Annotated in this window: 93 protein-coding genes and 1 pseudogene (1 of these 94 cut by a window edge); 38 read left to right on the top strand and 56 right to left on the bottom strand. The window is 69.8% G+C overall.

Annotated features, from left to right (window positions below):
• Nucleotides 1-328: the start of a TGL-type protein-glutamine gamma-glutamyltransferase gene (locus AruCF_RS15130; protein ID WP_049077861.1), read on the bottom strand. The gene continues 830 nt to the left of window position 1, outside the view; the window shows 328 of its 1158 coding nt (coding positions 1-328); the start codon lies at nucleotides 326-328; the stop codon falls past the left edge of the window.
• Between the two features lie 296 nt (nucleotides 329-624).
• On the opposite strand from AruCF_RS15130, the gene AruCF_RS15125 reads away from it, so the two are divergent.
• On the top strand, nucleotides 625-1233 hold the full coding sequence (locus AruCF_RS15125; RefSeq protein ID WP_049073982.1) for a class I SAM-dependent DNA methyltransferase: 609 nt from the start codon (nucleotides 625-627) through the stop codon (nucleotides 1231-1233).
• A gap of 25 nt (nucleotides 1234-1258) precedes the next feature.
• On the opposite strand, the gene AruCF_RS15120 is transcribed toward AruCF_RS15125, so the two are convergent.
• Together AruCF_RS15120 and AruCF_RS15115 are read right to left on the bottom strand one after the other, a co-directional pair.
• Complete coding sequence (locus AruCF_RS15120) at nucleotides 1259-1882, bottom strand: hypothetical protein (RefSeq protein WP_235432660.1); 624 nt, start codon at nucleotides 1880-1882, stop codon at nucleotides 1259-1261.
• 15 nt (nucleotides 1883-1897) lie between these two features.
• Nucleotides 1898-2857 (bottom strand): LysR family transcriptional regulator, encoded by a 960-nt coding sequence (locus AruCF_RS15115; RefSeq protein WP_049073980.1) that lies wholly within the window; start codon nucleotides 2855-2857, stop codon nucleotides 1898-1900.
• Between the two features lie 139 nt (nucleotides 2858-2996).
• Here AruCF_RS15115 and AruCF_RS15110 point away from each other — a divergent pair, with 139 nt between their 5' ends.
• On the top strand, nucleotides 2997-3395 hold the full coding sequence (locus AruCF_RS15110) for a RidA family protein (protein WP_049073979.1): 399 nt from the start codon (nucleotides 2997-2999) through the stop codon (nucleotides 3393-3395).
• Between the two features lie 84 nt (nucleotides 3396-3479).
• On the opposite strand, the gene AruCF_RS15105 is transcribed toward AruCF_RS15110, so the two are convergent.
• Nucleotides 3480-5021 carry a hypothetical protein gene (locus AruCF_RS15105; RefSeq protein WP_049073978.1) on the bottom strand — a complete coding sequence of 514 codons (1542 nt, stop codon included), beginning with the start codon at nucleotides 5019-5021 and terminating at the stop codon, nucleotides 3480-3482.
• A gap of 248 nt (nucleotides 5022-5269) precedes the next feature.
• Nucleotides 5270-5836, bottom strand: a complete 567-nt coding sequence (locus tag AruCF_RS15100; RefSeq protein WP_049073977.1) for a hypothetical protein — start codon at nucleotides 5834-5836, stop codon at nucleotides 5270-5272.
• A 304-nt stretch (nucleotides 5837-6140) separates the two neighbouring features.
• Here AruCF_RS15100 and AruCF_RS15095 point away from each other — a divergent pair, with 304 nt between their 5' ends.
• On the top strand, nucleotides 6141-6974 hold the full coding sequence (locus AruCF_RS15095) for a DUF4189 domain-containing protein (protein ID WP_049073975.1): 834 nt from the start codon (nucleotides 6141-6143) through the stop codon (nucleotides 6972-6974).
• A gap of 82 nt (nucleotides 6975-7056) precedes the next feature.
• On the opposite strand, the gene AruCF_RS15090 is transcribed toward AruCF_RS15095, so the two are convergent.
• Entirely contained in the window at nucleotides 7057-7983 is a 927-nt protein-coding gene (locus AruCF_RS15090; protein ID WP_049073974.1) for a LysR family transcriptional regulator, read from the bottom strand.
• A 93-nt stretch (nucleotides 7984-8076) separates the two neighbouring features.
• Here AruCF_RS15090 and pcp point away from each other — a divergent pair, with 93 nt between their 5' ends.
• The 7 genes from pcp to AruCF_RS15055 all read left to right on the top strand — a co-directional run bounded on the left by pcp (nucleotide 8077) and on the right by AruCF_RS15055 (nucleotide 14390).
• Entirely contained in the window at nucleotides 8077-8724 is a 648-nt protein-coding gene (pcp, locus tag AruCF_RS15085) for a pyroglutamyl-peptidase I (protein WP_049073972.1), read from the top strand.
• 13 nt (nucleotides 8725-8737) lie between these two features.
• The gene (locus AruCF_RS15080; RefSeq protein WP_049073970.1) at nucleotides 8738-9625 is read left to right on the top strand and encodes an alpha/beta fold hydrolase; all 888 of its coding nucleotides are present in this window, start codon (nucleotides 8738-8740) and stop codon (nucleotides 9623-9625) included.
• A gap of 165 nt (nucleotides 9626-9790) precedes the next feature.
• Nucleotides 9791-10816, top strand: a complete 1026-nt coding sequence (locus AruCF_RS15075) for a Bug family tripartite tricarboxylate transporter substrate binding protein (RefSeq protein WP_080977436.1) — start codon at nucleotides 9791-9793, stop codon at nucleotides 10814-10816.
• Nucleotides 10817-10921: 105 nt separating this feature from the next.
• A complete protein-coding gene (locus tag AruCF_RS15070) occupies nucleotides 10922-11569 on the top strand; it encodes a transporter substrate-binding domain-containing protein (RefSeq protein WP_167385883.1) in 648 nt (215 codons plus the stop codon).
• Between the two features lie 33 nt (nucleotides 11570-11602).
• A complete protein-coding gene (locus AruCF_RS15065; RefSeq protein WP_049073922.1) occupies nucleotides 11603-12916 on the top strand; it encodes an MFS transporter in 1314 nt (437 codons plus the stop codon).
• Nucleotides 12913-14055: a thiolase family protein gene (locus tag AruCF_RS15060; RefSeq protein ID WP_049073919.1), complete on the top strand. Its 1143-nt coding sequence runs from the start codon at nucleotides 12913-12915 to the stop codon at nucleotides 14053-14055. Before AruCF_RS15065 ends, AruCF_RS15060 begins: the two co-directional genes overlap by 4 nt.
• Complete coding sequence (locus AruCF_RS15055; protein WP_049073918.1) at nucleotides 14052-14390, top strand: zinc ribbon domain-containing protein; 339 nt, start codon at nucleotides 14052-14054, stop codon at nucleotides 14388-14390. The genes AruCF_RS15060 and AruCF_RS15055 overlap by 4 nt, the downstream gene beginning before the upstream one ends.
• Nucleotides 14391-14424: 34 nt before the next feature.
• Here the strand turns inward: AruCF_RS15055 and AruCF_RS15050 are convergent, their stop codons facing one another.
• Entirely contained in the window at nucleotides 14425-15249 is an 825-nt protein-coding gene (locus tag AruCF_RS15050; protein WP_049073915.1) for a TlpA family protein disulfide reductase, read from the bottom strand.
• Nucleotides 15250-15391: 142 nt separating this feature from the next.
• On the opposite strand from AruCF_RS15050, the gene AruCF_RS15045 reads away from it, so the two are divergent.
• The 4 genes from AruCF_RS15045 to AruCF_RS15030 all read left to right on the top strand — a co-directional run bounded on the left by AruCF_RS15045 (nucleotide 15392) and on the right by AruCF_RS15030 (nucleotide 19037).
• Nucleotides 15392-16465 (top strand): NAD(P)H-dependent flavin oxidoreductase, encoded by a 1074-nt coding sequence (locus tag AruCF_RS15045; RefSeq protein ID WP_049073912.1) that lies wholly within the window; start codon nucleotides 15392-15394, stop codon nucleotides 16463-16465.
• Between the two features lie 232 nt (nucleotides 16466-16697).
• Nucleotides 16698-17489 (top strand): amino acid ABC transporter substrate-binding protein, encoded by a 792-nt coding sequence (locus tag AruCF_RS15040; protein ID WP_049073911.1) that lies wholly within the window; start codon nucleotides 16698-16700, stop codon nucleotides 17487-17489.
• Between the two features lie 116 nt (nucleotides 17490-17605).
• Nucleotides 17606-18259 (top strand): amino acid ABC transporter permease, encoded by a 654-nt coding sequence (locus AruCF_RS15035; protein WP_006384524.1) that lies wholly within the window; start codon nucleotides 17606-17608, stop codon nucleotides 18257-18259.
• Nucleotides 18260-18284: 25 nt separating this feature from the next.
• Nucleotides 18285-19037, top strand: coding sequence for an amino acid ABC transporter ATP-binding protein (locus tag AruCF_RS15030; protein ID WP_026383076.1), 753 nt, complete (start codon nucleotides 18285-18287; stop codon nucleotides 19035-19037).
• A gap of 57 nt (nucleotides 19038-19094) precedes the next feature.
• Here AruCF_RS15030 and AruCF_RS15025 read toward each other — a convergent pair whose 3' ends face one another.
• The 13 genes from AruCF_RS15025 to AruCF_RS14970 form a co-directional block, all read right to left on the bottom strand.
• Nucleotides 19095-19919: an ABC transporter ATP-binding protein gene (locus AruCF_RS15025; protein WP_049073908.1), complete on the bottom strand. Its 825-nt coding sequence runs from the start codon at nucleotides 19917-19919 to the stop codon at nucleotides 19095-19097.
• Entirely contained in the window at nucleotides 19898-20956 is a 1059-nt protein-coding gene (locus tag AruCF_RS15020) for a FecCD family ABC transporter permease (RefSeq protein ID WP_080977432.1), read from the bottom strand. Before AruCF_RS15020 ends, AruCF_RS15025 begins: the two co-directional genes overlap by 22 nt.
• A complete protein-coding gene (locus AruCF_RS15015; RefSeq protein WP_053086048.1) occupies nucleotides 20953-21900 on the bottom strand; it encodes a FecCD family ABC transporter permease in 948 nt (315 codons plus the stop codon). The genes AruCF_RS15020 and AruCF_RS15015 overlap by 4 nt, the downstream gene beginning before the upstream one ends.
• A 55-nt stretch (nucleotides 21901-21955) precedes the next feature.
• Nucleotides 21956-22906: an ABC transporter substrate-binding protein gene (locus AruCF_RS15010; RefSeq protein ID WP_167385882.1), complete on the bottom strand. Its 951-nt coding sequence runs from the start codon at nucleotides 22904-22906 to the stop codon at nucleotides 21956-21958.
• On the bottom strand, nucleotides 22903-23103 hold the full coding sequence (locus AruCF_RS29530) for a hypothetical protein (RefSeq protein ID WP_167385881.1): 201 nt from the start codon (nucleotides 23101-23103) through the stop codon (nucleotides 22903-22905). The genes AruCF_RS15010 and AruCF_RS29530 overlap by 4 nt, the downstream gene beginning before the upstream one ends.
• Nucleotides 23104-23142: 39 nt before the next feature.
• On the bottom strand, nucleotides 23143-25359 hold the full coding sequence (gene fauA, locus AruCF_RS15005) for a TonB-dependent alcaligin siderophore receptor FauA (protein WP_157130046.1): 2217 nt from the start codon (nucleotides 25357-25359) through the stop codon (nucleotides 23143-23145).
• 155 nt (nucleotides 25360-25514) lie between these two features.
• Nucleotides 25515-26744, bottom strand: a complete 1230-nt coding sequence (locus AruCF_RS15000) for a multidrug effflux MFS transporter (RefSeq protein WP_049077847.1) — start codon at nucleotides 26742-26744, stop codon at nucleotides 25515-25517.
• A 131-nt stretch (nucleotides 26745-26875) separates the two neighbouring features.
• A complete protein-coding gene (locus tag AruCF_RS14995; protein ID WP_254431206.1) occupies nucleotides 26876-27790 on the bottom strand; it encodes a helix-turn-helix transcriptional regulator in 915 nt (304 codons plus the stop codon).
• Nucleotides 27791-27996: 206 nt separating this feature from the next.
• On the bottom strand, nucleotides 27997-29163 hold the full coding sequence (locus AruCF_RS14990; protein ID WP_049073899.1) for an aromatic ring-hydroxylating oxygenase subunit alpha: 1167 nt from the start codon (nucleotides 29161-29163) through the stop codon (nucleotides 27997-27999).
• A 39-nt stretch (nucleotides 29164-29202) separates the two neighbouring features.
• A complete protein-coding gene (locus tag AruCF_RS14985; RefSeq protein WP_049073897.1) occupies nucleotides 29203-29994 on the bottom strand; it encodes a siderophore ferric iron reductase in 792 nt (263 codons plus the stop codon).
• Nucleotides 29949-31802: an IucA/IucC family protein gene (locus AruCF_RS14980; RefSeq protein WP_049073895.1), complete on the bottom strand. Its 1854-nt coding sequence runs from the start codon at nucleotides 31800-31802 to the stop codon at nucleotides 29949-29951. The genes AruCF_RS14985 and AruCF_RS14980 overlap by 46 nt, the downstream gene beginning before the upstream one ends.
• Nucleotides 31799-32404, bottom strand: coding sequence for a GNAT family N-acetyltransferase (locus AruCF_RS14975; protein WP_049073894.1), 606 nt, complete (start codon nucleotides 32402-32404; stop codon nucleotides 31799-31801). Before AruCF_RS14975 ends, AruCF_RS14980 begins: the two co-directional genes overlap by 4 nt.
• Nucleotides 32405-32421: 17 nt before the next feature.
• Nucleotides 32422-33819, bottom strand: coding sequence for a lysine N(6)-hydroxylase/L-ornithine N(5)-oxygenase family protein (locus AruCF_RS14970; protein WP_049073892.1), 1398 nt, complete (start codon nucleotides 33817-33819; stop codon nucleotides 32422-32424).
• 375 nt (nucleotides 33820-34194) lie between these two features.
• Here AruCF_RS14970 and AruCF_RS14965 point away from each other — a divergent pair, with 375 nt between their 5' ends.
• From AruCF_RS14965 to AruCF_RS14955, 3 genes are all read left to right on the top strand, one after another.
• Nucleotides 34195-34809, top strand: a complete 615-nt coding sequence (locus AruCF_RS14965) for an ABC transporter ATP-binding protein (protein WP_231132945.1) — start codon at nucleotides 34195-34197, stop codon at nucleotides 34807-34809.
• On the top strand, nucleotides 34800-35600 hold the full coding sequence (locus tag AruCF_RS14960; protein ID WP_049073889.1) for an ABC transporter permease: 801 nt from the start codon (nucleotides 34800-34802) through the stop codon (nucleotides 35598-35600). Before AruCF_RS14965 ends, AruCF_RS14960 begins: the two co-directional genes overlap by 10 nt.
• 145 nt (nucleotides 35601-35745) lie before the next feature.
• The gene (locus AruCF_RS14955) at nucleotides 35746-36387 is read left to right on the top strand and encodes a VTT domain-containing protein (RefSeq protein ID WP_049073887.1); all 642 of its coding nucleotides are present in this window, start codon (nucleotides 35746-35748) and stop codon (nucleotides 36385-36387) included.
• 134 nt (nucleotides 36388-36521) lie between these two features.
• On the opposite strand, the gene AruCF_RS14950 is transcribed toward AruCF_RS14955, so the two are convergent.
• Nucleotides 36522-38750 carry an NADP-dependent isocitrate dehydrogenase gene (locus AruCF_RS14950; RefSeq protein ID WP_049073885.1) on the bottom strand — a complete coding sequence of 743 codons (2229 nt, stop codon included), beginning with the start codon at nucleotides 38748-38750 and terminating at the stop codon, nucleotides 36522-36524.
• 442 nt (nucleotides 38751-39192) lie between these two features.
• On the opposite strand from AruCF_RS14950, the gene AruCF_RS14945 reads away from it, so the two are divergent.
• Together AruCF_RS14945 and ilvA are read left to right on the top strand one after the other, a co-directional pair.
• A complete protein-coding gene (locus AruCF_RS14945; RefSeq protein ID WP_049073883.1) occupies nucleotides 39193-40719 on the top strand; it encodes a winged helix-turn-helix domain-containing protein in 1527 nt (508 codons plus the stop codon).
• 351 nt (nucleotides 40720-41070) lie between these two features.
• Nucleotides 41071-42585 carry a threonine ammonia-lyase, biosynthetic gene (ilvA, locus tag AruCF_RS14940; RefSeq protein ID WP_049077846.1) on the top strand — a complete coding sequence of 505 codons (1515 nt, stop codon included), beginning with the start codon at nucleotides 41071-41073 and terminating at the stop codon, nucleotides 42583-42585.
• Here the strand turns inward: ilvA and AruCF_RS14935 are convergent.
• The 4 genes from AruCF_RS14935 to AruCF_RS14920 are packed head-to-tail and all read right to left on the bottom strand — an operon-like array spanning nucleotide 42582 to nucleotide 46131.
• Nucleotides 42582-43421, bottom strand: a complete 840-nt coding sequence (locus AruCF_RS14935; RefSeq protein WP_049073881.1) for an ABC transporter ATP-binding protein — start codon at nucleotides 43419-43421, stop codon at nucleotides 42582-42584. The genes ilvA and AruCF_RS14935 overlap by 4 nt on opposite strands.
• A gap of 4 nt (nucleotides 43422-43425) precedes the next feature.
• Entirely contained in the window at nucleotides 43426-43881 is a 456-nt protein-coding gene (gene azu / locus AruCF_RS14930; protein WP_049073880.1) for an azurin, read from the bottom strand.
• A 31-nt stretch (nucleotides 43882-43912) separates the two neighbouring features.
• Nucleotides 43913-44989 carry a FecCD family ABC transporter permease gene (locus tag AruCF_RS14925; protein ID WP_049073877.1) on the bottom strand — a complete coding sequence of 359 codons (1077 nt, stop codon included), beginning with the start codon at nucleotides 44987-44989 and terminating at the stop codon, nucleotides 43913-43915.
• Between the two features lie 20 nt (nucleotides 44990-45009).
• Nucleotides 45010-46131 carry an ABC transporter substrate-binding protein gene (locus AruCF_RS14920; protein WP_049073875.1) on the bottom strand — a complete coding sequence of 374 codons (1122 nt, stop codon included), beginning with the start codon at nucleotides 46129-46131 and terminating at the stop codon, nucleotides 45010-45012.
• A gap of 214 nt (nucleotides 46132-46345) precedes the next feature.
• Here AruCF_RS14920 and AruCF_RS14915 point away from each other — a divergent pair, with 214 nt between their 5' ends.
• Both AruCF_RS14915 and AruCF_RS14910 read left to right on the top strand, forming a co-directional pair.
• Nucleotides 46346-47029, top strand: a complete 684-nt coding sequence (locus tag AruCF_RS14915) for a response regulator transcription factor (RefSeq protein WP_049073873.1) — start codon at nucleotides 46346-46348, stop codon at nucleotides 47027-47029.
• Nucleotides 47022-48332, top strand: coding sequence for a sensor histidine kinase (locus AruCF_RS14910; protein WP_049073872.1), 1311 nt, complete (start codon nucleotides 47022-47024; stop codon nucleotides 48330-48332). Before AruCF_RS14915 ends, AruCF_RS14910 begins: the two co-directional genes overlap by 8 nt.
• Here the strand turns inward: AruCF_RS14910 and AruCF_RS14905 are convergent.
• From AruCF_RS14905 to kdgD (AruCF_RS14860), 10 genes are all read right to left on the bottom strand, one after another.
• Nucleotides 48310-50643, bottom strand: a complete 2334-nt coding sequence (locus tag AruCF_RS14905; protein ID WP_049073870.1) for a TonB-dependent receptor — start codon at nucleotides 50641-50643, stop codon at nucleotides 48310-48312. The genes AruCF_RS14910 and AruCF_RS14905 overlap by 23 nt on opposite strands.
• A gap of 222 nt (nucleotides 50644-50865) precedes the next feature.
• On the bottom strand, nucleotides 50866-51606 hold the full coding sequence (locus AruCF_RS14900; protein WP_006386910.1) for an amino acid ABC transporter ATP-binding protein: 741 nt from the start codon (nucleotides 51604-51606) through the stop codon (nucleotides 50866-50868).
• A gap of 60 nt (nucleotides 51607-51666) precedes the next feature.
• Nucleotides 51667-52770: an amino acid ABC transporter permease gene (locus AruCF_RS14895; protein ID WP_049073868.1), complete on the bottom strand. Its 1104-nt coding sequence runs from the start codon at nucleotides 52768-52770 to the stop codon at nucleotides 51667-51669.
• A 1-nt stretch (nucleotide 52771) separates the two neighbouring features.
• A complete protein-coding gene (locus AruCF_RS14890) occupies nucleotides 52772-53959 on the bottom strand; it encodes an amino acid ABC transporter permease (RefSeq protein WP_049073866.1) in 1188 nt (395 codons plus the stop codon).
• Nucleotides 53960-53962: 3 nt separating this feature from the next.
• Entirely contained in the window at nucleotides 53963-55171 is a 1209-nt protein-coding gene (locus AruCF_RS14885) for an aminotransferase class I/II-fold pyridoxal phosphate-dependent enzyme (protein WP_049077845.1), read from the bottom strand.
• A 106-nt stretch (nucleotides 55172-55277) separates the two neighbouring features.
• Nucleotides 55278-56294: an amino acid ABC transporter substrate-binding protein gene (locus AruCF_RS14880; protein WP_049073864.1), complete on the bottom strand. Its 1017-nt coding sequence runs from the start codon at nucleotides 56292-56294 to the stop codon at nucleotides 55278-55280.
• Between the two features lie 459 nt (nucleotides 56295-56753).
• Nucleotides 56754-57476 carry a FadR/GntR family transcriptional regulator gene (locus tag AruCF_RS14875; protein WP_049073862.1) on the bottom strand — a complete coding sequence of 241 codons (723 nt, stop codon included), beginning with the start codon at nucleotides 57474-57476 and terminating at the stop codon, nucleotides 56754-56756.
• A 230-nt stretch (nucleotides 57477-57706) separates the two neighbouring features.
• Entirely contained in the window at nucleotides 57707-58621 is a 915-nt protein-coding gene (kdgD, locus tag AruCF_RS14870) for a 5-dehydro-4-deoxyglucarate dehydratase (RefSeq protein WP_049073860.1), read from the bottom strand.
• Nucleotides 58622-58801: 180 nt separating this feature from the next.
• Nucleotides 58802-60382: an aldehyde dehydrogenase (NADP(+)) gene (locus AruCF_RS14865; RefSeq protein ID WP_049073859.1), complete on the bottom strand. Its 1581-nt coding sequence runs from the start codon at nucleotides 60380-60382 to the stop codon at nucleotides 58802-58804.
• A 61-nt stretch (nucleotides 60383-60443) separates the two neighbouring features.
• On the bottom strand, nucleotides 60444-61358 hold the full coding sequence (gene kdgD, locus AruCF_RS14860) for a 5-dehydro-4-deoxyglucarate dehydratase (RefSeq protein WP_049073857.1): 915 nt from the start codon (nucleotides 61356-61358) through the stop codon (nucleotides 60444-60446).
• A 242-nt stretch (nucleotides 61359-61600) separates the two neighbouring features.
• Between kdgD (AruCF_RS14860) and garD the strand changes: the two genes are divergently transcribed.
• Together garD and AruCF_RS14850 are read left to right on the top strand one after the other, a co-directional pair.
• Complete coding sequence (gene garD / locus AruCF_RS14855) at nucleotides 61601-63175, top strand: galactarate dehydratase (RefSeq protein WP_049073855.1); 1575 nt, start codon at nucleotides 61601-61603, stop codon at nucleotides 63173-63175.
• Between the two features lie 130 nt (nucleotides 63176-63305).
• Nucleotides 63306-64283, top strand: coding sequence for a Bug family tripartite tricarboxylate transporter substrate binding protein (locus AruCF_RS14850; RefSeq protein WP_049073853.1), 978 nt, complete (start codon nucleotides 63306-63308; stop codon nucleotides 64281-64283).
• Between the two features lie 90 nt (nucleotides 64284-64373).
• Here AruCF_RS14850 and AruCF_RS14845 read toward each other — a convergent pair whose 3' ends face one another.
• The gene (locus tag AruCF_RS14845) at nucleotides 64374-65036 is read right to left on the bottom strand and encodes a ProQ/FinO family protein (protein ID WP_080977428.1); all 663 of its coding nucleotides are present in this window, start codon (nucleotides 65034-65036) and stop codon (nucleotides 64374-64376) included.
• Between the two features lie 169 nt (nucleotides 65037-65205).
• Here AruCF_RS14845 and AruCF_RS14840 point away from each other — a divergent pair, with 169 nt between their 5' ends.
• The 4 genes from AruCF_RS14840 (at nucleotide 65206) to AruCF_RS29520 (ending at nucleotide 67039) form a co-directional block, all read left to right on the top strand.
• Nucleotides 65206-65634: a hypothetical protein gene (locus AruCF_RS14840; RefSeq protein ID WP_053086009.1), complete on the top strand. Its 429-nt coding sequence runs from the start codon at nucleotides 65206-65208 to the stop codon at nucleotides 65632-65634.
• A gap of 160 nt (nucleotides 65635-65794) precedes the next feature.
• Complete coding sequence (copC, locus tag AruCF_RS14835; protein ID WP_049073851.1) at nucleotides 65795-66151, top strand: copper homeostasis periplasmic binding protein CopC; 357 nt, start codon at nucleotides 65795-65797, stop codon at nucleotides 66149-66151.
• A gap of 1 nt (nucleotide 66152) precedes the next feature.
• Nucleotides 66153-66878 carry a CopD family protein gene (locus tag AruCF_RS29525; protein ID WP_167385880.1) on the top strand — a complete coding sequence of 242 codons (726 nt, stop codon included), beginning with the start codon at nucleotides 66153-66155 and terminating at the stop codon, nucleotides 66876-66878.
• Entirely contained in the window at nucleotides 66842-67039 is a 198-nt protein-coding gene (locus AruCF_RS29520) for a CopD family protein (protein ID WP_167385879.1), read from the top strand. Before AruCF_RS29525 ends, AruCF_RS29520 begins: the two co-directional genes overlap by 37 nt.
• Nucleotides 67040-67082: 43 nt before the next feature.
• On the opposite strand, the gene AruCF_RS14825 is transcribed toward AruCF_RS29520, so the two are convergent.
• The 9 genes from AruCF_RS14825 to AruCF_RS14785 all read right to left on the bottom strand — a co-directional run bounded on the left by AruCF_RS14825 (nucleotide 67083) and on the right by AruCF_RS14785 (nucleotide 78530).
• The gene (locus AruCF_RS14825) at nucleotides 67083-68570 is read right to left on the bottom strand and encodes a hypothetical protein (protein ID WP_049073849.1); all 1488 of its coding nucleotides are present in this window, start codon (nucleotides 68568-68570) and stop codon (nucleotides 67083-67085) included.
• Between the two features lie 68 nt (nucleotides 68571-68638).
• Nucleotides 68639-69322, bottom strand: coding sequence for a glutamine amidotransferase (locus AruCF_RS14820; RefSeq protein ID WP_235432658.1), 684 nt, complete (start codon nucleotides 69320-69322; stop codon nucleotides 68639-68641).
• 194 nt (nucleotides 69323-69516) lie between these two features.
• Complete coding sequence (locus AruCF_RS14815) at nucleotides 69517-70893, bottom strand: LLM class flavin-dependent oxidoreductase (RefSeq protein ID WP_049073847.1); 1377 nt, start codon at nucleotides 70891-70893, stop codon at nucleotides 69517-69519.
• Between the two features lie 104 nt (nucleotides 70894-70997).
• On the bottom strand, nucleotides 70998-71864 hold the full coding sequence (locus AruCF_RS14810; protein WP_049073845.1) for an ABC transporter ATP-binding protein: 867 nt from the start codon (nucleotides 71862-71864) through the stop codon (nucleotides 70998-71000).
• An 18-nt stretch (nucleotides 71865-71882) separates the two neighbouring features.
• Nucleotides 71883-72707 (bottom strand): ABC transporter permease, encoded by an 825-nt coding sequence (locus tag AruCF_RS14805; protein WP_172803060.1) that lies wholly within the window; start codon nucleotides 72705-72707, stop codon nucleotides 71883-71885.
• On the bottom strand, nucleotides 72704-73537 hold the full coding sequence (locus AruCF_RS14800; RefSeq protein ID WP_104010889.1) for an ABC transporter permease: 834 nt from the start codon (nucleotides 73535-73537) through the stop codon (nucleotides 72704-72706). Before AruCF_RS14800 ends, AruCF_RS14805 begins: the two co-directional genes overlap by 4 nt.
• A 12-nt stretch (nucleotides 73538-73549) precedes the next feature.
• A complete protein-coding gene (locus tag AruCF_RS14795) occupies nucleotides 73550-74641 on the bottom strand; it encodes an ABC transporter substrate-binding protein (RefSeq protein ID WP_049073843.1) in 1092 nt (363 codons plus the stop codon).
• Nucleotides 74642-74722: 81 nt separating this feature from the next.
• Nucleotides 74723-76249 (bottom strand): amidohydrolase family protein, encoded by a 1527-nt coding sequence (locus AruCF_RS14790; RefSeq protein ID WP_049073841.1) that lies wholly within the window; start codon nucleotides 76247-76249, stop codon nucleotides 74723-74725.
• Nucleotides 76250-76391: 142 nt separating this feature from the next.
• Nucleotides 76392-78530, bottom strand: a complete 2139-nt coding sequence (locus tag AruCF_RS14785; RefSeq protein ID WP_049073839.1) for a laminin G domain-containing metallophosphoesterase family protein — start codon at nucleotides 78528-78530, stop codon at nucleotides 76392-76394.
• Nucleotides 78531-78828: 298 nt separating this feature from the next.
• On the opposite strand from AruCF_RS14785, the gene AruCF_RS14780 reads away from it, so the two are divergent.
• Entirely contained in the window at nucleotides 78829-79227 is a 399-nt protein-coding gene (locus AruCF_RS14780) for a DUF2946 family protein (RefSeq protein ID WP_049073837.1), read from the top strand.
• An 88-nt stretch (nucleotides 79228-79315) separates the two neighbouring features.
• Nucleotides 79316-81388 carry a TonB-dependent copper receptor gene (locus AruCF_RS14775; protein WP_049073835.1) on the top strand — a complete coding sequence of 691 codons (2073 nt, stop codon included), beginning with the start codon at nucleotides 79316-79318 and terminating at the stop codon, nucleotides 81386-81388.
• Here AruCF_RS14775 and AruCF_RS14770 read toward each other — a convergent pair.
• Nucleotides 81378-82292: a LysR substrate-binding domain-containing protein gene (locus AruCF_RS14770; RefSeq protein WP_049073833.1), complete on the bottom strand. Its 915-nt coding sequence runs from the start codon at nucleotides 82290-82292 to the stop codon at nucleotides 81378-81380. The two genes, AruCF_RS14775 and AruCF_RS14770, sit on opposite strands and share 11 nt — an antisense overlap.
• 108 nt (nucleotides 82293-82400) lie before the next feature.
• Between AruCF_RS14770 and metC the strand changes: the two genes are divergently transcribed.
• The 9 genes from metC to AruCF_RS14725 all read left to right on the top strand — a co-directional run bounded on the left by metC (nucleotide 82401) and on the right by AruCF_RS14725 (nucleotide 93728).
• Entirely contained in the window at nucleotides 82401-83549 is a 1149-nt protein-coding gene (gene metC / locus AruCF_RS14765; protein ID WP_049073831.1) for a cystathionine beta-lyase, read from the top strand.
• Between the two features lie 153 nt (nucleotides 83550-83702).
• Nucleotides 83703-84842 (top strand): amino acid ABC transporter substrate-binding protein, encoded by a 1140-nt coding sequence (locus AruCF_RS14760; RefSeq protein ID WP_080977427.1) that lies wholly within the window; start codon nucleotides 83703-83705, stop codon nucleotides 84840-84842.
• A gap of 19 nt (nucleotides 84843-84861) precedes the next feature.
• On the top strand, nucleotides 84862-86010 hold the full coding sequence (locus tag AruCF_RS14755; RefSeq protein ID WP_049073830.1) for an amino acid ABC transporter permease: 1149 nt from the start codon (nucleotides 84862-84864) through the stop codon (nucleotides 86008-86010).
• Nucleotides 86007-87101: an amino acid ABC transporter permease gene (locus tag AruCF_RS14750; RefSeq protein ID WP_049073828.1), complete on the top strand. Its 1095-nt coding sequence runs from the start codon at nucleotides 86007-86009 to the stop codon at nucleotides 87099-87101. Before AruCF_RS14755 ends, AruCF_RS14750 begins: the two co-directional genes overlap by 4 nt.
• Nucleotides 87098-87853, top strand: a complete 756-nt coding sequence (locus tag AruCF_RS14745) for an amino acid ABC transporter ATP-binding protein (protein WP_049073827.1) — start codon at nucleotides 87098-87100, stop codon at nucleotides 87851-87853. The genes AruCF_RS14750 and AruCF_RS14745 overlap by 4 nt, the downstream gene beginning before the upstream one ends.
• A gap of 90 nt (nucleotides 87854-87943) precedes the next feature.
• Entirely contained in the window at nucleotides 87944-88447 is a 504-nt protein-coding gene (locus tag AruCF_RS14740; protein WP_049073825.1) for a sigma-70 family RNA polymerase sigma factor, read from the top strand.
• The gene (locus AruCF_RS14735) at nucleotides 88434-89420 is read left to right on the top strand and encodes a FecR family protein (protein WP_049073824.1); all 987 of its coding nucleotides are present in this window, start codon (nucleotides 88434-88436) and stop codon (nucleotides 89418-89420) included. Before AruCF_RS14740 ends, AruCF_RS14735 begins: the two co-directional genes overlap by 14 nt.
• 162 nt (nucleotides 89421-89582) lie before the next feature.
• On the top strand, nucleotides 89583-91964 hold the full coding sequence (locus tag AruCF_RS14730) for a TonB-dependent receptor (protein ID WP_235432819.1): 2382 nt from the start codon (nucleotides 89583-89585) through the stop codon (nucleotides 91962-91964).
• Between the two features lie 90 nt (nucleotides 91965-92054).
• Nucleotides 92055-93728: an NAD(P)/FAD-dependent oxidoreductase gene (locus tag AruCF_RS14725; protein WP_049073820.1), complete on the top strand. Its 1674-nt coding sequence runs from the start codon at nucleotides 92055-92057 to the stop codon at nucleotides 93726-93728.
• A gap of 61 nt (nucleotides 93729-93789) precedes the next feature.
• Here the strand turns inward: AruCF_RS14725 and treY are convergent, their stop codons facing one another.
• The 10 genes and pseudogenes from treY to clsB all read right to left on the bottom strand — a co-directional run.
• Nucleotides 93790-96498, bottom strand: a complete 2709-nt coding sequence (treY, locus tag AruCF_RS14720; RefSeq protein WP_049073818.1) for a malto-oligosyltrehalose synthase — start codon at nucleotides 96496-96498, stop codon at nucleotides 93790-93792.
• A complete protein-coding gene (malQ, locus tag AruCF_RS14715; RefSeq protein WP_049073816.1) occupies nucleotides 96495-98612 on the bottom strand; it encodes a 4-alpha-glucanotransferase in 2118 nt (705 codons plus the stop codon). Before malQ ends, treY begins: the two co-directional genes overlap by 4 nt.
• On the bottom strand, nucleotides 98609-100396 hold the full coding sequence (gene treZ, locus AruCF_RS14710; RefSeq protein WP_049073814.1) for a malto-oligosyltrehalose trehalohydrolase: 1788 nt from the start codon (nucleotides 100394-100396) through the stop codon (nucleotides 98609-98611). The genes malQ and treZ overlap by 4 nt, the downstream gene beginning before the upstream one ends.
• Entirely contained in the window at nucleotides 100393-102504 is a 2112-nt protein-coding gene (gene glgX, locus AruCF_RS14705; protein ID WP_049073812.1) for a glycogen debranching protein GlgX, read from the bottom strand. The genes treZ and glgX overlap by 4 nt, the downstream gene beginning before the upstream one ends.
• 2 nt (nucleotides 102505-102506) lie before the next feature.
• Entirely contained in the window at nucleotides 102507-104684 is a 2178-nt protein-coding gene (gene glgB / locus AruCF_RS14700; RefSeq protein WP_049073810.1) for a 1,4-alpha-glucan branching protein GlgB, read from the bottom strand.
• On the bottom strand, nucleotides 104681-108022 hold the full coding sequence (gene treS, locus AruCF_RS14695; RefSeq protein WP_049073808.1) for a maltose alpha-D-glucosyltransferase: 3342 nt from the start codon (nucleotides 108020-108022) through the stop codon (nucleotides 104681-104683). The genes glgB and treS overlap by 4 nt, the downstream gene beginning before the upstream one ends.
• Nucleotides 108023-108044: 22 nt before the next feature.
• Nucleotides 108045-111218 (bottom strand): alpha-1,4-glucan--maltose-1-phosphate maltosyltransferase, encoded by a 3174-nt coding sequence (locus AruCF_RS14690; RefSeq protein ID WP_049073806.1) that lies wholly within the window; start codon nucleotides 111216-111218, stop codon nucleotides 108045-108047.
• 9 nt (nucleotides 111219-111227) lie between these two features.
• Nucleotides 111228-112790, bottom strand: coding sequence for a glycogen synthase GlgA (gene glgA / locus AruCF_RS14685; protein WP_049073804.1), 1563 nt, complete (start codon nucleotides 112788-112790; stop codon nucleotides 111228-111230).
• 155 nt (nucleotides 112791-112945) lie between these two features.
• Nucleotides 112946-113926, bottom strand: a complete 981-nt coding sequence (locus AruCF_RS14680) for a lysylphosphatidylglycerol synthase transmembrane domain-containing protein (RefSeq protein ID WP_049073802.1) — start codon at nucleotides 113924-113926, stop codon at nucleotides 112946-112948.
• A pseudogene (clsB, locus tag AruCF_RS29935) lies at nucleotides 113923-114635 on the bottom strand (cardiolipin synthase ClsB); the annotation flags it as partial. The gene AruCF_RS14680 and the pseudogene clsB, both read right to left, overlap by 4 nt.

Below are 114635 nucleotides of genomic sequence, written 5' to 3'. Positions count from 1 at the left end.
CCAGTTCCGCCACGCTGGGGAAGTCGAAGGCGACCGGGCTGGCCAGCATCGCCAGCACGATCTCGCGGTCCAGGTCGGCTTCGTTGGCGTCGGTGCGCAGGCTCAGCGCCCGCGCCACGCCGGTGGTGTCGTGATCGGGCAGGTAGCTGGCGGCGAAACCGCGATTGAGCGCGGCGTGCACGCCGGTGGCGCCGGCTCGCGCCTGGCAATTGGCGGCGGCGCGCAGCCCAAGGTCGGACAGGAAGTGTTGCGTCATTTCCAACGCGTCGGCGGCGTGGATGACAATTCCGCCCGGATCGGGACAGGGCTGCTGCGGGGATGACGGCATGGAATACGAACCGGAAGGCAACGGACAGGATATGGATAAGCGCACACGGGGCCGAGTTCCCGTCAAGCTGCAAAGGCGCGTGAATATCTGTTTCAGGCCGTGCGCGCCCGTGGAAGCCGTCCCGTGGGGTCTGATTGATTGTAGGGGTGATGCCTTAATATCAGCTGTATGAATATGGCTCGCCAGTCGAATGATTGTCATGGCGCTGTCATGCGCGCAGGGCATCCGGCGCCTGGCATGACGGGCCGGCACGGTGCCGGTCCGAGACTGGATTGACGTCGGGAGGCGACGCGTAGATGACCCATCCCTTGTCCGCCGGCGTGATGGCCTTGTATCAGACGCATGCGGCGGCGTTCGAGCGCGACCGCGGCGCCGCGTTGATCGAGCGCGCCTGGCTGGCCGACTTCCTGGCGGCGTTGCCGACGGCCACGCCGCGGGTGCTGGACATCGGCTGCGGCACCGGCGTGCCGATCGCCGGCCACCTGATCGAGCACGGCTGCCGGATTACCGGTGTCGATAGTTCGACCGCATTGCTGGCGCGCGCCGCCGCGCGCTTTCCCGAACAGGCGTGGATCGCCGCCGACATGCGCCAACTGCCTTGCGCCGGGCCGTTCGACGGCCTGATCGCGTGGCACAGCTTCTTCCATCTGTCGCCCGAGGACCAGCGGCCCATGTTCGCGCAGTTCCGGCGCCTGGCCGCGCCTGGCGCGGCACTGATGTTCACCAGCGGCACGACGCTGGGCGAGGCCATCGGACAGCTCGACGGCCAGCCGCTTTATCACGGCAGCCTGGACAGCGCCGAATACCGCGAGCTGCTCGCCGCCAACGGCTTCGAGGTATTGCGCCACGTCGAATGGGACGCTGCCTGCGGCAACGCGACGGTGTGGCTGGCCAGGCGGTGTTAGCCAGGCGGGGCGACGGGCTGTCAGGTCAAAGATACGGATCGCGCAGGATCGCCCGGATCCTGAGGAAGGCGTAGGCGGCGCAGCCCAGCGCGATCAGCACGGCAAGCCAGGCATAGGCCTTCTTGCGCTGCTTGTACGACCAGTAGTTATCGTAGTTGGCCGCCGGATCCACCAGCGCCTCGCCGTCCTCCCGGCGCACCCCATGAATCCTGATAGGCACGTGCACGCTGAACATCCGGCCCTCGTAGGTATTCTTCAGGTCGTTCGGCTCGCGGTCGATCAGCAGTTCCAGGGGCTGCGGCAGGGCGAGATCGAGGCCGGCCACGGCGCCAGCCTTCTCGAACGCCACGTCGGGATAGTCGTTGGAGAAAAAGCAACCGGGTCTGTAGGTACTGTTCTGCCGTGAGGCGGTCGTCCGCGTGTAGGGACATTCGCCCGCCTTGTCCACGCGCACGACGATGGCGTGCAGGGTGGCGGGATCCGGCGGCAGGAACGCCTTGTTCGCGGCGTCGAAGAGGCCGCGGGAAAAAAGCAGCAGCATCAGGCACATGAACAGCGCGCTTAGCGGGCGCTTGAAGCGCGCCTTGATCTCGCTCCATTCGCTCATCGGTGTGGCCTCGTAGCGCGGGGGGTTGCGGTAGTCATGCACATCCTTGGTCCAGGCTCAAGGCCTCTTCGATTGCCGTATTGTGGTGGGCGGGGGGAGGCGCGCGAATTCGAGCGGCGCATGCTCCGCCATCAGTTCCGCCACCCAGTCGATGAACACCCGCAGCTTGGCGCTGACGTGGCGGTTGGGCGGGAAGGCGATGTAGAGCGGCATCGGGTCCAGTTGCCAGTCCTCGAACAACGGCATGAGCTCGCCGCGCGCGGCATGTTCGCGCGCCATGTAGTCGGGCAGCCACAGCACGCCCATGCCCGCCAGGCCCGCCGCCAGATAGGCGTTGCCGTCGTCCACCGCGACCACGTAGCGGCCGTGCGCATGGACGCGCTCGTCGCCGCGCCGCATGGCGTAGGGCAGGGGCTTGCCGCTGCGCGACCAGAGGAAGCCGACGATGCGGTGGTGGCTGTCCTCGAGATCGCGCGGATGGCCGGGCGCGCCGGCCCGTTGCAGGTAGGCGGGCGCGGCATAGACGCGCAATTGCAGGTCGCCGACGCGCCGCGCCATCAGTGACTGGTCGGTCAGTTCGCCGCCGCGCACCACGCAGTCGACGTTCTCGCCGATCACGTCGACGATGCGGTCGCTCACGCCCATGTCGAGCTGGATATCCGGGTAGCGCGCGTGGAAGGCGGGCAGGGCGGGCACCAGGATCATGCGCGCCAGCGGACTGGGCACGTCGACCCGCAGGCGCCCGCGCGGCACGGACGCGGCCACGGACAGGCTGGTTTCGGCGTCGTCCATGTCGGCCAGCAGCCGCAGCACGCGCTCGTAGTAGACCGCGCCGTCGGCGGTGACGTTGACCTTGCGGGTGGTGCGGTTGAGCAGGCGCACGCGCAATCGCGCCTCGAGCTGCTGCACCAGTTGCGTGACGCTGGTCTTGCTCATGTGCAGCGTCTCGGCCGCTTTGGTGAAGCTGCCGGTTTCCACCACGCGGGCGAAGGCCTGCATTGCGTCGAAACGGTCCATCGCCACTCCAGGGGATCAGGGGATTGTTTGCATTTTACAAACAGTGATGGACAAGCTTGCCCGTTTATCGGCGGCGGCGCCGTCCGTACAGTGCCTGCATCATCAATACGGGCTCAAGGCCCGGGACAGGAGAACGAGTATGGCAACGCGTGATGTGGTTTTTCCGGCCGGGCGCCAGGCGCTGTATGAACGCAACCGCTATTCGCCGGCGGTGCGGTCGAATGGCTTTCTGTTCGTGTCGGGCCAGGTGGGCAGCCGCGAGGACGGCTCGCCCGAACCCGACCTGCAGGCGCAGGTGCGGCAGGCGTTCGACAACCTGAACGCGATCCTGAAGGCGGCGGGCGCCAGCTTCGAGGACGTGATCGACGTGACGGTGTTCATGGTGGATCCGGCGTCGCGCTTCGAGGCCATCTGGCAGGTGGTGCCGGAATACTGGGGCCCGGCGCCGCATCCGACGCTGACGGCGGTTGGCGTGACCTGGCTGTACGGCTTCGATTTCGAGATCAAGGTGATCGCGAAACTGCCGCGGGACGCCTAGCCGGCCCTGGCGGCGGGGCAAGAAAAGCGACGGGGCAGGCCGGCGGGATCGCCGGGCCTGCCCCGTTTTGCGTGCCTCGTCGTATCAGCCGCGCAGGCGGGCCACGGCTTGCGCCAGGTCTTCCTGCTTGCGGATCAGGGCGGCCTCGACCTGATCGCGTGGGGTGCGGGTGTCGTCGCGGTGGCCGGTCAGATCGGCCGCGCGCAGCAGGCCCATCAGGTCCTCGGTGCGGGTCTGGGTCGTGGGCGTGATACGGCTCTGGTCGACCAGCTTGCCCTTGATGAACTTGCTCACCAGGGTGGACATCGTGCTGGATTCGGTGAACGAGGCCTTGGCCAGTTCGCCGTCTTCGTAGGCGATGTCGGTGCGGTTGCTGTAATCGTCGCGGATCTGGTGGAACGCGTAGTTCTGCGACTCGGGATCCGTGGTCAGGTTCAGCTTCTGATCGGGCGTGAGCGCGCGGTGGAAGCTGGCGTTCAGCGACGATTGCTGCTGTTGCGTGATCGCCAGGTCCAGTTGCGGGCGGCCGCTGGAAGTGGTGTTTTGCGAGGTCTCGTACGAGAAGGTGTCGAATTCGCGCGGTTGCAGCGGATTGGAGGCGACCGGCGCCTGGCTGATCGAGGCGGAGAAGTCGGCCAGGCCGGACAGCATGGTGCGATGCACTTCGGCGGGCATGCCCAGGCGCGTCGTGGTGGTGCCTTGCGGCGCCCAGTCGCCGTAGCTCTTGTGCAGGTCCGAGAAGCCGGACTTGAACAGGGCCATCAGCGCGGCATCGCCTTCGCCGCGCTTCTGGGCGCTGTCGAACTTGCTCAGGTAGCTGTTGATCGCGGCCGTCTGCTGCTGGGCGCTGCCGAACTGGCTGGGCTTGCTGGCGTCGACGTTGATCTGGGCCGAGCCGGTCACGGTCTTGACCGTCAGCGAGCGTTGACCCGCATCGGCCTGGAAATTGAAGCTGACGCGGTCGGGGCCCTCGGCGCCGACCGTGGCTTCCAGCGACACCGACGACAGCACGCTGGTATTGAACTTGGCCAATGCGCCCAGCGCCAGCTTGGGCGGCACCGAGGCCAGGCCGTCGACGGCGTCCTGGAACGATTTGGACAGGCCGGCGATGGCGCTGCGTTCTTCCTCGGTGAGCTTGGCATCGCCCACGTCGATCTGCACGCCCAGGCCCTTTTCATTGCTTTCCAGGGTCACCGTGACCTTGGCGCCGCTGGCGGTGGTGATGCGCAGCGCGACCGAGTTGTCGGCCACGGCCGCGCCCTGGGGCGCGGCGATGCCGTCCACCGGGGCGGCGGCGCGGGACGACGGGATCGACAGCGAGAAATTACCGCCATCGTTCTGCATGCGGCCCAGCAGGGCCGCGGCCAGGCCCTTGAACTGGCCGGTCAGCGACGAGGCGCGGACGTTGTCGGACATCAACGAGGACAGGGCATCCGGGGCCTGGACCTGGCCGGCGGCGACGGATTCGGGCGAATAGGTCAGCACGTTGGCCGGCTGGCCCAGCGTCACCGAGGTGGACGCGGGGATGTCGGGGCTGCGGTTGACGGTGGTGACGCGGGACACCCCGATCGCCGGCGCCTGCGGGGCGATGACGAGCGGCGGGGTGTAGCTGGAGATCGTGGTCATGTCAGTGGTATTCCTGGCGGGCAACAACTGCCCAATGAGGCTTGCCGGGGAGTATCACCATGACTAACGGCGGGCGCGACGGAAAATTAATCGGCTGGCGTTATTTATTTTTGCTTTTTTGGAGTTATTTATATTCAGTTAAATGACAGTTTCCGGAATGATTTCCAAAATAATGTCGACAAAATAAATGCCGTGCGCCGCGATTATCGGCCCGTGCGGGCGGCGCATGTCTCGCGCCGCCTCGCGCCTTATTTCACGACATAGTTCTTCGCTTCATTTTCACCGGCCCATTTACGCAGCGCGGCGATGAATTCCGGGCAGACATTGCCGTCGACGGTGGAATCGATGATGACGCTGTCCTTCATGCGCATCAGCACCTTGCATTCATAAATGCGGGTGCGGCCCTGGTAGTAACCGCTGCTGCTTTGCTGGAATACCGGCGTCGCGGCGCTCGTGTTGGTGGCCGGGATCATGCCGACGACCTGCTGGCTGGTGCCGGTCGTGACCCATTCCTGGTAGGGCGCGGCCTGGTAGTCGGACCACTCCAGCTCCATGGTGTTGCCCACCGCCCGTTTCCTGGACGGCTCGCCCAGCGCCGCGATGGCGTCGTTGATCGAGCGGCCCTGCATGTTGCGGGCGACGTTGACGCTGGGAGAGAACGACAGGCCCTCGGAAAAGACCCGGCTGAGCGAGGGCAACGACGAACTGCCGCCGCTGGGCATCGGCGCGCATCCGGCCAGGCTGGCGGCGGCGATCAGGCTGGCGGCCAGGCGCAGCGTCGGACGGCGGGCGGAAAGGGGCAGGGGGAAGATCATGGCTTGCGGTTGGCGCTCCGTGTCGGTCGGGCGCGGCGGCTGCGATTGCGAGCCGGGCGCCAGGCGTTTTGTTTCTCTTCGTGACAGGCCGGGGTGGCCAGCCCTGCGACGGGAGAACGATTGCAGACTGACAGCCTGCTTACGAAATGTCCGCCATTTTTACCGATAAACGGGGCCAGCTTCCTTGCGCCAATGGTGAAATTTGTTACTCAATATGCCCGCGTCGTATTGGCAAAGGGGACGGACCGGCCGAGCCGCTTTGCTAAGATCGTGGCCGCTGAATCCACCCGATCCGGACACCACCATGCTATTTGCCCGCTTTTCCCCGACTATCCGCGCGGCGCTCGGCGCGCTGGCGCTGATGGCCGGCCTGTTCGCGCCGCAGGCGCATGCCGACAAACTGTATGGCGGCATTGCGACGGATGGCAAACACGCCAAGATCTATTGGGCGCTGCCCGAGGATTCGGAAAAGGCGGCCGAAGCAGCGGCGTTGGCGGCCTGCCGCAAGGGCGGCGGCAAGGACTGCAAATCGCTGAGCTGGTTTTCGGACAGTTGCATGACCTATGCCCGCAATACCTCGAACGACCTGTTCCCTGGCAACAGCGTGTCGCCGGAAATGGCGGCCAAGAAGGCGATCCGACGCTGCACCGCCGGCAGCCCCAACGGCAAATGCTGGCTGACCACGATGCCGCTGTGCGTCGGGCCGGGCTACAGCGCGCAGGACATGGAAGCGGCCAGAAGGGCCACGCCCGCCGAGCTGGAAGCCCTGTCCGCCAAGCTCAACGACCGCGAATACTGGGGCGCCGTCGCCGAGAAGGACTCGGGCGACCTGACCTACTCGGACGGCTACCCCAATGAGAAGGACGCCCTCAACCAACTGCTGGAATGGGATGAATGCACCGGCTGCACCAAGGTGCTGACCTACCGCGACACCTGCGTCGGCATGGCCTGGGCCAAGGGCGTGAAGGGGCGCGGCAGCAGCTACACCGCGCTCGATCCGGATCCGAAGACGGCGCGCGATGCGGCGCGCAACACCTGCAGCGCCAAGAGCGGCCTGCCCAATTGCGTGGCGATGGTGCGCTGCTCGGGCCGTCCCTACATCAGCGGCTATGCCGGCGAGGACGAAAAAGCCAATTGAGATCGCCATGAGGCGGCAGCGCGCCGCCCGGCACGGCAAGCCGGCTCCCGTACAGGGGCCGGCTTTTTTCATGGGCGCCCGGTCAATCCGCCAGCCGCGCGGCGGCGTCGCGCACCACCTGTTGCAGCCACGCCAGCGCCGCGTCGCCGGGCGCGCGCCGGCTGCACACCATGTCGATATCGAAAGGACCCGGGTCGACCTCGGGCGGCAGCGGCCGCAGGGTCAGGCCGGGGCTGGCCAGCCGCAAGGCGGCGCGCCGCGCCAGCGTGGCCACCAGGTCGGTGCCTTGCACCGCGTGCGGCAGCGCGACGATGTGGGCGAAGGTGCAGGCCACCCGGCGCCGCTGGCCCAGCCGCGCCAGGCTGGCGTCCACCACCCCGCGCGCCGAGCCGTCGTCGCTGGGCGTGAACAGCGCGTGCGGCAGCGCCACGTAGCGCGCCAGGTCCAGCTTGCGGCCGCGCAGCGCCGGATGCTGCCTGTCGGCGATGCAGACGAAGTGTTCCTGGTATAGCCGTTCGCGCAGCATGCGCTTGGGCGGCGCCAGGTGGCCGCCGATGGCCAAGTCGACGCTGCCGTTGTCCAGTTGCTCGTAGAGGGCGGCGCGGTCGAGCCGCGCGATGCGCAGGTCGATGCCGGGCGCGTCGCGCCGCAGCGCCGCGACGATGTGCGGCACGATCACCACGTCGGCGTAGTCGCTGGCCGCCACGGTGAAGCGGCGGCCGGCGGCGGCCTGGGGATCGAAGCCGGCGCCTTGCGCCAGCGCCTGGCGGATCTGGTCCATCGCCGCGCTCACGGCCGGCATCAGCGCGGCGGCCTTGGGCGTGGGCTGCATGCCGTCCGCGGTGCGCAGGAACAGCTCGTCCTGGAACAGCAGGCGCAGGCGGCCCAGCGCGCTGCTGACCGAGGGCTGGGCGCGGTTGATGCGCTGGCCGGCCAGGGTCACGTTGCGGGTGTCGTAGAGCGCCTCGAAGGCGACCAGTAGGTTCAGGTCGACGGCGGAAAGATTCATGCCATCAATAATACGAATAGCGATTATGGATTTCAACAATTCCATGGCGCGGTCCTACCATGGCTGGCAGCAATGGAATCGAAGGACTGCGCAATGACGACCGTACTGATTACCGGCATCGAACCGTTCGATGGCGAAACCCTGAATCCCTCCTGGGAAGCCGCGCGGCGCCTGGATGGCGCGCAAGTGGCCGGCGCCACCCTGGTGGCGCGCCAACTGCCGTGCGTGATCGGCAAGGTGGTGGGCGTGCTGCGCCAGGCCATCGAGGACGCGCAACCGGACCTGGTGATCTGCCTGGGCCAGGCGGGCGGCCGCGGCGACGTGTCGATCGAACGCGTCGCGATCAACGTGGTGGACGCGCGCATCCCCGACAACGAAGGCCGCCAGCCGATCGACGAACCGGTGGTGGCGGGCGGCCCGGCGGCCTATTTCTCGACCCTGCCGATCAAGGCCATCGTGCGCGACCTGCGGCGCGCGGGCGTGCCGGCATCGGTGTCGTCGACGGCGGGCACCTACAACTGCAACACCATCTTCTACGGCCTGTCGCACTATATCGCCACCGAGCGTCCGGCGTTGCGCGGCGGCTTTGTGCACGTGCCGTACCTGCCGGAGATGGCGGCCCATCATCCCGGCCAGCCCAGCCTGGCGCTGGAGACGCTGATCGAAGGCGTGAAGGTGATGGTGGCGACTTCGCTGGCCGTCACGGCGGACGTCAAGGAAGGCGGCGGCGCGCTGCATTGAACGGAGACGGACGATGGATACTTTCAACGACGCCGACGCCTTCGCGCTGGATGGCGTGCCGTTCCGCCACCGGCAGGTGCGGGTGGACGGCCTGGGCTATCACGTGGTGGAAGGCGGCGCCGGGCCGGCGCTGATCCTGCTGGCAGGGTTTCCGCAGAGCTGGTACGCGTGGCGCCGGGTCATGCCCCTGCTGGCGCCGCATTTCCGCCTCTATGCGGTGGACCTGCCCGGGCAGGGCGACTCGGACAAGCCGCTGGACGGCTACGACACCCGCGCGGCGGGCGAGCGCCTGCGGGCGCTGTTCCACACGCTGGGGCTGACGCGCTACGCGCTGGCCGGGCACGACATCGGCGCCTGGATCGCCTATCCCTACGCGGCGCGCCACGCCGACGAGGTCGAACGCCTGGTACTGCTGGACGCCAACATCCCCGGCGTGACGCTGCCCGCCAGCTTCGAGCTGGGACCGGACAACTGGAAGCGCTGGCATTTCCTCTTCAACACCGTGCCGGACCTGCCCGAAGCGCTGCTGCAGGGACGCGAGCGGGTGCTGATCGAGTGGTTCTTCAGCCGCAAGACCGCCAACAAGCCGGGCGTGTTCAGCCGCGCCGACCTGGATGAGTACGAGCGCGTGTACCAGACGCTGGGCGGCTTGCGCGGCATGCTGGGCTATTACCGCGCGGCGCACCAGTCGGCCGAGCAGAACCGGGCGCTGCGCGAGACGCCGTTGACGCTGCCGGTGCTGGCGCTGGGCGGCGAACATGGCAGCGCGCCCGATCTGTACGAGGCGCTGGGGCCGCTGGCGCGCGACCTGCGCGGCGGGGTGCTGGCCGATTGCGGCCACTATCTGCCGGAAGAGCAGCCGCGCGAACTGGCGCGGCGCATGCTGGCGTTCCTGGCGTAGCCGCGCGCGACCGCCGCGGCAGGCTGCCGCCCCGGAAAACGGCGGCGCGGCAAACGACGGACACGGCAAAGGACCGCCCCGGCATTTCCACATTGCGCATCGGTATTTGTCCGGCGCGCGGCGCGCTCCTATCCTGGCCTGCTTGGAATTTCCGCAGGGAGCAGGATGATGGGCAATCGACGCAGATCCGTACTGAAGGCCGCGCTCGGCCTGGCCGGCGGCGTGGTGGTGGGCGCGGGCTTGTTGAGCAACATGACCGGCGCCGCGCCGGCCGCCACCGACGACGCCACGCGCTATCCGAGCCGGCCGGTCAAGCTGATCGTGCCGATCGCGGCCGGCGGCAGCGCCGACAAGCTGGCGCGCACCGTGGCGCAGAAGCTGAGCGAGAAGTGGGGGCAGAGCGTGGTGGTGGAGAACCAGCCCGGCGCCAGCAGCGCTATCGGCAATGCCGCGGTGGCGCATGCGCGCGGCGACGGCTACACGCTGCTGTTGGGCGGCGACGCCTTGTCGCTGAACGCGCTGCAACCCGGCAAGCCGCTGTACGACCCGTTGCGCGATCTGCGCGGCGTGACCAAGGCGGTGGTCAATCCGCAGTTGCTGGTCGTGCGCCCGGGCCTGGGCGTGAAGACCTTCCAGGAATTCGTGGCGCTGGTGCGCAGCCGGCCCGGCGAGATCTCGCTGGCGCTGCCTGGCGGCAATGGCAGCCTGCAGCACCTGGCGGTGGAACTGCTCAACGAGCGCATCGGCGCCAAGACCAACCAGATTCCCTATCCGGGCGGCGGGCCGGCCACGCTGGATGTGCTGGGCGGCCACGCGGACGCCATGCTGATCACGCTGGCCGCCGCCACCGAGAACGTGCGCTCGGGCAAGCTGGTGGCGCTGGCGGTGACCACGCCGTACCGCTCCAAGGCGCTGCCCGAGGTGCCGACCATGCAGGAGGCGGGGCTGGCCGACTACGCGGTCGAGAGCTGGCAGGGCTTCGTGGTGCCGGCTTCGACGCCGAGCGCGCTGGTCGAGCGCATCCATCGCGACGTGGTGGCCGTGCTGCGCGAGCCGGAGACCGCCACGCTGCTGGAGAACCTGGGTTTCGCCATCGCCGCCTCGACGCCCGAAGCGGTCGACCAGACCGTGCGCGACGACATCGCCACCTATCGCCGCGTGATCGCCACGGCCGACGTCAAGCTCCAGTAGACGCGCCGCAACAGCGGTTTCATATTCATATCTGAAAGTCTTCTTTGTGTTGTGCGGCGCCGGACCGCAGCATAGAACTTCGTTCAATGCCTACGACACAACAACATGAAGACTCGCAATATCTCCGGCCGTATCCTGCAGGCGGCCGTCGCGCTGGCCCTGGCGGCCGGCGCCACCGGCGCCCATGCCGACGCCACGCTGGACAAGATCAAGGAACGCGGCACCGTCACCATCGGCGTATTGGCCAACGGGGGCGTGTTCGGCTCGATCGACCCGGCCACGCAGCAGCTCGTCGGCTGGAACCCCGACCTGGCGCGTGAACTGGCCAAGGGCCTGGGCGTGAAGGCCGAGCTGGTGCAGGTGCAGACCGCCACCCGCACCCAGTTCCTGATCTCGGGCAAGGTCGATCTGCTGATCGCATCGATGGAGCTGAACCCCGAACGCGCCGAGATCCTGGGCTACGCGCCGACGCCGTTCTTCCGCGTGGGCGGCGCGGCCGCCACGCGCAAGGACAGCGGCATCGCCAAGTGGGAAGACCTGCGCGGCAAGCCGGGCTGCGCGCTCACGCCCGAGGCGCTGCTGGATTTCTGCCAGCCGCGCATGCCGTATTTCGCCGTGCCGCGCTATCTGCGCGTGCTGGATGACCTGCCGCGCACCGAGAACGGCAAGGTCCGCAAGTTCCGGTTGCGCGATGAGGGCGTGACGGGTGACACCTGGGATCGCGACGCCGCCGGCTACCGCGTGGCGCGCTGAATCCCGTCCATAGATAAAACAAGGGGCAAGAGCATGACGATGGCATACCAGGGCGCGGCGCAGAGCGCCGACGAGCAGGCCCGCAGGAAGCGCACGCGGCGGGTGGTGATGGCGTCCGTCGCCGGCAACGCGATGGAGTGGTACGACTTTTTCATCTACGGCACGGCGGCGGCGCTGGTGTTCGGCGAACTGTTCTTTCCCAAGGGCACCGATCCGCTGCTGGGCACCATGGGCGCCTTCGCCGGCTTTGCGGTGGGCTTTCTGGCGCGGCCGCTGGGCGGCGTGGTGTTCGGCCACATCGGCGACCGCTACGGCCGCAAGCTGGCGCTGGAATGGACGCTGGGCATCATGGGCGCGGCCACCTTCCTGATCGGGCTGTTGCCCACCTATGAGCAGATCGGCATCTGGGCGCCGGTGGCGATGGTGGTGCTGCGCGTGCTGCAAGGCGCGGCCGCCGGCGGCGAATGGGGCGGCGGCGTGCTGCTCATCAGCGAGGCGGTGGGCGGCAAGCGCCGCGGCTACTTTTCGTCGTTCAGCCAGTTGGGCGTGGCGGGCGGCTTTGTGTTGTCTTCCGGCGTTTTCATGCTGGCGCAGCAACTGCCGCAGGAGGCCTTCATGAGCTGGGGCTGGCGCCTGCCGTTCCTTCTGAGCGTGCTGATCTTCGGCATCGGCCTGTACATCCGCAAGCACATCCCGGAAAGCGACGAATTCGTGCAGGCCAAGAAGACCGCCAAGCGCGGCATGCCGGCGGTGGAAGTGTTCCGCCGCTATCCGCGCCAGGTGTTCACGGCCATGGGGCTGCGCGTGGCGGAGAACGGCGGCTCGTACATCTTCCTGGCGTTCGCGCTGGCCTACGGCAAGTTCCTGGGCATTCCCAATGACGTGATGCTGGGCGGGGTGCTGGCGTCCATGTTCATCGAGCTGGGCACGCTGGTGTGGTTCGGCCACCTGTCGGACCGCATCGGCCGGCGCGCCGTCTACCTGATCGGCTCGGCCGGGTTGATGCTGGCGGCGTTTCCGTTCTTCTGGCTGGTGCAGACCAAGGAGCCGGTGTGGATCTTCCTGGCGTTCTTTCTGGGCAATACGGTCTGTCACGCGGCCATGATCGGCACCCAGCCGGCGTACTTCGCCGAGCTGTTCCCGGCCGAGGTGCGCTACACCGGCCTGGCGCTGGGCCACGAGCTGGCCTCGGTGTTCGCCGGCGGCCTGTCGCCGCTGATCGCCATGGCGCTGCTGCGCAAGTATGAATCGGCCACGCCGGTGGCGTGGTTCCTGGTGGGGATGGCCGCCATTACGGTCATCACCTTGCTGCTGACGCGCGAACCGCCGCGCCAGGAATCGGCATGAGCGCCGGTCCCGGCATCGTCGGCGTGGGCGAGACGCCCGCGCTGCGCCATCCCGAGCCTGGCTGCGACACGGCCACGCTGATCGCGCGGGCGGTGCGGCTGGCGCTGGACGACGCCGGGTTGCGGCCGGCGGACGTCGACGGACTGGGGCTGGCCTCGTTCACGCTGCGCCCCGACCGCGCCATCGACATGGCGTGGCGGCTCGGGCTGACGCTGGACTGGTGCATGCAGGACGAGATGGGCGGCGCCAGCGCCATCAACATGCTGCGCCACGCCTGGCTGGCGCTGCGGGCCGGGCAGGCGCGCACCATCGTGCTGGTGGCGGGCGACCATTTCAGCGGCGCCGACTTTGCCGCGCTGGTGGGGCGCTACAACCGCAGCGCGCAGGATTACCTGAGCCCCCTGGGCTGCGCCGGGCCGAACCCGCTGTTCGCCATGCTGACGCAGCGCCAGATGGCGCAAACCGGCCTGCGGCGCGAGGATTATGGCGCACTGTGCGTGGCGCAGCGCGCCTGGGCGGCGGGCAATCCCAACGCTGCCTATCGCCAGCCGCTGACGCTGGCGCAGTACCTGGAGGCGCCGATGGTGGCCGAGCCGCTGGGCCGGCTCGATTGCGTGCCGGTGGTCAGCGGCGCCTGCGCGCTGGTGCTGCAGGCGCGGCCGCAAGGCGTGCACGTCGCGCTGCGGGCCAGCGGCGCGCGCTACAACGCCGACCAGCAGGAAGGCGACGGGCTGGTGACCGGTATCGCCGGGTTCGCGCCCGTGCTGTGGGCCGAGGCTGGCCTCGGGCCGCAAGACATGGACGTGGTCGGCGTGTACGACGATTACCCGGCCATGGCCGTGGCGCAGTTGTGCGACCTGGGCCTGGCGCCGGCGGACGACCTGCCGGGGTTCATTGCGCGCCGCATCGCCACGCGCGAGTTGCCGGTCAATACGGCGGGCGGCCAGTTGTCGGCGGGACAGGCCGGCACGGCCGGCGGCATGCATGGCCTGGCGGAAGTGGCGCGCCAATTGCTGGGCCGCGCCGGCGCGCGGCAGGTGGCGGGCGCGCGCCACGGCGTGGCGACCGGCTACGGCATGGTGCAACTGCGCTACGGCATGTGCGCCAACGCGGCGGTGTTGGCCCGGGAGGATGCATGAGTTTCAGCGTGATGGAATGCGCACAGTGCGGGCACCGGGTCTACCCGGCGCGGCTGTGGTGCCCGGCGTGCGGACACGAGCGGGCGCGCGAGGTGGCGGTGGAGCAAGCTGAACTGCTGGCGTGGACCCGGGTGCCGGGCAAGGGCGGCGACGCCGACGGCGTCTTCGCCACCGTCAATGCGCTGCCGCGCGGGCCGCTGCTGGTGGTGCGCCTGGCGGATATGCCGCAAGGGGTGGGGCAGGGGCTGCGCTTGTCGACAAGGACGGCGCACGGAGCGGCGCTGCCCTGGGCGCAAGCGTTGTCCCAAGGCGACGCGGTGCCGGGCGAGGGCTGACAGCCCGGAAGCGGCCTTGGCGTGAGCGCGCCGATCAGCGCTGCCCGTCGACCGCGCGGATCGATTGCAGCCGTTGCGCCAGCGCGGCGGTCGACAGTTCGCCGACGCGCACGTCCATCAGCCGGCCCTGGGCATCGAGGAAAAGGGTCGCGGGCAGGCCGCGGTTGCTCATCTGGCGCGAGGCGTCGCCGGCCGGATCGAGCAAGGCGTTGGCAAGCGATGGCGCGTGCTCATCCAGGTATTGGCGGACGGTGGCCGCCGCTTCACCCTGGTTCAGAAAGACGAAATGAATGTCGGGGTTGGCCGCCTGCGCCTGCTCGAAGGCCGGCATTTCGCGGCGGCATGGCGGGCACCAGCTGGCCCACAGGTTCACGACCATCGGCTTGCCGTGAAAGGCGGCCAGGGAGACGGGCGCGCCATCCAGCTGGTGCAGCGACAGGGCCGCCAGCTGTGGCTGGGGCTGCGCCGATGGCGTCAGCAGGCGGCCGCCGCCGAGCCAGACCGCCGTGCCCAGCGCCATCGCGACCAACACGGCGCGGCGTGGAGCGAGTTGGCGCAGCACGGCGTAGGCGCCGTAGGCCAGCGCCGCGGCCAGTCCGGCGGAACCGGCCCAGCCGCCGTCGCGCAGGTCGAGAATCCTGAGCGGGGCCTGCAGGAAGTGATCGTGGTATTGCCAGACGAAGGCCAGCCGGGCCACCAGCAGGCCCAGCAGCAGACCACGCCACAAGACGCGGCTGGCGTCCTCGGCGCGCGCGCCGGCCAGCAGGCGGCTGGCGAGCAGGCCGACGGCGACGGCGGCCGCCAGCAGCACGAGCTCGATCGGAAACACCAGGGGGCCGAGACGGAGGGCGGGGCTCATGCGGCGCGCTCCCGACGCGCGGCCGTGCCGGGGCGGCCGTTGCTGCGAAATTCCATGGCGTGATGCGAGTAGGGACAAGGTCCAAGCCTAGCACGCCGTTGCGATATGCTTGGGCATCCTTCCTCGCCGTCGTGTGCCCTCGATGAAATCGCTGCCTTCGCTGTTGCCCCTGATCCAAGCGCCGATGGTCGGCTCTTTCAGCCCGCTGACCATCGCCGCATGTCGCGCCGGGGCCCTCGGCTCGCTGGCCTGCGCGGCGCTCGGCGCGGACGCATTACGCGAGCAGATCGCCGCGATCCGCGCGCAGACCGATGCGCCGTTCAACCTGAATTTCTTCAGCCACACTCCGCCCGCGCCCGACGAGGCGGCCCAGGCCCGCTGGCGCGAGACGCTGGCGCCGTACTACCGCGAGGCCGGGCTGGACCTGTCGGCCGCCGGCAGCGGCCCGGGCCGCGCGCCGTTCGACGACGCCATGTGCCAGGTGGTCGAGGAATCGCGCCCCGCGGTGGTGAGCTTTCATTTCGGCCTGCCGGACGACGCGCTGCTGGAGCGGGTGCGGCGCGCCGGCGCCATGGTGCTGTCCTCCGCCACCACCGTCGAGGAGGCGCGCTGGCTCGACGCCCGGGGCGTGGACGCCATCATCGCCCAGGGCGTGGAGGCGGGCGGCCATCGCGGCATGTTCCTGACCGATGACATCGGCGCGCAGCCGGGCCTGTACGCCTTGCTGCCGCAGGTGGTGGACGCGGTGGGCGCGCCGGTGATCGCGGCCGGCGGCATCGCCGACGGGCGTGGCATCGCCGCGGCCTTCGCGCTGGGCGCGGCGGCCGCGCAACTGGGCACCGCCTATCTGCTGACGCCGCAGGCCGGCCGTTCGGCCATCCATCGCCAGGCGGTGCTGGCCGCGCGCGACGATGCCACGCGCCTGACCAATCTGTACACCGGCCGCCCGGCGCGCGGGCTGCTGACGCGCTTCATGCGCGAACAGGGGCCGATGAGCGCGGCGGCGCCGGCGTTTCCGCTGGCGACCGGGGCGGTCGATCCGCTGCGGGCGGCGGTGGAAAAGACCGGCAGCGGGGATTTTTCGCTGCTGTGGTCGGGCGAGGCGGCCGCGCTGGCGCGCGAGACCGACGCGGAGGCGCTGACCCGCCAGTTGTGGGACGATGCGCTCGACTGCGCGGCCGGCCTGCGCGGGGGCATGGCGGCGCGGGCCGGCTAGGGCCTCGCGGCCTGTCCGGGTTGGCGAATGTGCCGGCAGGCGGCGCCTGGGCGTTGACGCCGTTGGGGGCAGGCAACCCGTCCCCTGGCAGGATCTTGTCCGGCACTATCGCTTGGCCCTATATATGGCCACGATGAAACACATATTTCCAGGGACGCTAAAATAACCGGCTCGCGGCTTTCGTCGAGCCCTCCGGCCTTCTTCATTCCTGCGCCTCGCGCCCTCGATAAATATGAAAAAACTGACTGCTGTTCTTCTCGTGTCCGCCACCACGATGCTGACCGCCTGCGGCCCGTCCGACAACGCGCCGGCCGCCAGCGCGCAGGCCCCGGCCGCCGCCCGCAAGGTCGTCGTCGGTTTGGACGACAACTTCCCGCCCATGGGTTTCCGCGACGCCAACAACCAGATCGTCGGTTTCGACGTCGACATGGCCAAGGAAGCCAGCAAGCGCCTGGGCCTGGAAGTCGAATTCAAGCCGATCGACTGGAGCGCCAAGGAAGCCGAGCTGAACGGCAAGCGCGTCGACGTGCTCTGGAACGGCCTGACCATCACCGAAGAGCGCAAGAAGAACATCAGCTTCACCGCCCCCTACATGGCCAACCACCAGATCATCATCGTCGGCAATGCCTCGCCGGTGAAGGCCAAGGCCGATCTGGCCGGCAAGGTGGTCGGCGCCCAGGACGGCAGCAGCGCCACCGACGCCATCGCCAAGGACCCGGTCGCCGGCAGCATCAAGGAAGTCAAGAAGTTCGGCGATAACGTCACCGCGCTGATGGACCTGGCCGCCGGCCGCCTGGACGCCATCGTGGTCGACGAAGTGGTGGGCCGCTACCTGATCAGCAAGCGCGCCGGTGAATACCGCGTGCTGGACGACAACTTCGGCACCGAAGACTACGGCGTCGGCGTGCGCAAGGACGACACCGAGCTGCTGGCCAAGCTCGACAAGACCCTGGACTCGATGAAGCAGGACGGCACCGCCGGCCGCATCGCCACCCAGTGGTTCGGCGCCAACATCGTCAAGTAATCTCCCGGGAAACGCCCGGACCGCGGCGCGGTCCGGGCGTTTTTCAGTCCGGCGATTGCCCGCGCCGCCCATCCCGCTCCTGATTTCTCCCGCCGGCAAGGCGCCCACCCATCCGCATGGACTACGTACTCTCCCTCCTGGGACCCCTGGCGCAAGGCGCGAAAGTGACCTTGACGCTGTTCTTCATCACGCTGGCGCTGGCCGTGCCGCTGGGCCTGGTGCTGGCGCTGCTGCGGATCTCCAAGTGGGGCTTCGTCAGCCAGCTGGTCAACGGCTACATCTGGCTGATGCGCGGCACGCCGCTAATGCTGCAGATGCTGTTCATCTACTTCGCGCTGCCGTTCGTGCCGGTGGTGGGGGTGCGCCTGCCCGACTTCCCGGCGGCGGTGGTGGCGTTCGCGCTGAACTACGCGGCCTATTTCGCCGAGATCTTCCGCGCCGGCATCCAGTCGGTGGACCGCGGCCAGTACGAGGGCAGCAAGGTGCTGGGCATGACCTACCTGCAGACGCTGCGCCGTATCGTGCTGCCGCAGATGGTGCAGCGGGTGCTGCCGCCCATGAGCAACGAGACCATCACGCTGGTCAAGGACACCTCCCTGATCTACGTGCTGGCGCTCAACGATATCCTGCGCACCGCGCGCGGCATCGTGCAGCGCGACTTCACGACCACGCCGTTCCTGGTCGCGGCCGCCTTCTATCTCATCATGACGCTGGTGTTGACGTGGTTCTTCCAGCGTATGGAAAAGCGCTATGCCAAATACGACCAGTAATCCGTCCGCCGGCGGTCGCGGCGCCATGATCTCGGCGCGCGGCATCGTCAAGTCGTTCGGCGCCAACCGGGTGCTGGACCAGGTTTCGCTGGAACTGGGCAAGGGCGAGGTGGTGGCGGTGATCGGGCCGTCGGGCTCGGGCAAGAGCACCTTCCTGCGCTGCCTGAACCACCTGGAAACCATCGACGACGGCACCATCGAGATCGAGGGCGAAGCCCTGGCCACGGCGGTGCCGGGCGGCCAGAGCCGCTACGCCAGCGATGGCGACGTGCGCCGCATCTGCCGCAAGATGGGCATGGTGTTCCAGTCGTTCAACCTGTTCCCGCACATGACCGTGCTGCAGAACATCATCGAAGCGCCCATGATCGTCAAGGGCATGCCGCGCGCCGCCATCGTGCCCAAGGCCGAGGAACTGCTGCGCAAGGTCGGCCTGCTGAACAAGCGCGACAACTATCCCACGCGCCTGTCCGGCGGCCAGAAGCAGCGCGTGGCCATCGCCCGCGCGCTGGCGATGGAACCCGACATCATGCTGTTCGACGAGCCGACCTCGGCGCTCGACCCCGAGCTGACCGGCGAAGTGCTGCGCACCATGCGCCAGCTGGCCGACGAGCACATGACCATGCTGGTCGTGACTCACGAAATGGGTTTCGCCCGCGAAGTGGCGCACCGCGTCATCTTCATGGACGAGGGCCGCATCGTCGAAGAGGCGCCGTCGGCCGACTTCTTCCGCGCGCCGCAGCATCCGCGCAGCCGCGAGTTCCTGGCGCACATGCTGTAAGGGCGGTATCGGCGCCGGGCGGCTTGCCGCCGTCCTGGCGCCGCCGGCGCGCCGGTCTCAGCCCTGGCCGGCGCGCCGGGGCACGACCATGGGGCTGCCAGTCTCCGGATCCGGCAGCACCCGGCATTCCAGATCGAACACCTGCCGCATGGCGTCCTCTGTCACCACCTGGCGCACCTCGCCCTGCGCCGCGATGGCGCCGGCCCGCATCATGACGACGCGATCGGCATAGCGGAACGCCAGGTTCAGGTCATGCAGCACCACCACCAGCGTGCGGCCGGTCCGTTGCAGGCGCGCGCACAGCTCCAGCAGGTCGATCTGGTGGCGGATGTCCAGAAACGTGGTGGGCTCGTCCAGCAACATGATGCCGGCGTCCTGCGCCAGCACCAGCGCCAGCCAGGCGCGTTGGCGCTGGCCGCCGGACAGCGTGTGCACGGGATGATCCGCCAGGTCCGCCAGGTCGGTATCGGCCAGCGCCGCGTCGACCGCCCGGGCGTCGGCGGGCGACCACTGCCGCAACAGGGTCTGGTGCGGATAGCGGCCGCGCGCCACCAGGTCGCGCACCGTGATCATTTCCGGGGCCAGCGGGTTCTGCGGCAGATAGGCCAGGCGTCGCGCCACCGCCTTGCGCCGCAGGCTGGCCAGGTCGGCGCCGTCCAGCAGCGCCTGGCCCTGGCTGGGCGCCAGCGCGCCGCCGAGCACGCGCAGCAGCGTGGACTTGCCGCAGCCATTGGGGCCGACCACCGCCGTGAACGCGCCCGGCGCGACCGCCAGCGACAGGTCGCGCAGCACGGCCGTGTCGCCGTAGGACAGGCTGACCTGCCGCAGTTGCAGCGCCGACGGCGCGTCGGCCGGATCGTTCAGGTGGAGGTCTTGCGCCATTCGAGCACCAGCAGAAATGCGAGATAGACACCGCCGATGCCGGCGGTCAGGACACCCACGGGCAGGCCGTTGGGGCCGGCCAGGCGGGTCAACAGGTCGGCGCCGGCCAGCAGCACCGCGCCGGTCAGGGCCGTCAGCAGGGGTTGCGGCCCGCTGGTCGGCACGCAGCGCCGCGCGATCTGCGGCGCCGCCAGCGCGACGAAGGCCACCGGGCCGGCCACCGTGACCGCCGCCGCGGCCGCCAGCACCGCCACCAGCGTGGCGGCCAGCCGGCTGCGCGATGGCGTGGCGCCGAGGGCCTGGGCCAGATCGTCGCCCATCTCCAGCAGCCGCAGGCGGGCGCACAGCGCCAGCCCGATCGGCAGCAACAGGGCGCCGGCCGCCCCGATCAGAGCGACGTCGGTCCAGGTCTTGCCGGCCAGGCTGCCATTGAGCCAGGCCGCGGCCAGGTAGGCCTGTTCGCGCCGCAGGTTGGACAGGCCGTATTGCACGAAGGCGAAGGCGATCGCGCCCACGGCGATGCCGGCGATGACCATGCGCTGGGGCGCGGCGAAGCCGGCGCCGGAGCCGAACCAGACGCCGGCCGTGGCCAGCAGCGCGCCCGCCGCCGCGCCCCAGGCCACCGGCATCAGCCCGGGCCAGACCATGGCCACGGCCACCGCGCCCGCGGACGCGCCGGCCGTCAGGCCGATGACGTCGGGACTGCCCAGGGGGTTGCGGGTGAGGCTCTGGAACAGCGCGCCGGACAGGCCCAGCGCGGCGCCGGCGCCCAACGCCGAGAGGGCGCGCGGCAGGCGTACGGTATGCACCAGCCATTGCTCCATGGCGCCGCCGGCGCCTTGCAGCGCTTGCCACAACGCGCTCCAGGACAGCCCGGGATCGCCGGCCCGCAGCGTCGTGGCGAGCACGGCGCCGGCCAGCGCCAGCAGCAGCGCCGCATAGGCCGGCGCGCGCGGCGCGACGGGCCAGGCGAGCCAGTTGCCGGCGCGCAGCAGGCGCGCTGGTTGCGCGATCAGGCGCGGCGTTGCGCGGGTCATGCCAGGCTCCGCGGCCGGCTGCGCAGGGCCGCCAACAGGAAGGGCGCGCCGATGAATGCCACGACCACGCCCGTCAGCAGTTCGGCGGGCGCGCGCAGCAGCCGCGCCAGGATGTCCGCGATCAGCATCAGCAGCGGACCCAGCACCGCGCAGTAGGCCAGCAGCCAGCGCAGGTCCGGTCCGGCCACGCGACGGGCCATGTGCGGCACCGCCAGGCCGACGAAGGCGATGGGGCCGGCGGCGGCGGTGGCGGCCGCGGCCAGTATCGCCACGCACAGCAGGCCCAGCAGGCGGCACAGGCCGGCCCGCAGCCCGAGCGCCTGCGCCAGCGCGTGGCCCAGCGCCAGCAGGTTGAGCGGCCGCGCCAGCGCGGCGGCCAGCAGCAGGCCAAAACCGATGTAGGGCGCGGCGCGCCATGCCGCGTCGAGCGATTGGCCCGCCAGCGATCCCACGGCCCAGAAGCGGTAGGCATCGAAGATGTCGTCGCGCAGCAGCGCCACCGCCTGCACATAGGCGAACAGCACCGCGTTGACGGCGGCGCCGGCCAGGATCAGCCGCACCGGTTGCAGTCCGCGGCCGCCGGCCCCGATCAGGTACACGGCCGCCGCGGCGCCCAGCGCGCCGGGCAGCGCGGCCCAGAACGGATGCGCCGGCAGGCCGCCCAGGACCAGCGCGGCGGTCACGATGGACGCGGCCGCGCCGGCATTCACCCCGAGCAGGCCCGGCTCGGCCAGCGGATTGCGGGTCAGCGCCTGGATCAGCGCGCCGGCAACCGCGAGGGCCGCGCCGGTCAGCACGGCCAGCAGGGTGCGCGGAATGCGCGAGGCCACCACCAGCGCCGCGTGGCTGTCGTCGGGCTGCAGCAGCGCGCGCCAGACCGTGGCCGCCGACAGGCCGCGCGAGCCGAGCCACAGGCTTGCCAGCGCGGCGGCGGCCAACAGCATACAGGCGCCCAGCAGCAGTGGCGCGCGCAGGCGTGGGCTGCGGGAGGGCGGGCTATCAACGCGCGCCGCGCGGGGCTGGCGCGGCGGCATCAGGGCGCGGCTCCGCCGGCCTGCGCATGGCGCGCGGCCGCGCCAGTTGCGGCGCCAGCCGGTCCAGCATCCAGGCCACCGCCAGCGGCGTGCCGGAGGACGAGGCCATGACCAGCGCCGGGTCGCTCAGCGCCACGTAGGCGCCGCGCCGTACCGCGGCAATCGAGGCATACAGGGGCAAGGCCGCGGCGCGGTCGCGCTCTTCCGGGGTGTAGAACCAGGACACCAGGATGTCGGCGTCGCCGAGCGCATCGGCGTGTTCGAAGCCCAGGTAGTGGGCGAAGTGCCCGGCGCTGGCATGCAGGCCGCGCACCGACGGCGCCAGGGTCAGGCCCATGGCCGTGAGCGTATCGACGCGCGGATCGCCGGCGACGTAGGCGGCGAAGTTGCCAGAGCTTAGATCGGCGCGCACATAGGCGAAGGTCTTGTCGGCCAGTTCGGGGTAGCGGCGCGCGGCCTGCGCCAGCGCGTCGTGGATGCGCGCCTTGAGCGGCCCGGCGGCCTCGCGCCTGCCGAGCGCCGTGGCGATCAGGTCGATCTGCGTGTCCACCGGGGTCAGGAACGGCTGGCCGGGATAGGCCACCACCGGCACCAGCCGCGACAGCTGCGCGTAGGCCTCGGGCGTGACGCCGGAGAACGGCGCCAGCACCACGTCCGGGCGCAAGGCGATGATCTTTTCGATATCCAGTTCGGGGTACACCGTGATGCGCTCGGGCAGAGGGTGGCCGGTGGCCTCGATGGCGGCGCGCACCCAGGGCCAGTAATGGTCGGCGTCGCCGCCCCAGTCGGCGCGGCCCACGCCCACCGGCACCACGCCCAGCGCCAGCGCCAGGTCGTCGGCGCCCAGGCCCAGGGTGACGACGCGCCGGGGCGGGGCCGTGATGACCGCCTTGCCAAGCGCGCTGTCGAGCGTCACCGGAAAACCGCCAGCCGGCGCATCGGCGCCGTCGCGCGGCGCTGGGCCGGCCGCGTTCGCGGCGGGGTGGGCGTCGCGGTGGCGGCGGGCGGCGCGGGCCGGTCGCAGGCCGACAGGGTGCAGGCCATGGCCAACGCCGCCGCGCACAGGGCGGCGCGGCGGCGCCAGGGCACCGCGATGAGTCGATGCAAACGCATTGTGCCGGGAAGCTCCTTGGTGGGTTGTCGGCCGCCGCTTCAGTACTGCGCGCGCAGCGTCAGCATGACGTTGCGCGGCGCGCCATACCAGCCCTGGCTGTAGAAGCCGATCTGGTCGTAGTACTTGCGGTCGAACACGTTGTTCAGGTTGAGGGTGGCCGAGACCTGCTTGCTGAAGTCGAAGCGGGCCATCAGGTTGACCAGCGCGTAGCTGCCTTGTTCCACATCCACATTGCCGCGCGGGCTGGCGGCCGAGCGGTAGATGCGGCTTTGCCAGTCGACGCCGCCGCCCACGGTCAGGCGGTGCAGATCGCCCGGCAGGCGGTAGGTGGTGTAGACCTTGAACAGGCTGCGCGGATGGCTGGTGTTGATCGGCTTGCCGTCGGCGTCCTTGGCGGTGAAGTGGGTGTAGCTGGCGCCGAGGTTCCAGCCGGGCATGAGCTGGCCGCTGGTCTCCAGTTCGAAGCCTTCGACCTTGGCGCCGGAGACGGCGCGGTACGCCTGGGTGCCGGGCATGCCGATGACCGACTCGCCCGGGATGGCCTGTGCCAGATTGTTCTGGCGCGTCTGGTACAGCGACGCGGAGGCGTTCAGCAAGCCGTCCAGGTAGGCCGCCTTCAGGCCGACCTCGTAGCTCTTGCCGTCGATCGGCGGCAGGATCGAGCCGCTGGGCGAACGGGCGTTCTGCGGCTGGAAGATCTCCGTGTAGCTGGCGTAGGCCGTGTAGGTGCTGTTGATGTCGTACAGCAGGCCGGCGTAGGGCGTGAACTGGTCGTTGATCTTGTACTGGCGCTTGCTGCCGAAGTAGGTCTGGTTGGTTTCCCAGTTGCTCCAGCGTCCGCCCAGGATCAGGTGCAGCGGATCGGCCAGCGAGAAGCGGCCCACCGCGTAGGCGCCGGTCTGCTTGACGCGAAGGTCGTCCGCGGGCGTCTTGTTGGTGGCCCAGGTGGGTTCGGCGACGTGATCCTGGCGCCAGTCGAAGAAGCTGCCCAGCGCGGGCTTGGCGCCGGTCTGCAGGTACTGGCCGATATTGCTGTGGTCGTTGACGCTCATCCAGCCCAGCGCCAGTTCGTGCTTGCGCCCGAACAACTGGAACGGGCCCGACACCGTCAGGTGGATGTCATCGCGCGAGCGGTCGCCATCATAGTTGTTGTACGCGCTGGTCATGCCGGCGCCCGTGACGCGGTCGGGGTAGCCGCCGCGGAACAGGTGCTTCATGCGGTAGTCGCCGTCGTTGTGGCTGTAGGCCGCGCGCACCTTCCAGTCATTGGCGAAGCGATGCGTCAGGTCGACGAAGGTGGTGGTGGACTCGGTGTCGATGCGGGCCCAGCGGGTGTTGTTGGCCACCGAGCGGTTGAAGTCGGTGCGCGAGCCGTCGCTATAGAACAGCGGAAAGCCGCTGCCGAACCCGTTGCTCTGGTTGCGGGAATACTCGATGCCGGCGGTCAGCACCGTGTCCGGCGTGAGGTCGGCGCTGATGACCCCATAGAAGGTGCGCTTGCGCGAATCCAGGAAGGTCACGTAGCTGTCGCCCTGGTCGTAGGCGGCGACGAAGCGCGAGCGGATGCGGCCGCCTTCGGTGACCGGCACCGACAGGTCCAGGTTGCCGCCGACCTGGTTCCAGCTGCCGGCGCTGGCGCTGCCGGACAAGGCGAACTCGCGCAGCGGCTTCTTGCGGATGAAGTTGACGGCGGCCGACGGATTGCCCGAACCGGTCATCAGGCCGGTGGCGCCGCGCACGATCTCGACGCGGTCGTAGATGGCCGAGTCGATGTCGGTGGCGCCGTAGTTCCACAGGCTGAGGATGGGCGAGTTCAGGCCGTCGAACTGGAAGTTGTCGATATCGAAACCGCGCGACGAGAACGCAAAGCGGTTGCTGTCGTTGCGCGAGACCGAGATGCCCGGCGCGCTGGCCAGGATCGCGCCGGTGTCGCGCAGGCCCTGGTCCTCGATCTGCTGGCGCGTCACCACGCTGACGGACTGCGGCGTCTCGCGCGGCGACAGCGTCAGGCCGGTGGCCGTGCTCATGGCATCGGTGGTGTAGGAATGGCTGCCTTCGGTGGTGCCCGGGATGCCGGCGCCGCTGACGGTGACGGCGGGCAGTTGCGCCACGTCGCCGCTATCGGCGCTGGCGGCGCTCTGGGCGGTGGCTTGCTGGTGGGTAAGGGCGGAGCAGAACAGGGCCGTCTGAATCGCGTAGACAAGGGGGCGCACCCGGCGCGGACGCGCGGCGGGCAGGGGCGGTACGAACGGCATGAGGACGAGCTCCAGCGGAAAAATTTGGTGATGAGAATTATTGATTTTTACCGTTGTGCTGATGTATGCCGGACGACGTGATGCATATGGAGAATGCCATGGGCCCGGTGCGCCGCCGCGCGAATAGGCCCGCTCGCAACCCGCGGGCCGGCAGGCTAGCCCAGGCCGGCCTCGGTCTTGGCCACGGGGGCGGCGCGGCGGTGCAGCCAGGCCCAGCCGATGGCGCTGGCCGCCACGCAGGCCAGCATGGCCGCCGCCAGCCGCAGCGGCTGGCCATAGACCAGCGGCACGCCCCAGCCGCTGGCCACGGAGAACGTCAGCATCTGCATGAAACCCAGCACGGACGCGGCGGTGCCCGACAGGTCCGGCACATGCCCCAGGATGCGCAATGTCATGGCCGGCACGCCCATGGCCAGGCCGCAGGTGTACAGGCCGGGCAGCAGCACCGCCCAGGGCAGGCGCGGCGGCTCGGCCGCGGCCATGTACAGCACATAGGCCAGGCAACTGCCCCCCATCAGCAGATAGGCCAGCAGCGTGATGCGTCCATCCGACCAGTGACCCGCCTTGCGCGCGGCCAGCAGCGCGCCGGCCATGGCGCCGGCCACCAGCGGCACGAACAGATAGGCGAAATCGGTTTCCGGCAAACCCAGGACGTTGACGATGAAATCGGGCGCCGCCCCGATCAGGAACCCCTGGGCCGCGAATAGCAGGCTGAACGCCGCGCCCAGCGCGGCATAGCGCCGGTTGCCCAGCACGCGCGCATAGTTGCCGCCCAGCGTGCGCCAGGCCAGCGGCTGGCGCCGCTCGGGCGGCAGCGTTTCGGGCAGGCGCCGCGCGCACAGCAGCCAGGCCGCGGCGGCCAGCGCGGTCAGCAGCAGGAATATGGACCGCCAGCCCTGGTGCGCGGCCAGGTAGCCGCCCAGGATCGGGGCCAGCGCCGGCGACAGGTTGAACACCAGGATCAGGTAGGACATGGCGCGGCGCGCCACCGCGCCGTCGTAGCAGTCGCGGATGATGGCCTGTCCCACCACGATGCCGGCGCCGGCCGACAGGCCCTGCACCGCGCGCCCGGCCAGCAGCCAGCCGAAGCTCGGCGCCAGCGCCGCCATCAGCGCGCCGGCGACGTACACCCCCAGCGCCGTGAGCACGACGCGGCGCCGCCCCAGCGAGTCGGACAGCGTGCCATGCAGCAGCAGCATGGAGGCATAGCACGCCATGTACACGCCCAGCGTCAGTTGTACGGTTTCCTGCGGAACCGCGAATTCCCGGCCCAGCGCCCCGAATGCGGGCAGGTAGGCGTCGATGGTGGCGGGGGCGACACAGGACAGCAGGCCCAGCATCAGCACCATGACGGGAAAGGAAGGCAGGGGTTCGCGGCGTGACACGACGGCATCCATGGCAGGGGCTTCCCGGGCTGGGAAGCGCTGTCGCATGGTCGCCTGTCATGGCGGGTTGCAGGAATGGAGAACGCCGCGAGAGCAATGGGCGCCGCCGTAAGCCGTGCACGAACCGGCGCTCAGTTCAGTTCGCTGGGCGCGATGCCGTAGCGTTCGCGGAACGCCGTGGCGAAGTTGGTGGCGTGGCGGTAGCCGACGAAGTGCGCGGCCTGCTGCACGCTGCATCCCTGGGCCAGCTGTTCGCGCGCCACCTCCAGGCGGCGCTCGCGCAGCCAGCTGAAGACCGAGCGCTGGTAGGCGGCCTGGAACTTGGCGCGCAGCGTGCTGGGACTCATGCAGGCCAGCCGCGCCAGGTCGTCCAGCGTGTGTTCCACGCCGGGCGCGTTGTACAGGCGTTCGCGCACCCGTTCCAGCAACTGGCGATCGCGCTCGGAAACGGTGCTGTCGGCCGGCGCGCGCTGTTCCAGCGTGGCCAGGGCATGCGCCAGCAGCTGCGTGGCCACGCCTTCGCGCAGCATGGCCTGCAGCGGGCCGTCCCAACCGCAATCGAGCAGGTGTTCGATGGCCTGCAGCAGATGGCCTTGCACCTGCCAGCGGCGCAGCCGCAGCGACGGCGAACGCAGCGCCTTCCAGATCAGCTCGCTGGTCGGGTCGTCGCCCGCGCCATCCGGGTCGGACAGCGACAGGTTGACGCTGCGCAGGCGCTGGCCGGGCGCGTGGATGCCGGTCATGGCGACGGTGTCGCCGTACAGCGCGCTGACGCCGCTGTGCGCGGCCAGCCTGACGTCGTCATGGCGATCGATGCGGGTCTGGGCGTTGCCCTGCAGCATGACGATGGCCGAAAAACGCGGCGACATCATCGAGGTGGCTTCGTAGTGCTGGTGCACGCGCACATCGGACAGCACCAGCGTCAGGCCGGGGCGGATCGCGTGGGTCTCGACCCGGCCTTCGGCGATGCAGAGGGTTTCCGGATCGCCCCGCAGCGCGCCATTCAACTGCGGCAGGCGGTAGCGGAAACCGCTCTGGCTGCCCATGCGGTTGAAGTCGGCGACGGTGAATTGGGCGGGGGAGGGTGATGGGTTCAAGATCGTCACTCGCGTTACGGGATGAGCCCCTAAGATGGCCGTTCACAAGCCATTGGATGTGAGAATGAGAATAACATATGTTCGCATTGTTGCAGCTATTCTCACCGATCTGGCACCATTTTGTGGCGCCATGCCCATTTCCCCCGACACCCGCCTCAAGGCGCCGCGCAATCGCCCAGCTCGTCTCCCATGATGTCGCGATACCACTCGTGGAAATGCTGCATGCCGTCCTCCATCGGCGACTGGTAGGGGCCGCTTTCGGAAGTGCCGCGGCGCAGCAGCGCCAGCCGGCCGGCGTCCATGCGTTCGCCGATCTCGTCATCCTCGACCGCCGTCTCCATGTAGGCCGCGCGCTGCGCCTCGACGAATTCGCGTTCGAATAGCGCGATCTCCTCCGGGTAGTAGAACTCGGCGATGTTGATGGTTTCCTGCGGACTCTTGGGGTACAGCGTGGAAAGCACCAGCACGTGCGGGTACAGCTCGATCATGTGGGTGGGGAAGTAGGTCACCCAGATCGCGCCGAACTCGGGCGCCGAGCCATCGCGATAGCGCATCAGCGTGTCGTGCCAGTCACGGTAGACGTCGGAGCCGGGCTTTTCCAGCGAATCGTGCACGCCCACGCGCTGCAGGCTGTGCCGGCGGCCGAATTCCCAGCTCAGGTCGTCGCAGGTGACGAAGCGCCCCAGCCCGGGATGGAACGGCCCGACGTGATAGTCCTCCAGGTAGACCTCGATGAAGGTCTTCCAGTTGTAGTTGCACTGGTGCACCTCGACGTGATCCAGTACGTAGTCGGAGAAATCGAATTCCGGCCGCTCGAACAGGTGGCCCAGGTCGACGCGCGGGTCGCGCGGGCCCTCGAACAGCAGACCATGGCAGTTCTTCAAGGGGAAGCGCGGCAGGTTCAGGCACGGCGTGCTGGGGAACTGCGGCGCGCCCAGGATCTGGCCGCGGTTGTCGTAGGTCCAGCGATGCAGCGGGCAGACGATGTTGCCGCCGCTGGCCGACAGGTTGCCGGCGGGGTTGCCGGGGCCGGTGACCGCGCCGGTCTCGCCGCCCAGGATCAGCGCCTGCCGGTGGCGGCAGACGTTCGAGACCAGCTCGACGCCCTGGGCATTGCGCACCAGCACGCGGCCGCCGTCCTCGTGCGGCAGGCGGCGCCAGTCGCCCGGCTCGGGCACGCCTTTCTCGTGGCCCACGTACAGTGCCGATTGCTTGAATATCCGTTCCTGTTCGCGGGCGAACAGGGCTTCGTCGAAATAGGCCCGAACGTGCAGCGGGCTCAACGCCTCGCGCACATGCTCAAGGCGGCCAATGTCCGTCATTTCCGACTCCTTGTGCCATCCCGCAAGGCCCGGCCGCCCTCAGGCGGGCACGGCGCTCTCGGCGTCGATCCGGGTCATGCGTTCGGCAAGATCCAATTTGGGGCAGGTGCTGCAGTAGTCGCTGTCGCGCCTGCGGAAGTAGTGGCAGCAGACCTGCCTGTCCACGGCGATGACCGGCAGGTCCGCGCGCCGCCAGGTCAGGTAGCCGCTGCGTCCCGGGACGCCGAGCAGGTCCATCCACGCGCCGGCCTGCCGCTGGGCCCAGGCATTGGCGGCGTCGCCGTCGTCATGGCGCGCCGCCAGCAGCGCGTAGAGCACGCAATCGGCCTGCATGCACTCGGCGGCGCGCGGGCTGACCCGCAGCACCTGGGTCAATTCGCGGTAGAAGGTGGCGCAGATATTGCGCAGTTGCGCGGCGGCGGCCTGCATGCGTTCGCGCAGGCCGCCGCGCAGGGGGGCATGGCGCTCCAGGGTGTAGCCGATGATGAAGCCGTCGTCCGGCACCGGCTGGGTCATGCGCGACAGGTCCGGGACGATCTCGCTGCGGTGCGCGGCGATCACGCTCAGGTAGACGGGCTGCCAGATCAGCAGCCCCCAGCAGCGCAAAGCCAGGTAGTGCGGCCCGGCCTCCGGATAGCGCTGCCCCCAGACATCGCGCAGCCGCGCGATGGCCTGGGCGTTGTCGGCGCCCGGGCGGATGCCCGGCCAGGGCGCCGCCGCGACCTGGCCCGACAGCCCGGGCACCAGGCGGCCGGTCAGCGCCAGCAGGTCGTCCAGGTCGTGGTTCACGCAAGCGCTCGCACGGTGTCGGCCTGGCCCTGGCCCAGCCATTGCGGCCGATAGCGGGCGATCGGGTTGGCCAGGTTGGGCGCCATCTGGAAGCTGCCGATGGGGTCCGCCAGGTTGACCATCTGCAGGTTGTTGGCCAGTTGCAGGCGGTTCAGGCACGAATGGATCATCTCGGGGGCGAACAGATCGTACTGGCGATACTTTTCCAGCCGCTCGGGATGGGCCTCCTGGTAGGCGGTGATGCGGCCGGCCACTAGTTTCCAGAAGGCGTCCTCGTCCATCACGCCGTGGTCGGCCAGCACTTGCGCCAGGTGGCGGAAGTAGCCCTCGAACACATCGACGAAGATGGTCAGCAGCTTGTATTCCTCGGGCACGTCGGCGGCCAGGCGGCGGGCGTTCTCGGGCAGGGCGGCGTTCGGGTTGAGGATCGACGATTCCTCGGCGATGTCCTTCATGAAGGCGCGCACCGGCACGTGGTCCTCGACCACCAGGATGACGTTCTCGCCGTGCGGCATGAACACCAGGTCATGGGCGTAGAAGCAATGCACCAGCGGCGTGAGGTAGGCATCGACATAGCGCTCCAGCCACGCGGCCGCGTCCAGGCCCGAGGCGCGGATCAGCTCGGGCAGCAAGGCGCCGCCCCGCGGATCGACGTGCAGCAGCGCCGCCATGGTCATCAGGCGCTGGTTGGCGCCGATCAGCGCGGTCGGGTTCTCGCGCCACAGCGCCGAGAACATCTTCTTGTAGGGCGTGTCGACCGAGATGGCCGCTTCGTAGTAGTAGTTGCGGAATCCCAGCGAGGCCGCTTCGCGTAGGATGGTGAAGCCGTTGCGGCGCAGCCACGGGTCCGACGAGATCAGCCCGTGCAGGTACTCGTTGATGGCTGGCGTGCCGGACATGTAGTACGGCGACAGGCCGCGCATGAAGCCCATGTTCAGGATCGACAGCGAGGTCTTGACGTAGTGCTTGCCGGGCTGGCTGATGTTGTAGAAGGTGCGGATCGACTGCTGCGCCAGGTAATCGTCGTCGCCATAGCCCAGGCACACGATCTTGCGCGTGGCCACGTAGGGGGCGAACGCCAGCGACAGCTTGTTGAACCACTGCCACGGATGCGAGGGCATGAAGTAGTAGTCGGCCGGGTCCAGCCCCTGATCGCGCAGGGTCTGGGTGTGGCGGGCGACGGTGTCCGCGCCCAGTTCGTCGCGCAGCAGGCTGTCGTAGTCCATGGTCGACAGGCAGGCGAAGTGGGCATTGTCCTTGTGCACCGCCAGCCACATCACGCGGATCGGGCTGGCGCATTCCGGGGCGTAGACGTGGTAGTCCTCGGCGTCGAAACCCAGGCGGCCATTGTTGGCGACGAAGCTGGGATGGCCTTCGATCATCGAGGTCTCGATGGTCTGGTAATCGGCCACCGCCAATTCGGCGGCCGAGGGCGCGGCGCGGGTGTGCTTGTAGGCGCTGCCGTGCAGTGTGCTGGTGATCTCGTCCAGGTAGATCGGCAGGCGGTCCTCGGGCATGCCGAGCTTGTCGCGGATCTCGATGACGAACTGCAGCGCGTCCAGCGGCGCGGGCGTGCCGGCCATGGTCTTGCTGATGGATTCGGGCGGGATGCGCCAGTGGCGCATGGCCATCAACTGCGCATCGAACTGGTATTCGGCATGGCCGTCGGCCAGCACCAGGCGGTAGCGGTCAAAGCCGGGCGCCTCGGCGGGGCCGAGCCGTTCGGGTTCCAGCAGCCATTCGTGGGCATATTCCGAGATGGCCTTCTTCACCAACAGGCGGTTCACTTTGTCCCAGACCTCGGGCGCGAGGTGGCTGGCGATCTGGGCGGGATGGGGCTGGGTGCTCATAGGGAAGACTCCTGGAGTTGGGCCTGTTCAAACTGCTGCCGGGTGCAGAAGGCGATGCTGGCGGTCTTCTCGCGAAAACGCGCCTGGCCGGCATAGACAAAACCCATGGCCAGGTTGAGCGCATGGATCTTGCTGTTGTTGCTGTCGGGTTCCACCACCACGCGCCGGGCCTGGAGGCGGTCGAACATGAAGCGCATCACGAAGGCCAGCACGTTGCGGCTGAAGTTCGGGATGCGGACCCGTGGCGGGCCGATGAAGATGTGCATGCCGAGGTCCCCGGGGCGCACCGGGTAGTGCTCGCCGACCTGGTCGTGGGCGGGGTCGTAGCATTCCACCAGGAAGGCCGGGCGGCCGTCGTGGCTGCCGAGCCAGGCGCCGGCATGGCCGCTGTCGACCAGCGCCTCGTAGAAGTCGCGCACCTGCGCTTCGGTGAACGTCTGCATCGACCAGAAACGCGCGTAGTCCATCGCGAACCACTGGCGCAGCAGGGCGGCGTCGCCGGCGGGATCGAGCGGGCGCAATGCCAGGCCCGCGCCCTCGTCGTAGTGGCTGCGCGCCTGGCGGTCGATCTCGCCCAGGAAGGCGGCGGTCATGGTGATCATGGCGGGCTCCCGGGGCATCAGACGGTGGCGGCGCGATGGCCGTCCAGCATGGGCATCAGTTCCGGCGCCACGGCGCCGCGGCACGCCGGCACCGGCTGGGCCGCGCGATGCGCCAGCACGCCGCTGGCCGGCGGACGGAAGTCCTGCAGCGCGGTGCGCGGCTCGATGGCGTAGTGCTCGTGGCCGGTCAGTTCGCGCAGGATCTGCGAATTGCGGTAGCAGCAGAAGCCCAGGTCGGGATTGGTGACGCCATGGCTGAGCAGGCCGCTGTTCTGCACGAAGATCTCGTTGCCGCCGTGGTCGATGGTGTAGTTGCGGGCGATCTGGTAGTTGCCGTCCTCGGCCCAGGCGATGCGGTCGTGGATCGGATTGACGCACGCGGGGATGCTGCGGGCGTAGCCGGTGGCCAGCACCAGGCCGTCGGCCGCGTGCGAGAACACCTGCCCCGTGTCGACGTGGCGGAACTCCAGGTGGTAGCGGGCGGCGTGGCGGTCGTAACGGCTGGCGCACAACTCGGCATTGGTCAGCAGCGTATAGCGGCGGTCGCCGTTGTGGATCTTCTCGTCCAGCAGGTCGTAGATCTGGTTGATGAGCGAGGCGTTGATGCCCTTGTACAGGCTGCTCTGCTCGGCCAGGATCTGGCGGCGGCGGTCTTCGGGCAGGTCGTAGAAGTAGTTGGTGTAGTCCGGCGAAATCAGCTCCAGCGTGAGCTTGGTGTTCTCCATCTGGAAAAAGCGCGGCGAACGGGTGATCCAGGCCAGGCTGTAGTCGTGTTCGTCGCTGTCGCGCAGCAGGTCGTGGAACACCTCGGCCGCGCTCTGGCCGCTGCCGACGATGGTGATCGAGGCGCGCCGCTGCAGTTGCTCCTTGTGCCGCAGGTACTCGGCGCTGTGGATGTAGGGCGCCTCGCGCCGGTCGCAGCAGGGCGGCAGCACCGGCTGCGACCCCAGGCCCAGCACCAGCTTGCGGCAGCGGACCATGAAGCGTTCGCCATTGACGCTGTGCTGGCCGGTGACCAGGTAGGTGTCGGTCTCGGGGTCGTGCAGCACGCTCTGCACGTCACTGTTGAAGCGCAGGTTGGGCAGGCGCGCGGCCACCCACTTGCAGTAGCGGTTGTACTCGGCGCGCGTGAGATAGTGGTTCTCGCGCATGTAGTACGAATAGATGCGGCCGGTCTGCTTGCTGTAGTTCAGGTAGCTGTATTCGCTGCGCGGATCGGCCAGGCTGACCAGGTCCGCCAGGAACGGATTCTGCAGGGTGGAGGCCTCGATCAGCATGCCGGGGTGCCAGTCGAAGCCCGGCTTCTTGTCCAGGAAGAGGGCGCGCACGCCGGGCAGCGGGGCCGACAGGCAGGCCAGGCTGAGATTGAAAGGGCCTAGGCCGATCGCGACGAAGTCATAGATTTCACGGTTCATGATGGTTACGCCTTTTGCGGAGTCTCTCGTTGCACGGACGATGCCCGGGGCGGGCATACTCGGAACAGGGCCGGCTAGTCAGGCGGAACGGGACGCGAGCGGCTCGCCGGGCCGTCGGTCCACTGCGACAACAAAGAATTTCCATCGCCGGTATTGCATGAATTCAACATCTGTTTGGGTATGATTTTCATTTGCAATATTGGCACTCTAGCAAATGCGCGCCGAGCGCGACGCATCGCCCGCGCCATGCAGGCGGCGCTCATATGCAGGGTGGCAAAGCGCATAGGGACGCGATCGGCGGGCATATCCTCATGCGGCGCCAGCGCCGGCAATGCGCCGGTGCGGCGCGGACGCGCGCGGGTTATGCTTGCCGCCATGTCAGATAAACGTCCCGTGCTCAGGCTGCGCGGCGTCTACAGCGAGCGCTTGTCGCCCGTCAGCCTGGATCTCGCGGCGGGGGAGTGCGCCGCCATCACCGGCCCTTCGGGGTCGGGCAAATCGCTGCTGTTGCGCCAGGTCGCCGACCTGGACCCCGGCCACGGCGAAATCGAACTCGACGGCGCGCCGCGTTCGGGCATGCGCGGTCACCAATGGCGCCGCCAGGTGATCTACTGCCAGGCCGAGGCCGGCTGGTGGGACGACCATGTCGCTCCGCACTTCGCCGATCGCGCGCGGGCCGCCGAGCTGATGCAGCGCATGGGCCTGCCGGCCGGGAAAATGGACGCGCTGGTGCAGGAGCTGTCCACCGGCGAACGCCAGCGGGCCGCCCTGGCGCGCGCACTGGCGCTGGCGCCGCGCGCGCTGTTGCTGGATGAACCCACCGCCGCGCTCGATCCCGCCGCCACCGAATTGGTGGAAGCCGAGCTGCGCCGCTACCTGGACGGCGGCGCGGCCATCCTGATGGTGACCCACAACCCCGACCAGGCCCGGCGCATGGCCCGCCGCGGCTGGCGCATGGCGCAGGGCAAGCTGGAGCCGCAATGGACGTGATCAAACTGCAGGCCACCGACCTGATCATCGCTTCGCTGCTGGTTGTGCTGTCGGCCGGCATTTCCTTCGCGCTGCGGCTCAACCTGCAAAAGCAGGTGCTGTGGGCGGCGCTGCGCACCGTGGTGCAGCTGCTGCTGGTCGGCCACATCCTGCGCATCGTGTTCGCGCACGCGGCGCCCTGGCTGACCGCGCTGGTGGTGGCCGTGATGATGGCGCTGGCGGCGCGCGAGGTCGCCGCCCGGCCCAAGGCGCGCCTGGCCGGCCACGGCAACGGTTATGTGGGCGCCATGGCCGTCGTCGCCACGACGGTCATCACCGCGCTGTTCATCCTGTCGACCGCGCTGCGGCCAGAGCCCTGGTACGACCCGCGCTATACGATCGCGCTGGTCGGCATCGTGCTGGGCAGCGTGCTCAACGCGGCCAGCCTGGCGCTGGACAGCGTGTTGTCCGGCGTGCGCCGCGAAAAGCTGGCCATCGAGGCGCGCCTGTCCCTGGGGGCCACGGCGCACCAGGCCTTCGCGGCGCTGCTGCGGGAATCCGTGCGCCGCGGCATCGTGCCCAGCATCAACCAGATGTCGGCGGCGGGCATCATCACGCTGCCCGGCATCATGACCGGCCAGATCATCGCCGGCATGGATCCCATCGATGCCGCCAAGTACCAGATCCTGTTGATGTTCCTGCTCTGCGGCGCCAGCGGCATGGCGGCCATGGGCGCGGCCTACGGCGCCATGCGGCGGCTGACGGACGAGCGTGGCCGGCTGCGGCTCGATCGGCTGATGGCGGAGCGCTAGCGCGAGCGGCGCCCAGGGCCGCCTCGCGTCCATCAGGGCGGGCGCCTCGACGAAATTTGATGAAATATCGACGGGATCTGCCGCATACTCCGTCCCTCCATAGAATGGCCGGCGTCACCGGCCGCAAAAGAAGGGCGGGATCCGTATGAGCATTACCGAGATGTTTGCGTGGTTGACCAGCGAGCAGGGCCTGATGGCGCTGCTGGCGCAGAATTGGGTGCTGGGCACCTGCATCATCGCCGCCATCGTGTTTATCGAGACCGGCCTGGTGGTGATGCCGTTCCTGCCGGGCGATTCGCTGCTGTTCGCGGCCGGCGCTTTCCTGGGCCTGGCGGGCATCGATCCGCTGGTGTCGCTGGCGGCCATCACGGCCGCCGCCATTGCCGGCGACGCGCTCAACTATGCCATCGCCTCGTCCCGCTTGGGGCAGAAGCTCGCCCACAGCCGCTGGGTCAAGCGCGAACACCTTGAGCGGGCGCGCGCCTATTTCGCGCGCTATGGCGCCATGACCATCACGGTGGCGCGCTTCGTGCCCATCGTGCGCACGCTGGCGCCGTTCGTGGCGGGACTGTCGCAGATGCCGCGCCGCACGTTCTTCATCTACAACGTGGTCGGCGCCATTGCCTGGTGCGGCTCGATGCTGCTGGCCGGCTACTGGCTCGGCTCGATCGCCTGGGTGCGCGCCAACCTGCACTGGGTGTCGGTCATCATCATCGGGCTGTCGCTGGTTCCGGTGGCGCTGCAATGGCTGCAGATCCGCCGGGCGCGGCGAGTCTCGCAAGCCTAGCGGCCGCGAGGCACGGCCGGTCGCCGGCGACAAGGGCCGGCCACGACGATAACGCAAGAAAAAAGCCGGCGGCTCCATGAGGAACCGCCGGCCTTGGCGCGACCGGGCCGGCTGGCCCGGGGGCGTGACGGGGCTTAGCCGATGCTGGCCAGCACCTGGTTCAGCGTGGCGCTGGGGCGCATGGCGCGGCTGGCCTTGTCTTCGTCGGGCTGGTAGTAGCCGCCGATGTCGACCGGCTTGCCCTGGGCGGCCTTGAGCTCTTCCAGGATCTTGGCTTCGCCTTGCGCGAACGCGGCCGCGGCCGGGGCGAACAGCGCGGCCAGCGCGCGGTCGTCGGTCTGCTCGGCCAGGGCCTGGGCCCAGTACATCGCCAGATAGAAGTGGCTGCCGCGGTTGTCCAGGCCGCCGACCTTGCGGTCGGGCGACTTGTTCTCGTCCAGGAACTTGGCGGTGGCCAGGTCCAGCGTCTTGCCCAGCACCAGGGCGCGGGCGTTGTCGTAGGCGCGGCCGAGGTGATCCAGCGACGCGGCCAGGGCCATGAACTCGCCCAGCGAGTCCCAGCGCAGGAAGCCTTCTTCCAGGAACTGCTGCACGTGCTTGGGCGCCGAACCGCCGGCGCCGGTTTCGAACAGGCCGCCGCCGGCGACCAGCGGCACGATCGACAGCATCTTGGCGCTGGTGCCCAGTTCCATGATGGGGAACAGGTCGGTCAGGTAGTCGCGCAGCACGTTGCCGGTGACGGAGATGGTGTCCAGGCCTTCGCGGATGCGCTTGAGCGAGAACTTGGTGGCCTCGACCGGGGGCAGGATGCGCAGATCCAGGCCGCTGGTGTCGTGGTCGTTCAGGTACTGCTTGACCTTGGCGATGACCTGGGCGTCGTGGGCGCGCTTTTCGTCCAGCCAGAACACGGCCGGCGTCTGGCTGACGCGGGCGCGGGTGACGGCCAGCTTGACCCAGTCCTGGATCGCGGCGTCCTTGGTCTGGCACATGCGCCAGAGGTCGCCGGCCTCGACGGCCTGCTCCAGCAGCACCTTGCCCGAGGCGTCGGTGACGCGCACGGTGCCGGTGGCCGGGACCACGAAGGTCTTGTTGTGCGAGCCGTATTCCTCGGCGGCCTGTGCCATCAGGCCGACGTTGGGCACGCTGCCCATCGTGACCGGATTGAAGGCGCCGTGCTGCTTGCAGTCGTCGATGACGGCCTGGTAGACGCCGGCGTAGCAGCGGTCGGGGATGACGGCCTTGGCGTCCTGCAGCTTGCCTTCGGCGTTCCACATCTTGCCCGAGTCGCGGATCATGGCGGGCATGGAGGCGTCGACGATGACATCGCTGGGCACGTGCAGATTGGTGATGCCCTTGTCGGAGTTCACCATGGCCAGCTGCGGCAGCGTCTTGTAGGCGGCGTCGATGTCGGCGGTGATCGCGGCCTGCTGGTCGGCGGGCAGCGATTGGATCTTGGCGTACAGGTCGCCGATGCCGTTGTTGGGATCGAAGCCGGCCTGCTTGAGGACGGCGGCGTGCTTGGCCAGCACGTCCTTGTAGAACACCGACACCACGTGGCCGAAGATGACGGGGTCGGAGACCTTCATCATGGTGGCCTTCAGGTGCACCGAGAACAGCACGCCCTGGGCGCGCGCGTCGTCGATTTGGGCCTGCAGGAAGGTCTTGAGCTTGGCGGTCGACAGCACGGCGGCGTCGATGATCTCGCCGGCCTTGACCGGGGTCTTTTCCTTCAGCACGGTCTTGGTGCCGTCGGCGGCGGTCAGTTCGATCTTGACGTCGCCGGCTTCGGCGATCAGGGCCGACTTTTCGGTGCCGTAGAAGTCGCCGCTGTCCATGTGCGCCACGTGGGCCTTGGAGTCAGCCGTCCAGGCGCCCATCTTGTGCGGGTGCTTGCGGGCGTAGTTCTTCACCGACAGCGGGGCGCGGCGGTCGGAGTTGCCTTCGCGCAGCACGGGGTTGACGGCGCTGCCCTTGACCTTGTCGTAGCGCGCCTTGACGTCGCGCTCGGTGTCGTTGGCCGGGGCGTCCGGGTAGTCGGGCAGCTTGTAGCCCTGGTCCTGCAGTTCCTTGATGGCGGCCTTGAGCTGCGGCATCGAGGCGCTGATGTTCGGCAGCTTGATGATGTTGGCTTCGGGCTGGACCGCCAGGGCGCCCAGCTCGGACAGGGCGTCGCCCAGCTTCTGGCTGTCGTCGAGGTAGTCGGGGAACAGGGCGATGATGCGGCCCGCCAGGGAGATGTCGCGGGTCTCGACCGTGATGCCAGCGGACTTCGCGAAGGTCTGGACGATCGGCAGCAGGGAACGGGTTGCAAGCGCCGGAGCTTCGTCGGTGAGGGTGTAGATAATCTTCGGAGTAAGAGACATGATCCTTGAATCTGTTCGGCGGTGGCGCTAGGCGCAAACCCGAACATGCTATGCGGCGTCAGCCGGTAGATGTTGTCGAGAGTGGGTTCGTATGGGCAGACCCGGGCAGGCCCCGATCGGCTCAACATGGCGCCGCCCGTCCTTTATGTGCTGGTCCAATTGCCCGACCGCCTGGAAGGTACGACTGCCACGAATCGAACATTGTAATACCGCGCCCCGTCTGGCGCGCGCGGAAATGGGCGCCAATCGTCCGCGGGCCGTGCGGTCGGGGCGGAAAAGTGCCTTTTTGTTTCCAGGAATGGCGCCAAATGACCATAACTTGCTGGTATCGGCATGGAAGTTATGGCTAATATTCCGCATCCGTTCGCGCCAGTCCGCGGGCGGGAAAGAGCGGGGCGCCGGATGACGATGGGCGTTGTGCAGCCCGGCGCGGGGAGATGCAATGCGGTTTGGCAGTCTGTCGTTCGATCCGAAGTTCCACTACGCCAGCCGTCCCGATGGCCAGACGATCCACTTCACGCCGGTCGAGAGCGCGGCGCTGGCGCTGCTGGTCGGGCACATGGGCCAGATCCTGCCGCGCCAGCGCCTGCTGGACGCGACCCAGCGCGGCGAGGCCGACGCGCTCGAACGCAGCGTTGACCTGATGATCAACCGCCTGCGCGGCAAGCTGGGCGATTCGGCCCGCGCGCCGCGCTTCATCGCCACCAGCTATGGCGAAGGCTATAGCTGGATCGCCGCGCCCGAGCCGGAGCCGGGCGGCGATGTCTTCGTCGCCATCGGCCCGGCCGCCGGCCCCGAGGCCCTGCGGACCGAACCGAGGGTCAAGGCCTTCCTGGTGGATCTGGCCGGCGCCCTGCGGGCCCGCCTGCCGAGCGAGCGCGGCGTCACCCTGTTGTCGCTGGCGGCCGCCAACGAGGCCCAGGCGCCGTTTCGTGTCGAGGTCGGGCTGCGCCAGGACCAAGCCGGCGTGCACTGCGCCGTGGTGCTGCGCGAGGCCGCCAGCGGCGCCGCGCTGCGCGCCGAACGCTGGACCATCGCCCCGGCCGACGAGGCCGCGGTCGGCCGCAGCGCCGCGTCCACCTTCGCCGCCTCCATCAAGAGCGAGATCTGGCGCAGTCTGGCGCGGGCCCGTGGCGAACTGGCCGGCCCCACCGACGAGCCCATCGAGTTGCGCCTGCATCGCGCCGCGCAACTGCTGTCGCGCACGCCGCAAAGCTGGCTGGAGTCGGCGTCGGAACTGGAAAAGCTGCGCGCCGAAAGTCCGGACGATCCCCACACCGCGCTGATGTGGGCGTCGCACCTGTATGCGCGGCTGGTGCTGGACCTGTCCAGCGATCCGGCCGAACTGGAGCCGCGGATCGAGGCCCTGGTGTTCCAGGCGCTGCCGCGCGTGCGCGCCAATCCGCTGCTGGCGCTGGCGGCGGCCAAGCTGTTGTGCTTTGTCAGCCACGACCACCTGGAGCTGGCCGAGGCCTTGGCCGAGGACGCCTTCAGCCACGGCACCGCCTTCGCCTCGGCGTTTTCGGTGATGGGCCAGTTGCGCCTGAACCGTGGCCGTCTGCGCGAAGCCATCGACCACTTCGACCAGGGCATCGAGCTGGCCGAGCCGGGGTCGGAATTCCAGGTGTTCCTGATGGTGCTCAAGTGCACCACGCTGCTGGCGCTGGACGACCGCCAGGCCTGCCAGGCGGCCTGCGAGACGCTGTACCGGACCAAGCCGCTGACGCGGACGCAGATGGGGCTGTTCCTGTCTTCGCCGGACGAGGTCCTGCCCGACGATCTGCGGCAGATCCTGCTGGCCCTGGACGCAGACCTGCTGCGGCGCCTGCTGGCGCACTTTGAATACCTGTTCGTGCGGCGGGTGCCGGACGCGGCCGGCAGGAAGAACATGTTCCGGGGCGTGCTGGCGCAGCTGGCCAGGCACCGGCCGATCGATGACCTGCCGTCGCGGGTGGGCGTCTATCTTTAGGCGCCCTGTTGTATTCGCCAGGTACTCGCCATGTGCCCCGCCGCGTCGGCGAGGCGGGCGGCGCGGTTCGAGTTGATGCGCGATTTGACAAATGGCCCCGCTTGCGGGAAGCTACGGCCCATGACTTCCCGCGCCGTCCGCATTTCGCTGATTATTACCATCATTCCTGGAATGGTGGGTTAACGCGCGACCGCAGTCAGTCAAACAAACCCGCCCCACGAGGCGGGTTTTTTGTTGCCGCCTCTGCCGGGCCCAGCCCCCACGCCGCAGAGAGTCTTCATGCAACAACCGCAAGCCGCCACCGCCAAGACGTCCGAGACCGACCCCTTCACCCCGGGCCATGCCGCGCCCATGGAATACCTGCGCCAGATCCTGACGGCGCGGGTCTACGATATCGCCCGCGAAACCGAACTGGACCTGGCCCAGGGCCTGTCGCGCCGGCTGGGCAACCGCGTGCATCTCAAGCGCGAGGACAACCAGCCGGTGTTCTCGTTCAAGGTGCGCGGTGCCTACAACAAGATGCGCAACACGCCGCAGGCGGCGCTGGAACGCGGCGTCATCACCGCCTCGGCCGGTAACCACGCCCAGGGCGTGGCGATCTCCGCCGCCCGGCTCGGCGTGCGCGCCACCATCGTGGTGCCGCAGACCGCGCCGCAGGTGAAGGTGGATGCGGTGCGCGCCTTCGGCGGCCCGACGGTGCAGGTGGTGCTGGCGGGCGATTCCTACAGCGATGCCTACGCCTACGCGCAGACGCTGGCGCGCGACCAGGACCTGACCTTCATCCCGGCGTTCGACGATCCCTACGTCATCGCCGGCCAGGGCACGGTGGGCATGGAGATCCTGCGCCAGCACCCGGGGCGCCTGGACGCGGTGTTCGTGCCGATCGGCGGCGGCAGCCTGGCGGCGGGGGTGTCGGTGTACATGAAGGCGGTGGACCCTTCGGTCAAGGTGATCGGGGTGCAGACGGTCGATTCCAGCGCCATGGCGCAGTCGATCCAGGTGGGCGAGCGGGTCAGCCTGGCCGAAGTGGGGCTGTTCTCCGATGGCACGGCGGTCAAGCTGGTGGGTGAAGAGACCTTCCGGCTGTGCCGCCAGTATCTGGACGAAGTCATCCTGGTGGATACCGACGCGGTCTGCGCGGCGATCAAGGACGTGTTCCTGGACACCCGCAGCGTGCTGGAACCGGCGGGCGCGCTGGCGCTGGCCGGGCTCAAGCAGTACGTCGAGCGCGAAGGCGCGCAGGGCCAGTCGCTGGTGGCGATCACCTCGGGCGCCAACATGAATTTCGACCGCATGCGCTTCGTGGCGGACCGGGCCGAGGTGGGCGAGGCGCGCGAAGCCGTGTTCGCCGTGACGCTGCCCGAGGAGCGCGGCAGCTTCCGCCGCTTCTGCGCGGTGATGGGGCAGCGCAGCGTGACCGAATTTAACTACCGCATCGCCGATGCCAACACCGCCCGCATCTTCGTCAGCGTGCAGATCGCGCGCCGCGGCGAGGCCGCGGACATCATGCGCGGCCTGGAGCAGGAAGGCTTCGCGGTCAGCGACCTGAGCCACAACGAAGTCTCCAAGCAGCACATCCGCTACATGGTGGGCGGACGCTCGCCGCTGGCGGGCGGCGAACGGCTGTTCCGCTTCGAGTTCCCGGAGCGTCCGGGCGCGCTGATGAAGTTCCTGTCGGCAATGGCGCCGAACTGGAACATCAGCCTGTTCCACTACCGCAACCAGGGCGCGGACTTCAGCTCGGTGCTGGTGGGCATCCAGGCGCCGCTGGCGGACGACGCGGCGCTGGACCGCTTCCTGGCGCAGCTGGGCTACGCGCATTGGGAAGAGACAGCGAACGAGGCGTACCGGCAGTTCCTGATCTAGGCGGACAGCCCATGGTGGGCCAACCCGTGATGGGCCAGCCCCTGATGGGCCAGCCCATGATGGGCCAGCCCGTCCACATGCACCTGGGGCTGGCCTTGCGGGCAGCGCTCCACGCGCGCCAGCACGCCATAGGCGCGGCGCAGCGTATCGGGCGTGACCACGTGCCGCGGCGGGCCTTCGGCCAGCAGGACGCCACCGTGCAGCAACAGCGCATGGTCGGCGTGGCGCAGCGCGATGTTCAGGTCGTGCAGCACCACCAGCGTGATGAGCCGGTGGCGGACGGTCTGGCGCCGCAGCACATCCATGACATGGAACTGGTAGTTCAGGTCCAGCGCCGACAGCGGTTCGTCCAGCAGCAGCAGGCGCGGCCGCCGCACCAGCGCCTGGGCCAGCGAGGCCAGCTGCTTCTGGCCGCCGGACAGTTCGTCGAGGTAGCGGCTGGCGAGATGGCCGATGCCCAGTTCGGTCAGCACCTGCATCGCCTCGCGCATCAAGGCGTCGCCGCCCTGGCGCGCGCGGCCCGAGCGGGCCGCCACCAGCACCGACTCCAGCACGGTCATGTGCACGCCCTTGGGCAGGGCCTGGGGCATGTACATGGCGTGCTCGGCGCGGCGGGCCGGAGAGAGGCCGGCGAAATCCGCGCCGTCCAGCCGCAGGTCGCCGCCCAGCATGGGATTGAGCCCCGCCAGCGTCTTGAGCAGGGTCGATTTGCCGCTGCCGTTCGGCCCCAGCAGGGCGGTCAGCGTGCCCTCGGGCAGCGGCGCCGCGCGCAGGGCGCGCAGCACCGGGCGGTGGCCGTAGCCGGCGGTCAGCGCGCGGATCTCCAGCGAGGCCATGGCGTCAGGGCTGCAGCGCCAGCGTGCCGCGCATGTGCTGGGCGTGGGCCGGGAACGAGCAATAGAAGGTGTACGACTGGCCTGCGGCCAGGCGGCTGACCGGGAACGTGACGGTGGCGGTTTCGCCGCCGCCGAGCATCGGCGTCTTGGCCAGGATGCGGCCGTCGCCCGGCGCCAGGAAGTCGTGCGCCGCGCCGGCCTTGATGCCGTCGACCATGACCGCGTCGATGTCCTCGGTCTTGGTCAACACCCAGTTGTGGCCGGCCTTTTCCTTGCTGTTCTTGCCGGTGTGGATGAGACGCACCGTGAAGTCCTGGCAGGTCGCGGGCACCACGATGTGGTTGGGCGCGAACTTCTTGCCGGGCTGGCCTTCGATGTCGATGCCGCAGGCGGGCTCGGCGGCGTGGGCGGCGCCGGCGGCCAGCAGGGCGACGAGGGCGAGCGGGTAACGGGTTTGCATGGGGAGGCGTCTCCGGGGTCGGGGGAAGGCGTCAGCCGCGCTTGAGGGCGCGGATGACGATGGTGAGAAAGAAGGGAATGCCGACCAGCGAGGTCACGATGCCGACCGGGATCAGGGCGCCGGGCAGCACTGTCTTGGAGGCGACCGAGGCCAGCGACAGGATCAGGGCGCCGGCCAGCGCGCTGCCGGGCAGGTAGTAACGGTGGTCTTCGCCCAGCAGCAGGCGGGCGATGTGCGGCGCCACCAGGCCGACGAAGCCGATGGTGCCGACGAACGACACCGCCAGCGCCGCCAGCGCGCTGACCCGCAGCAGGCTCACCAGGCGCAGGCGCTTGACGTCGATGCCGAAGCTGGCGGCGCGTTCCTCGCCCAGGCGCACGGCGGTGAGTTTCCAGGCGTCGCGCAGCGAGAACGGCAGCGCCAGCGCCAGCGCGGCCGCCATCACGCCCACGGTGGTCCAGGTGGCGCGCGCCAGGCTGCCCATGGTCCAGAACACGATGCCTTGCAGCGCTTCCTCGCTGGCGATGAACTGCAGCAGCATGACCAGCGCCTGGAACGAATACACCAGCGCGATGCCGAACAGCACCACGCCCAGCGTCGAACCGCCGCGCCAGCGCGCCACGCGCTCCAGGATCAGCACCGACACCAGGGTGCTGGCGAAGGCCGACAGCGACACCACCATGCCGGGCGGCAGCGCCGGCACGTGCCAGTCCAGGGTGATGGCCAGCGAGGCGCCGAACGCGGCCGCGGCCGACACACCCAGCGTATAGGGGCTGGCCAGCGGGTTGTCCAGCATGGTCTGCATCTCGGCGCCGCCCAGGCCCAGGGCCAGGCCCACCAGCAGCGCCATCAGGGCGTAGGGCAGGCGGAACTGCCAGACGATGACGCGTGTGCCGGCGTCGGCGGCGTCGGGGTGCAGCAGGGTGCGCAGCAGGTCGAGCGGCGCCAGGCCGGCCGGGCCGGTGGCGACGTCGGCCAGCAGGCTGATGGCGATGGCCACGGCCAGCGCCAGGGCCAGCGCCAGCCGCCGCCGGCGGGTGCGATGGTAGCGGGCGACGGGATCGTCCAGGACGCCGTCGGCGGCGAGGACGGTAGCGGAAGTCTGCATGGTGGCGTGCCTGCCTGCCGTCAACGGGCGACGGGTGCGGTCCAGTAGGTGCCGGCGCCGTCCACGTCGAGGAAGTCGCGGTACAGCGTGGCCAGCGTGGCGTCCGGGTCCAGCGCGGCGGCGCGTTCGGGGTACAGCCACTTGGCCATCGCTTCGATTGCCGCGATGTTGTAGGGCGAGTTGTAGAACGCGTGCCAGATGCCGAAGGCGCGGCCGCGCTTGACCGCGTCCAGGTCGCGGATGCCGTCGCGTCGCAGCAGGATGGACAGGCTGGCGGCGGAGACATCGGCCGCGGCGCCGGGACCGACCAGCAGGCCGGGACGGCCGGGGTCGGAGCGGCTGCCGGTGGCAATGTAGACCTGCGGCTGGGCCTTCAGCAGGAATTCCATGCTGACGTCGCCGATCGCGCCCGGCAGCACCGGGGCGGCGACGTTGACGCCGCCGGCGGCTTCCAGCAGGTCGCCGAAACTGCCATTGCCGGTGGTGTGGCAGCAGGCGGGCCAGACGCCGGCCAGCATCTCGACGAATGCGCGCGGACGCTCGGCCTGCGGCACCGGCTGCACCAGTGCGCGGACCTTGGCCAGGTGCGATTCATAGAAGGCGATGTAGCGCTCGGCCTGTTCCCGGCGGTCGAGCGCCTGGCCCAGGATACGCAGGCTGGGCACGGTGTTCTTGACCGGATGCTGGCGGAAGTCGATGAACACGACCGGGATGCCGGCCTCTTGCAGCGACGCGATCATCGGGTTGTTGCGGCCCGGGCCGTGGCCGCTCAGGCTGAAGATGGCCACGTCCGGCTTGAGCGAGACGATCTTCTCCGGGCTGACGCTGGCTTCCGAGGTGGTGCCGATCAGCGGCACCTCGGCCGCCTTGGGGAACCGCTTGATCAGCTGCAGCCAGGAATAGGGATCCTGCTGCTTGAGTTCGCCCTGCCAGCCGACCACGCGCGCCACCGGGTCGGCGCGGTCCAGCAGCGCCATGGCGAAGACGAAGCGGCCTTCGCCCAGCAGCACCCGCCGCGGATGATCGGGCACGGTGACGACGCGGCCGGCCAGGTCGGTCACCTGGCGCGCCTGGACGCCGGGCAGGGCGCAGAGCAGGGCGGCGGCGGCCAGCGCCGCGCGGAACATGATTTTCAAACGCATGGGAGATCCCGATCCAGTGGCCACGACACGCCCCGCGGGCTTGCGGGTAACGCGAACCATTCCTATCGGCAGGCAGTCTCCGCCATCGGGGTTCAAGAATTCGTTAAGACGCGCGCCGGGTTGTTGCGGCCCCGCCGCGAAACGGCTGGCGTCGGTGGCCGGATCGCGGCCGCGCTTACAATCTGAGATTGATTTCCATTCCCCGCTCCGCCCCATGCGCGTTCTTGTCATCGAAGACGACCCCGATATCCTGGCGAACATCACGCACCACCTGACGCGCCGCGGCTACATCGTCGACTGCGCCGAGGACGGGCTGCGCGGCTACGCCATGGCGGCCGAGGGCGGTTTCGACCTGATCGTGCTCGACCTGATGCTGCCGCGGCTGGACGGCTATGACCTGTGCCGGCGGCTGCGCACCGAGGCCGGCTGCGATACGCCGGTGATCATGGTGACCGCGCGCGATACCCTGGACAACCGGTTGACGGGGTTCGACGCCGGCGCCGACGACTACCTGGTCAAGCCGTTCGCCCTGGCTGAACTGGCCGCGCGCGCCAAGGCGCTGCTGCACCGCGCCAGCGGCGCCGGCGCGGCGCGGGTGCTGCGGGTCGGCGACCTGACGCTGGATACCGGCACGCTGGCGCTGGCGCGCGGCGGGCAGGCGCTGCGGCTGCCGCCGTCGCCGCTGCAACTGCTGATGCTGCTGATGCGCGCCAGTCCGGCGGTGGTGCACCGCGGCCGGCTCGAAGAGGCGCTGTGGCGCGATTCGCCGCCGGACAGCGACAGCCTGCGCACCCATATCCACCAGATCCGCCAGGTGGTGGACAAGCCGTTCGCCACGCCGCTGCTGCACACCGTGCACGGCATCGGCTACCAAATGCGGGCCGGCGACGATGCGTAGCGCGCGGCGCGGGCTGGCGCGCTACCTGGTGCGCACCTACCTGCTGCTGGCGCTGCTGGTCGGCGGCGCGCTGACCTGGGTCTCGATCTGGAGCGTGAACACACTTGAAGTCCACCTGCAGCGCATCGACATGGGCATGGCGGTCGAGCGGGTCCGCGGCGACTTCCTGGCCGGCATCGACCCGGGCCGGCCGCACCGGTTCTTCCACGGCGAACCGGGCGGCGCGGCGTTTCCGCAATGGCTGCGCGGCCTGGCGCCGGGCTTTCACAAGATCGAGCGCGACGGCCGCGTCTGGCACGTCATGGTGGACGACAAGGACGGCCAGCGCTACATGCTGCTGCGCGACTACACCGAGTACGAACGCAACCAGTCCGCTTCGCACTGGACCGTGGTCAGCGGCCTGGCCGGCGGCCTGGTGCTGGCGTTCGTGCTGGGCACGCTGGCGACGCGGCGCATGTTGCGGCCGCTGGCGCGGCTGTCGGCGCAGGTCACGGCGCGCGGCGCGCAGCCGCCCCAGACCCGCCTGGCGGCGGACTATCCGCCGGACGAGATCGGCCGGCTGGCGGACGCCTTCGACGCCACCTACAACCAGCTCGAACAGGCGCTGCGGCGCGAACAGTTGTTCACGGCGGACGTCGGCCATGAATTGCGCACGCCGCTGATGGTGATTTCCAGCTCCTGCGAGCTGCTGCTGGACGAGCCTGGGCTGGACGCCGCCGGCAGCGCTCGCGTGCGGCGCATCGCCGCGGCCGCGGCCGACATGGGGGAACGGCTGGACACGTATCTGATGCTGGCGCGCGGCCGCGAGGCCGGCGACCGGTTCCCGCGCGAAAGCGCCAGCAGCGCGGCGCGTGAGCAACTGGCGGCCTGGAGCGCGATGGCGCAGCGGCGCGGCATGTCGCTGGTGCTGGAAACGCCGGCGCTGCCGGAACGGAACGCCGCGCCGACTGGCCCGGCCGACGCCGACGCGCCGCGTTATCCCGCGCCCTTGCTGCGCGCGCTGCTGTCCAACCTGATCCGCAACTCGCTGCAATACGCCGGGCCGGGCGCTCGGGTCACGATCAGCGCCGGCCCTGACTACCTGCAGGTGGCCGACGACGGCCCGGGCATCCCGCTGGAACGGCAGGAAGCCGTCTTCAGCCCATTCGTGCGCGGCGCGCAGCCCGATGCCGGCAACCTGGGGCTGGGCCTGTCCCTGGTGCGGCGCATCTGCGAGCACCAGGGCTGGCGCGTCGCGCTGCGGTCAGCGCCAGGGCAGGGCAGCGTGTTCCGGGTGGACCTCAGAACGACAGGTCGGCCGTGAAGGTCACGGTGCGGCCCGCGCCCGGCACGCCATAGAGCTGGAAGCCGTCGAGCGAGGCGCCGACGCGGCTGTAGTAGAACTTGTTGAACAGGTTCTCCACGTTCACGCCCAGGGTCAGCGACTTGTCGACGCGATAGCGCGCGGCGACCGAGTGCAGCCAGTAGGACGGTGCCTTCTCGTCGTCGCGCACCCAGATGGGATGGGTGCCGGACGGGCCCGACACGGTGGAACTGTTGTTGTTCTTGCCGCCCACGTACTTGTTATCGGTGTAGCGCCGCTTGCCCACGTATTGCGCGCCGTAGCTCAGCGACAGCTTGTCGGTGGCGGCATAGGTGGTCCACAGGTTGAACGTCAGGTCGGGCACGTTCTTGGCTTCCTCGCCGCTGTTGGCGCCCTTGGTGATGCGGCTCTTCATGGCGCTGACGCCGGCGAAGGCCGACCAGCGCGGGGTGATGTTGCCCGCCAGCCCCAGTTCGATGCCGTCGACCCGCTTGGCGGGCAGCGCGCGCACCACGTCGGTGGCGTCGTCGCCATACTCCCAGGAGTCGGACAGCTCGGTGCGGAACACCGCGCCGGTCAGCGACAGGTCGCCCTGGGCCAGGTCCCACTTGCCGCCCAGCTCGTAGGTCTTGGACACCGCCGGCTTGTAGCTGTCGCCGCCGGTGGCGCCGTAGATGTTGTTGTTGGTCGAGGCGCCCAGCGCGGACGGCTGCGCGGCCTGGCTGTAGGCGGCGTAGAGGCTGGCTTCGGGCGCCGGCTTGTAGGTCACGCCCAGGCGGCCGCTCCAGGCGCCGTCCTCGACCCGGTTGGTGCCGTGCTTGCCGGCGGAGCCGGTGACCTGCGTGACGCGGAACCGGTCATAGCGCAGCGCGCCCTGCAGCAGCCATTGCGGCGTCAGCGTCAGCGTGTCGCCCACGTACAGGCCGGTGTTGAAGACCTCGGCGCGGTTGCCGTCGGCGCCCTTGACCTTATCGACGCCGCCCATGTCGAGGCCGCCGTTGTTGCGCAGGTCGAAGGTCGGGTTGGTCGACGGCGCCTTGATGGTGCGTTCGTGGTCGCCGTAGGTTTCCTTGTAGAACTCCACGCCGGTCACCAGCTGGTGCTTGATGGCGCCGGTCTGGAAATCCAGGCTCAGGTTGGTCTGGTTGGCCAGGATGGTGTAGCGCTTGGAGGTGCCGAAGTCGTTGCCGCGCAGTTGGCCATAGGGGCTGGGGTTGTCCAGCGCCACATAGCCGCTGTACGACGGGATGCCGTCGGCGCTGTTGACCAGCGGCCCGGCGCCGGCGTAGCCGTAGGAGGTGCGCGAGGCGCTGTTCAGGCGCGCCGGCGACAGCACGCCGATGCGGTCGGTCTGCTCCCAGCGGCTGACGTTGGACAGGCGCACGCGGTCGTTGAAATCGTGTTCCGCCTTCAGGGTGGCCTGGTCGGTGCGGGTCTGTTCGGTGTACAGCGACGGATCACCGTACCAGGCGTTGCGCGACACGTTCGGCATGCGCTGGCCGCCGGTGCCGCGCTGGATCGGCACGCCGCCGTCGGGAATGTTGTTGTCTTCCTGGTGCAGGTAGTTCAGGGTGACGCGGGTGGGCGTGCCCAGCCCCATCGCCAGCGAGGCCGCCATGCCGGAGCGGTCGAACTCGGTCACGTCGCGCTCGGCCACGCCGTTGTGGTGGCGCATCAGATTGATGCGCAGCGCCGAGCTGTCGGTCAGTTCCTGGTTCAGATCGGCCGTGATGCGGCGGTAGTGGTCGGTGCCCAGGCCGCCGGACGCCTTGTAGAACGAGCCTAGCCGGGCTTCCTTGCTGACCAGGTTGACGCTGCCGCCGACCGCCGAGACGCCGGATTCGATCGAGCCGGTGCCCTTGAACACTTCGGCCCGCTCCAGGTTGAAGATGTCGGTGCGGCTGGACATGCCGGCGTCGCGGATGCCGTCGATGGTGATGCTCTGTTCAGCCGAGAAGCCGCGGATGGTGAACATGTCGCCCCAGCCCAGGTTGCCCTCGCCGGAGCTGAAGGTGATGCCGGGAACGTTGCGCAGCACGTCCTGCAGGCCCTGGGCCTGTTGCTCCTCCAGCACCTCGCGGGGCACCACGGTGATGCTCTGCGGCGTGTTCAGGAGCGGTTCGGTGAACTTGCCGGATTGCACCCGGTCGGCCTTGTAGGGCGCGGGGCTGTCGGCCTGCACCGTCACCGGCGCCAGCACCGTGGCGTTGTCGCTGGCCGGCTGCGCCTGCGCGCTGGCGGCGGCGCCAAGCGCCACGCCCAGGGTCTTGAGCGCCATCGCGCCGGGATGAGAGGGTTTGTACTGCGCCATCGTCGGGTTCCAGGAAAGTGCCAATGAGAATCGTTAGCGATTCTAGGAAGGCCCATCTCAAGATCTCGTTAAGGCGTGCGGCGCCATCGTCATGACGACGGCGGTTCCGCTCGCGGCGATGGGGGCTGACGGCGGGGCGGCCATTCCTGCGGTCCGAAAAAACGCCTTCCGGGGAAGGCGTTTTCACGGTGGGCGCAGTAGCGGGCCAGGGCCCGCCCGGCCTCAATGCAGGATCTGGCTCAGGAACAGCTTGGTGCGCTCGTTCTGCGGGTTGTCGAAGAACTCGTCCGGGCTGTTCTGCTCGATGATCTCGCCGCGGTCCATGAAGATGACGCGGTTGGCGACCTTGCGCGCGAAGCCCATTTCGTGGGTCACGCACAGCATCGTCATACCGCTTTCCTGGGCCAGGTTGACCATCACGTCCAGCACTTCCTTGACCATTTCCGGATCCAGCGCCGAGGTCGGCTCATCGAACAGCATGATCTTGGGGCTCATGCACAGCGAACGGGCGATGGCCACGCGCTGCTGCTGGCCGCCCGAGAGCTGGCCGGGGAATTTCTTGGCCTGGTCCGGGATGCGCACGCGCTCCAGGTATTTCATGGCCGTGGCCTCGGCTTCGGCGCGCGGCTTCTTCAAGACCCACATCGGGCCCAGCGTCAGGTTCTCCAGCACCGTCAGGTGCGGGAACAGGTTGAAGTGCTGGAACACCATGCCGACGTCCTTGCGGATGGTCTCGATGTGCTTGAGGTCATTGGTGAGCTCAGTACCGTCCACGATGATGTGGCCTTTCTGGTGCTCCTCGAGCCGGTTGATGCAGCGGATCATGGTGGACTTGCCCGAGCCGGACGGCCCGCACACCACGATGCGCTCGCCCGGCGCCACGTCCAGGTTGATGTTGCGCAGCACGTGGAACTGGCCGTACCACTTGTTCACGTCCTGCAGTCGAATGATGGCATCAGACATGCCTGTACTCCCGTAAATATCGCGTTGCGGGCCCGCCCGTGGCGGGCCCGCGGCAAGGTTCTATCGTGCGTGACCGGTGGCCAGGCGTTTTTCCAGCGCCTGGCTGTATTTGGACATGGAGAAGCAGAAGACGAAGTAGATCAGCGAGATGAACAGATACGCCTCCACCCCGAATCCGCGCCATGCCGCGTCGGACAGGGCCGCCTTGGCCGCCAGCGTCAGGTCGAAGATGCCGATGATCACCACCAGCGACGTGTCCTTGAACAGCGCGATGAAAATGCTGACCAGCGGCGGGATCACGATCTTGAGCGCCTGCGGCAGGATGATCTTGCGCATCTGCTGCCAGTAGTTCAGGCCGAGCGAATCGGCGCCCTCGTACTGGCCCTTGGGGATCGCCTGCAGGCCGCCGCGCACCGTTTCGGCGATGTACGCGGCCGCGAACATGATGATCGCGATCTGCGCGCGCAGCAGCTTGTCGATGGAGAAGCCTTCGGGCAGGAACAGCGGCAGCATCACCGACGACATGAACAGCAGGCTGATCAGCGGCACGCCGCGGATCAGCTCGATGTACACGACGCACAGCGCCTTGATGGCCGGCATCTTCGAGCGCCGGCCCAGGGCCAGCAGCACGCCGATCGGGAAGGCGAAGGCGATGCCGAACGTCGACAGGATCAGCGTCAGCGGCAGGCCGCCCCAGCGCGCGTTCTCGACGTAGGTCAGGCCCAGCACGCCGCCCCACATCAGGATCGCCACGGCGGTCAGGCCGACGGTCCAGATGATGGCGAGCTTCCAGTTCCAGAAACGACGGATGCCGCTGCACACGATCACCGCGACCAGGATGATGGTCGCGATCAGCGGCCGCCATTGCTCGTCGTACGGATAGGTGCCGAACAGGATCAGCCGGTGCTTCTCGATGATGAAGGCCCAGCAGGCCCCGCCCACCGAGGCGCGGCATTCCTGCGCATTGGCGGCGGTAAAGTTGGCGCGGATAACCGCCCACTCGACCAGCGCCGGCACCGACATCAACAGGAACCACGCCAGCAGCACCGTGATCAGGATGTTCAGCGGCGAGGAAAACAGGCGCGAGCGCAGCCACGCCCACGCGCCGACATGGGTCTTGGGCGGCGGCAGCCCTTCACTGGGGATATGCGTAGTGCTGCTCATATCAACGCTCCACCAGCGCGATGCGCTTGTTGTACCAGTTCATGAAGATCGAGATCGACAGGCTGACCGTGAGGTACGCGCCCATGATGATGAGAATGCCCTCGATGGCCTGCCCGGTCTGGTTCAGCGTGGTGTTGACCACCGACACGATGTCCGGATAGCCGATCGCCACGGCCAGCGAGCTGTTTTTCAACAGATTGAGATACTGGCTGGTCATGGGCGGAATGATGACCCGCAAGGCTTGCGGCAGCACCACCAGGCGCAGCGCCAGCGGCCGCCGCAATCCGAGGGCGCCGGCCGCTTCCCACTGGCCGTTGCCGACCGCCTGGATGCCCGAACGCACCACCTCGGCGATGAACGCCGCGGTGTAGATCACCAGGCCCAGCAGCAGCGCCGCGAACTCCGGCGTCAGCGTCAGGCCGCCCGTGAAGTTGAAGCCCTTCAGTTCCGGCATGTCCAGCGTCAGCGAAGCGCCGCTGACCAGCCAGCCGATCACCGGCAGGCCGATCAACAGGCCGATGGCGGCGCGGCCCAGTGGGAACACGTGGCCGGTGGCTTCCTGGCGCTTCTTGCCCCAGTGGCCCAGGAACAGGATGGCCACGACCGCCAGGCCCAGCCCGGCCAGCACCCAGTCGAGCGAGGCGCCTTCCAGCCCGGGCACCTTGAGGCCGCGGTTGGAGATGAAGACGCCCGGCAGCGGGTTGTGCGCCTGGCGCGGACCCGGCATGTTCTCGGTGATGAGCGCATACCAGAAGAACAGCTGCAGCAGCAGCGGCACGTTGCGCATGACCTCGACGTAGATCGAGGCCAGCCGCGCGACCAGCCAGTTCCTGGACAGCCGGCCCACGCCGATCAGCACGCCCAGCACGGTGGCGGCCACCAGCGCCAGCAGGCCGACCCGCAGCGTGTTCAGGATGCCCACGACGATGGCGCGGCCGTAGGTGTCGGCCGGCCCGTAGGCGATGGGCGATTCGCCAATGGCGAAACCGGCTTCGCGCGTGAGAAAGCCGAAGCCGGTGGCGATGTTGCGCAGCGCCAGGTTCTGCAGGGTGTTGTGGACCAGGAACCAGATCGCCGATCCCGCCAGCGCCAGCGCCAGGGCCTGGTAGGCCAGGGCGCGGGTGGCCGGATCGTTCCAGGACCAGCGGCGCGGCGCTCGCCGCGCGTTGGCATTGTTCTGCTTGCCCACGGTTCAACCCGCCATCAGCGCGTCGACCGCGGCGGCCAGCCGGTCCATGCCCTGTTCGATCACTTCGGTGGCGGTGGCGAAGGAGAACCGCACATACGGCGACAGACCGTACGAACCGCCGTCGATCACCGCCACGCCGGCCTGGCGCAGGAAGAACAGGCTGACGTCCAGGTCGGTCTTGAGTTCGCCGTCCGGCCCCTTGCGGCCGATCAGGCCGGCGACGTTGGCATAGACGTAGAAGGCGCCGTCGGGCGTGGCGCAGGAAATGCCGGGAATCGCATTCAGGCGCCGCACGATCAGGTCGCGGCGCGCCTTGAAGACGGCGACCATCTCGGTCACGCTGGACTGGTCGCCCTCGAGCGCGGCCTGGGCCGCGGCCTGCGAGATGGCGCTGGGGCAGCTGGTGCTTTGCGACATGACCGTGCTCATGGCCTTGATGAGGTCGGCCGGCCCGGCGCCGTAGCCGATGCGCCAGCCGGTCATGGCGTAGGCCTTGGACATGCCGTTGACGATCAGCGTGCGCTCGGCCAGGCGCGGCTCGACCTGCACCGGCGAGACGTGCGCTTCGGCGCCGTAGCAGAACGGCGCGTAGATTTCGTCGCTCAGGATCCAAACGCGCGGATGGCGCACCAGCACTTCGGTCAGGGCGCGCATCTCGGCGCGGCTGTAGACCGCGCCGCTGGGGTTGCTGGGCGAATTCAGGATCAGCCAGCGGGTGCGCGGGGTGATGGCCGCCTCCAGGCTGGCGGCGTCGAGCTTGAAGCCCTGCGATTCGGGTCCGGTCACGACCACCGGCTTGCCCTCGTTGAGCAGGACCATGTCGGGATACGACACCCAGTACGGCGCGCACACGATCACTTCGTCGCCCGGTTCCAGGCTGGCGGTCAGGGCCGCGCCGATGATCTGCTTGGCGCCGGCGCCCACGGTGATCTGGTCCAGGCCGTACTTGGCGCCCAGGGTCTGCTCCAGGCTGCCGGCGATGGCGCGGCGCAGGCCCGGCGTGCCGTTGGGGCTGGTGTAGCGGATGTCGCCGCCGGCGATGGCGTCCTGGCCGGCGCGCGCGATGTGGGCGGGCGTGGCCATGTCGGGCTCGCCCAGGGTGAAGTCGGCGATCTCGCGCCCGGCGCGGCGCAATTCGTCGACCACGATCTTGGCGGCCATGCTGGGGGAGGGTTTGATCTGCTTGAGGCGGGCGTTGACGATGCTGTTCATGGTGACTGCTTCAAAGAATGCGGAGGCCGGCGCGAGGCGGCCGGTCCGCGGAAATCGGGAAAACGCGGCGCGGCCCGGCGCCATCGCCGGGCCGCGCGAGAGGCGCTCAGCGCACGGGCCAGCCGTACATCAGGCCGCCCTGGGTCCACAGCTTGTTCAGGCCGCGGTCCAGCTTCAGGGGGCTGTCCTTGCCCATGGCGCGGTCATAGCTTTCGCCGTAGTTGCCGACCTGCTTGATGATGTTGTAGGCCCACTTGTCGTCCAGGCCCAGGTTCTTGCCCATGCCGGGCGTCACGCCCAGGATGCGCTGCACGTTGGGGTTGGTGCTCTTGAGCATCTCGTCGACGTTCTTGGATGTGATGCCGTATTCCTCGGCTTCGAGCATGGCGTTGAGCGACCAGCGCACCACGTTGAACCACTGTTCGTCGCCCTGGCGCACCATGGGGCCGAGCGGTTCCTTGGACAGGTTCTCCGGCAGGATCTCCCAGTCGTCCGGCTTGGCCAGGCGGGTGCGCATGTTGGCGGCGGTGTTGGACTTGTCGTTGGTGTAGGCGTCGCAGCGGCCCGACTCCAGCAGGCGGAAGTTCTCGTCGTAGTTCTCGACCAGCACCGGCTTGAAGGTGATGCCGCGGGCGCGGAAGTAGTCGGCCAGGTTCAGTTCGGTGGTGGTGCCGGGCTGCACGCAGACCGTGGCGCCGTCCAGTTCCTTGACCGTCTTGACGTTCATCGACTTCTTCACGATCAGGCCCTGGGCGTCGTAGAAGTTCACGCCCACGCCGATCAGGCCCAGGGTGGTGTCGCGCGTCAGGGTCTGGGTGGTGTTGCGCGACAGCATGTCGATCTCGCCCGATTGCAGGGCCGTGAACTTGGCCTGCGCGGTCAGCACGTTGCCCTTGACCTTCGAGGCGTCGCCGAACATCGCGGCGGCCACCGCGCGGCACATGTCCACGTCCAGGCCGGTCCATTCGCCCTTGCTGTCGAGCACCGAGAAACCGGGAATGCCGGCAAAGCCGCATTGCAGGAAGCCTTTTTTCTTGACGGCTTCGAAGGTGACGCCGGCCTGGGCGCCGGAGGCAACGCACAACAGGGTCGCCGCGATGGCGGTGGTCAGGAACTTGCGCATGAGAGTGTTCTCCAGGGGTACGGAAAAGGGCAGGGAATGGCTAGGAAACAGACCGGCGGCGCACCGTCGCGTCCCCCGGGCGGGCGGGGATGGGACAGGCGCTTGGGACGGGGAGGGGAAAGGCGGGGCGTCGGCGACGATGGCCTTCCGGGCGGGCCTTACCGGTGGAGGCGGGCGGCGTAGCGTTGGAAGGTCGGGCGGGGGACAGGCAACAGGCTCATCGGCGGCACTTGGACGGCAGATCTTGCGTAACTGATGAGACGTATGATGGCAGCCATCATACAAGTGAGCAAGTCAGGGGATTCCCGTAATTTGCAATGTCGGCGGCGGTTATATGGCGCGCGGACGGGCGCCATGAGGGCGCGGCGCGCGGCAGGCGACGGACCTGGGCGGGGCGGTGCGCGGCCGCCCGGGAGGATTCCGCGGCGCCGGTCGCGCCGGGAATGCGAGCGGGGCCGGTCAGGCCGGCGGGTTGGACAGCAGCTTGCGGTAGCGGGCGATGCTGTCGCCCAGGTGGCGGGCCATGGCGGCGCGCGCGGCGCCGGGATCGCGGCGCATGATGGCGGTCAGGATGGCTTCGTGCTCCTGCACGTTGCGGGTCTCGTAGACCTCGAGCTCCTCGGGGGTCTTGCCGCCGTGCTTGATGTTCAGGTCCAGCATCACGTCGCGCACCGCCGCCTGCAGCAGGGCCGGGAAGTGCGGGTTGTTGGACGCGCGCGCGATCGACAGGTGGAACTCGTAGTCGGCCTTGACGGCGGCTTCCATGTCGCGGGTGGCGCGGTTAAAGGCGTCGAAGGCCTCGACGATGCCGCTCAGGTCGGCGGCGCTGCGGCGCTCGGCCGCCAGGCCACAGGCCTCGACCTCGAGGCCGGCGCGCAGTTCCATGATGTGCAGCGCCCAGCGCGGATCGGCCGCCGGGGCGACGACGAAATCGATGGGCTTTTCGCGGTCTTCGGTGACGAACACGCCGATGCCGGCCTTGCTGACCAGCCGGCCGCTCAGGCGCATCGAGGCCACGGCCTCGCGGATCACGGTGCGGCTGACGTCGAATTCGGCGCACAGCGCATGCTCGGACGGCAGCTTGTCGCCGGGGCGGTACTGGCGGGCGTCCAGCCGCTTGGTCAGTTCGTCGATCACGACGTCGGTCAGGCGCGAGCGCGGGCGGGGCCGGGGAGTTTCCATTGTCTCTCTTGTAGGGTTGCGGCGCCGGGAGGGCCGTAATCCCTATGATAAACGCCCGATGCCGTATGACAGCATACAGGAGCGTTATCGGGCCATGGCTGGGGCGGGCTCCCGGCGCCGTGGCCGTGGCGCCCAAAGCAGGACGCCCTCCGGTGGGCGGAGGGCGTCCTGGCTGCGCGGAACCGCAAGAGGCAGTGGTCGGCGCGTGGCCGCCCGCCGCGGGCCGGCGTTTACTGCGGGCCGAGCTTGCGGATCAAGGCGTCGAGCATCTCCAGTTCCTCGGGACGCAGGTCGGTCAGCGGGGCGCGCACGGGGCCGGCGTCGTGGCCGACCAGTTTGGCCCCAGCCTTGACGATGCTGACGGCGTAGCCGGCGCAGCGGTTGCGGATCTCGAGGTAGGGAAGGAAGAACTCGTCGAGCAGGCGGTTGGTGGTGTCGTGGTCATTGGCGGCGATGGCGCGGTAGAACTGCATCGCGGTCTTGGGCACGAAGTTGAAGACGGCCGACGAGTAGACCGGCACGCCGAGCGCGCGGTAGGCGGCGGCATAGACCTCGGCGGTGGGCAGGCCGCCCAGGTAGGAGAAGCGGTCGCCCAGCTTGCGGCGGATGCGGACCATGGCTTCGATGTCGCCGACGCCGTCCTTGAAGCCGATCAGGTTGGGGCAGCGCTCGGCCAGGCGGGCCAGGTGGTCGGCCGACAGGCGCGACTGGGCGCGGTTGTAGACGATGACGCCGATCTTGACGGACTTGCAGACCTGTTCGACATGGTCGGCGATGCCTTGCTGGGAGGCCTCGGTCAGGTAGTGCGGCAGCAGCAGCACGCCCTTGGCGCCCAGGCGCTCGGCTTCCTGGGCGTAGGCGATGGCCAGGCGGGTGGGGCCGCCGGCGCCGGCCAGGATCGGCACCTTGCCGGCGCAAGTGGTGACGGCGGTGCGGATGACATCCGAATACTCGTCGGGGGCCAGCGAGAAGAACTCGCCGGTGCCGCCGGCGGCGAACAGGGCGGTGGCGCCGTAGGGGGCCAGCCATTCCAGGCGCTGGGCATAGGTCTTGGCGTTGAAGTTGCCTTGCGCGTCGAAATCGGTCACGGGGAAGGAGAGCAATCCTTCCGAGACGATGGCCTTGAGTTCCTGGGGTGTGGTCATGCCTGGGTCCATTGAAGCGAAGTGAAGGCCGCCGTGGCGTCATGCCCGCGACCGGGGATTGGGTAACTGATGATGTATGTCATCGTACAACATACAAGTTGAATCGACAATGCCTGCGCGCCCATCGAAAAGAAAACGGGCGGCCCATGGCCGCCCGTTCATGGCTTCGCTGGGAGCGGATCAGGCCGACAGCACGCCGTCGGTCATGCGCGGCAGGCCGAGCGGATTGGCGCGCTTGAGGCCGTCGGGCAGCAGCGCGTCGGGCAGGTCCTGGTAGCAGACCGGGCGCAGGAAACGGCGGATGGCGGTGGCGCCGACCGAGGTCGAGGCGGGGTTGGAGGTGGCCGGGAACGGGCCGCCGTGCACCATCGCATGGCTGACTTCGACGCCGGTGGGATAGCTGTTGGCCAGGATCCGGCCGGCCTTGCGTTCGAGCACCGGCAGCAGGCCGCGCGCCATGTCGGCGTCGGCGTCGTCCACGAACAGGGTCGCGGTCAGTTGGCCTTCCAGGTGCTCGGCCACCGCGCGCATCTGCGCGGCGTCGCGGCATGCCACCACCAGCGAGGCGGGGCCGAACACTTCGGCCTCCAGCTCGGGCGAGGCCAGGAAGCGGGTGGCGTCGGTGCCGAAGACGGCGGGGCCGGCGGCGTTGGCGGCGGGCCGCGAGGCTTCGCCGCGTCCCAGCGTGGCGACGCTGGCGTGGCCGGCCAGGGCCTGTTCGCCCTGTGTGTAGGCGGTGAAGATGCCGGGGGTCAGCATGGTGGCGGCGCCCTTGGCCTGCACCGCCTGCCCGGCGGCCTGGCGGAAGCGCTCCAGCGCCGGGCCTTCGATGCCGATCACCAGGCCGGGGTTGGTGCAGAACTGGCCCACGCCCATCACCAGCGATTCGACGAAGCCCTTGGCGATGGTTTCGGCGCGCGCTTCCAGGGCGGCGGGCAGCAGGAAGACGGGGTTGATGCTGGACATCTCGGCATACACCGGGATCGGCACCGGGCGCGCGTTGGCGGCCGCCACCAGGGCCAGGCCGCCGCGGCGCGAGCCGGTGAAGCCGACCGCGGCGATGGCCGGGTGCGTCGCCAGCGCGGTGCCGATCTCGTTGCCGGCGCCGAACAGCAGCGAAAACACGCCTTCGGGCAGGCCGTGCTTGGCCACCGCTTGCTGGATCACGCGCCCCACCATTTCGGAGGTGCCGGGATGGGCGTTGTGCGCCTTGACGATCACCGGGCAGCCGGCGGCCAGCGCCGACGCGGTGTCGCCGCCCGCCACCGAGAACGCCAGCGGGAAGTTGCTGGCGCCGAATACGGCCACCGGGCCCAGCGGCACGTTGGCCAGGCGCAGGTCGGCGCGCGGCAGCGGCTGGCGGTCGGGTTGGGCGGGGTCGACGGTGGCGTCCAGGAAGTAGCCGTCGCGCACCACGCGCGCGAACAGGCGCAGCTGGCCGACCGTGCGGCCGCGCTCGCCCTGCAGGCGGGCCAGCGGCAGGCCGGTTTCCAGGTGAGTGCGCTCGATCAGCGCATCGCCCAGCGCCAGGATGCCTTCGGCGATGCTTTCGAGGAATTGCGCGCGGGTCTCGAGCGGCGCGGCGCGGTAGGGGTCGAACGCGGCGGCGGCCAGTTCCGCGGCGCGCGCCACGTCCTCGGCGGTGCCGGCGCAGAAACCGGGTTGCAGCGGTTCGCCGCGGGCCGGGTCGATGGCGTGCAGCGGGGCGCCGGCACCCTTTACGGACTGGGCGCCGATCAACATATTGCCGGTCAAGGTCATGAATCTCTCCGAATGAAAACGCCCCCGGAACGGGGGCGAACAGGTGTGGCGCGTCGCGGGCCTATTGCGGGCCCAGCTTGCGGATCAGGGCGTGGAGCATTTCCAGTTCCTCGGGGTGCAGGTCGGTCAGCGGCGCGCGCACGGGGCCGGCATCGTGGCCGACCAGTTTGGCGCCAGCCTTGACGATGCTGACGGCGTAGCCGGCGCAGCGGTTGCGGATCTCCAGGTAGGGCAGGAAGAACTCGTCGAGCAGGCGGTTGGTGGTGTCGTGGTCGTTGGCGGCGATGGCGCGGTAGAACTGCATCGCGGTCTTGGGCACGAAGTTGAAGACGGCCGATGAATACACCGGCACGCCGAGCGCGCGGTAGGCGGCGGCATAGACCTCGGCGGTGGGCAGGCCGCCCAGGTAGGAGAAGCGGTCGCCCAGCTTGCGGCGGATGCGGACCATGGCTTCGATGTCGCCGACGCCGTCCTTGAAGCCGATCAGGTTGGGGCAGCGCTCGGCCAGGCGGGCCAGGTGGTCGGCCGACAGGCGGGACTGGGCGCGGTTGTAGACGATGACGCCGATCTTGACGGACTTGCAGACCTGTTCGACGTGGTCGGCGATGCCTTGCTGGGAGGCTTCGGTCAGGTAGTGCGGCAGCAGCAGCACGCCCTTGGCGCCCAGGCGCTCGGCTTCCTGGGCGTAGGCGATGGCCAGGCGGGTGGGGCCGCCGGCGCCGGCCAGGATCGGCACCTTGCCGGCGCAGGTGGTGACGGCGGTGCGGATGACATCCGAATACTCGTCGGGGGCGAGCGAGAAGAACTCGCCGGTGCCGCCGGCGGCGAACAGGGCGGTGGCGCCGTAGGGGGCCAGCCATTCCAGGCGCTGGGCGTAGGTCTTGGCGTTGAAGTTGCCTTGCGCGTCGAAATCGGTCACGGGGAAGGAGAGCAGTCCTTCCGAGACGATGGCCTTGAGCTCCTGCGGCGTGGTCATGGGCGTTTCCGTAAGTGGCGGGTGACCGCAAGCAGGCGAGCCTGTCGCGCGGATCGGTTAAATAGGTACGTCATCGTACAACATGATTTTGGCCGGTTCAACCCGTTACCGAGAGGCCTATCGGGAGGAATTGGGGAAATCCGCAATGCGGGCCAAGCCCGTCCAACGCATAATGATCTAAGTTGTACGATAACGTATCGCGCGCCGCCTACCGCGACGCCCCCTTCTCAAAGGACTCCCCCATGCTGCCCGCGGCTGGCCCAGCGCCCGTGCTGATCAAGATTCATCCCGAGGACAACGTCGCCATCGTGGCCAATGACGGCGGCCTGGCGGCCGGCGCCGCGCTGCCCGACGGCCTGACGCTGGTCGAGGCCGTGCCGCAAGGCCACAAGGTGGCGCTGCGCGACCTGGCGCAGGGCGAGCCGGTGCGCCGCTACAACGTCATCGTGGGCTACGCCGCGCGCGACCTGCCGCGCGGCAGCTGGGTCAATGAGCGCGTCACCACCATGCCCGCCGCGCGCACGCTGCAGGACCTGCCGGTCGGCACGCGCAAGCGCGCGCCGCTGCCGCCGCTGGAAGGCTACACGTTCGAGGGCTACCGCAATGCCGACGGCACCGTCGGCACGCGCAATATCCTGGCGATCAGCACCACGGTGCAATGCGTGCAGGGCGTGGTCGAACACGCGGTCGAGCGCATCCGCCGCGAGCTGTTGCCGCGCTATCCCAATGTCGACGGGGTGGTGGGCATCGAGCACACCTATGGCTGCGGCGTCGCCATCGACGCGCCGGGCGCGGCGATTCCGGTGCGCACGCTGCACAACATCGCCCGCAATCCCAACTTTGGCGGCACCGCGATGGTGGTGAGCCTGGGATGCGAGAAACTGCAGCCCGAGCGCCTGCTGGCGCCCGGCGCCATCCCGATCCGCGCTGGCGAGGGCATGGCGGCGGACGGCGGCGTCGATACCATCGTGCTGCAGGACGACGAACACGTGGGCTTCGAGTCCATGATCGCCAACATCATGCGCACCGCCGAGCGCCATCTGCGGATCCTGGACCAGCGCCGCCGCGAAACCTGTCCGGTGTCCGAGCTGGTGGTGGGCGTGCAGTGCGGCGGCAGCGACGCGTTCTCGGGGGTGACGGCCAATCCGGCGGTGGGCTTCGCGGCCGACCTGGTGGTGCGCGCCGGCGGCACCGTGATGTTCTCGGAAAACACCGAGGTGCGCGACGGCATCGACCAGTTGACCGCGCGCGCCGCCACGCCGGAAGTGGCGCAGGCGCTGGTGCGCGAAATGGCCTGGTACGACGAATACCTGCAACGCGGCAGCGCCGACCGCAGCGCCAACACCAGCCCGGGCAACAAGAAGGGCGGCCTGTCCAACATCGTCGAGAAGGCGATGGGGTCGATCATCAAGTCCGGCACGTCCAATATCGACGGCGTGCTGTCGCCGGGCGAACGGCTGACGCGCAAGGGCCTGATCTTCGCGGCCACGCCGGCCAGCGACTTCATCTGCGGCACCTTGCAATTGGCGGCGGGCATGAACCTGCACATCTTCACCACCGGGCGCGGCACCCCCTACGGGCTGGCGCAGGTGCCGGTGATCAAGGTCGCCACCCGCAGCGACCTGGCGCGGCGCTGGCACGACCTGATGGATGTGGACGCGGGCCGCATCGCCACCGGGCAGGCCTCCATCGAGGAGGTGGGCTGGGAGCTGTTCCGCCTGATGCTGGACGTGGCCAGCGGCCGGCGCCAGACCTGTGCCGAGACACTCAAACTGCACAACGCCCTGGCGCTGTTCAACCCGGGCCCGGTGACCTGAGGCTTTTCCCGTTGGCGGCGCCCGAGGGCGGCGCCAACGCCGGCGGCTTCCCGGCGCATGGCGGCGGGGGCCGGACCCGGCCTGCCGCGGCCGGCCCGGACACACCCCTTACAACGACAACGGAGACAACATGGATTCAAACAGAAGGCACCTGCTGGCCGGCGCCGCCGCGCTGGGACTGGCGCGGCTGACGCCGGCCTGGGCCCAGGCGGACGTATGGCCGACGCGGCCGGTGCGCATCGTGGTGCCGTACCCGCCCGGCGGTTCGTCGGACATCATCGCGCGCGTGATCGCGCCGCGCCTGGCCGAAGCGCTCAAGCAGACGGTGGTGGTCGAGAACAAGCCCGGCGCCAACGGCAACCTGGGAGCCGGCATCGTGGCGCAGTCGGCGCAGGAGGGCCACTCGGTGCTGCTGTGCGACGTCGGCGCGCTGGCGATCAGCCCGTCGGTCTACACCAAGCTGTCGTTCGATCCATCCAAGGATCTGCGCGCGGTCGGCATGCTGGCGTATTCGCCGCACGTGCTGGCGGTGCATCCCGATGTGCCCGCCAGGACTGTGCCGGAGCTGGTGGCGCTGTCGAAGAAGCAACGCCTGAATTTCGCCGTCACAGCCATCGGCAGCGCGCCGCACCTGGCGGCCGTGGCGGTGCAGCAGGCCACCGGCGCGCAATGGGAGTACGTGCCCTACAAGGGCGGCTCGCAGGCGGTGACGGACACCATCGGCGGCCAGACCCAGGTCATCATGAACGGGCTGCTGGCGACGCTGCCGCACATCAAGGGCGGCAAGCTGCGCGCGATCGCGATTTCCAAGAGGGAACGCATGCAACTGGTGGCCGACATCCCGACGATTTCGGAGCAGGGCGTGGCGGGCTTCGAGTCCGGCACCTGGCAGGGCGTGATGGCGCCGGCCACCACCACCGACAAGACCGCCAGCCTGCTGGCCACGCTGATGGGGCAGATCGTCAACCAGCCCGACGTGAAATCGCAGCTGAACGAGCAGGGCGCCGAGATCGTGGTGCGCGACCCGGCGCAGCTGGCGCAGTTCTTCAACAGCGAGCGGGCGCGCTGGGCCAAGGTGGTGCAGAGCGCGGATATCCGGCTGGATTGAAGCGGGCGGCCGGCACGCCCGGCCCTCCAAAAGACCGCGGACCGTGGAGCGCCTGGCGCCGCACGGTCCGCTTTTTTTGGAATGCCGCGATCAGTCGGTGGCCTGCGTATCCGACGGCGCCTGGGCCGGCGTTGCCACCGAGGTATCGACAGACGTGTCGACCGGCGCGTCCACGGACGTATCGGCGGGCGCGGCGGCCTCGGCCTGCGCCGATTGCTTGGCGCCTTCCGCGGCCGGCTTGCCCTTGTTCGCATTGCCCTTGCCGCCACGGCCGCCCGCCTTGGCGTGGCGACGCGAGGCCATGCGCTTGGCGTGCTGCGCCTCGTTGGCGGTGACGGCGCCGGCGGGTTCGCCGTTCAGGTCCACGCGCGCGGCGGACTCGACCATGCAATCCCAGTAGCGGCGGCCGTCACACCAGGTTTTGACGGCCTGCTTGATCTCATCGGGACTGAGCTGCAGGGTCTTGGCGTGCTGCACCAGATCTTCCAGCACCCCCAGCTTGAGCGGCACCTTGGGCGCCGGCTTCTTGGGGAAGGCTTTGGGGAATTGCCGCTGCAGTCGCGAAATGGCGATGAGCACCGGGTCGACCGCCGGCGCCTCGCGTCGTTCGCCGGCCGGCGAACGCGCAGGTTTCTTCCGGGCGGCAGCCGCATCGTCGGACGGACGCGCGGCCGGCTTGCGCGCCCCCGCGTCGTTGCCGGCCGGACGGGCGGTTTTCTTTTTGGAAGCCGCCTCTTCGGGAGCCTGCTTCAACAGCAGTTCTCGGATTGCGGCGAGCTGTTCTAGACCCATGGTGTGCTGCGACTTCAAATGTTGAAAGCGTGCAGCATAACAGTTGTGGCGTGTCGGATTGAAGTTGCGGGCGTCCGGCGGCCGTCGTAAGCTCGTCGGCACCATGGGGATGCACACGCCGGTTACGTTTATGCGCACGTCCGCCGTCGCCCGCCGCGCGCTGGGGTGGCTGGCGGCGGGGCTGCTGGTTTTCCAGTCGCTGGTGGCCTCGACGGCGCTGGGCGCGCCCCTGCCGATGGACGCCGCAACAGGGGCTTCCGTCATCCTGTGCACGGCCAGCGGTCCCCGCATCGTGACACTGGATGGGGCGGATGCCGCCGCCGACACGGCCCCGGCCGTTCCCCCCGTTCCCCACGGCGTGGGCGGCACCTTGCCGCATTGCTGCGCCGCCAGTTGCGCCATGTTGACCGGCGCCGGTCCGCCTGCGTTCGCGGGGCTGGCCTGGCGCCTGCCGCTGGCGGCCCCAGCCCTGCCGCGCCCCGCGCGGGCCACGCCATGCCCGCATGGCGCGCCGGCCTGGCTGCCGCAACAATCGCGCGCGCCGCCGCGCGCGGCCTGATCACTGCGCCCGTCCCGGCGCGCGCCACGTCCGTGGCGCGCGATGCCGGGGACGCGCCCGCCCCAGATCCCGAGTCTTCCGACTTCGCGTGCGCGCGACCTCGCGCACGCGCCATCTTTTTCCGCGCGGCCTGGCGCCGCCGAACCCTTGGAGTCCGATCATGTTCAAACCCGTATTCATCGCCGCCACGCTGGCGCTCGCCCCGCAATGGGCCTGGGCCCATGCCCACCTGCAACGCGCCACGCCGGCCGACAAGGCCGAGGTAGCCGCGCCGTCCTCGGTGACGGCCAGCTTCTCCGAAGGGCTGGAGCCCGCGTTTTCCTCGTTGACGGTGCTGGACGCGGCCGGCAAGCAGGCGGTGCAGGCCAAGGCGGCGCCCGCGCCCGGCGATGACAAGACGCTGGTGCTGCCCGTCGCCAACCCCTTGCCGGCGGGCGCCTATACCGTGAAATGGCAAGCCCTGTCCAAGGACGGCCACAAGACCAATGGGGCCTGGACGTTCACGGTCAAGCCCTGAGATGGACACGTTGTGGGTCGTGTTTGCGCTGTGCCGCGCCGTGAGCGCCGGCGCGGCGGCCGTGCTGTTCGGCGCCAGCGCCATGCTGGCCGTGGGCGGCTCGCCGCGCCTGGGCGTGGCGGCGGAAGCGGCGCTGCGGCCGGCCCTGCTGCGCGTCGGCGCGGCGGGGCTGGTGGCGACGCTGTGCCTGCTGCCGTTGCAGGCCGCCACTATCGCCGGCGACTGGCGCGCGATACTGGACGGCGACTTGCTGGACACGGTGACCCAGCAGACCCGCTACGGCCAGGCCTGGACGGTGCGCGCGTTGTGCGCGGCCGCCGTGCTGGGCGTGGCGCTGGGGCTGCGGCCGGGCCGGCCGTCGTGGCTGGCCGGCCCGGCGGCGGTGGCGCTGGCGCCGCTGGCTTTCACGGGCCACGCGGCGATGCACGAAGGCGGCTGGGGCATGGCGCACGCGCTCAATGACTATCTGCACGTGCTGGCGGCCGCGTTCTGGCTCGGATCGCTGCCCGTGTTCCTGGCATGGCTGGCGGCCTGGCGCCAGCCGGGGGACCGTGCCGAGGCCACCGGCGCGCTGTTGCGGTTTTCCGCCTGCGGGCATGTCGCCGTCATGGTCCTGCTGCTGAGCGGCGTGGCCAATGCGGTGCTGATCCTGGGGCCGACGCTGCCGCATCCGGGGGGGGCTATGTGGGGGTGTTGCTGCTCAAGGTCGCGCTGGCCCTGGCGATGACGGGCCTGGCGCTGGTCAACCGCTATCGTTGGATCCCGCGCATCCGGCGCGATCCGGTCCAGGCGCTGCAGGCCATCCGGCGCAATACCTGCCGGGAACTGGCGCTGGGCGCCGCGGTGCTGATCATCGTGGGGGGATTGGGGTTGATGTCGCCATCGTAGCCGGCGGCGCGCTTGCCCGGCATGACGGCGGCACGCGGCCCCGTCATGCGGGCCGTCCTCCCGCCAGCACCAGCAGCAACGCCAGCGCCAGCAGCAGGCCGAAGGCGGCCAGCGCGAACGGCAACAAGCGCGCGTAGACCTGGCGTTCCTGGCCGTAGCCATGCGCCAGGCCGGCGGCGATGGACATGCGCACCGGCGAGAAAAATCCCATCGACGTGCCGGATACGTGCAGCAGCGCCGCGGCCGCGGGCAGGCTCAGGCCGGCGTGCTGCGCCAGTGACAGCTGCGACGGCATGAACAAGCTGTTGGGCGCGTTGCCGCTGTTGGCCAGGATGCCGAAGGCGCCGGCCATCAGGGGCGTGATCAACAAGGTCCAATCATTCAGGGCGCGGAACAGGCCATCGGCGTAGGCCTGCGAAATGCCGGCGCCGGCCAGCACCTCGGCCATCATCGCGAACAGGAAGACGGACAGTACCGCATGCTTGCCCGTGCGCCAGGCGTGGCGCGCATTGCCGGCCAGCAGGCCGGGTTGCCGGCGCAGCGCCGCCATCAGCAGCGCGCCGCCGATCAGCCAGCTGCCGGCATGCAGGAAGGGCGCCCAGGCGGGCAGGTCGGGATAGGGGCTGAAACGCGCCAGGCCGGCCAGGCCCTGGTTCAGCGCCGGCACCAGGCGCGTGGCGACCAGGCAGGCGATCAGCACGATGTAGGGCAGCGCGCCGCTGGCCGCGGTCCGCAACTGCGCGCGACCGGGACGCCGGTCCAGCACGAAGCGCAGCACGATCAGCGGGCCATAGGCCGCCAGCAACGCGGTTTCCGGGCCCAGCAGCGCCGTCGCGGCGCTCAGCAGGACCAGGCTGGCCAGCATCCACGCTGCCTCGCGCCCGCGTTCGGCCGTCGTTGCCGGCAGGCCCGCGCGCCGCGCCGTCATCCAGAACAGCGCCATCCATGCCGCCATCAACAGGGCCACGGGCACCATGCCGTACAGGGCCAGTTGCGTCGGCGGCACGCGCGCGTAGGCCGATGCCAACAGCGTGCCGCTGCCCATCGCGCCCCAGGGGATCAGGGTCTGGCTCAGCAGCGCGAAGACCATCAGTTCGCGCGGCTTGAAACCGAGCGGGCGGATCAGCAGCACGGTGCCGAGCATGCCGACGCCGAAGCCGGTGGCCGATTCGGCGAACGGACCCACCAGGAAACAGGCGAAGAACAGCAGGCGGCGCCGCGCCAGGGGATCGAGCGGCGCTCCGGCCGCGTCCGCGCCCGCCGTGGCGGCCGCGGGCGGGGCGCCTCGCGCCGCCATCTGCCAGAACAGCAGTCCGCCCAGGATGTAGGGCGTGATGACGCCGCCGATCCAGAGGCCGCGCGTCAGGGCCCCGCCCAGCGCGCCGGCGCCGAAAGCAGCGGGGGCCGTGAACAGCGCCACCGGAATGGCCGCCAATAGGCCCAGCACCGCCGCCAGGGTGGTATTGAGCCGGCCGCTGGCGATGGCGCCAATGACCACCAGCGCCGGCGCGGACCAGAGCAGATACATCATGGCGCGACACCCGCCCGCGGACAGGCGCGGCGGGCGCGGCGCGGGCCGGATACGCGGACGCGCACGGCTCAGCAGGCCGCCGCGAAGGCGCGCAGGATTCCCAGCGCGTGGGGCGTGGGGCCCAACGCCGCGCGCAGCGCCGCCACGTCGTGGCCTTCGGCCGCCAGGAAATCCTGGCGGCGCGCCAGGCAGGCGTCCATCAGCCCCGGGGTGAATTCGGGATGGAACTGCACCGACAGCGCGTGCGGGCCGTAGCGCAGGATCTGGTGCGGATCGTGGGCGGTGCCGGCGAGCACGGTGGCGCCGGCCGGCGGTCGCAGTACGCTCTGCTCGTGCGTCAGGTGGGCGGCGAAATGATCGGGCAGGCCCGCCAGCAGCGGGTCGGCCTCGGCGGCGGGCAGGCGGGCGACGGCATGCAGGCCGATTTCGCGGCCGCGCGGATGGTAGTCGACCATGCCGCCGAAGGCATGGGCCATCAGTTGGTGGCCATAGCAGATGCCGAGCAACGGCAACTGCGCGTCCATCGCCTCGAGCAGCCACTGCGCGGTGCGTTCGCTCCAGGGGTGCCGGTCGGTGACCATGGCCCAGGAGCCGGTCAGCACGGCGCCGCGCAGCGAGGCCGGATCGGGCAGGGCCTCCTCGGCGGCCGGGTGGACCACCGTCAGGGGCGAGTCGATGCCCGCCAGGGCGGCCGTGACCCAATCGGCCTGTTCGCCATGGGTGGCGCGCAGGTCTTCGGGCGGTCGGCCCATTTGCAGGATGGCTAGCGGTCGGTGAGGCATGGGGGATGGCGTAATCGGCGGGGCCCGGATCGGTCCCGCGCAATGATGAGGCCGCCGCGCGCATTCATCAATAGCCCTGTCCGGTTATCTGCTATGAGCGGGATTGATATCGGCCCGGCGCCGAGGCCTTTGCACGAGCCTGGCCTGCCGCGACGCCCGCCGGCTCACAGCGTGGCGGGCTCGCGCGCGCGGGCGGCGTCCCGCGCCGTGGCGACCGCGCGGTGCGCCGGCCGCGCCAGGCCCAGGTGCTGGCGCAGGGTCGAACCGTCGTATTCCGTGCGGAACAGGCCGCGGCGGCGCAGTTCCGGCAGCGCCAGCTCGATGAAGTCATCCAGCCCGCCGGGCAGCCACGGCGACATGATGTTGAAGCCGTCGGCGCCGTCCTCCTCGAACCACTGCTGCAACTGGTCGGCCACGCTTTGCGGCGTGCCGACCACCTGCTGGTGGCCGCGGGCCCCGGCGATGCGCAGGTACAGCTGGCGGATCGTCAGGTTGTCGCGGCGCGCCAGATCGATCAGCAATTGCTGGCGGCTCTTGCCGCCGTTGGTTTCTGGAATGTCGGGCAGCGGTCCGTCGACCGGGTAGCCCGACAGGTCGAAGCCGCCGATCATGTTGGACAGCAATTGCACGCCGACCACCGGATGGATCAGGTCCTGCAGGCGCGCGAACTTGTCCTCGGCCTCAGCCTGGGTGCGGCCGATCACGGGAAAGATGCCGGGCATGATCTTGATGTCGTCGGGATCGCGGCCGTACGCCACGGCGCGGCCCTTGATGTCGCGGTAGAACGCCTGGGCTTCGTCGAAGGTCTGGTGGGCCACGAAGATGACCTCGGCGGTGCGCGCCGCCAGGTCGCGGCCGGCGGGCGAGGCGCCGGCCTGCACCACCACCGGCCGGCCCTGCGGCGAGCGCGACACGTTCAACGGCCCGCGCACGGAGAAATGCTCGCCGCGGTGGCGCAGCGGATGCAGCTTGGCGGGGTCGAAGTACTGGCCGCTGGCCTTGTCGCGCAGGAAGGCGTCGTCCTCCCAACTGTCCCACAATCCCAGCACTACGTCGTGGAATTCAGCGGCGCGGGCGTAGCGGCGGGCGTGTTCCACGTGTTCGTCCAGGTTGAAGTTCTGCGCCTCGCCCTGGCCGCTGGAGGTCACCAGGTTCCAGCCCGAGCGGCCGCCGCTGATGTGGTCGAGCGAGGCGAACTTGCGCGCCACGTGGTAGGGCTCGTTGTAGGTGGTGGAGACGGTGGCGATCAGGCCGATTTTCTCGGTCATGGCGGCCAGCGCCGACAGCAGCGTCAGCGGCTCGAAATGGTCGCTGCGCGCGGTGCGCGACAGCGACGGCAGGTCGGTGTTGCGCACGCCGACCGAGTCGGCCAGGAAGATCGCATCGAACTTGGCGGCCTCGGCGCGCCGCGCCAGTTCGACGTAGTGGCGGAAGTTGACCGGCGCATCGGCCTGGGCCTCGGGATGGCGCCAGGCGGCGATGTGGTGGCCGGTCTGCATCAGGAAGGCGCCGAGTTTGATCTGGCGCGAGGGGCGGGTCATGGAATTCACTCCAGAAGGAATGGCGGCCTCGCTCGGGCGGCGGCCGTCGGCAAGTGAGGAAACAGGCGGTCAGGGCGTGGCAAGTGGCGTGGCCGTCGCTGGCATCACCACGCCATCCGCAGCGAGGCCAGCGACGGCAGCGCCGGCCCGCCGCCGGCCGCCTCCGCGCCCAGCGGCGGGCTGTCGTCGGCGGGCGCGCCGTCCGGCTCCAGGAAGTCGGACAGCACGTCGTCGCGCAAGCGGATGAAGCGTGGATCGCTGCGGTTGCGGGCATGCGCCAGCGGCACGTCGACGATGCGGCGGATGCGCCCCGGGCGCGGCTGCATGATCACCACCCGGTCGCCCAGGTAGACCGCTTCCTCGACATCGTGCGTCACCAGGATCATGGTGATGCGCTCCTTCTGCCAGATGCGCTGCAACTCGGTCTGCAGCCGCGCCCGGGTCAGCGCGTCGAGCGCCCCGAAGGGTTCGTCCAGCAGCAGCACGCGCGGCCGGTTGACCAGGCCGCGCGCGATCGCCACGCGCTGCGCCATGCCGCCCGAGATCTGGTGGGGATACGATTGCTCGAAGCCCTCCAGCCCCACCAGGGCGATGTGCTCGGCCACCCGGTCGCGCTTTTCGTTGTTGGAAATCGCCGCGTTGCGCAGGCCCACGGCGATGTTCTGCGCCACCGTCAGCCACGGGAACAGGCGGTGGTCCTGGAACACGATGCCGCGTTCCGGCCCGGTGCCGCGCACCGGCTCGCCGCCCAGCGTGATGGCGCCTTCATAGCTGTCGTCCAGCCCCAGGATCAGGCGCAGCAGGGTGGATTTGCCGCAGCCGCTGGCGCCGACGATGGAAACGAACTGGCCGGCGGGGATGTCCAGGTCCACGCCCGTGAGCACTTGCAGCACGCCGCCCTCGGCCTGGGCGCTGGGATAGCGCTTGCCGACCGCCTGCAGTGACAGGTCCAACGAAGTAGGTTGAGTCATGCCTGAGTTTTCCTGCGGTTATTGGTCCTGGCCGCGCAAGCGCGCGAGCCGCCGTTCGGCCACGCGGGCCAGGGCATTCATGAGCCAGCCGATCACCCCGACCACGAACATGCCGAAGATCACCAGGTCCATCTGGAAATGCTCGCTGCCCTCGATCAGCAGGTTGCCGATGCCGACGCCCGCCACCAGCAGGTATTCGGCGCCGATGGTGGCCAGCCAGGAGTAGATCAGCGCCAGGTAGACGCCGGTGAAGATGGCCGGCGCGGCGGCCGGCAGCACCACCAGGGCGAAGGTCTGCCAGCGGCTGTAGCCGTAGACCCGCGCCACCTCCAGCAGCTTGGGCGGCGCGTTGCGCACGCCATCGCAAGTGTTGACCACCACCGGCACCAGCGCCGCCAGCGACAGGAACACCACCTTGGCGGTGTCGCCCAGCCCGAACCACACCGAGATCAGCGGAATCCAGGCGAACAGCGAGATCTGTTTGAAGGTGTTGAAGCTCGGCCCCACCAGCCGGTTGAACAGCGGCGACAGGCCCAGCAGCACCCCCAGCAGCAGGCCGGACAGCGTGCCGATGGCGAACCCGGTCAGCTCGCGGCCCAGGCTGGCGCCCAGCGCGCGCCACAGCTTGCCGCCGACGATCTGGTCGGCGGCGGTGGCCAGCACTTTGCCGGGCGACACCAGCAGGGCCGAGTTCACCAGGTCGGCGCGGGCCAGCAGCCACCACAGCGCGATGGCGGCCACCGGCAGCACCAGGCCGCGCCACCGACCGCCGCCGCGCACGGCCAGCGGTTGCGCCAGCGCCAGCTCGGCCGCGTCGCGCGAGGAAGGCGTGGGCGCGTTCATGGCCGCACCTGCGCGATGGCGGCGCCGCGGCGGCCGTGGATCAGGCGCGTCTCGGTCCAGTCGAGCAGTCGGTCGATGGCGTAACCGATGGCGCCCACCACGATCACCGCGGCCATCACCAGGTCGAGCTGGAACAGTTGGCGGCCATAGACGATCAGGTAGCCCAGGCCCTCGCTGGAGGCCACCAGCTCGACCACCACCAGCGACAGCCAGGCCTTGGTGAAGCCCAGCCGCAGGCCGGTGAAGAGCGTCGGCAGGGCCAGCGGCACCACCACCTCCAGCACCTCCTGGCGCCGGCTGTAGCCATAGACCCGCGCCACTTCGCGCAGCGCCGGGCTGGCCTGGCGAAAGCCCTGCAAGGTATTGAGCGTGACCGGCACCAGCGCCGCCTTGGCGATCAGGATGTACTTGAGCGGTTCGCCGATGCCGACGATCAGCAGCACGAACGGCAGCCACGCCAGCACCGGGATCTGCACCAGCGCGTTGAAGGTCGGCAGCACATAGGCTTCGAGCCGGCGAGACAGGCCCATCGCCGTGCCCAGCAGCAGGCCCAGCAGGCTGCCCAGCGCGAAGCCGACCAGCACCCGCTGCAGGCTGGCGCGGGTGTTCAGCCACAGGTCGCCGCTGGTGGCCAGGTCGCGCAGGGTGTCCCAGACGAAGGCGGGCGGCGGCAGCACCTGCGGTGAGATCCAGCCCTGGCTGGCGCCGGTCTGCCACAGCGTCAGCAAGATCAGCGGCAGCAGCCAGGGCGCGGCGGTCCAGGCCGCCTGGCGCGCCCAGGCCGGCGCCGGGGCCAGGCGCGGCAGGGCGTGATGAGAAAGAGAGGCCATGGCGCGGTCCCGTCAGCGCGCGGCCTGCGCCGGGCCCGATACCGGCTTGCCGGCGGCGTCGAACGCGGTCCAGTAGCGCTCCAGCCCCTGGGTCTTGAGCGCATTCTGCAGGTAGCGCGGATCGAACCAGCCGTCCAGCGAGACCTCGCGGCGGATCAGCTTGAGCTTGGCGGCGTCGGCCACCACCGCCTTGTAGCGGGCGATGATGAAGTCGTCGATCAGCGGCGAGTTGCGCGAGGCCAGGTCCTGCTTGTCGAACTCGGCCTGCCACGAGGCGTAGGGCACGCCGCTCTTTTCCCAGATCTTGAAGAGCGCGTCGCGGTTTTTCTCGTCGGACGACCACTGCGCTGCGCGCACGAACACGTCCACCACCTTCTGCACCTGGGCGGGATTCTCGCGCTCGAAGTCCTCGCGCACCAGCAGCGAGGCCTGGCGGGTGTAGGCGGGGTCCTGGCCCTGGGTGCTGTAGATGACCTTGGCCAGGCCCTGGTCGCGCACCTTGAACCATTCGTAGCCGCCGAAGGCCGCGTCCACGCCGTTGGACACCAGCGCCGCCTGGGCGCTGCCGGCATCCAGGTTGACGCCCTTGATGTCGCGCTCGGCCAGGCCATGCGCGGCCAGCACGTTGATCGCCACCAGGTGGCCGTTGGTGCCGCGGAAGATCGACACCTTGCGGTCCTTCAGGTCCTCGATGGACTTGAGCGGGGAATTCGGCGGCGCCACCAGGTACAGGTTGTTGCGCGCGCCGCTGACCAGCAGCAGCTTGGTCTTCAGGCCGTTGGCGCGGCCCACCACCTGCGGCAGGTCGCCCTGGTAGGCGAAGTCGATCTGCTTGTTCGACAGCGCCTCGTTGACGGCCGGGCCGGCGCCCTTGAAGAACAGCCACTCGACCTTGACGCCGTCGGCGGCGAAGGCCTGTTCCAGCCACTGGTTGACGCGCACCACGCCGCCCGGCGAGCCGCCCCAGGTGATCGGGTCGCCGCCGCCGGCCGTGGCCACGCCGACGCGGATCACGTCGGCGGCCCGGGCGCTGCCGCCCCACGCCGCCAGGGCCACCAGGCCCAGCGCGGCAACGCGTTTACTCAGGATCGTCAATGACTTCATGGAAAGACTCATTCAGAAAAGGATCGGGCAACCGGCCGGCATCACGCCGCCCGGCGGTCAGGCAAACAGCGGCGGGCGGGATCAGGCGGCCGCGCGCGCGGGCGCGGCGGCGGCGAGCTTGCGCTCGATGGCGGTGCCCTGGAAGAAGGCCGGATTGGCCTCGGTGTAGAAGCGGTAGGGGTTGCCGAACACCAGCGCCTTGAAGTCCTGCGCGCTGATCACGCCCTGTTCGACCAGGTCCCAGCTTTCGGCCAGCGGCGCGGTCAGGTCGGGCACGTCCCAATGGCCGATGTCCGAGGACCAGATGGCGTTGATCTTCACGCCGAGCGGGTTGACCTTGTCGTTGAAGGCCGCCGCCACGGTGCGGTCGTCGGATTCCGAGCCGAAGTAGAAGCTGTCGACCCAGCGCTTGCGGATGTCCTCGACCGACTCGATGCCGGCGGCGGCGAAGTCGTCCAGTTCGTCCGGATGCGGGTCGCGGCTGTGCGGCAGGGCCGAGATGCCGAGGCTGTCGCGCAGCAGCTGCCGCGGGTCGATGTCGCGGCCGCGAATGAAATCGGCGCCATAGCGCTGGAACAGCTCGTGCAGCAGCGCCACGTCGGCGTTGGCCGGGTTGTAGTTCTGCACCGCCGCGCGGTTGCGCTTTTCCCAGCGGTCCACCAGGTGGGTGTAGACGTGCGAGCCCCAGTCGGCGCCGCCTTCCAGCAGCGCCACGCGCAGGTTCGGAAAGCGCCGCGTCACGCCGCCGAAGAACAGCGCCTTGGCGAAGGCCTGCGAGCCATCGGCGAAGTGGCCGATGTGGTTGAACATGTAGTTGCTGATGGAATGGCGGCCGGTCCAGCCCTGGCTGCCGTAGTGCGTGGTGACCGGCACGCCCAGCTCGACCACCTTGGCCCAGAACGGGTCGTAGTCGTATTCGCTGTCGATGCCGTAGAAGTCGATGTAGCTGGCGTGTTTCGAGATCTCGGGATAGTCGGCGGCGGGATACTTGCGCGCGATCGCCTTGATCGGCCGCTTCACGCCGCCGGCGATATTGATGACTTTCAGGCCCAGCGTCTTGACCGCGAACTCCAGTTCCTCGATGCCTTCCTGCGGCGTGTTCAGCGGAATGCCGGCCACCGGCGTCAGGCGGTCGCTGTACTTGCGGTACTGGTCGGCATGGAAGTGGTTGATGGCGCGGTGCAGCGGCTGGCGGAACTCGTCGCCCGCGGCCAGCGGCGCCAGCACGTCATTGGGGAACAGCACGGAGTAGTCCGCGCCTTGCTCGGCCAGGCGCTCGTTGAGCAGCTCGGGCAGGGTGTAGGTGGCCAGGTCCAGCGTGTTGCGCGTGACCCGGGCCCACCAGGGTGAGCGCAGGGTGCGGTTGTCCTGGCGCTCGGCCGGCGTCTGCTGGTACCAGTCCTTGCCGCCGCTCTTGGTGGCGAAGCGCGAGCCCAGCGCCTTGCGCAGCGCATCCACCAGCTTGCCGCCGCCGTAGTGCTGGACATAGTCGTCCAGGACCGGCGCGTAATCGTTGACGTGCACGTCGGTGTCGATCACCGGGAAATCCAGGGTCGCCTTGACGGCGGCGGACCGTGACGCGTGGCTCGGGTGCAAAGGCTGGTTCATGCTGGCGCTCTCCGTGGGTCATGTCGCGAGGCGCAGGGGAAGTCCCTGCTTGCCTGGCAAACATTACGGGAGCGCCGCGCGGCGCCCAACGAAGGATTGGTTGTTTAGTTGTGCGTCATGACCAAATAACCAATCCTGGCGTTCAACCGCCGCGGCGCGCCGTCAGCCATTGCGCCGGCGGCAAGGCATGGTCGACGATGCGCACTTCGCCGATGCTGCCGAAGAAGCCGTCGGCGCGCGCCCCGTCCCACGAGCCGGCGCCGATGACCCAGGGCATGTTGGCGGCCAGCGCCGCCAGGCCCGGGGCGTCGGCGACGTTGCGCAGCACTGGCGCGCCCTCGACGTACAGGATCGTCTCGTGGGTGGCGTTGTCGTTGACGATGGCCACGTGCATCCACTTGTCGGCGATGATCTCGCCGGACCAGTTGGTCTTGGCGTCGCGGGCGCCGGTGCGCTCGGGCACCACTTCCCACTGGATCTCGCGCAGGCTGGAGATGGCGAACAGCAGCGGCGGCGATTCGGGGTCGCCGCCATTGAAGCCGGGCAGGTCGCCGCGCTTGCCGTCGCGCGTCATGATGTTCATCCACGCATGCTTCTGCGCGGTCCAGTCGCGGTCGATCTTGATGAAAGCCTCGACGGTATAGCCGTTGGGCACCGTCTCGGCGTTCAACACCGCCGTGGTGGCGGTGGTGAAGTAGCTCATGCGCGGGGTGTTCTTGTCGGTGTTCAGGAAGCGCACCGAACCGGGCGCGGCCGACAGGTAGTGGTGGTCGTTGGACCAGACCACGTCGCCCAGCTGCGCGCCGATCACGCCGTCGATGTTCAGCGCCGCGCGGCTGACCGGGTTGTTGCCGGTGCGGTCCTGGATCACCTGGCCCACCGGCACCGGCTGGCCATCGGCGCCGCCGAAGAAGCGCCAGTGCGCCAGCGTGCCGGACACCTGCGGGTAGTCCTCGGTGTCGGCCGCGGGCTTCTGCGTGATGATGGCCGGGTCGGTGTAGTTGGCCAGGATCAGGGCGCGCGCCTGTTCGACCAGCGACGTGTGCGTGGGCGCGGCGGCCTTAAAGTCCTTGTTGAAGCGGGCAAAGCGCTTGGCGAAGTCCATCTTGATGGTGAACGCCTCGTTGGCGCCGGTCAGCACCGCCTGGTCGAAGGCATTGAGCGTGGCCTTGGGCTTCTGCGGCACCCACGGCGAGAACGACAGCACGCGGATCTCGTTGTCGCTCAGATCGAACTCGTACAGGCGCATCAGGCCGTTGCCGCCCTGGTAGGCCATCTGGTAGTCCACCACCATTTCCTCGACCGGATTGCCGAAGGCGTTCATCTTGGTCAGGTGCGCCGCGCCGTGGTAGTGGCCGTTCAGCGTCATGAAGATCTGGTCGTTGTCGCGGATCAGCTTGTCCCACAGCATCAGGCCATAGGGCACTTCCAGCGGGCTGATGCCGTCCTTGTCGATGTTGAGCAACTGGTGGTTGACCAGGATCACCGGCAGCGTCGGGTTGGCGCGGATCACCTGGTTGGCCCAGGCCAGCCCGGCGTCGGAAATGCGCCACGACAGCGACAGCACCATGAACTTCTGGCCCTCGGCCTGGAAGATGTGGTACTCGTGGAAGCCGCTGGGATCGCGCCCGCCGAACGTGGCCTGCTTGCTGGCGCGGTCGGTACCGAAAGTCTGCAGATAGGGTTCCGCGGCCAGGTTGCGCTGCGCGTCGGTGGCGCTGGCCTGGCTGCTGGGGTCGACGTAGTCGCGGTCCAGGATGACGTCGTGGTTGCCCGCGAGGATCGAATACGGCACCTTGGCGTCTTCCAGGATCTTCATGGCCTTGCTCGCCACGGTCCACTGGTCGGGCTTGCCCTGCTGGTCGACCACGTCGCCCAGGTGGATCAGGAACGGAATGTCGAGCGACCTGGCGTGATCGGCGACCCATTGCGTCTGGGCCTGGTAGGGCTCGCTGCCGTACTTGCGCATGAACTGCTGGTTCTCGGCGTCGGTGGCGTAGCGCGAGTAGAACTGGGTGTCCGGCAGCACCGCCACGGCGAAGCTGGAGATGTTCTTCGGTTGCGGCTGGGGTTGCGGCGCCGGCGTGTCGGTCGCGGGGCTGTCTTTGTCGTCATCGTCGCTGGAACAGGCCGAGAGCAGCAGCGAGCCGCCCACCGGCAGCAGCGTGGCGCCGAAGCCAGCCTTCAGCAGGCTGCGCCGGCGCGGATCCGCCGCTATCGGCAGGGTGTGGTTCGTGGTTGTGGCAATGCCGTTGCCGCCGTCTTGCTGGTCGTGCGCCATCTGTGTACCGCCCGTTGTCAAAAAGGGGGAAGCTTAGAAACGCCGAATGACGAACGTGTTAAGCGCTCATGAACATTGTGCGCGGCTTGACGATGCCATCGCGTCGCGCTGCCGGTGGGGGGCAGTCGGAGCATGGCCGCTTGTCCGGCCCCTGTCGCGGTGGGCCTGCGACTTGATCCGGGTCAAGCAATGGGCCCGATCGCCGTGTGAACGGCCTTTCCGCCCGTCCTACAGCGCTCGCCGCGGCCCTGTTTAGGCAAGGGCGCGTGCTACCATCCGCCTCTTCAAGAGGATGCGAATGCCCACCCCAGGAGCCCCTGTCCGAAGACGCTGGACCGCGCTGGCCGCGGTGCTGCTGTTTGTCTTCCAGGCGCTGATCGCATCCGCCGCGCTGGCCGGGCCCGGCACCACGCCCGGCGCCTCCACCATCATCTGCACCGCCAGCGGGCCGCGCGTGGTCACGCTGGACGCCGACGGCGTCGCGCAGGACGCGCGGCAGCACAGTGGCGCCTTGCCGCATTGCTGTTTCGCCGGCTGCGCCATGCTCGGCGGCGCGCCGCTGCCTGGGTTGGCGCTGCTGGCCTGGTTGTTGCCCGGCACGCCGCAGCTGCTGCCGGCGCCCACCATCGACATCCATTTCTCCAGCGCGCAGGCGCGGCTGCCACGGCAGTCGCGCGCGCCTCCTCTGTTGGCCTGAACCCCGTCTTTCCCAATTTTCTGCTGGCGCGCATCGATGCGGCCCGCGCGGTCGCGCGCGTCCAGCCTGTTCAGATCCAGAGAACCCCATGTGCAAGAAAATGGAAATCCTGCGGGCCAGCTGCCTGGCCACCGCCGTGGCCGCGTCGTTCCCGGCCTGGCCCAACCATGTTGACGCCGACGGCATCCCGGTCACTGATCCGGTGGTGATCACCGGCGTCGCCCCGAGCGCGCCGCTGACCTTCACCACCGACCCGAAGATCCCGCGCCAGCCGTTGCCGGCCAGTGACGGCACCGACTACCTCAAGACCATTCCCGGTTTTTCGGCCATCCGCAACGGCGGCACCAACGGCGATCCGGTGCTGCGCGGCATGTTCGGCTCGCGCCTGAACATCCTGACCAACGGCACCTCGATGCCCGGCGCCTGCCCGGCGCGCATGGACGCGCCCAGCTCGTACATCTCGCCCGAGAACTTCGACAAGCTGACCGTCATCAAGGGCCCGCAGACGGTGCTGTGGGGGCCGGGCGCCTCGGCCGGCACGATCAAGTTCGACCGCGACACGCCGCGCCTTGCCGAACCGGGCGTGCGCTTTGACGGCAGCCTGCTGGGTGGCTCGTTCGGCCGCAACGACCAGGCTGCCGACCTGACCGTGGGCAACGACAAGGTCTACACCCGCATCACCGCCAACCATTCGCACGCCCAGGACTACAAGGACGGCGACGGCAACAAGGTGCCGTCGCGCTGGGATAAGTGGAACGCCGACCTGGCGCTGGGTTTCACGCCCGACGCCGACACCCTGTACGAGCTGACCGCCGGCACCGGCGATGGCAACGCGCGCTACGCCGGGCGCGGCATGGACGGCTCGCAGTTCAAGCGCGAGAGCTTCGGCCTGCGCTTCGAGAAGCGCAACCTGGGCGGCGTGCTGGACAAGCTGGAGGCGCAGCTCTACTACAACTACGCCGATCACGTGATGGACAATTACACGCTGCGCGCGCCGGATCCGCACGGCATGATGCCGATGGCGATGGCCTCGAACGTGGACCGCGCCACCTGGGGCGGGCGCGTCGCCGGGACCTGGAACCTGGCGCCGGACTTGAGCCTGGTGACCGGCCTGGACTTCCAGCAGAGCCGGCATCGCTCGCGCAACGGCACGGACCTGGTCTCATACCGCTCGCAAGCCTGGGTCAAGGATGCCAGCTTCGCCAACACCGGCGTCTTCGGCGAGCTGACCTGGCATGCCGCCGACGACAGTCGCGTCATCGGCGGGGCCCGGGTGGACTGGGCCTCGGCCAAGGATTTCCGCCGCGACAATGGTTCGATGATGATGCCGATGCCCAACCCCACCGCCGGCGAGCGCCGCAATGAGACGCTGCCCAGCGGCTTCTTGCGCTATGAACGGGACCTGGCGGACCTGCCGGCCACGGTCTACGTGGGCCTGGGCCACGCGGAACGGTTTCCTGACTACTGGGAACTGTTCTCGCCAAACAAGGGGCCCGATGGCTCGGTCAACGCATTTCGCGGCGTCAAGCCCGAAAAGACGACCCAGCTGGATTTCGGCGCGCAGTACAAGACCGAGACCTTGGATGCCTGGGTGTCCGGCTATGCCGGTTATGTCGACGACTTCATCCTGTTCGACTACGCCAGGGGCGGCATGGGCGGCATGCACGGCGGCTCGACGCAGGCCGCCAACATCGACGCCCGCATCGCCGGCGGCGAACTGGGGCTGTCCTACCAGGCGGCGCCGCGCTGGAAGCTGGGCGCGACGCTGGCCTACGCCTGGGGCCAGAATCGCAGCGACGGCCGCGCCTTGCCGCAGATGCCGCCATTGGAAGCCAAGCTGAGCGCGGCCTACGACGACGGCACGTGGTCTGCCGGCGCGCTGTGGCGGCTGGTGGCGGCGCAGCGCCGCTACGCGCTCAACCAGGGCAACGTGGTGGGCAAGGACTTCGGCCCCAGCGCCGGCTTCGGCGTGTTCTCGCTGAACGGCGGCTACGCGGTCAGCAAGCAGGTCAAGCTGTCGCTGGGCGTGGACAACCTGTTCAACAAGACCTACGCCGAGCACCTGAACCTGGCGGGCGACGCCGGCTTCGGCTTCGCCGCCAATACGGCGTTCAACGAACCGGGGCGCACCGTCTGGGCGCGCCTGAGCTTCAAGTACTGAGCGCCGTCCGGATCCGCTTGAGGTCCCGTTCCAGCTCGATGCGCATCGCTTTCAGCAACGCCCGCGCGTTTTCCGAAAGCGGTGTGCCGGGCCGGAACACCAGCAGGCAGGTGAAACCGATGTCCAGTTCCAGCGGCTTGATGGCCAGTCCGCGCGCCAGGTAATCCAGCGCCATGACCGGATGCACCAGGCCGATGCCCACGCCGTGCAGGGCGAACTCGCAGACGGAGTTGGAGTAGGGCGTCTCCAGCACCGGCCGCAGCGCCAGGCCCTGGTCGTGCAGCGCGGCTTCCAGCCGTCGACGGCTGGCGTCCTCGGGGTTGAGCGCGATGAAGGCGTGCTCGGTCAGGTCGCGAAGCGTGATGCGCGGCCGCGCCGCCAGCGGATGGCGGCTGTGCATGGCGATCACGCCTGGCAGCCGCAGGAATTCCGAGTGCTCCAGGCCGGCCACCGACAGCTCGTCGGCCATCAGGCCGAAATCGAGCTGGCCGGCCGCGACCTGCCGCAACACCTCGCGCGAACTCATGATCTGGAACGACATCTGGATGCGGCGGTCCTGCAGGCCGAAGGCGGCAATGGCGCGCGGCATGAAACCGGTGCCCAGCGCCGGCAGCGAGCCGACCGCCAGGCGCCCGACGCCGAACGATTTCAGGCTGCGGATGCGGTGCTCGATCAGCTCGAAGCCGGCAAAGCAGCGGTCCACTTCCTCCATCAGCGCGCCGGCCTCCTGGGTCGGCACCAGCCGGCCGCGCACGCGCTCGAACAGGCGCAGTTCCGACGAGGTTTCCAGCTTGCGGATGGCCTGGCTCACCGCCGGCTGCGAAATGCCCAGCAGGGTGGCGGCCTTGCTGGTGGTGCCGGCCTGCATCACGGCCCGGAAGACCTGGATCTCGCGCATGTCCATCTATAAGTCCCGCTTATTGACTAAGTTTTTTCGATTGTTGAGGCAATGGCGGGAAAGACAGACACTGGCGCTGTTCCCAGTCACTCCTAAGCCCAGCAAATAGAGTAGATGAAAGCTATCAATCAGACTAATAGAGATTTCGCCAGTCTCTCGCCCGCCGTCCAGCGCGCCTCCACCGTGGTGTTCGATTCGCTCGACGCCTTCGTCAACCGCAAGCACCGCCAGCCCGACGGCTTCAGCTACGGCGTCACCGGCACGCCCACGGCGCGCCTGCTGGAAGACCGCATCGCCGCGCTGGAAGGCGGCCGCCATTGCGTCATCACGCCGTCCGGCGCGGCGGCGCTGATGACGGTGGTGATGGGCTTCGTGCGCGGCGGCGACCACCTGCTGCTGTCGGCCGCCTGCTATGGCGCGCTCAAGACCTTCGGCGAGAAATGGCTGGCGCACATGGGCGTGGACGTGGAGCTGTACGACCCGTCCATCGGCGCCGGCATCGAAGCCTTGATCCGCCCGGCCACCCGCATGATCTGCATCGAGGCGCCCGGCACCGTCACCATGGAAATGGTCGACGTGCCCGCCATCGCCGCCGCCGCGCGCCGCCATGGCGTGCTGACCATGATGGACAACACCTGGGCCAGCCCGCTCGGTTTCCAGCCGCTGGCGCACGGTGTCGACTTCAGCGTCGAGGCCGCCACCAAGTTCTTCGGCGGCCACTCCGACGTGCTGATGGGCAGCATCAGCATGAACGACGCCGGCCACTACGCCGTGCTGCGCGAGACCCAGAGCATCCTGGGCCAGCAGGTCAGCCCGGACGATTGCTTCCTGGTGCTGCGCGGCCTGGAGACGCTGGCGCTGCGGCTGCGCGCGCAGAGCGACGCGACGCTGCGCGTGGCCGAGTGGCTGCAAAGCCAGCCGCAGGTCGAGCGCCTGCTGTACCCGCCGCTGCCGTCGGACCCGGGCCATGGCCTGTGGAAGCGCGACTTCCGCACCAACGGCTGCCTGTTCTCGATGGTGCTGGCGCCAGCGCCCGAGGCGGCCTTCAACGGCTTCTTCGATTCGCTGCGCCATTTCGCCATCGGCGCCAGCTGGGGCGGGGTGCACAGCCTGGTGGCCTATTACCCGGCCGACTTGCAGGCGGGCCGCGCCTACCCGGCGACCGACCGGCCGATCGTGCGGCTATCGATCGGGCTGGAGGATGTGGACACGCTCAAGGACGACCTGCGCGGCGCGCTGGCGGCGTACCAGGCGCAACGCTGAGCGCGCGGCCGGGCGGGGCCGGGCGCGAGCCTGGCGCACGACCCGCCCGGACGGCGCTTTGCGCCGAATCCCGTTCAACACACCGGCCGGCCGCGCATGGCCGACCGGCACGAAGCGCCCCGAGGCGCTCACCACATAGCAAGGGGAATTGCCATGTTCAGCTTCAAGCAGACTTACCGTTGTCTCGCCCTGGCCATCGCGGCCTGCGTCCCGGCCGCCGTGCCGGCCCTGGCCGCCGCCCAGCCCGCGGCGCAACCCGAGGCACAAACCGCGACACAAACCGCGACACAAGCGCCCGCCGCCGGCGCGTCGCCGGTGGCGGCGGCCGTCACCCAGGCCAACAGCCCCACGGTCGACCAGATCCGCGCCCGCGGCTACGTCATCTGCGGCGCCGGTCATGGCACCACCGGCTTCTCGGCGCCCGACAAGGACGGCAACTGGAAGGGCCTGGACGTCGACACCTGCCGCGCCATCGCCATCGCGGTGCTGGGCGACGCCAGCAAGACGCGCTTCGTGCCGCTGACCGGCCAGCAGCGCCTGACGGCCCTGCAGACCGGCCAGATCGACGTGCTGCCGCGCACCACCTCGTGGACCCTGCGGCGCGATGCCAACGGCATCAACTTCACCTACCCGAACTACTACGAGTACGACGCCTTCATGGTGCGCAAGGACCTGGGCATCACCCAGACCAAAGACATGAACGGCGCCACCATCTGCGTGCAGACCGGCTCGACCAACGAGGTCACGGTGGCCGACCTGTCGCGCAAGTTCAAGCTGGGCCTGAAGACCGTGCTGTTCGACAACGTCGCGGCCTCGCGCCAGGCGTTCTTCTCGGGCCGCTGCGACGGCCTCATCACCGACGCCTCGGCGCTGGCGGCGGTGCGCGCGACCCAGGCGCAGAACCCGGACGACTACGTGATCTTCCCGGCCAGCGGCCACAGCGAGGCGCTGACGCCGTCGGTGCGCCATGGCGACGACCGCTGGTTCGACATCGTCAAATGGGTCATCCAGGTGCCGATCGCCGCCGAGGACATGGGCATCACCCAGGCCAACGTCGACGACATGCTCAAGTCCGACGATCGGCGCATCGCCCGCTTCCTGGGCACGGAGCCGGGCAACGGCAAGGCGCTGGGCCTGGACGAGCGCTGGGCCTACAACATCGTCAAGCAGCTGGGCAACTACGGCGAGATCTTCGAGCGCAACGTCGGCAAGAACAGCCCGATGAAGCTCGAGCGCGGCATGAACCGCCTGTATCGCGACGGCGGCCTGATGTACCCGTACGTCTTCAACTGAGCGGCGGGCGGGGCTCATCATGTTCAAGCGACTCTGGTTCGACGGCCGCGCCCGGTCCGTCCTGGCGCAGCTACTGATCGCCGGCGCCTTCGTCGGCGCGGTGGGCTGGCTGGCCTGGAACGCCCACGCCAACCTGACCCAGCGCGGCATCGCCATGGGTTTTGACTACCTTGGCGAGGCGGCCCGTTTTCCCATCGCCGAAAGCCTGCTGGCCTACCAGCCCACCGACAGCTACGGCCGCGCCTTCCTGGTGGGGCTGGCCAACACGCTGTACATCTCGGCGCTGGTGATCGCGGCCTCGACGCTGCTGGGCTTCGGCCTGGCGCTGGCGCGCCGCAGCCGCCATCCGCTGGTGACGGGCGTGGCCACGGTCTACCTGGAAGCCGTGCGCAACACGCCGCTGGTGGTGCAACTGCTGTTCTGGTACAGCCTGGTGACGATCAACCTGCCGCCGGCGCGGCAGGCGCTGCAGCCGCTGCCGGGCGTGTTCCTGTCGGTGCGCGGGCTGTTCTTTCCCAGCCTGTCGTTGCAGGGCGATACGCAGCCGCTGTGGTGGGCGCTGGGCGCGGGGGCGCTGCTGCTGTGGGGCGCGTGGCGCCTGGCGCGCCGGTCGGTGGCGCCGCGCATGCCGTGGCGCAGCCTGGGCCTGGTCGCGGCGCTGGCATTGGTGGCCGCCGTGGGGCAGTGGGGCGGCGCCACGCTGCACGCCGACGTGCCGGCGCTGCGCGGCCTGAATTTTGCCGGCGGCAGCGCCTTCACGCCGGAATTCACCGCCTTGCTGGTGGGACTGACGATCTACTCGGCCGCGTTCTCCGGCGAGATCATTCGCGGCGGCATCGACGCGGTGCCCGCCGGCCAGTGGGAAGCGGCCCATTCGCTGGGCCTGAAACCCGGCGCCGCGTTGCGCTGGATCGTGGTGCCGCAGGCGCTGCGCGTGATCATCCCGCCGATGACCAGCCAGTACCTGTCCATCATCAAGAACACCACGCTGGCGCTGGCGGTGGGCTACCCGGACCTGTCCTTCGTCATCACCACCACCATCAACCAGACCGGCCAGGCCATCGAGGGCGTGGCGGTGCTGATGGCGGTGTACCTGAGCATCAGCCTGAGCGTGTCGCTCTTCATGAATCTGTACAACCGCCGCATCCTGAGGACGCAACGCGCATGAGCCTGTCCCATCCTTCCTCTCTGCCGCGGGTTCTGCCGCCGCCGGCGGACCGCCGCGATAGCGCCTGGCACCGCCTGTTCGGCAGCGCCGTCAGCGCGCTCGCCACCGTGGCCACGCTGGCGCTGGTGCTGGCCGCGGCCGGCAAGTTGCTGAACTGGGCGGTGCTGGATGCCGTCTGGCCGGGCGCCACGGGCGCTGTCTGCCGCCAGGCCGGCGGCGCCTGCTGGGCCTTCCTGGGCGAAAAAATGCGCCAGATCCTGTTCGGCATCTATCCGCCCGGCGAGCAATGGCGGCCCACCGTGGTCTGCCTATTCATCCTGGCGATGACGGTGTTTTCGCTCAGCCCGCGCCAATGGCGCGCGCGCACGGCGGTCATCTGGATCGCGGGGCTGCTGGCGGGCCTGGCGCTGATGCAGGGCGGCATGTTCGGCCTGGCGCGGGTGCCGACCTCGTCGTGGGGCGGCCTGCCGATCACGCTGCTGCTGGCGGTATGCGCGCTGGGCGCCGGCCTGCCGCTGGGCGTGCTGCTGGCGCTGGGACGCCGCGGCAGCCTGCCGACGGCGCGCTTCATCAGCATCGGCGTGATCGAGCTGATCCGGGGATTGCCGCTGGTCAGTCTGCTGTTCATGGCCTCGATCGTGCTGCCCATCATGCTGCCGGCCGGCATGACCATCGACAGTCTGCTGCGCGCCGGCATCGCGCTGACGGTGTTCTCGGCCGCCTACCTGGCCGAGGTGATCCGCGGCGGCCTGCAGGCCATTCCGCCCGGGCAGGCCGAGGCCTCGCGCGCGCTGGGGCTCTCATGGTGGCAGATGACGCGTCTGGTGGTGCTGCCGCAGGCGCTGCGCAAGGTGATCGCGCCGCTCACCAACACCGCCATCGTGATGATCAAGAACACCAGCCTGGTGCTGATCGTGGGCCTGTTCGACCTGCTCAGCTCGGGACGCGCGGCGTTGACCGATCCGGCCTGGCCCACGCCCTACGTCGAGACCTATCTCTTCATCGCATCGATCTATTTCTGCATCTGCTTCGGCCTGTCGCGCTATTCGATGTGGCTGGAGCATCGCTATAAAAAAGGGGAACTCCGATGACCACGCCTTGCGCCGCCACGCCGCCCGCCATCGCCATTGCCGGCATGCACAAGTGGTATGGCGACTTCCATGTGCTGCAGGACATCAACCTGCAGGTCCGGGCGGGCGAGCGCCTGGTGATCTGCGGGCCGTCCGGTTCCGGCAAGTCCACCATGATCCGCTGCATCAACCGGCTCGAACGCCACCAGCAGGGCTCCATCGTGGTCAACGGGGTTGAGCTGAGCGACGACCTGCGCGCCGTGGACGGCGTGCGCACCGACGCCGGCATGGTGTTCCAGCACTTCAACCTGTTCCCGCACCTGACCGTGCTGGAGAACTGCATCCTGGCGCCGATGCAGGTGCGGCGCATGCCGCGCGCGCAGGCGGTGGATGTGGCCATGCGCTACCTGGAGCGGGTGCGCATTCCCGACCAGGCCGGCAAGTACCCGGGCCAGTTGTCGGGCGGGCAGCAGCAGCGCGTGGCCATCGCCCGCTCGCTTTGCATGCAGCCGCGCATCATGCTGTTCGACGAGCCGACCTCGGCGCTGGATCCGGAGATGGTCAAGGAAGTGCTGGACACCATGACCTCGCTGGCCGAGGACGGCATGACCATGCTGTGCGTGACCCACGAGATGGGCTTTGCCCGCAACGTCGCCGACCGGGTGGTGTTCATGGACGGCGGCCGCATCATCGAGATGGGCGAGCCGGGCGATTTCTTCGACAACCCCCGGCATGAACGCACGCGCGCCTTCCTGGAGCGCATCCTGCATTAAGGAGGGCAGGGCGGTGGACGCAGCCATCAGGCCCGGTTTGTTTATGAAAATGGAAACCATTATCATGCATGCCTCTGTCGATTGTGCGTCATGTCCTCGCGTCCGTCCCGTCCCTCCGGCTTCCTGGCCTATTACGAAGAGCTGCTCGCGGTCTGGACCCGCAAGCTGGGCTGCCGCGACGCCGCGCGCGACCTGGCCCACGACGCGCTGGTGAAGTGCCTGGAAACCGACCCGGCGCAGGTGGCGCAGCCGCGCGCCTATCTGCACCAGGCCGCGCGCAACGCGGCCGTCGACCAGTTCCGCCGCGACGGCGGGCAGGAATGGGTGCCGCTTGATACCATTGCCGACCACGCCAGCCCCTTGGGCGACCCGATGGCCCAGGCGCGCACCGGCCAGCTGGGCCAGGCGCTGGAAGCGGCGCTGGCGGAACTGCCGCTCAAGTGCCGCCAGGTGTTCGTCTGGCAGCGGCTGGAAGGCCTGACGCAGGCCGAGATCGCCGAACGCATGGGATTGAGCAAGAACATGGTCGAGAAATACATGATCCGTACCGCGTTGCATCTGCGCGAGCGGCTGGGGGCGTATGCGCCCCACTGACGCCGCATCGCCCGGGCAGGCCGGCCGCGAGGCGGGCGCCGACGCCATCCGCGCCGAGGCGGCGCGCTGGTTCGCGCGCGCCCATTCCGGCGAGTGGGACGCCGCGCGGGAACAGGCGCGCGCCGACTGGCTGGCGGCCGATCCGCGCCACGCCTATGAGTACCGCCTGCTGGAATCGATCTGGCAGGCCGCGGACGCCGTCGCGCCCGAGCGCCTGCGCGCCCTGGCCGAAGCGCCGCGCCGCACCGCGCGTTCCGGGCGGCGCGCCGCGCTGGCCCTGAGCCTGGGCGCCGCGATCGTCGCCGTGGGCGGCTGGGCGCTGTGGCCGCGCGGCGCGGGCTGGACCGAATACCAGACACGGATTGGCGAACTGCGCAGCGTGGCGCTGCCCGACGGTTCCCGCGCCGAATTGAATAGCAACAGCCATATCCGCGTGCGCTTCGACGATGCCGAGCGGCGCGTGCTGCTGGTGGCGGGCGAGGCGCTGTTCTCGGTCGAGAAGAACGCCGCCCGCCCGTTCGTGGTGGATGCCGGCTTGGGCACCGCCACCGTGACCGGCACGCGCTTCGACGTGCGCCGCGACGCGGACCAAGTGCGGGTGCTGGTGGACTCGGGTTCGGTCAAGGTGGCCGGCGCGCACGACGCGGCGGCCTTGCCGGTCGCGGCCGGGCAGGGCGTACGCATCGGCGCGGCCGGGCAGGCCGGGGCGGTCGAGCCCGCCGACGTGGCGGCGACGCTGGCCTGGCGCGGCGGCCAGATCCGCTTCAGCAATACCGACCTGGCCACGGCGGCGCGGGAAGTATCGCGGTACCGGCAGCATCCTGTCGTGCTGGGAGCCGGGGTGGCGCATCTCACCGTGACCAGCGTGTTCCAGACCCGCGACACGGACGCCTTCCTGACGGCTTTGCCGCACATCCTGCCGGTGCAGGTGCGCCAGCTGGCCGACGGCCGCAGCGAGATTTCGGCGCGTTGACGCTGTTACAAAATAGTTCGGCCGGGCATTCAGGTTTTTTTGCCGTATTGCGTCTTCTTCTTGATTCCGTGGGGCATGGGGCCCATCGATGACGGATCAGGAGCAGAAGCTGTGGTTCACAAGAAAATGGGACAAGGCGCGCCGGTGGCCGCGCGCCTGACGATGGCCGCGATGGCGGCAGTGCTGGCGTTCGGCCCGGGGATGGCCGACGCGCAGGCGACGGCGCCCGTCGCCATTGACATGCCGGCGCAATCGCTCGACCAGGCGCTCAAGCGGCTGGCCGAAACGCACGGCCTGCAGATTTTCTATGCGCCTCAGACCGTGGCCGGCATGCAGGCGCCGGCGCTGTCCGGGTCCATGACGCCGCAACAGGCGCTGGCCGCGCTGCTGCAGGGCAAACCATTGCGGCTGCGGCAGGAAGGCTCGGCCACCATCATCGAACCCGAGGCGGCCAGCGGCGGCGCCACCGTGATGGCGCCGATCGAGGTCAGCGCCTCGCGCACGGCCAGCAACCTGGTCAGCCCCGTGCAGCAGACCATCGTGCTGGAGCGCGACGCCTTGCAGGAACTGCGCACCGGCTCGGACAGCCTGGCCAGCGTGCTGGCCAAGACCGTGCCGGGCATGGCCGATTCCAGCCGCACCATGACCGACTATGGCCAGACGCTGCGCGGACGCGGCGTGCTGGTGCTGGTGGACGGCATTCCGTTGAACACCAACCGCGATTCGTCGCGCAATCTGGCCAACATCGACCCGGCCACCATCGAGCGCGTTGAAGTGCTGCGCGGCAGCAGCTCGATCTACGGCGCCGGGGCCACCGGCGGCATCGTCTCGATCACCACCCGGCCCGCCGGCGGCGAACCGGTGGCCGAAACCACCGTGACCGCCGTCAGCCCGCTGAGCCGGCTGAATTCGGACGGGCTGGGCGGCCAACTGCAGCAGCATTTCGCCGGCAGCCAGGGCATGCTGGACTACGCGCTGGACCTGGGCGCGCGCCACAACGGCGCCTCCTACGACGCGCGCGGCCGCCGCATCGCGCCCGAACCCAGCCAGGGCGATCTGTTCGACTCCAACATCTACAGCCTGGGCGGCAAGCTGGGCCTGCGGCTGGACGACAAGCAGCGCCTGCAGCTGTCGGCCAGCTACTACAACGCCGACCAGCATTCCGATTACACCTCGGATCCCTCGGTCGGCCGCCTGCCGCCGGGCACGGCGCGCGCGCTGCCGCTCAGCGGCCTGGACCTGGCCGACCAGAACCAGATCCGCAACACGCTGGTGAACCTGGAATACCAGCACCTGGACCTGCTGGGCAGCAAGGTCACGGCGCAGATGTACTACCGCGACTACTACACGCGCTTCACGCCGTTCGACGCGCGCGCCGTGGTCACGCGCGGCGGCAACGTCGACCAGGTCATGCAGAACAGCAAGGTGTTCGGCAGCCGGCTGACGATCGACACGCCGCTGGGCGAACAGTCGAAACTGCTGTGGGGCATGGACTTCAACCAGGAACGCAGCGACATGCCGATCGACGTGTTCGACGCGGCGGCCTACGACGCCAGCGGCGGCCGGGTGTTCCGCAAGACCGGCCGCCTGACCTACATGCCCGAGCTGACCTCGCGCAGCACCGGTATCTTCGGCCAGCTGGAGCACCGCTTCAACGAGCAATGGTCGGTGCAGGGCGGGGCGCGCTACGAGTACGCCACCGCCCGCTTCGGCGACTTCGTGCCGCTGTCGCAATCGCGCGTGGCGTCGCCAGCCTCGGTGCAGGGCGGTTCGGTCAGCTACGATGCCTTCCTGTTCAACGCCGGCCTGACCTACGCGCCGATCCGCGGCCAGGAGCTGTACGCCAACTTCAGCCAGGGCTTCCAGCTGCCGGACATCGGCGTGCAGATGCGCAACGCGCGGCCGGGCTTCGACATCGGCTCGTCCGACTTGCAGCCGGTCAAGACCAATAACTACGAGCTGGGCTGGCGCGGCGGGGTGGGCAACACCACGGCGTCGCTGGCGCTGTTCTACACCACCTCCAAGCTGGGCGATGTGCAGAGCTTCAACAACGGCCTGATCCTGACCCGCACCGAGGAGCGCATCCACGGCATCGAGGCGACGGTGGACTACCTGACCGACGACGAGAAATGGGGCACAGGCGGCACGTTCACGTGGATGAAGGGACGCGAGCGGCCCGACAACGGCCAGTGGCGCGACATGACCGGCTACCGCATCCCGCCGCTCAAGCTCACCGCGTATCTGCAGTACCGGCCCAACGAGCGCTGGAGCAACCGCATCCAGGCCAATTACTTCGGGGCCAAGGACTACCGGCTGGATGGCGTCGAGAGTTTCGGCCGGCGTGACGTGGGCAGCTACTTCACGGTTGACCTGATGAGCCGCTACCAGGTCACGCCGAAGGACACGCTGATCGTCGGGATCGAGAACCTGTTCAACCGCGACTATTACCCGCTCTATAGCCAGTTGATGCGCACCAGCACCAATACCAGCCGCCTGCCGGCCCCGGGCACGGTGCTGACGCTGACGTACCAGCACCGCTGGTAGCGACCGGGAAGGGGCAAGGGGCAAGGGCCGTCGGCGTGTTTTAATACGCGTTTTACGAGCCCTTGAACCCTGACACGGTTCCCCTGCCTCATGTTGCGCCTGACCGAAATCATCCTGCCCCTGTCGACCTCCCAGGACGACATCGAAAACACCCTGCGCGCCGCGGCCTGTAGCCGCCTGGGGATCGCCCCCGAGGCCCTGCGCGCGCTGACCATCTTCCGCCGCAGCTATGACGCGCGCAAGCGCAGCGCCATCACGCTGACTTATTCCGTGGATGTCGAGGTGGCCGACGAGGCCGCCGTGCTCAAGCGCGTCGCCGGCCTGCGCACGGTGATGCCGACGCCGCCCATGGAATACCAGTACGTCGGCCACGCGCCTGCCGATCTGCCCGAGAGCCGTCGCCCCGTCGTGATCGGCTTCGGCCCCTGCGGCCTGTTCGCGGCGCTGATCCTGGCCCAGATGGGGTTCCGGCCGATCATCCTGGAGCGCGGCCGGGTGGTGCGCGAGCGCACCAAGGACACCTGGGGGCTGTGGCGCAAGAACATCCTGCAGCCGGAGTCGAACGTGCAGTTCGGCGAGGGCGGGGCGGGCACGTTCTCGGACGGCAAGCTCTCGACCCAGGTCAAGGACCCCAAGCACTACGGCCGCAAGGTGCTGCAGGAATTCGTCGCCGCCGATGCGCCGCCCGAGATCCTGTATGTCAGCAAGCCGCACATCGGCACTTTCCGCCTGGTCAAGATGATCGAGCAGATGCGCGCGCAGATCGCCGCGCTGGGCGGCGAGTTCCGCTTCGAGAGCCGCGTGGACGATATCGAGATCGAGGACGGCCGGGTGCGCGGCGTGCGCCTGGCGGGCGGGGAGTTCATTGCCGCCAGCCACGTGGTGCTGGCGGTGGGCCACAGCGCCCGCGACACCTTCCGCATGCTGCACAAGCGCGGGGTGTTCATGGAAGCCAAGCCGTTCTCGCTGGGGTTCCGCATCGAGCATCCGCAGTCGTTGATCGACCGCGCCCGCTTCGGTCCCAGCGCCGGCCATCCGGTGCTGGGCGCGGCCGACTACAAACTGGTGCACCATGCCGGCAACGGCCGCGCGGTCTACAGCTTCTGCATGTGCCCGGGCGGCACCGTGGTGGCCGCCGCGTCGGAGCCCGGCGGCGTGGTCACCAACGGCATGAGCCAGTATTCGCGCAACGAGCGCAACGCCAATGCCGGCATCGTGGTCGGCATCGAGCCCAAGGACTTTCCTGGCATCGAGGACTCGCCGCTGGCGGGCATCGACTTCCAGCGCCATTGGGAAAAGCGCGCCTACGAACTGGGCGGCGGCGATTACAGCGCGCCGGCGCAGTTGGTGGGCGACTTCCTGGCGGGCCGGCCGTCGACCGCGCTGGGCAGTGTCACGCCGTCGTACAAGCCGGGCGTGACGCTCACCGACCTGTCGTCCAGCCTGCCGGACTACGCCATCGCCGCTATCCGCGAAGCCCTTCCGGCGTTCGAGCGCCAGATCAAGGGCTTTTCCATGCACGACGCGGTGCTGACCGGCGTCGAGACGCGCACCTCGTCGCCGCTGCGCATCACGCGCCGCGACGATTTCCAGAGCATGAACACCCTCGGGCTGTTCCCGGCGGGCGAGGGCGCGGGCTACGCCGGCGGCATCATGTCGGCCGCCATCGACGGCATGAAGGTGGCCGAGGCGGTGGCGCTGCATCTGCTGGGCCGCGACGACATCACCGGCGGCAATCGGCGCGGTCCCAGCGACGATTATTGAGCTGACCGGGATGGCCTGTCCGGGCGCGGCGGCGACGGGCAGGCGTCGCGGGCGCGGGCGGTTATCCGGTTCGCGGGTCCCCGCTCACGCACAGCGCCACGGGCAGATCATGCAGCAGCTGGTCCAGTTCCCATGCCGCGGAGGGATGCCGGCGCGATGACAGCGGGTCCAGGAAGACGCCCCCCGCATCGTCCGGCAACAGCAGGCGGGTGCCGGCCCAATGGTCGCGCGCGGTCGCCGCGTCGCCCCGCGCATAGCCGGCGATCGCCGTGGCGCACAGGCGCGGCACGACGACGAGCAGGGCCTGGTCCTCGTGGCGCCTCAGGAATGCCAGGACGTGCGCGGCGCGCGGCCCTTGCGCCGCGACGGGTTGCAGCGTGCCCTCGCGCAGCAGCGCCGGATGGCGGGCGCGCACGGCCAGCGCGCGCTGGATCAGGGCCTGCTTGACCGCGCCGCTGTGCCAGGCGGCCGCGCTGGCGTCGATGGCGCCGGCGGCAGGCGCGCCGTCCAGCAGCGCCGCGCGCCGGGCATAGTCCACCGGCCGGCGGTTGTCGGGATCGACCAGGCTGAAATCCCACAGGTCGGCGCCCTGGTACAGGTCCGGCACGCCGGGCAGCGTGTTGCGCAGCAGGGTCTGGGCCAGGCTGTTGACCAGTCCGGCTGGCGCCAGGCGCAGCGCGTAGCCGGCGATCTCGCGCAGCAGTGTCCTGCCGTCGGGCGTGGTCAGCAACGCGTCGAGCGCCTGGCTGGCGGCGTCTTCGTAGCGCGGGTCGGGGGCGGTCCAGCGCGTGTGCAGCTTGGCTTCGCGCTGGGCCTTCAGTTGCCATTGCGCGACGCGCGCGATCCAGGCGGCGACGGCGTCCGGGCGGGCGTCGATGTCGTCGGGGGCCAGCTCCAGGGGCCAGGCGCCGACCAGCGTTTGCAGCAGCAGATAGCGGTCGGCGCGCGATGGCCGCTGCTCGCGGCCCGGCAGGCGTTCGATCCAGCCGCTGGCGGCGGCGATCCAGTCCTGCGGGATTTCGCTCAGCGTGGCGAGGCGGCAGCGGCTGTCTTCGCCGCGCTTGTGGTCATGGGTGGCGGTGGCCAGCAGCGCGTCGGGATGGCTGCGGCCGCGGGCGGCGCAATCGGCCAGGAAGGCCGCGGGTTCCAGGCTGAAGCGCGCCGGGCTGGCGCCAACCTCGTTGCGCGACAACAGCGGGCCGTAGCGGTAGAACAGCGTGTCCTCGAGCGCCTTGGCGGCCAGCGGCGGGGTCAGTTGCTGGAAGTGGCGCAGCGCCCGGGCGCGCGCGTTGCGCAGGGCGTTGGCCGCGTCCGCCTCGCAAGGCTCGCCGGGCGAGCCATCCAGCCATTGGTCCAGCAGTGCCAGCAACTGGTCGTCGGGGCTGTCGGGCGCGGCCGCCAGCGCGGCGCGGGCGCCGGCCAGCGCGGTTTGCCAATGAATCCGGTCCGCCGCGCCGCGGCCGCCGTCTTCGGCATAGCTGCGATACACCGGAAACGCCGCCAGCAACGCTGTCAGCGCCCGGTCGATCGCCGGGGCCGCCCAGTCGCGCGTGCGCAGGTCCAGGCGCGCCACCCGGGTCAGCGCGCGCACCAGCACCAGCCGTTCCGAGGCGAAGTGGCGCGTCAGCATGAGTTCGCGCGCTGCGCGCAGTTGCGCCGCCGCGGGGCGGGGATCGCCGCTCAGGGTCTCCCAGAACCGTGTCAACGGGTCGCGCGCCGCCGACGCATGCAGCAATGCGCCGACCTGGTCCATGAAGTCGTATCCGGTGGTGCCGTCCGCCTGCCAGCGCGGATCGAGGCTTTCGTCGTCGGCCAGTATCTTTTCCACGATCAGGTAGGGGGCGGCCGCCAGGCCGGCACGGGCGCGTTCCGGCGCCGCCCTTAGCAGGGCGCCGTGCAGCCGCTTCAGGTAGGCGCCCGGGCTGGCCAGGCCGTCGATGTGATCGATGCGCAAGCCGTCCAGCAGGCCCTCGCGATACAGGCGCAGCGGCAGGGCGTGCACGGCGTCGAACACCAGGTCGTCCTCGACCCGCACGCCGACCAGTTCATGGATCTCGAAGAAGCGGCGCCAGTTGATCTGGTCGGGCGCGGCGCGCCACCATGCCAGGCGGTAGTGCTGGCGCTCCAGCAGGTGGTGCAGGCGCCGCCGGCCGGCCGCCGAGTCGGCGGCATGCGCCGCGCAGGTGTGCGCGGGGTTTTGCGCGGGCGGCGGCGGCTCGGCCACTGGATAGCGTTGGCCGCCCACGTCGATGGCGTAGCCGCGCTGGGGGTCATGCGCCAGGACAATCATGCCGGCGTCGAGGCAGACGCCATAGGGCTCGGGCAGCACCGGCAGCAATACCTTGCCGCGCAGGGCGGGGTCGGGGGCGCGCCAGTCGATGTCGAAGCAGCGCGAATGCGTGCTGCGTTCGCCGCGCCGCAGCACGTCGGCCCACCAGGCGTTGGAGACATCGGCCGCCATGTGGTTGGGCACGATGTCGGCGATCAGGCCCAGGCGGTGGGCGCGGGCCGCTTGCGCCAGCCGCCGCAACGCCGCTTCGCCGCCCAGTTCCGGGCTGACCTGGCCGTGGTCGATGACGTCGTAGCCGTGGGTCGACCCGGCGCGGGCGCGCGTGATCGGCGACAGATACAGGTGGCTGACGCCGAGCGCGGCGAAGTAGCCGACCTGGGCGCGGGCGTCGTCCAGGGTGAAGCCCGCGTGCAGTTGCAGGCGGGCGGTGGCGCGCGGCCGGGACGGCGCGGGCCCCGGGGGCGTGTCGATACCGTTCATGGCGTGCGTCCTCGCAGGGACCGCAGGAGCGCCAGCCGTTCGCGCACCTCGGGCGCGTCCAGGCAATCGGCGGCGGCCAGCGGCTGGCGCTGGCGCCAGTTGGGATGGCGGGCATCGCCGCCGGGCAGGTTGGGCTGATCGAGGGTGCCGGTGGCGTCTTCCAGCGGCACCAGGGTCAGGGGACACGGCGCCGCCGCCACGAAGGCCAGCAGCTTGGCCGCGGGCGCCTGCGCGGGGGCGGGCTCGGCGGGCTGGTGCGCATGCTCGCGCACCGCCTGCCACAGGCTGTCGCGATCGGCGTCGCGTTGCGCGCGCAGGTCGGACTCGCGCTGCGCCGGGCCCAGCAGATCCAGGCCGGCGCGCCAATCGATGTCGCGGCCCCGCCACCAGCCCTCCAGCGTGGGCAGGTCATGTGTCGTGGTCATGGCGGCGGCCTGGGCGGGCCAGTCGCGCGGCGGCATGAACGGGGCCGTCGGCTTTGCGCCGGGCGCCGCGCGCATGAACCACAGCACGTCCATGCCCAGCACGCCGTGGTCGCGCAGCGTGTCGTCAAAGCCGTCGGGCACCGTGCCCAGGTTTTCGCCGATCACCAGGGCCTGGTGGCGCCAGGCCTCCAGCGCCGTCAATCGCAGCAGCGTGCGCAACGGGTAGCGCAGATAGGCGCCATCGCCGGCCGCCGCGCCTTGCGGGATCAACCAAAGGCGCGCCATGCCGAGGATATGGTCGATGCGCAGGCCGCCGGTCTGGGCCAGGCTGGCGCGCAACAGCGCGATGAACGCGGCGTAGCCCGATTGATGCAGGGCTTGCGGCGACAGGGCGGTCAGGCCCCAGGCCTGGCCGCGCGGGTTGTGAATGTCGGGCGGCGCGCCCACGCCGGTGCGCCGCATCAGGTCGGCCTGGTGGCTCCAGGCGTGGCTGCCGGCGGGGCTGGCGCCGATCGCCAGGTCCGCCACCAGGCCCACCCGCATGCCGGCCCGCCGCGCCGCCTGTTGCGCCTGCGACAGGCTGACGGCGGCCAGCCACTGGCAGAACTGGTGGAACGCCAGCTCGCCAGCCTGCGCCTGGGCGAAGTCGCGGGCCTCGCGCGAGCGCGGGTCGCGCAGGCCGTCGGGCCAGGCGCTCCAGGCACGCGGCGCGCCGGGCATGCGCGCCAGGTGTTCGTGCAAGGCCTCGAACAGCGCGTGGTCGTGAAGGTCCTGCCCGCCCGCCTCGCAGAAGCTCTGTAGCGCCTGGCGCTGGTCCGGCGTCGCGACCCGTTCGAAGTCGCGGTATAGCTCCCGCAGCAGCCGCTGGCGCGCATGGGCGGCTTGCGGCCAGTCGATCAGGTCGCGCGCGTCCAGCGTGCGCAACGCCTGCTGCGCCAGCGGCCCCATCCGCGCCAGCGCGGCCCGCACCTGGGCCTCGCCCAGCGCGGCGGCGGGATCGGCGTAGAGCACGTTCAGGAAGAGCCGGCTGGAAGGGGAATAGGGGCTGTACTGCTGGGGATCGGCCGCGAACATGGCATGCACCGGGCTCATCGCCAGCACGTCGGCGCCGGCGGCGCCGGCGCTGACGGCCAGGTCGCGCAGCGCGCCGAAGTCGCCGAAGCCCTGGGTCGCGTGGACCAGGTCGGCGGCCGGGCGCCGCAGGCTGTAGACCTGGGCAGCCAGGCCCCAGGCGCGCGGCTGGGGCTCGCCCAGCAGATGGGACAGACTGGGCGCGCTGCTGGGCGCCACCGCCAGGGTCACGGTGCCGGTGGCCAGGGTCAGCGTGTAGTAGCCGGGAACCGTCGGCGCTTCCAGTTGCGGCACGCCGGCGGCATCGGCCGTGGTGTGTCCGGCCAGGGGCTTCGCGTGGGCGGCGCCGATTTCGTAATGACCCGCGCAGGCGGGGGGCAGGCGCAGCATGCCGCCGGCGGTGGTCACCATCATGGCGGGCAGTTGCGCGTCGCCGCGTGCCCGCGCCAGGCGTTCGTGGCTGGCGCGGATGTCGGCGTCGCTGTCCGCCGGCAGGTCCATCGCGCCCAGCAGGGCGCGCAGTGTCTCCGGCGCCACGGTGCGCGGCTGGCGATAGGCATCGGTCCAATGCTCGGCCAGGCCGGCGGCCAGGGCGAGGGCCGAGAGAGTTCCGCTCATGGCGCGTCCTCCAGCAGAACCACCACGCTGTCGGCGCAGGCGCTGCCGGCGCGCAGCGAGGCAAGCGCGCCGGGCAGGGATTCGAACAGCAGATCGGCGAAGTCGCCCGGTGGCGACAGCGTTGCCGGCAGCGGCTCGCGGTCGGCGCCCAGGTTGGCGTACAGCGTCAGCACGGCGCCGTCGCCCAGCCGCCAGCGCGCCATGACCGTGGCCGTCCCGAGCGCCAGCGCGCCCAGGCTCTCGGCCCCGCGCAGGCGCGGGGCGAGCGCGTGCTGGCGCAGGTGCAGCAGGGCGCGGTAATAGGTAAGCCAGTTCTTGGCGGCATCGCCGGTGTCGTCGTGCCAGGGCAGGCTGCGCGCATAGGTATCGGGGGCGTTGGGATCGGGCAGGGCCGTGGCCGCATCGTGGGCGGCATAGGCCGGGAATTCACGTTGCCGGCCCTCGCGAACCGCCTGCGCCAGGGCCGGGTCGGCATGGCTGGTGAAGTACAGGAACGGCGCCTCGCTGCCGCATTCCTCGCCCATGAAGATCAGCGGAATCTGCGGTATCAGCAACTGCATTGCCACCGCCGCGCGCAGGCGCTCGGGCGAGGCCGCCAGGCGCGTCAGGCGTTCGCCCAGGGCGCGGTTGCCGGTCTGGTCGTGGTTCTGCAGGAACAGCACGAAGGCGCTGGGCGGCAGGTGGGCGCTGGGCTCGCCGCGCGGACGGCCGCCGCGGTAGGCCGAAGGCTGGCCCTGGTAGAGCCAGCCCTGTTCCAGGCATTGCGCCAGGGCCTGCGCCGGATAGCGCGAGTAGTCGGCGTAGTAGCCCTGCGATTCGCCGGTCAGCAGATGGTGCAGCACGTGATGCGCGTCGTCGTTCCATTGCGCGTCGTAGCCGGCCTGCAGCAGCGAGGCGCGGTTGTCGTCGTTTTCCAGGACCAGGTGCACGTGGCGCCCAGGCAACTGGCCGCGCACGTGGCGCGCCAGCTCCTCCAGCCATTCGTGGCCGACGATGGCGTGGACGGCATCCAGCCGCAGGCCATCGAAGCGGTATTCGCTGAGCCAGTACAGCGCGTTCTCCTCAAAAAAGCGGCGCACGGCGGGCTGGCGGAAATCGATCGCCGCGCCCCACGGCGTGGGCACATCGTCGCGGAAGAATGGCGCCGAGTAGCGCGGCAGGAAGTTGCCATCGGGGCCGAAGTGGTTGTAGACCACGTCCAGCATCACGCCCATGCCCAGGCCATGGGCGGTGTCGATCAGCGCCTTGAGTTCCTCGGGCGTGCCGTAGGCGGTGTCGGGCGCGTACGGCAGCACGCCGTCATAGCCCCAGTTGCGCGCGCCCGGAAAGTCGGCCAATGGCATCAGTTCGAGCAGCGTGACCCCCAGTTCGGCCAGGGCCGGCAGGCGCTGGCGGACGCCGGCGTAGCCGCCCGCCAGGCCGACGTGGATTTCATACAGCACGCTGTCTTCCCACGGGCGTCCGCGCCAGCCGGCATGCTGCCAGGCGTAGGCGTCGGGCCCGGTCACGACGCTGGCGTCGTGCACGTCGCCGTCCTGCAGGCGCGAGGCCGGGTCCGGCACCATGGCGCCGTCGCCGAGGCGATAACGGTAGCGCGTGCCGGGACCGCAATCGACGTCAACCTGGGCGTAGCCCTGCGCGTCGGGATGCAGCGCGATGGCGTCGCGGCCTTCGATCAGCAGGGCCAGGCCCGGCGCCGCGGACGGCGCCCACAGGCGGAAGCGCGTGCGGCCGTCGGGCAGCGGCAGCGCGCCGAAGGAAAAGGGTTCGGGCCAGGCCGTCATGCCGCCGGCTCCTGCATGGGGGCGGCGGCGAGCAGCACCAGGCTCTGCGCCGGCACCGTTACCTCGGCATCGTTGACGGGCGCCGCTGGCGTCGGGGCGGACGAATCCAGTTCGCGGATCCAGGCCAGGGCCGGCGCCGGCAGGGTGAACGCCAGCGCCTCGGCGCCGGGATTGAGCAGCAGCAGCGTGATGTCGGCGCTGCCGTCGTCGCGAAGGGCCGCGCGGCGCAGGGCCATGGCCCGCGCGCCGGCGTCCTCCCAGGAGGCGGGCTCGATGGGTTGGCCGTCGGGGTTGAACCAGCTGATGGCGGCGATGCCGGGGCGGACTTCGCGCGCCGCGTCGCCATACCGGGCGGCGCGCAGGGACGGGTGGCCGCGCCGCAGCGCCAGCGCCCGCGCCACCGCCTGGCTCAAGCCCCGGCCCTGGTCGCTCTGCGCCTCGGTCCAGTCCAGCCAGGACAGGGGCGAATCCTGGCAGTAGGCATTGTTGTTGCCGTGCTGGCTGTTGCCGAATTCGTCGCCCGCCAGCAGCATGGGCGTGCCATCCGACAGGCACAGCGTGGCGAGCAGGGCGCGCAGCACGCGGGCGCGCCGTTCCAGCACGGCTTCGTCCTCGGTCGGGCCTTCTTCGCCCCAATTGCTGCTGTAGTTCTCGGCGTGGCCGTCCTCGCCATTTTCGCCGTTGGCCTCGTTGTGGCGGCCGTTGTAGCTGACCACGTCGCGCACCGTGAAGCCGTCGTGCGAGGCGACGAAGTTGACGCTGGCCCACGGGCGGCGATGGCGCCGGTCGAACAGGTCGCGCGAGGCCGTCAGCCGCGCCGCCATGTCGCCCCGCTGGCCCTCGTCGCCGCGCCAGAAGCGGCGCACGGTGTCGCGGTAGCGGTCGTTCCATTCGGCGAAGGCGGGCGGATGATTGCCCAGCTGGTAGCCGTCCGGGCCGATGTCCCAGGGTTCCGAAATGAGCTTGACCGCCGCCAGTTCGGGATCCTGCAGCACGGCATCGAAAAAACCGGAGCCGGGGTCGAAACCGGTGCCTTCGCGCCCCAGCGTGACGCCCAGATCGAAGCGGAAACCGTCCACGCCATAGGAGCGCACCCAGTGGCGCAGCGAATCGGTGACCATCTGCAGCACGCGCGGATGCGACAGGTTGACCGTATTGCCGCAGCCGGTGTCGTTGATGTAGTGCCGCTCCTCGCCCGGGACCAGGCGGTAGTAGCTGGCGTTGTCCAGGCCGCGCCAGGACAGCGTCGGTCCCAGTTCGTTGCCTTCGCAGGTGTGGTTGTAGACCACGTCCAGGATGACCTCCAGGCCCGCCGCGTGCAGCCGGCGGATGGCCTGGCGCAGTTCGTTCGGGCCGTGCTGCAGGTACGAGGGCTCGGGCGCGAAGAACGACAGCGTGTTGTAGCCCCAGTAGTTGCGCAGGCCGCGTTCCAGCAGGAAACGGTCCTGCAGGAAGGCGTGCACCGGCAGCAGCTCGACCGCGGTGACGCCCAGGCGCTGCAGGTGCTCGATGAAGCGCGGGTCGGCCAGCGCCGTGGCGGTGCCGCGCAAGGGCTGGCGCAGGTCCTCGCGCTGCATTGAGACGCCGCGCAGGTGAACCTCGTAGATGACGCTGTCGGCCCAGGCGGTGCGCGGCGGCTTGCTGTTGCCCCAGTTGAATGGCAGGTCCTCGACCACCACGGCCTTGGGCATGGCCGGCGCGCTGTCGCGCCGGTCCAGGGACAGGTCGGCGCGGGCGTGGTTCAGGCGGTAGCCGAACAGTGCATCGCTCCAGTTGACCGGACCGGTGAGCTGGCGGGCGTAAGGGTCCAGCAACAGTTTGTGCGGGTTGAAGCGGTGGCCGTTGCGCGGATCGTAGGGGCCATGCGCGCGCAGGCCGTAGACCAGGCCGGGCTGCGCATCGGGCAGGTAGCCATGCCAGATCTCGTCGGTGCATTCCGGCAGGTCGAAGCGGCGCAGTTCCTTGCGGCCGCGGGCGTCGAACAGGCAGACCTCGACGCGGGTGGCATTGGCCGAGAACACCGCGAAATTCACGCCCAGGCCGTCGCTGGTGGCGCCCAGGGGGTACGGCTGGCCTGCCGTCATGCGGGTCAACAAAGAAGGATCCATGGTCATTCGCCTTGGCGCAGGAAGTAAAGCGTGGACAGGGGCGGCAGCGTCAGCAGCAGCGATTGGGCGTGGCCGTGCGCGGCTTCGGGGCCGGTCCGCGCCTGGCCCAGGTTGCCGATGCCGGCGCCGCCGTAGACGCCGGCATCGGTGTTCAGGACTTCGTCCCAGCGTCCCGCCAGCGGCACGCCGATGCGGTAGCCGCCGCGGGCCACCGGGGTGAAGTTGCACACCGCCAGCAATTGGTTGGCGCCGTCGGTGCGCAGGAAGGCGACGACGCTGTTGTCGGCGTCGTCCAGCACCACCCAGGCAAAGCCGGCCGGGTCGGCATCGCGCGCGTGCAGGGCGGGCTGCGCGCAATACAGGTGGTTCAGGTCGCCGACCAGGCGCTGCACGCCCCGGTGGCGCGGATCGTCCAGCAGGTTCCAGTCCAGCGGCGCGTCGTGGTTCCATTCGCCGGGCTGCGCCAGTTCGCCGCCCATGAACAGCAGCTTCTTGCCGGGGTGCGCCCACATGTAGCCGAGGTAGGCGCGCAGGTTGGCGAAGCGGGCGCTATCGTCGCCCGGCATCTTGCGCAGCAGCGAGCCCTTGCCATGCACCACCTCGTCGTGCGAGAGCGGCAGCACATAGCGCTCGGCGTAGGCGTAGACCATGCTGAAGGTCAGCTCGCCATGGTGGTGCTTGCGGTGCACCGGGTCTTCGGCCAGGTAGCGCAGCGTGTCGTGCATCCAGCCCATGTTCCATTTGTAGTGAAAGCCCAGGCCGCCGTCGGCCACCGGCGCGGTCACGCCGGGCCAGGCGGTCGACTCCTCGGCGATCATCATGGCGTCGGGCACCTCGTCGCGCACCGCCTGGTTGAGCGTGCGCAGGAAGTCGACCGCCTCCAGGTTCTCGCGGCCGCCGTGGCGGTTGGGGATCCACTCGCCGGGCCGGCGGCTGTAGTCGCGGTACAGCATCGAGGCCACCGCATCCACGCGCAGCCCGTCGATATGGAAGCGTTGCAGCCAGTGCAGGGCGCTGGCGATCATGAAGGCGCGCACCTCGGTGCGGCCCAGGTTGTAGACCAGGGTGTGCCAGTCCGGGTGGTAGCCTTCGCGCGGATCGTCGTATTCGTACAGCGCGGTGCCGTCCAGGCGCGCCAGGCCGTGGGGGTCGTCGGGGAAGTGGGCCGGCACCCAATCCAGGATCACGCCGATGCCGGCGGCGTGGCAGCGGTCGACGAAATGCGCGAACGCGGCCGGCGGGCCGAAGCGCGCGCTGGGCGCGAACAGTCCCAGCGGCTGGTAGCCCCAGGATCCGCCGAAGGGGTGTTCCATGATGGGCATCAGTTCGATGTGGGTGAACCCCATCGAGGCGGCATAGGCCGGCAGCTTGTCGGCGAGCTGCCGCCAGGGGCAGGCGTCGCCGTCGGCGGCCAGCCAGGAGCCGGCATGGACTTCGTAGATGGCGATGGCGGCGCCGGGCGCGTGGCGCCGGCCGCGCGCGCGCATCCAGTCGTCGTCGGTCCAGGGATAGGGCGCGGTTTCGTCGACCACCGACGCGGTGGCGGGCGGCAGTTCGGCGCGGCGGGCGTGCGGGTCGGCCTTCAGGCGCACCGCGCCGGTGGCGTCGGTGACCGCGAACTTGTAGACCGCGCCCGCGTCCAAGCCGGGGATGAACAGTTCCCAGACGCCGGCCAGGTGCCGCAGGCGCATGCCGTGGCGGCGCGGGTCCCAGCTGTTGAAATCGCCCACCACCGCCACGCGGCGCGCGTTGGGCGCCCACAGGGCGCAGCGCAGCCCGGCCACGCCATCGATCGTGTCCAGGCGCGCGCCCAGCCATTGCAGCGCCGCTTGCCAGTCGCCGGTGGCCAGTCGCCGCAACGCGTCGTCGGGCAGCACCGGGCCAAAGGCGTAGGGGTCGGCGGTGGACTGCCGCGCCTGCGGCCATTCGATTTCCAGCCGATAGCTGTGCGGCGCGCCGGCGCGGGCGAAGGGCGCGGGGCCGCTGTACAGCCCGTCGCCGTCATCGGCCAGCGCGCGGCGCGCGTCGTCCGGTCCGAGCACGGTGACCGCGCGCGCGCCAGGCGCCAGCACCCGCACGCCGCCCTGGTGCGGGCCGAGCACGGCAAAGGGATCGCCATGCAGGCCGGCGATCAGGGCGGTGCGCTCGGCGGGGTCGAGCGGGACGGGATGGCGCGTCATGAGGTCGAATCCTCGGCATCGATGGCCGCGTTCCGCAGCCATTCATGGGCCAGGCCCGCCAGGGCGCACAGCGGAATGGAGATCCAGTCGGGGCGGTGGCCGGCCTCGTAGCCGATCTCGTAGGCGGCCTTTTCCAGTTGAGCCAGTTGCAGCAGGGTGCGCCAGGCGGGCGAAGCCTGCGCGGCGGTTTCCTCGTAGCCTTGCAGGAAGGCCTCGCTGGCGCGGGCGCGAAAGCGCGCCAGCAGCGCATCGCGCAACTGCGCCGGCGAATTCGCGGTGGCGGCGTTTTCCACCGGCGCCGCGTTGGCGTCGGCGGGCGCGCCGCCCAGCGGATCCTGGCGCGCGACGGCGGCGGCCGCGTAGTCGAAGGACCGCAGCATGCCGGCCACGTCCTTGGCGGGCGAGGCCAGTTGCCGTCGCTGCGCCAGCGGGTGATCCGGCTCGCCCTCGAAGTCGATCAGGTAGGCGTCGGTCTGCGCCACCAGCACCTGGCCCAGGTGCAGGTCGCCGTGCACGCGGATCAGCGGACTGCCGGCCAGCGACTGCGCCATGCGTTCGATCCGCGCCGTCAGCCGGTCGTGGTGCTCGAACAGCCATTGGGCGCAGGCGCGCGAGGGGTCCTCCAGGGTATCGAGGCGGTGGCGCAGGGCCTTGGCGGCGCGATCCAGTTGCGCGGTGACGCTGGCGGCGAGGGCATCGGCATCCTCCCGCGAGGCCCGCGCCGGCGCGAACGCCGGGTCGTCGCTGGGGCGCGACAGCACCTGGTGCAATTGCGCCACGCGCCGGCCGATGGTGGCGGCGAAGGTCGCGTAGCCCTCCAGGCTGGCTTCGAATTCCTCGGGGCTGTCGCCGCCCAGCAGCGCGGTGGCCAGGGCACGCTTGAGGAAGTCCAGGGTCCAGCCCCAGGCGTCGCCCTCGTTGGCGATATAGGCATACAGCACCGCCAGGGTGCACGGTGTGTCGTCGGCGTCGATCCGCCTGACCTCGCCCAGCAGGGTGGGGATGTTGGCGTAGCCGGCGCGCGTCAGGTGGCGGCTCATTTCCACTTCGGCCGACAGCCCCGGTTCGGCGTTGCGCAGCAGTTTCAGGATGGCCTGCCCGCCGATCACCACCGAGCTGTTGGACTGCTCGCCGCTGATCCATTGCAGCGCCGGCTCGGCGCCCAGGTCCAGCGCCGCCAGGCCGGGCTCGGCCTGGCAGCGGATCACGCCGGGCCGCTCGCCCGGTTTGCCGCCCTGGCGGCCGTCCCACTCGCGGCCGGCGCGCAGGGCCTGGACCACGCCCAGCACGAAGCCGGGTTGCAGGAAGGCGTCGGCCAGGATGCCGACTTCCGGCCCGCGCCGCACCCGCGCGATCGGATACTGGACTTGCGCGGTTTCATCCCACACCAGCGCGAAGGGCACCTGCACCCGCTGGCCCGCGCCGGCGTCGGCCGGTTCGGCCTCGGCCCAGTAGTACTCCGCGCCATCGGCGCCGAACGGCGTGGCGTAGGCCAGCCTCGCCCGCGCCGGCGGCGTGGCGCCCGGAAACCAGCGCTGGCGCGCCAGGTATTCTGGCAGCACTTCGGTTTCCAGCGCGACGCGCGAGGCGTCCGTGAGGACGGCATTGGCGTGGCCGCGCAATACCAGCGTGACCAGCTCCGGCATGCGTTCGGGCAGGCTGGCATGCCAGCCGGGCGGCGCGGCCTCGGCGCTCAGGTCCATCCAGTAAAAACCATACGGAGGCAGCGTCAGCAGATACGGCAGTTCGCCGATGGCGGGAAAGGGCGTGCCGCCCAGCATTTCCACCGGCACGCGGCCATTGAAGGCCTGTAGCGGCAGTTCGACCGGCTGGGCGGCGTTCGACAGGTTGGCCACGCACAGGATGGTGGTGTCGCGCCACTGCCGCAGGTAGGCCAGGATCTTGCGGTTGCCGGCCTGGATGAAGCGCAGCGTGCCGCGGCCGAAGGCGCGGGTCTGGCGGCGCTGCGCCAGCATGCGGCGGGTCCAGTTCAGCAGTGAATGCGGGTCGCGCTGCTGGGCCTCGACGTTGACGGCCTCGTAGCCATACAGCGGCCCCATCAGCACCGGCAGCGGCAGGCGCTCGGGGTCGGCGCGCGAGAAGCCGCCGTTGCGGTCGGGCGACCACTGCATCGGCGTGCGCACGCCGTCGCGGTCGCCCAGGTGCACGTTGTCGCCCATGCCCAGTTCGTCGCCGTAGTACAGCACCGGCGTGCCGGGCATCGACAGCAGCAGGCTGTTCATCAGCTCGACCCGGCGCCGGTCGCGTTCCAGCAGCGGCGCCAGCCGCCGGCGGATGCCCAGGTTGATGCGGGCGCGCGGATCGGCGGCGTAGACGCTCCACAGGTAGTCGCGTTCGCGGCTGGTGACCATCTCCAGCGTCAGTTCGTCGTGGTTGCGCAGGAAGATGGCCCACTGGCAGGTGGCGGGAATGTCGGGCGTCTGGCGGATGATGTCGGTGATGGGAAAGCGGTCTTCCTGCGCGATCGCCATGTACATGCGCGGCATCAGCGGGAAGTGGAACGACATGTGGCATTCGTCGCCATCGCCGAAATATTCCTGCGCGTCCTCGGGCCACTGATTGGCCTCGGCCAGCAGCAGGCGTCCCGGGTACTCGGCATCGATCACCGCGCGGATGCGCTTGAGCACCTGGTGGGTCTCGGGCAGGTTCTCGTTGTTGGTGCCTTCGCGCTCGACCAGGTACGGCACGGCGTCCAGCCGCAGGCCGTCCACGCCCATGTCCAGCCAGTGCCGCATCACCGCCAGCACTTCCTTGAGCACCTGCGGGTTGTCGTAGTTCAGGTCGGGCTGGTGCGAGTAGAAGCGGTGCCAGAAGTAGGCATTGGCGACCGGGTCCCAGGTCCAGTTCGATTTTTCGGTGTCGCAGAAGATGACGCGGGTGCCGGCGTAGGCCTTGTCGTTATCCGACCATACATAGAAATTGCGCGCGGCCGAACCGGGCCGCGAACTGCGGGCGCGCTGGAACCACGGGTGCTGGTCGGAGGTATGGTTGACCACCAATTCGGTGATGACGCGCAGCCCGCGCGCATGGGCGGCGCGAATCAGCCGGCGCACGTCGGCCACGGTGCCGTAGTCGGGATGCACGCCGCGGTAGTCGGCGATGTCGTAGCCGTCGTCGCGGCGGGGCGAGGGATAGAACGGCAGCAGCCAGATCGTGTCCACCCCGAGGTTGGCGATGTAATCCAGTTTGGAGATCAGCCCCGGCAGGTCGCCGACGCCATCGTCGTTGGAGTCGAAGAACGACTTCACGTGCAGTTGGTAGACGACCGCGTCCTTGTACCAGAGGCCGTCGTCCTGGGGCGGGGTGTCGCTGTTCATGGTGGCGGGCTCCCGGGCGGCGTCAACCATGACGCGACAGCCGCCAGATGCGGTAGGGTTGATCGGGGGACAGCGCCACGTCGCGGGCGCCGCCCTGCCAGGTTTCGCGCTGTCCGCCCAGCAGGTCCTCGGCCACCAGTTCGGCCGCCCAGGGCGGGCAGAACAGCGCGTAGGGCGGCTCGAGGCGGGCGGTCTGGGGATGGAACGGGTCCAGGCTGATCGCCGCCAGGATCACATTGCCCTGGCCGGGCGTGGCCTTGGCGAAGGCGATGACGCGGTCGTTGCCGCTGGCCGCGAGCGTCAGGCCGCGGTGGCTCTGCAAGGCGGGATTGGCGCGGCGCAGTTGATTCAGGCGCGCGATCTCGGCGCGGATGTTGCCGGCCTGGTGCCAGTCGCGCTGGCGCAGCTCGTACTTCTCGGAGTCCAGATATTCCTCCTTGCCCGGCACCGGCGCGGCCTCGCACAGTTCGAAGCCGCTGTACACGCCCCACAGGCCGGAACCCAGCGCGGCCAGCGCCGCCCGGATCAGGAAGCCGGGGCGGCCTGAGGTCTGCAGGAACAGCGGATTGATGTCGGGCGTGTTGACGAAGAAATGCGGCCGGAAGAAATCCGCGACGGGCGCCTGCGAGATCTCGCGCAGATAGGCTTCCAGCTCGGCCTTGTCGTTGCGCCAGGTGAAGTAGGTGTACGACTGGGTAAAACCAATCTTGGCCAGGCGGTACATCATCCTGGGCCGGGTGAAGGCTTCGGACAGGAACAGCACATCCGGATGGCGGGCGTGCACGTCGGCGATCAGCCATTGCCAGAAGGGCAGCGGCTTGGTGTGGGGGTTATCGACGCGGAAGGTGCGCACGCCCTGTTCCACCCAGAACAGCACGATGTCGCGCAGGGCGCGCCACAGGCCCAGCTTGCGCGCGCGCTTGGGCGGCGGGCCATAGAACGCCACGTTGACGATGTCTTCGTACTTCTTGGGCGGATTCTCGGCATAGCGCAGCGAACCGTCGGGCCGCCAGGAGAACCAGTCGGGATGGCGCGCCAGCCAGGGGTGGTCGGGCGAGCACTGGATAGCGAAGTCCAATGCCATCTCCAGGCCGTGCTCGCGGGCGGCGTCGACCAGCCGCAGGAAGTCGGCCAGGGTGCCCAGGCGCGGCTCGATGGCGTCGTGGCCGCCGGCCGGCGAACCGATGGCGTAGGGGCTGCCGACATCGTCGGGGCCGGCGCGCAGGCTGTTGTTGCGGCCCTTGCGGTTGGCCAGGCCGATAGGGTGGATCGGCGGCAGGTACAGCACATCGAAGCCCATCGCGCGGATGTCGGGCAGGCGCGCGATGACGTCGTCGAAGGTGCCGTGGCGGCCGGGTTCGGCGGCCTGCGACCGGGGGAACAGTTCGTACCACGCGGCGTGGGTGGCGCGCGGCCGGTCGACCCAGAGCGGGTGGATGGCGGACAGCGATTCGAACGGGCGGCTGTCGTGGCTGCGCATGGCCTGGGCCAAAGCGGGGTCGAGCAGCGTCTCGATCTGGGCGGCGTCGGGTTCGCTGTCCGGCGCCGGCGCGGCGCAGGCGCGCAGGGCGCGCTTGATCAGGCCGGCGCCGGCGCCGGGCGTGGCGGCCTGGCTGGCGCGCTGGTCGGCCGCGCGCAGCAGCTGCAGGCCTTCCTCGCGTTCCAGCCGCAGACTGGCGCCGGCGGCATGCTTGACTTCCAGTTCGTGCCGGAACGTCTCCCAGCCGTCGTGCCAGGCGGCCACCTGGAACGCGTGCGGGCCGATGCGGTCGGGCCGGAAACTGGCGGACCAGCGGTCATTGCCGACCGGAACCAGTGGCACGGCGCGCCAGGCGGGTTCGTCGTCGGCGCGCCAGCGCAGCTCGGCCGCGAGCCGGTCATGGCCGTCCATGAAAATGTCGGCCTCGACTTGCACGGGATCATGCACGCCGCATTTGACGGGGAAGGCGCCGCCGTCGACCGCGGGCACGACCTGTTCGATGGCGATACGGGCCTGGCCGGCGCCGTCGCCGCGCGTCGCCGCAGTCGCCGAGGTCGCGCGGGGCGACAGGCGCACGGGCGCGGCTGGCGCCAGCTCGTAGCGGGCGCAGGCGGCGGGCGGTAGCGGAGCGTCCACTGCGGTATCGCCGCGGGCGACGATCGTGCCGGCGGGCAGCAGGCCCGCGGCCAGGTCCCAGTCCAGGCGGGCCGGGGAGCGGTCATCGGGGTTGAGCGCCAGCAACGCCGCGCCCTCCTCGGCCGTGTCCCGCAGCAGCAGGGTGGCGCCGCCGTCGCGCCCCACCACCAGGCGCGGCGGCGCGGGGCAGTGCGCGTCGCGCAACCAGGCGTTGACCTGTGCGGCGCCGGCCGCGCGATCGGCGTCGGCGGCCAGCCAGCCGGAGGCGCTCAACGCGGCGCTCCAGGCGCGTCGCGCGTCGCTGGCGACGGGCGTGCCCGGGCGGGCCTCGTCCAGTGCGCCGGTTGGGGCAATGACCGGCGCCACCTCGCGCAAGCGTTCCAGCTCCTCGGCCAGCCAGGGCGAGCGGTAGTCCCACCACGGCAGCGATGAAAACACGCCGTCAAAGCCCGCGTCGCGCAGGCGGGCCAGGGCCGCTGGCGCCAGGCCCGGCGTCCAGGCCAGGCAGCGCAACGCGGGGTCGGCCTGACGCGCGGGCGCGAACAGCGACCGCCATGTCTGCGCATCGAGATGCGGCGGCGGCTGCACGACGTAGCCGCCGACCCCCGCGCGCGTCCAGCGCAGCAGGCGCGCGGCCCAGGCATCGACAAAGCCCGCCGGCGGATCCTCGCGCAGCTGCCTGACGCCGTGTTCGGCCAGCGACAGCCGGGGATCGCGCGCCGGGTCGTCGACCGGATCGTGATACCAGGCGGCGGGCGCCGTACTGTCCACCGCATCGCGGGCCACGCGCTGCAGTTCCAGCCGCAGCAGCAATGCCAGCCCGTGCTTGGCGGCCTCGCCGGCATCCCGCGCCAGGCGCGCCGGCAGCGGCCCGGTGCCGCCGTCCGGGGCCGGCGCGCGATCGGCGTCGACCGGCGCCAGCGAGCGCGCGTTGGCCGGGCAGAGCCAGGGCACGGGGACCAGCACCGCGCTGAATCCGTCGCGGCCGACCCCGGCCAGCAGCCGCTCGCGCGTGGCGTCGTCGGCCGGCAGGCCGGACGGCGCGTAATAGATGCGCGGCGCGGAGGAAGGCAAGGCCATTGGCGGTTCCTACTGGAGCACGGGGGTGGTGAGGGAGGCGGCGCGGCGCGCCTGCCGCGCGCGTGGCGTGGCGCTTTCCGCCAGCGGCGACTCCGCCGGGGCGGCGCGATCGCCGCCCAAGGCCTGGAACAACGCCAGGTACTGCGCCACCGCGGGCCGCCAGCTGAAGTCCGCGGTCATGGCGTTGCGCTGCATGGCCCGCCACAGCGTCGCGTGGCCGTGCAGGTGCAGCGCGCGCGCGATGGCGGCGGCCATGTCGGCGGGCGCGTCGCCGTCGAACAGGACGCCTGTGGCGCGGGCCATGGCGGTCAGGGGTTGGTGCGGGCCGGGGTCCGCGATCGTGTCGGCCATGCCGCCGACCCGCGAGCCGATCGGCAGGGTGCCATAGCGCATGGCGTAAAGCGGCGTCAGGCCGAACGGCTCGAAGCGGCTGCCGTGCAGCAGCACGTCGCCGGCGGCGTGCAGCCGGTGCGCGCCGGCTTCGTCGTAGCCGATGCGCACGGCGCAGCGGCGCGGAAAGCGCCCGGCCAATTCGGCCAGGGCGGCCTCCAGATGGCGCTCGCCCTGGCCCAGCACCGCCACCTGCAGCGACGGGTGCGCCTCCAGCGCCTGGGGCAGCGCCTGCGCGGCCACATCGGCCATCTTCTGGCCGGTCAGGCGGCTGCACATGATCATCAGGACGGCCTGGGGATCTTCCCGCAGTCCGTACTCATGCTGCACGGCCGCCTTGCACAGGCGCTTGTTGGCGAGGTCGGCGGCGCTGTAGCGCAGCGGGCCCAGGTGCGGGTCGCGCGTCGGGTTCCACAGCTGCGTGTCGATGCCGTTGGCGATGGCCAGCAGATCGGTCTCGCGTTCACGCAGGACGCCGTCCAGGCCGCAGCCGAACGCGGGGGTCAGGATCTCGCGGGCATACCGCTGGCTGACGGTGGTGACGCGATCGGCGTAGCGTATGCCGGCCTTCATGAAATTCAGCTGGCCCCAGGCCATCGCGCCGTCCTCGCCGCGGAAGGCGGGCCCGATCCCCAACGCGGCGGCGTCTTCGAGCGGGGCCTGGCCCTGGAACGCAAGGTTGTGGATCGTCAGGACGCTCTTGACGTCTTCGATGCCCGCGGCCCGCAACAGCAGGGGCGCCAGCGCCGCGTGCCAGTCGTGCGCGTGCACCAGATCGGGGCGCGGCAGCCCCGGCAGGCCTTGCGCGATGCGGACGCTGGCATGCGCCAGCGCGGCGTAGCGCAAAGCGTTGTCCGGATAGGGCTGCCCGCCGCTATCCAGATAGAGGCCGTCGCGATCATAGAGCGCGTCGTTGTCCAATAGCAGGAAGGGCAGGCCCGATTGCGGGCAGATGCCGGACAGCAGCCGCGCGTCACCGCCCGGCAGCCCGGGCAGGTCGGCAACGGGGCACAGCGATTGCAGGCGCTGCGCCACGCCGCGATAGGCGGGCAGCAGCAGGGTCGGAAGCGCCTGGGCCTGGGCCAGCGCGCGCGCCATGCCGGTGATGGCATCGCCCAGCCCGCCGGTTTTTGCCAGGGGGAAGGCTTCGGCCGCCACGATAAGGATTCTGGGTGTCGCCATGCTCGCTCCGGAGAGGGGGCGGAGGGCCGCCGGAATCGGGGCCGTGTCCGCAAGCCTGATCCCTACGCAAGTGCCATGCCCGGCCCTGGCGCCCCGTCGCGCCAGGGGGGAGACGGCGTGCGGGCGCCGTTGTTGCCGCATCTTGTAATCCTGGCTCAGCGCGCGCGGGCCAGGGTGTGGCGCTTGCGCCAGGCAAGGCGCAGCTCGACCAGCATGAACGCCAGCAGGGCCAGGCACAGCGGCGCCAGCGCGTACAGGGCGCGATAGCCCAGGGCCGCGCCCAGCACCTCGGCGGCAGGCAGCCGGGGCGACAGGGCCGCCACGAAGATCGCCTCGGTGGTGCCCAGTCCGCCCGGCGCCCGCGTCACCACCGCCGCGAAACTCGTGCACAGCAGGATGCCCAGCACCACGGGATAGCTGACCCTGCCTTGCAGCAGCACATACATGATGGCGCCCATCAAGAGCCACGACAGGGCCGCCGTCAGGCTCTGCAGCACGGCCATGCGCGCGCCCGGCAGGCTCACGCGCTGGCCCAGCCAGTGCACCGAACGGCGCGTGGCGCGGGCGCAGATCCAGACGTAGAGGGCGGCCAGGGCGATCAGTCCCACGCCCAGCAGGCGCAGCACGCCGCCGCCGATCTCCCAGCCGGCGGGCACCACGATCAGGCCGCTGGCGAACACCAGGCCCGCCACCCAGCCGTAGCCGAGCCAGTTGGAGACGGCGGAGAACACCGCCACCCGCGTGGCCACCGCCTTGCGGCAACCCAGTCGCGCATACAGGCGCAGGCGGGCCCCCAGGCCGCCCAGCAGCACGCCCAGGTTGAGGTTCAGCGCATAGCTCAGCATGGCTACCCCGAGCACCTTGGGCCAGGGCAGCGCGTGGCCGACATAGCGGCGGCCCAGCAGGTCCATCGAGGCATAGGCGAGATAGGCCGGCACCACCAACGCGGCCGCCAGCGCGATGGTGGCGCGCGGAATCCGGCGTACCGCCTGCCACACCTGGGGCCAGTCGACCGACGTGGCGAAATACGCCAGCAGGGCGGCCACCAGCGCCAGCACGATCCAGGGCAGCACGCGCTTGATCCGGGGCCAGCGGTGACGCGCGATCCGCGCCAGGCGGGAGCGATACAGGCTCATTGCGCCTCGCTTTCGCGCCGCGGACTGTTGTCGTCCAGGGTGCGCAGGCGCGGTTTGTGCGCCGGCAGGGCGCCGGCCCAGGCGGGAAAGCGCCGCAGGAAGTGGAACACCACCACGCCGACCCACAAGCGGCGCAGGCGCCGCCGGGAGCCGGGCCGCATCCGCACCGGCCGGCAGTCCTGGGCGATGAGGCGGTCCAGGCTGGCGCGCAGGGCGGCGTTCAAGGCGGTATCGCGCGCCACCACGTTGGCTTCCAGGTTCAATGCCAGGCTGAGCGGATCGAGGTTGCTGGACCCCACGGTCGACCAGTCCTGGTCGACACAGGCCACCTTGGCGTGCAGCGGACGCTTGCAGTATTCGAAGATCTCCACGCCGGCGTCGATCAGGTAGTCGTAGAGCATGCTGGCGGCCAGCTGCGCCACCAGCATGTCGGGTTCGCCCTGCAGCAGCAGGCGCACGCGCACGCCGCGCCGGGCGGCCTTGGCCAGGTCGTGCAGCAGGCGATAGCCGGGGAAGAAATAGGCGTTGGCGATCAGCACATCGTGCCGGGCCGCGCGCAGGCCGGCGCGGTAGTAGCGTTCGATGTCGGTGGGGTGGTCGTGGTTGTCGCGCACCACCAGGCGGCCGCCGCCGTCGCCGGCGGGCATGGCGTCGACGGGCGCGGGCCGCCGCCGGCGCCGCCGGCCCGGCGCCGAGCGCGGCGCGGGCA

Source organism: Achromobacter ruhlandii (assembly GCF_002082135.1).
Taxonomy (GTDB): domain Bacteria; phylum Pseudomonadota; class Gammaproteobacteria; order Burkholderiales; family Burkholderiaceae_B; genus Achromobacter; species Achromobacter ruhlandii.
Note: the sequence above shows the minus strand (reverse complement) of the source record. Positions and strands in the feature narration are given on the sequence as shown.

Coding starts and splice junctions, on each gene's coding strand:
- AruCF_RS14760 (WP_080977427.1), top strand. CDS start 83,703: ATGTTCAGCTTCAAGCAGACTTACCGTTGTCTCGCCCTGGCCATCGCG.
- AruCF_RS14935 (WP_049073881.1), bottom strand. CDS start 43,421: ATGGCCTCGCTGGAGATCCGCGCGCTGACCGCCGGCTACGGCCACCGC.
- AruCF_RS29525 (WP_167385880.1), top strand. CDS start 66,153: ATGGACACGTTGTGGGTCGTGTTTGCGCTGTGCCGCGCCGTGAGCGCC.
- kdgD (WP_049073857.1), bottom strand. CDS start 61,358: ATGACCACGCCGCAGGAGCTCAAGGCCATCGTCTCGGAAGGACTGCTC.
- AruCF_RS14975 (WP_049073894.1), bottom strand. CDS start 32,404: ATGATCACCATGACCGCCGCCTTCCTGGGCGAGATCGACCGCCAGGCG.
- AruCF_RS15030 (WP_026383076.1), top strand. CDS start 18,285: ATGATCTCGGCGCGCGGCATCGTCAAGTCGTTCGGCGCCAACCGGGTG.
- AruCF_RS14775 (WP_049073835.1), top strand. CDS start 79,316: ATGTGCAAGAAAATGGAAATCCTGCGGGCCAGCTGCCTGGCCACCGCC.
- glgA (WP_049073804.1), bottom strand. CDS start 112,790: ATGGCGACACCCAGAATCCTTATCGTGGCGGCCGAAGCCTTCCCCCTG.
- AruCF_RS14945 (WP_049073883.1), top strand. CDS start 39,193: ATGCGGTTTGGCAGTCTGTCGTTCGATCCGAAGTTCCACTACGCCAGC.
- AruCF_RS14735 (WP_049073824.1), top strand. CDS start 88,434: ATGCGCCCCACTGACGCCGCATCGCCCGGGCAGGCCGGCCGCGAGGCG.
- AruCF_RS14900 (WP_006386910.1), bottom strand. CDS start 51,606: ATGTCTGATGCCATCATTCGACTGCAGGACGTGAACAAGTGGTACGGC.
- malQ (WP_049073816.1), bottom strand. CDS start 98,612: ATGAGCGGAACTCTCTCGGCCCTCGCCCTGGCCGCCGGCCTGGCCGAG.
- AruCF_RS14725 (WP_049073820.1), top strand. CDS start 92,055: ATGTTGCGCCTGACCGAAATCATCCTGCCCCTGTCGACCTCCCAGGAC.
- AruCF_RS14820 (WP_235432658.1), bottom strand. CDS start 69,322: ATGGGCCGACCGCCCGAAGACCTGCGCGCCACCCATGGCGAACAGGCC.
- AruCF_RS14745 (WP_049073827.1), top strand. CDS start 87,098: ATGACCACGCCTTGCGCCGCCACGCCGCCCGCCATCGCCATTGCCGGC.
- AruCF_RS14740 (WP_049073825.1), top strand. CDS start 87,944: ATGTCCTCGCGTCCGTCCCGTCCCTCCGGCTTCCTGGCCTATTACGAA.
- AruCF_RS14925 (WP_049073877.1), bottom strand. CDS start 44,989: ATGCAGACTTCCGCTACCGTCCTCGCCGCCGACGGCGTCCTGGACGAT.
- AruCF_RS14815 (WP_049073847.1), bottom strand. CDS start 70,893: ATGACCCGCCCCTCGCGCCAGATCAAACTCGGCGCCTTCCTGATGCAG.
- AruCF_RS14875 (WP_049073862.1), bottom strand. CDS start 57,476: ATGGAAACTCCCCGGCCCCGCCCGCGCTCGCGCCTGACCGACGTCGTG.
- AruCF_RS14730 (WP_235432819.1), top strand. CDS start 89,583: ATGGCCGCGATGGCGGCAGTGCTGGCGTTCGGCCCGGGGATGGCCGAC.
- copC (WP_049073851.1), top strand. CDS start 65,795: ATGTTCAAACCCGTATTCATCGCCGCCACGCTGGCGCTCGCCCCGCAA.
- AruCF_RS14810 (WP_049073845.1), bottom strand. CDS start 71,864: ATGACTCAACCTACTTCGTTGGACCTGTCACTGCAGGCGGTCGGCAAG.
- AruCF_RS14790 (WP_049073841.1), bottom strand. CDS start 76,249: ATGAACCAGCCTTTGCACCCGAGCCACGCGTCACGGTCCGCCGCCGTC.
- garD (WP_049073855.1), top strand. CDS start 61,601: ATGCTGCCCGCGGCTGGCCCAGCGCCCGTGCTGATCAAGATTCATCCC.
- AruCF_RS14795 (WP_049073843.1), bottom strand. CDS start 74,641: ATGAAGTCATTGACGATCCTGAGTAAACGCGTTGCCGCGCTGGGCCTG.
- AruCF_RS15125 (WP_049073982.1), top strand. CDS start 625: ATGACCCATCCCTTGTCCGCCGGCGTGATGGCCTTGTATCAGACGCAT.
- AruCF_RS15020 (WP_080977432.1), bottom strand. CDS start 20,956: ATGACCCGCGCAACGCCGCGCCTGATCGCGCAACCAGCGCGCCTGCTG.
- AruCF_RS15065 (WP_049073922.1), top strand. CDS start 11,603: ATGACGATGGCATACCAGGGCGCGGCGCAGAGCGCCGACGAGCAGGCC.
- AruCF_RS14950 (WP_049073885.1), bottom strand. CDS start 38,750: ATGTCTCTTACTCCGAAGATTATCTACACCCTCACCGACGAAGCTCCG.
- AruCF_RS14825 (WP_049073849.1), bottom strand. CDS start 68,570: ATGATGTATCTGCTCTGGTCCGCGCCGGCGCTGGTGGTCATTGGCGCC.
- AruCF_RS15100 (WP_049073977.1), bottom strand. CDS start 5,836: ATGATCTTCCCCCTGCCCCTTTCCGCCCGCCGTCCGACGCTGCGCCTG.
- glgB (WP_049073810.1), bottom strand. CDS start 104,684: ATGACGCGCCATCCCGTCCCGCTCGACCCCGCCGAGCGCACCGCCCTG.
- AruCF_RS14910 (WP_049073872.1), top strand. CDS start 47,022: ATGCGTAGCGCGCGGCGCGGGCTGGCGCGCTACCTGGTGCGCACCTAC.
- ilvA (WP_049077846.1), top strand. CDS start 41,071: ATGGAATACCTGCGCCAGATCCTGACGGCGCGGGTCTACGATATCGCC.
- AruCF_RS15040 (WP_049073911.1), top strand. CDS start 16,698: ATGAAAAAACTGACTGCTGTTCTTCTCGTGTCCGCCACCACGATGCTG.
- AruCF_RS15075 (WP_080977436.1), top strand. CDS start 9,791: ATGATGGGCAATCGACGCAGATCCGTACTGAAGGCCGCGCTCGGCCTG.
- azu (WP_049073880.1), bottom strand. CDS start 43,881: ATGCAAACCCGTTACCCGCTCGCCCTCGTCGCCCTGCTGGCCGCCGGC.
- AruCF_RS14880 (WP_049073864.1), bottom strand. CDS start 56,294: ATGCGCAAGTTCCTGACCACCGCCATCGCGGCGACCCTGTTGTGCGTT.
- AruCF_RS14850 (WP_049073853.1), top strand. CDS start 63,306: ATGGATTCAAACAGAAGGCACCTGCTGGCCGGCGCCGCCGCGCTGGGA.
- AruCF_RS14800 (WP_104010889.1), bottom strand. CDS start 73,537: ATGGCCTCTCTTTCTCATCACGCCCTGCCGCGCCTGGCCCCGGCGCCG.
- AruCF_RS14750 (WP_049073828.1), top strand. CDS start 86,007: ATGAGCCTGTCCCATCCTTCCTCTCTGCCGCGGGTTCTGCCGCCGCCG.
- glgX (WP_049073812.1), bottom strand. CDS start 102,504: ATGGATCCTTCTTTGTTGACCCGCATGACGGCAGGCCAGCCGTACCCC.
- AruCF_RS14985 (WP_049073897.1), bottom strand. CDS start 29,994: ATGGCTGGGCCAGGGCCAGGCCGACACCGTGCGAGCGCTTGCGTGAAC.
- AruCF_RS15060 (WP_049073919.1), top strand. CDS start 12,913: ATGAGCGCCGGTCCCGGCATCGTCGGCGTGGGCGAGACGCCCGCGCTG.
- fauA (WP_157130046.1), bottom strand. CDS start 25,359: ATGCCGTTCGTACCGCCCCTGCCCGCCGCGCGTCCGCGCCGGGTGCGC.
- AruCF_RS15090 (WP_049073974.1), bottom strand. CDS start 7,983: ATGAATCTTTCCGCCGTCGACCTGAACCTACTGGTCGCCTTCGAGGCG.
- AruCF_RS14895 (WP_049073868.1), bottom strand. CDS start 52,770: ATGAGCAGCACTACGCATATCCCCAGTGAAGGGCTGCCGCCGCCCAAG.
- AruCF_RS15055 (WP_049073918.1), top strand. CDS start 14,052: ATGAGTTTCAGCGTGATGGAATGCGCACAGTGCGGGCACCGGGTCTAC.
- metC (WP_049073831.1), top strand. CDS start 82,401: ATGAAAGCTATCAATCAGACTAATAGAGATTTCGCCAGTCTCTCGCCC.
- AruCF_RS14960 (WP_049073889.1), top strand. CDS start 34,800: ATGGACGTGATCAAACTGCAGGCCACCGACCTGATCATCGCTTCGCTG.
- AruCF_RS15035 (WP_006384524.1), top strand. CDS start 17,606: ATGGACTACGTACTCTCCCTCCTGGGACCCCTGGCGCAAGGCGCGAAA.
- AruCF_RS14965 (WP_231132945.1), top strand. CDS start 34,195: ATGTCAGATAAACGTCCCGTGCTCAGGCTGCGCGGCGTCTACAGCGAG.
- AruCF_RS14915 (WP_049073873.1), top strand. CDS start 46,346: ATGCGCGTTCTTGTCATCGAAGACGACCCCGATATCCTGGCGAACATC.
- AruCF_RS14920 (WP_049073875.1), bottom strand. CDS start 46,131: ATGCGTTTGAAAATCATGTTCCGCGCGGCGCTGGCCGCCGCCGCCCTG.
- kdgD (WP_049073860.1), bottom strand. CDS start 58,621: ATGACCACACCCCAGGAACTCAAGGCCATCGTCTCGGAAGGATTGCTC.
- AruCF_RS14785 (WP_049073839.1), bottom strand. CDS start 78,530: ATGGCGCACGACCAGCAAGACGGCGGCAACGGCATTGCCACAACCACG.
- AruCF_RS15015 (WP_053086048.1), bottom strand. CDS start 21,900: ATGCTGTTGGCCGCCGCCGCGCTGGCAAGCCTGTGGCTCGGCTCGCGC.
- AruCF_RS15095 (WP_049073975.1), top strand. CDS start 6,141: ATGCTATTTGCCCGCTTTTCCCCGACTATCCGCGCGGCGCTCGGCGCG.
- AruCF_RS15045 (WP_049073912.1), top strand. CDS start 15,392: ATGAAATCGCTGCCTTCGCTGTTGCCCCTGATCCAAGCGCCGATGGTC.
- AruCF_RS14955 (WP_049073887.1), top strand. CDS start 35,746: ATGAGCATTACCGAGATGTTTGCGTGGTTGACCAGCGAGCAGGGCCTG.
- treS (WP_049073808.1), bottom strand. CDS start 108,022: ATGAACAGCGACACCCCGCCCCAGGACGACGGCCTCTGGTACAAGGAC.
- AruCF_RS14780 (WP_049073837.1), top strand. CDS start 78,829: ATGCCCACCCCAGGAGCCCCTGTCCGAAGACGCTGGACCGCGCTGGCC.
- AruCF_RS14690 (WP_049073806.1), bottom strand. CDS start 111,218: ATGGCCTTGCCTTCCTCCGCGCCGCGCATCTATTACGCGCCGTCCGGC.
- AruCF_RS14990 (WP_049073899.1), bottom strand. CDS start 29,163: ATGACGGACATTGGCCGCCTTGAGCATGTGCGCGAGGCGTTGAGCCCG.
- AruCF_RS15115 (WP_049073980.1), bottom strand. CDS start 2,857: ATGGACCGTTTCGACGCAATGCAGGCCTTCGCCCGCGTGGTGGAAACC.
- treZ (WP_049073814.1), bottom strand. CDS start 100,396: ATGACGGCCTGGCCCGAACCCTTTTCCTTCGGCGCGCTGCCGCTGCCC.
- AruCF_RS15050 (WP_049073915.1), bottom strand. CDS start 15,249: ATGAGCCCCGCCCTCCGTCTCGGCCCCCTGGTGTTTCCGATCGAGCTC.
- AruCF_RS15080 (WP_049073970.1), top strand. CDS start 8,738: ATGGATACTTTCAACGACGCCGACGCCTTCGCGCTGGATGGCGTGCCG.
- AruCF_RS29530 (WP_167385881.1), bottom strand. CDS start 23,103: ATGCGTTTGCATCGACTCATCGCGGTGCCCTGGCGCCGCCGCGCCGCC.
- AruCF_RS14840 (WP_053086009.1), top strand. CDS start 65,206: ATGCGCACGTCCGCCGTCGCCCGCCGCGCGCTGGGGTGGCTGGCGGCG.
- AruCF_RS14865 (WP_049073859.1), bottom strand. CDS start 60,382: ATGACCTTGACCGGCAATATGTTGATCGGCGCCCAGTCCGTAAAGGGT.
- AruCF_RS14995 (WP_254431206.1), bottom strand. CDS start 27,790: ATGGGCAGCCAGAGCGGTTTCCGCTACCGCCTGCCGCAGTTGAATGGC.
- AruCF_RS14970 (WP_049073892.1), bottom strand. CDS start 33,819: ATGAACCGTGAAATCTATGACTTCGTCGCGATCGGCCTAGGCCCTTTC.
- AruCF_RS14885 (WP_049077845.1), bottom strand. CDS start 55,171: ATGAACAGCATCGTCAACGCCCGCCTCAAGCAGATCAAACCCTCCCCC.
- treY (WP_049073818.1), bottom strand. CDS start 96,498: ATGAACGGTATCGACACGCCCCCGGGGCCCGCGCCGTCCCGGCCGCGC.
- AruCF_RS14805 (WP_172803060.1), bottom strand. CDS start 72,707: ATGAACGCGCCCACGCCTTCCTCGCGCGACGCGGCCGAGCTGGCGCTG.
- AruCF_RS15105 (WP_049073978.1), bottom strand. CDS start 5,021: ATGACCACGATCTCCAGCTACACCCCGCCGCTCGTCATCGCCCCGCAG.
- AruCF_RS15025 (WP_049073908.1), bottom strand. CDS start 19,919: ATGGCGCAAGACCTCCACCTGAACGATCCGGCCGACGCGCCGTCGGCG.
- pcp (WP_049073972.1), top strand. CDS start 8,077: ATGACGACCGTACTGATTACCGGCATCGAACCGTTCGATGGCGAAACC.
- AruCF_RS14905 (WP_049073870.1), bottom strand. CDS start 50,643: ATGGCGCAGTACAAACCCTCTCATCCCGGCGCGATGGCGCTCAAGACC.
- AruCF_RS14980 (WP_049073895.1), bottom strand. CDS start 31,802: ATGAGCACCCAGCCCCATCCCGCCCAGATCGCCAGCCACCTCGCGCCC.
- AruCF_RS14770 (WP_049073833.1), bottom strand. CDS start 82,292: ATGGACATGCGCGAGATCCAGGTCTTCCGGGCCGTGATGCAGGCCGGC.
- AruCF_RS14680 (WP_049073802.1), bottom strand. CDS start 113,926: ATGAGCCTGTATCGCTCCCGCCTGGCGCGGATCGCGCGTCACCGCTGG.
- AruCF_RS14755 (WP_049073830.1), top strand. CDS start 84,862: ATGTTCAAGCGACTCTGGTTCGACGGCCGCGCCCGGTCCGTCCTGGCG.
- AruCF_RS15110 (WP_049073979.1), top strand. CDS start 2,997: ATGGCAACGCGTGATGTGGTTTTTCCGGCCGGGCGCCAGGCGCTGTAT.
- AruCF_RS15070 (WP_167385883.1), top strand. CDS start 10,922: ATGAAGACTCGCAATATCTCCGGCCGTATCCTGCAGGCGGCCGTCGCG.